The following is a 115,343-nucleotide window of genomic DNA, read 5'->3' on the forward strand; positions in this document are numbered from 1 at the left end:
AATGATATTCAACCGACACTGGGCGGAGCGTGTTTCTCCATCAGCGATAAACTGAAAAGAAAATTCGATTGAATCTGCTTGTTGTGGTTCACCATGAATACCTTGTGTGGCTTCATCGAAATAAAAGCTGCTATCTGGAAATTTAAAGCTTTCAGATTTGAACGTTAATTGATTGACATCATGTTGAGAAATCACTGAAATTTGAGATTGATAGTGTTGTCCAACTCGGGCATTTTCAACCTGAAATTTAATGTCTTCATATTTACTTCGTCTAAACACAGATTCGATCTCTAATCTATTCTTCTCAGTTTCAGAAGATATTATTTCAGGGGTTGAGTTTATATTTTCAGAATCGATTGTCGGCTTGATTTCTAAATTGGGTTCAATTGTAGGGGCTGATGTTTGCGCGACTTGATCTGCAACAACTTGCTGTTCAACTTGTAGGATCGGTGCCAGTTGCAATGTTGTGTGAAGATCTAAAGTGATATTTTGCGTTTCGGAAATTGCTCCAACTGAGTTGGTGTTTTCAGATGATGTATGGAGTTGATCCACATTGACTAAAGAATCATCACAATTTTGTTGAATATTTTCATCAAACTTGACTTGGTCATCAACTCTAGCGTGTTGATTGGTTTCTGTTTGCTGATTAAGACCGACTTGCTCTTGAACATTCTTTTGTAGAGTAGCTTGAGTTGTATCCGAGCATATAGTTTCATGCTGAGACTGTGTAGCAGATGCGTTATCCAATAAATCAGCTTCATCGATATTGTTCAAACGCGGTGCAGCTATCTTCACTTTTTCCAATTCATTGATGAGTTTTGAAAGTTGTTTGAGATTTTGCGGATCACTTAATAGAAATTGTAAAAATGTCTCACTGAATTCAGCGGGATTTTGTTCCAAAATCTGCTTTAATTTGCATACATCACTGTCCATTTTACCCTCTACTCATTTTTCTATTCTATTCTATTCGCTTGGTCACTCACCAATCACGATGCACTTAAGCGTTAAGCGATATAGATTTTTAATATTGTTCAATGCAGCAATGCTTCAATAATCTATTCATCAACCGATAAAGCCTAACCTTGCCCACGGGTTAAATCAAAATCTCCATCACCAGACGAGAAACTGATTTGTCGACGACACCACGGGCAAACCACAGATTCCCGATAGCCGTCATAACACATCAAATTACCGCATCCACATACTGCAAAAGCGGTCTCAGAAAAACAATGTGGACATTCAGGGAAACCATCGAGTTCAGCCGTATTGATCTGCTTATTGGATGCGTTATGATCTGACCAAGTAAAATACTCCTCAGATATCGCACTACAGGTATCTAACTTAAAATTATAGATATTGATATTTAAATCAGCTGGACCTTTGTACTGTAAGTTACGTATATATTTGATGATATAAGGTTTATTCATCTTTTGGCAGCGACCCACAAATATCGCACAATGATCATCAGCTTTATTTTTTTGTAGAGATAATGCATCTTTTGCCAAGCGCATATAACGCTCATCAATTGGCAACAGGTCATCTTTTTGTTGATGGCTACCAATACTGATACTTTGTGACACTACAGAGGCTGTGATCCACTTACACAAACCTTTGACATATTCTTGATTGATCTGATCAATTGAAATGGTATTTTCAGTGATCTTACTCAACACTGAAAAATCAACATCTGCACCTAGACCAATGGCGACGACAGTCGCTTTATGCGCATATTTGGTATTCCAACGTTGAATTGCCTGATCATATTCATCGGTTGGACGACCATCAGTAAATATATAGACCATTGGCTTCCAGTCGCCTTTGACTTCACTGGTGGTTTTCATCACATAACGATCAATTTCCTGACCCAAATGATCTAAAGCTTTACCCAAATGTGTCCCACCACCCAAGGGCAAATTAAAATGATTAAAGGCAAATAACTCAGTTAAAGGGACCAATGTTCTGACAATCCCTGCATATGCAATTACTGAAACATATACAGTTTCAAGCGCATAAGGATCTTTCCTTAAACTGCTTAAAATAAATTCCACACCCTCTTGAACTGATTCAAGCGGCTGCCCGACCATTGATTCAGAACAATCGAGAACAAAAAATACCGGTAAACGGCGCATAACTTCACCTACATTATTTTTATCATATTATTCACATATCTAAATCAAACAGATAAGCGCTGATCTATTTGATTTAGTATTTTTATCGTCACATCATATTCAGTTATAAAACCAGCTGAATTTCGGCGGGTGGTGGTGGTAAAGAAATTGAATCGGATACTCCTGCACTACTGCTACCAGCAACCACACTTGCAGAAACCCACTTGAAGAAGCTGGCAAAACTATTTGAGTCCATGGTGTCTAACACAACCACTTGATCCGTCAGTTGTAGCAAAGATTCAGTTTTCGCTTTTGGCCCCGCAGCACAAGCGACAATCGTGGCAAAGTTAAGCTGTTTAATTGTGGGAACGATTTGCTGATAAGCATAGACATCTGAGGGTGAACCATCTGTCATCAAGAACAATAACGGGCGCCAATCACCTTTAACATCATTGCTACTTTTCTGTACATTCTGTTGTACTTCCTGAGCCAGTAATTCCAATGCTGCACCCATAAATGTTGCTCCCACATTGGGTACATCTAGATCGGGAATTTGAACTTGATCTAAAGGGGTAAGCGGTAAATAAACTTTTGCTTCAATATCAAAGGTGATCACACTTAAATACACGCTTTCAAGCGCATAAGGATCTTGCCTTAATGCACTGAGCATCGACTGCAAGCCAACATTCACCGAGTGAATTGGCTCACCACGCATAGAGCCAGATGTATCTAATAAAATATATACAGGTAAACGGCGCATTATATTCTCATTTTTTAACTATATTTTTTTAACCAATCCACGAAATTATCCGCGGGTGATGCATTACCGACCGCATTAAATTTCCAACCACTATTTTCTCTGACCAGTTCAGCAAATAATAATGAACGTTGTTGATCATATTGACCGATACCTGATAAATCAAAACGCACCATTTCTTTGCCAGTACCATCGACAGCACGAATAAAGGCATTTTTCACCTGACCAAAATGCTGATTATTTTTTGCACCATTGTAAATTTGCACAATAAAAACAATCTTGTGATATTCAGCTGACAAGCTATTTAATTTGACAATAATTTGCTCATCATCGCCGTCGCCAGCACCTGTACGGTTATCTCCAGTCAGCCAAATTTGCCCTGAACGATGTTTTAAATTATTAAAAAAGATAACATCACTATTTTCGAGTGTGGCTTGACCTGCGGCATTCCAGCCCAGATCTTTTACTTTTCCACTGGCATCACATAAAAATGCCACCACATCTAGATCGTGTTCTTCGCTCTTTGCACCTGAAAATAATCCGCCTAAAAAGCCTTTCTTTTGCTCAGTGATATCCCAACCGAGTCCAATCGTCACTCGTTCTAAATCATGTTTAGATTTTTCAAGGCTGAGTCCTTGACCTTTCGCCAATGTAATTGCCATGCTAGTTTCCTTTATTTTTATAGAACCACATTCACTTCAGGTGGTGGTGGTGGAAGATCATTTAAACCTGTGACTTCTTTTTGACCTGCATCTACTTTTTGGCTACCTGTAGAAATACTTGCAGAAACCCATTTAAAGAAGGCTTTAATGGTATTTGAATCTGCAGTTGCAAGTTCTACCACAACTTCTGTAATTTGTTTGAGAATACTGCTATCTGCATTATGTCCCGCAGCACAAGCAATGATCATCCCTGTCTTGGCTTGTTTTAGTTTTGCAAAACCTTTAGTCCAATCATCCGTTGGTGCACCATCTGTCATAATAAAAACTAAGGGTTTCCAGTCACCACGGGTATCAGGTGTGGTTTTTTGCACTTCCTGATCAATTTTATCTGCCAGTAATCCCAGTGCTTCGCCCAACTGTGTAGTCCCCGTTGCCTGTAATTGAGGGGGTTGAAACATCGCAATTTCAGTTAATGGAATCAGTTGTTTTGCTTGTGTATCAAAGGTAATAATAGACAAATAGGCTGTTTCAAGCGCATAAGGATCTTGTCTGAGTGAAGAAACCAGTATTTCAACACCATTTTTAACGGCTTCAATCGGTTCACCATGCATCGAACCTGAGGTATCTAATAATAAATATACGGGTAATCTTCTCATTTGTTTATCTCTGTTGAATGTCTCGTTAATTTTTAATCTTTATGCATATGTTTATATAAAAAATTGAACTAAAAACAAAGCTTTTTATCATTTTTAATACTTAATTTTTTCCTCAAATATCAAATTTTGCTTAAATCCCCTGTTTTTTTATTGAGCTTATCCTGACATATTATTTGTTTTATGCTGGGTGATATTTTAAAAATAATCGCAGAATTCTAAGCTATAATTGTTTCATTACTTACCTTAATCTGAATCCTCAGATTTTAAAGCCCAATATGTCAAAAAATCTCGCAACCCTGATTGGTTTAAGTGCCATTTTACAATGGTCTTCTATTGTCGGTTTATTGAAAAAAATTAGTTTTAGTTTGGGCGCTGAATTGGCTGTGCTGCTGATGTATACACTGAGCACGTGTATTTTATTAATATTTTTTAAAATCCCAAATTTAAAATTGATTTCAAAAAAATATCTGATTTTTTCTACCTTATTGTTTGTTATTTATGAATTATGTTTTTCTTATGCCATTGCACTGGCACAAACCGCCCAACAAGCCATAGAAGTTAGTCTGGTCAATTACCTGTGGCCGGGCTTAACTGTTGCCATGCTGATCCTCTTTAAAGAAATTAAATTTAATGTCTTTGTTATTGTCGGTTTAGCCATCAGCTTAAGTGGAATTATTTTGATTCAAACTGGGCAAGGTGCTTTAACATGGTCCAATATTTTATCCAATATTCTCGAAAATCCAATCAGTTATATTTTGGCATTTGTTGGGGCAACGCTGTGGTCCTTATATTGTGTCATTACCAAAAAATATAGTGATGGGCATAATCCAATTTCATTTTTCTTTGTGGCGATCAGTATAGTGCTGTGGACTAAATACTTGTGGTCACATGGATTAAGTCTAAATGCAATTCCAGAAGTTGAACTTACAACAATAGGATTATTAGGCATTGTTTCAGTGGTGATGGCCTTGGGCTATGCCGCTTGGAATATTGGCATTATCAAAGGCAATATTACGATTTTGGTGACTTTATCTTATTTTAGTCCAGTCATCTCAACTTTGATTTCAATGTTTATCTTACAAACCAATCTACCAACAGAGTTTTGGTATGGTGTGATCTTAGTGACTTCAGGCTCTTTGCTGTGTTGGATTTCGACAAATTGGCAACAATTAAAAGATAAACTATTCAGTGTGTTAAATTAAATGCTTGCCGGTTAGCAAGCATTTTAAATAAATACCATCCAAGCAATCATTCAACAGCTTAAGCTGCATTTAATCCAGATGGAATGATCAACTCAGTAAATGGCCCCGCTACTTTTGATTCAGTTTAGGGGCCATAAATCGCTTAACTTGTTTGCTTAGATTTATCTATGAGTTTAACCAGACAAATAACCTTCACGTTTAAGATCCGCTGTCGTACTCAGAATTGCTTTACGTAATGTGGTCACGATAAAGTCTACATGTTGTTTATTTAAAATTAAGGGTGGCGACATGATATTCATATGACCAACTGGACGAATAATTAACCCATCTTTCTGGCAATAATCGGCAATTCGAGAACCTACATTGACTGAACTTGGGAAAAGTTCCTTGGTTTGCTTATTGGCTAAGTTTTCAATACACATCATAAATTTCTTACCACGAACCTCTCCGACAATGTCTAAGTCAACCAATGTGTGCAATTGATCTTCAAAATATTGACCTACATCATTGACATGTTGCAGTAAATTTTCACGTTCGATAATTTCAATATTTTTTAATGCCGCTGCACAAGAAACAGGATGACCTGAATAGGTAAATCCATGGGTAAATAACGCACCATCCGCCTGAGGCTTACCAATCACTTTTGCAATATCATCAGATATAATCGTTGCACCTAAGGGTAAGTAGCCTGAAGATAAGCCTTTGGCACAAGTAATAATATCTGGAACGATATCAAACTCGGATTCCGAAGCAAAAAAGTGCCCTAAGCGCCCAAACGCAGTCACAACTTCATCGGACACGTATAAAACCCCATATTTATGACACACATCAAGGGCTTTTTTATGATAGCCCGGTGGAGGTACAATAACACCGCCAGCACCCATGATCGGTTCTGCAAAAAATGCAGCGACATTTTCTGGACCCAATTCCAAAATTTTATTTTCTAACTCTTGTACCTTTTCATTGCAGAACGCGTCTAAGCTTTGACCTTCCGCTCTACGGTATGGATTTGGGCATGAAATCTGGTGGACCAATTCACGATCAATATCAAAACCGATATGGTCAAACTCAACACCAGTTAATGACATACTGATATAGGTACTGCCATGGTAGCCATCTTTACGCGAGATTAATTTTTTCTTGCTTGGTTGACCGAGTTGATTGAAATAAAAGTGAATGACCCGTACCGCGGTATCATTGGCAACTGAGCCACCACAGCCAAACAGTACATGATTCAAATTTCCAGGCGCCAATTCAGCCAGTTTTGCAGATAATTTTGCAGCGGGTATCGAAGTATGGTGACCAAATGCAGAATAATAAGGAATTTGCATAATCTGTTCTGAAATGGCATCGGCAATTTCTTGACGCCCATAACCCACATTGACGCACCATAAACCACCAATACCATCCAGATATTTATTGCCTTCAGCATCAAAAACATAACACCCTTCACCGTGTGCAAGAATCATGGCACCTTCATCTTTAAAGGTTGCAAAGTCAGTCCATGGATGAATATGGTGATCTTTATCTTTTTTCCAAACTTCTGTAATTTCTGTTGTTGATAACTGCTTCATAAGATAACTCCTTGTTAAAATTCTGCTTTTATTTGGTCAAACTTTCGATGGATTCTGGTTGAAAAAGTTGTCTTTTCATCACCAATTTGATCCAAAGAATACTGATGATTGTGGTAAAACCAATCACGATTCCGACCCAAGTAAATATTTTGACTCTCAAATCTGGGGTAGGGACAGCATAGAAAATCGTAAGTACCATCCCGATAATGCCAATGATTTGCAGGAATGGATAAAATGGTGCTTTATAAGGTCTTGCCATCTGTGGGTAGCGTTTACGCAATACAATCACGTTGATATGTGCAATCACATAAGCGATCAACCAAGAGATACATGCTGCTGTTAACAGAACCTTTATCACTTCAGTTTCACTCTGTGATAACAGCATTGGTATCATGATGATGACAGCAACAAATACAACGCCCACCCAAGGCACATTATTCTTCTGATTGACTCGGGAAAAAATTGATAACACTTGTTTATTGCTTGCCATGCCCTGCAACATACGCGGCAAGGCAGCTAAAGTCGCATTTAAGGTACTTAAGGTGGCAAATAAAGCACCAATCGCAATAAAGAGTAAGCCTGTCGGACCAAATACCGCCGTTGCATATTCAATATGCGGGGTCAAAGAATTAACCAAGTGCTCTTGGGGTAAGAAATACAGTGCACCCACGCCATATAAAGAAATGGTGATAAAAATCGTGGTTAAACCGATATACATCGATCTTGGAATATTTTTACTGGGATTTTTGGATTCTTCGATCATCGGAACAACAAACTCGACCCCGACAAATCCCCAAAAAGCCAACGCAACCAGTGCCACGGTATTTGTATCAAAAGTAATTGTATAATCAACCACTTGTGTATGCGGATAAACCCAACCGCTGATCGCAAATATACCGAGCAAAAGTAATAAAACCACCATGACAAAAGCTACGGTATTTTGAACTTTGGAGAAGATATCAATTTTCAGCAGATTTAAACCCACTGAAATAAATAAAATCAAAAAGCCAATGCCAAAATAGGGAACATCCAGTTTAAATATTTTTTTGATTACATCATCGATTAAAATCAGTTCCGCTGAAACAGCAAACATCGCCACTAAAATATAACCACAAAACACCGAAAGCATTGCGGGTAAATGCCCTGTTGCGACTAGACTATAATCACTGATACTGCCACTTTTAGGGATTAATAATGCCAACTCTGCAAAAGAGGTCGCATAGCTCAGAGCTAAAAAGAATCCGATAATCAGCGGAATAAAGAAACTTATTCCGCTTAAGCCAAATCCTTGCAAAATAATCACCATCACACCTTGTGATAGCACTAAACCTACTGCAATGGCGATCAAGTTAAACAAAGTTAACTTTTTTGCATTCACCTGTTTTGCCTGATCGATTAAACGACTTCCTTGCTTATTGTTTTTTCCTGTCATGTGCTCCTCCCTCCTAGAGTGGGCATTAAACCTTGAAATTTAAAACTTATTTCATGCAGTTTTTTCTTCTTTATTGATTAAATTTCTTTGAGTTTTATCTTGATATTTTAAATACTGACGTTGAATATCAATATGGCCTGCCACGCGTTTTGCATCATGCCAAACACCCCAAATAAAGCTTGAACCACGCCCAGATAAATAAGGCAAACCAATAAAATAAATACCGGGTTCTGTTGAGACGCCAAGCTTATGGTTGGGCCGCCCATTTGCATCAAAAGCATTGACTTCTAACCAACTATGATCAAAACCAAAGCCAGAGGCCCAAATAATTGAAGTGATTCCTGCTTGGGCTAAATTAAGCTCTAAAATAGGCTGTTGTATGCATTCAGCATCATCTAAAATAATCCGAGCTTCAGGCTCCTCAGGTAAATCTATACCTGTACGCTGAACATAGGCATCAGCAGCATCTAAAAATTCAAAATAAGCTTTGTCACCGTCGGCCAATGACTGTTGCAAATCATTCTGAAAACAAACGCGCTCAGCTTCAAATTGCATCGTCATCCCCAGTAAAGTGATGCCTTGTTGTGCGAGACGTCTAAAATCAATGGAATGCCCACCATGTGCACCACTTACAGCCAAACCTTTCAACGGCCCTGTATCGGTTTTAACGCTATCCCATCCGCCCAACACTCCGAGCCACCAAACATTATCGCGTTGACGATAAACACGTGGTGGACGTTCATGCGCTCCCACAGACAAATAGACTTTTTTACCAGCACGATTTAATTCATCTGCGATTTGAATACCTGAAGAACCAGAACCCACTACTAAAACAGCACCCTCGGGGATTTGTTGTGGATTTTTATATTGATCTGAATGGATTTGGTATAAATCCGTTTGCTGAGGCGCAATCGAAGGAATAATGGCTTTTTGGAAAGGCCCTGTCGCTACAACAACACGTTGTGCTGTTAAAGTGCCTTTTGAGGTTTCAACAATAAAACCCGCAGCTTGCGCATTTGCTTGGACCTTTTTAACTTCAACATTGCTATAAATCGGTGCATTAAAGCGCTTGGCATATTTTTCAAAGTATTCAGCAACTTGGTCATGATGTACAAAACTATCTGGATCAAGATCAAATTCCATATTCGGAAAGCGATCGTGCCAACAAGGTCCATTCGCTACCAAAGAATCCCAACGGCGTGTACGCCAAGCTTCTGCAATACGATTTTTTTCTAATACTACATGTGGAATTTTAAGCTCTGTCAGGTGCTCACTCATCGCGACTCCAGCTTGACCAGCACCAACCACAACGGTATCTATTTCTAATTTATCTAGACTCATCTTTTTTCCCTTGTCAGATCGAGGAACGTCCTTGCAACAACAACTCTTTTGCTGAATAGACATTTACCAACTACAGCCAATCACATGTGTTTGCTGCAGATTTCTTGTTCAAAAAATGAATAATTCAAACTGCACAAAACATGAATTAAGAAAAATATAGGCAGCCGAGCAGCAAAGCGAAAATAGAATATCCAAAACAAGTGCATCAAAAAATCTGAAGCCACATAATAAGCGCATGAAATTAATGGAAAAAATAAAAAAAATTACAATTCTTTTTAAATTTTTTTTATTACTACGGAAAAAGTAAATTACTAGAAAGGAAAACACAAATTGTGAGCGCTCACGAAGTAAGCATACTAGAGAAACATCATAATTAACTGAGGATTGAGCTGTGAAACATACCCGTATTCGAACATTTAATACCAAGAAAACTTATCCAGAGCAGAATTTAGACAATGACCTATGCCAAGCTGTGGTTGCACATGGGCGAACAGTTTTTCTTCGTGGTCAAATTGGACAAAATCTGGATACATCGGAAAGTGTTGCGATAGGTGATGTCAAGGGTCAGACCGAACAGGCGATGTACAACATTGACATGCTACTCAAAGAAGCTGGGGGAGAATTGGCTGATATTTGTAAAATTACCATATATATCGTTGATCCACGTTTCCGTGAGGATGTTTATCGCGTTGTCGGTAAATGGCTTAAAGGCGTTTACCCTGTCTCAACAGGCATTGTTGTTTCCGCATTGGCGCGTCCAGAATGGCTTGTCGAAGTTGATGCAATCGCCGTTATTTCAGACTAAAAACAACCAAGATATGAGGGAAATATGACATTTTCAATTATTGCGAGATGTAGTGAAACTGGACAGTTCGGTGCAGCGATTAGTTCATCCTCTCCAGCCGTTGCATCAAGATGTATACGTGCCAAAGCTGGGATTGGTGTTGCAGCAAGCCAAAATATAACTGATCCTCAATTGGCCAGCATTTTACTTGAAATGACCAAATATAATATATCGCCTAAAAATGCGATTACAGAATTAACTAAAAATACCGATTTTATTGAATACCGCCAATTAACTTTACTTGATGCGGTGAATGAGCCTTTTGCCTATAGTGGGAAAAATAGCTTAGGGATTTATACACAACATATAGGGAAACATGCTGTATGTGCGGGTAATTTACTTGCAAATGAGAATGTTACTCATGTTATGCTCAAACACTTCGAACAAAGTAAAGGCACATTAGCTGAGCGTTTACTTTATGCATTAGACGCTGGAAAACAGGCTGGTGGAGAAGCAGGAGCAGTACATTCTGCTGGACTTTTGGTTGTTGACAAATTGGAATGGCCGATTGTTGACTTACGCGTGGACTGGTCAGATCAACCCATTTCCGACCTTATCGCACTATGGCAGATATATGAACCGCAAATTGATGATTATGTTTTAAGAGCTTTAAACCCGATCAATGCTCGCAGCTATGGTGTTCCAGGAAATGAATAAATTTTTCGAGGGTATACAATGGAGGTGTATCCAAAGTGTTAAATCGAATTTCTTTAAGACAAATGGAATACTTTGTTGCAACGGCTGAATGTGGCAGCATCATTATTGCTTCGGAGAAGATACATGTATCCTCTCCGTCTATTTCTGCCGCAATCGCACATATTGAATCCGAATTACAAACCCAATTATTTATTCGCCAACATGCCAAAGGCTTAATCCTCAATACTGTTGGTAAAAGTGTGATGTTGGAATGTAAGAAGATCTTAAACCAAGCTTCAAGTTTATATTCTCTTGCTGCAGAATTTTCTGGTTCCATACGTGGGCCGTTAAAAGTAGGCTGCTTCCCTGCTTTTACCCCGATGATCTATGCCGATATCATCAATGGATTTTCCAATTTATATAAGCAAGTTTCTTTAGACCTCTACGAAGATGATCAACAAGCACTTCTAAACGCGCTTATACGTAATGATATTGATCTTGCTTTAACTTACGATCTCAATATTGATGAAAATATTATTCATTTTGAAGCTTTAACGAAATTGCCACCCCATGTATTGGTCAGTGAGGAGCACCCTTTAGCAATATTGCCTATTGTAAGTTTAGAAGAACTTTCACAGTACCCGATGATTCTTTTAGACATGCCCTATAGTAATGAGTATTTCTTATCATTATTTAGAGCTCAAAATCTTACGCCCAATGTTGTGCGTTCTTCAAAAAATATCGATGTCGTTCGTTCAATGGTTGCCAATAATATTGGCTATACGATTTTGAATGTTCGCCCGAAAAACACCTATAGCCTTGATGGTAAACGTCTGGTACGTATTCGTATTGCGCATGAACATCGCCCGATGTATATCGGCATTGCGACACCGAAAAATGTACCCAAAAATATTGTTGTCGAAGCGTTCATTAGTCGTTGTAAAAGCTTTATCTCTGATCACTTTATTTCGGGCATGAGTTCGCCGCACTTCTACGATCCCTATAAAAAAGCCCAAACACAAAAGGATTCCTCAGATGTCTAATCTGTCGAGTATTGAATTACTTAAAAAACTTGTTGCATTTGATACGACGTCCTACAAAAGTAATTTAGAACTGATCATGTTCGTCAAAAACTTACTTGAACCTGCGGGAATCAGTATCACTTTAAATTTTAATCCAGAACAGACCAAAGCCAACTTATTGGCAAGTATTGGTCCTAAAGATCAAGCTGGTATATTGCTCTCTGGACATACCGATGTGGTTCCAGTTGAAGGACAAGCGTGGAGCACCGAACCTTTCCACGCTGTAATCAAAGACGATAAAATTTATGGGCGTGGTACAGCTGATATGAAAGGCTTTATCGCCTGCGCGATACAGGCCATGTTAAAAGCAGCACAAATGCCAGAATTGGCTAAACCATTGCACCTTTGCCTTTCCTATGATGAGGAAATTGGCTGTATTGGTGTCCGCGGAATTCTTGGCCTACTCTCTGAATTAATTATTCAACCAGAGCTTTGTGTGATTGGTGAACCTACCAGTATGAATATTGCCACAGGCCATAAAGGCAAAGCAGTATTTAAAGCAATTTGTCGTGGACAAGAAGGTCACTCCGCTTTAGCCCCGTTATATGTCAATGCGATTTATTGTGCTCAAAATGTTGTTGAGGCAATTACCACCACACAAAAACAGATTGCAGAAGGTCCAATTGTCGATATGGGCTACGATGTGCCTTATACCACTGTACATGTCGGGAAGATACAAGGCGGTAAAGCTTTAAATATCGTTCCCAATGAATGTGTTTTAGATTATGAGATTCGTAATGTTGCAGAACAAAATACGGATTCAGTTCAAGCGAAAATTTTTGAATATATCGAGCAAAGCCCTTATGCAAAATTTGTCAGTTTTCAAGAAATCAACCAATATCCTGGACTAAATACCTCAACCACTATTCAAGCGGTCAAATTTTTACAAAACCTCCTTGATTCAGCAACCGCATTACAGAAGATTTCATTTGGTACAGAGGGTGGATTATTTCATCAACAATTAAATTCTGCTGTTTTAGTTTGTGGCCCCGGTTCTATTCAAGTTGCGCATAAACCTGATGAATATATTGAAATCGCACAGATGCAACAATGTGATGCATTTTTTGAACGCCTGCTCAGTCATATTAAGCGCTAAGATGCGGCTATTGATTTAAAAAGTTAGTTCAAATAATAAGCAACACCTTACAGATCTTTCATAAATAAAAAATGATCATGTGTAGTGAATCATATTGGTATTGTGAAAGTTCCTTCTCCCGCTGGGAGAAGGCGAGGATGAGGGCGCTTTTAAGATGATTTATGGTTTTAAAAAGGACTAGTGAAAGAAGTCTATTTAATTTGTTTTTTCTAAACCCAAGGCTTGTATAAAACAAATTCACAAAATTGGCGAAAAATAATACGGTTAAACCTACTCTATCGCTAAAATTTTAAGGAAGATGAATGAAACTAAAACAGGATTGGCTAGAACATCGTGTGCAGATAACACTGCCAAGTTATGCCTTTATAGCCGGACAATTTTTCAACACCACGCAGACCTATAAAGTATCAAATCCAGCCACTGCTGAGTTTTTAGTCAATATGTCAGCATGTGATGCCAATGACGTTGAACAAGCAGTCCAACATGCGAGAAAGACCTTTAACAGTGGTGTCTGGTCTCGGTTAGCGCCACGTGAACGTAAGCAAATACTCAAAAAGCTTGCTGAACTTATTCGTGAAAATGCTGAAGAGCTTGCCTTACTTGAAACCCTCAATGTAGGTAAACCGATTCAGGATTCACTGCATGTTGATATTCCAGGTGCAGCATCTTGCTTTGAATGGTATGCAGAAAGTATTGATAAAATTTATGATGAAATTGCCCCTACAAGTGTAGACCAACTGGCGATGGTCAGTCGTGAACCCATAGGCGTTGTCGCTGCTGTGGTCCCGTGGAACTTTCCGCTTGATTTGGCAAGTTGGAAACTTGCACCTGCCTTAGCGACAGGAAATTGTGTTGTATTAAAACCCGCAGAACAATCACCCTTTACTGCATTAAAACTCGCTGAACTCGCAAAACAAGCTGGGATTCCAGATGGTGTATTACAAGTAGTTACTGGCTTAGGACATATCACAGGTCAAGCACTTGGACGCCATCCAGATGTCGATTGTTTAGTCTTTACTGGATCGACCGAAACTGCAAAAAAGTTTTTGGCTTATTCTGCTGAATCCAATATGAAACCTGTTTGGCCAGAAACAGGTGGGAAAAGTGCTAATATTATTTTTGCTGATGCTGATTTAGATAAAGCGGTCGATAAAGCGATTTTTGGTGCATTTTATAATCAAGGTGAAGTGTGTTCGGCAAATTCACGGATTTTATTAGAAAAAAGCATTTCACAACAATTTATAGAGAAATTTATAGCCAAAGCCAAAACACTTAAGATTGGAGATCCTCTAGATCCCAATACCACGATGGGCTGTTTAATTGATCGTCAACATGCAGATAATGTCAGAGCTGCTATTGATCAAGCCAAGGCTCAAGGTGCGCAATCTCATATTATTCCGTTTGATTTAGATGCTGCTTTAGATCCAGCCACCTATGTGGCACCAACCATTTTAACGGGTGTCAATCCTGATTTTAAAATCTTCCATGACGAAGTTTTTGGTCCTGTGGTTTCAATCACAACTTTTGAAACCCAAGAAGAAGCAATTGAACTTGCCAATCACTCCATTTATGGATTAGCTGCCTCAATTTGGACCCTAGATATTCAGAAAGCAATTCTTCTGTCTAAACAGCTTTTAGTCGGGACAGTCTCTATTAATACAGTAGATGCTTTAGATGTGAGTACTCCATTTGGAGGATATAAACAGTCAGGTTATGGCCGTGATTTATCTTTACATGCGATTGATAAATTTACACAGTTAAAAACCACATGGATTCAATTGTAAATCCAAAAGAGCACTCAATCCGTCAAAAAGAAAGATTGAGTGCTCCTGATACTATAAGGAAAATTTATACAATATAGCGTTTGCTTAGCCCCCATTCTGCCAATATTCGACGATAAGTTGTAGATGAACGATCTGCTTCAAAATGAGCTTCCATTGTAATATCTAATGGAAGCTCTTCTGGTTTTTGACTCTCTACCATGTCCTGATCTTCTGCAAAAATTTGCGCATTAAAATCGTAAACTGCCTGCAAGTCACCTGTGGTATCAAAATTACGGGTCAGTGGTACAAATAAGCGGGTTTTGTTATGTGATACAGGACAGCAGGCATTTAAAATTTTCAACACACCCTCACGTGGAAATTCAACCTTTAATACTGCTGAAAATGGTGGGTAAACATCAAAAATTCGTTTCCATAAAAAACCCTCTGGTGCCAGATGCTGTAAGCCATGCGGGTAGTTGCTCACATTACTGACATATTCAGTATGTAAACCATAGTCTGTACGCTTAGTGGTGTATTTGGGTACGACAGGATTTTCAGCATCTGCAAAAGACTGCTGATGTACCCAAGCAAAATGTGCGACATCAATAAAGCCTTCCAATTGCCGCCCGCTTGAACCCGCAATGTCAACAAATGGTGGCAGTACAGGCTGATGCTCAGGATCATCCCAAGTGTCTAATATCGGAAAGTTTGCATAGCTTTCGTCACGACTAAATAAACTTGTCCAAACCAAACCATATTTTAACACTACAGGAAATTTGGTGAGACTAAAGCGCTCTGAAATATTTGTCAGGTCTGGTTGTGCTGGAATTTTTGTACATTGACCTGCTGTGTTGTAATGCAATCCGTGATAGGGACAGACAATCTCTTCACCTTGCACCCAACCTTTGCTGAGTGGTACACCACGGTGCGGACAAATATCACGCACCAACTGAATCGCACCACTTGCAGTTTGATAAAGCGCCATTTTCACATCGAGGAGTTGTACTTGTTGTGGAGCTGTTGTGACATCTTGCTCACGTGCGACAGGATACCAATGCTGAGCAAGTATTTCCCAGTCTTTAGGCTCAAAACCACTACATTGTGGCTGACTAAATAAGTTCAGAACTGGAATTGCATTCATACGAAACTCACAGAATATATATTTAATGTCATGATCTTATGCTGTGATTTCAGCATAACGCTCAGCTAAAATCATGGCTGAGTTTTAAATTACGAATTTTGTCTAATTCTGTCTATTAGAATGTTTTGCTTATCTCGTTCTAAAAAATAGAACACCTATCTGAAAATTATTTTAAAAAAACTCATCATTGGCATAAAAATCGCTTAGTGATCTGTGATTTTAGCGAGTTTTAAATTTCCTTGATTTTCATTGCTTAGGAATAAGTCCGTGAAATATAAATAATGGACAGCCCATATGCCTGTGAATACAACTTTTTCACGATTTTCAGATTATTTTATTGCCGTTGCCAAGACAGGCAGCTTAAGAAAAGCAGCAGATCAACTCTATATTTCCGTCTCAGCGGTACATCGTCAAATCGCACTCGCTGAGGAAGAGTTTGGCATTGATCTGTTTGAACGTTTACCCAGTGGATTAAAACTGACGCTTGCTGGAGAGTTACTCTATGCGGATTTGATTAAGTGGCAAAAAGAATTTCAATTAACCCGTAATCGTTTTGATGAAATCCAAGGACTTTCTCGGGGAACAATTGATTGCGGATTGATTTCTGCACTTAGTGATGGCTTCGTTTTAGATTCAATTCAATATATGTATGACAACTACCCTTGGATTAATTTTAATTTTCATATCCAAGACAGTGAAACTGTGTCAAATATGATTATAGATGCTGAAATTGACTTTGGAATTTTATTAAACCCGAAAGACCATCATCAATTAGAGGTTTTATCTTTTGTTGAAATCCCAATCGGTTTTGTTTTGCCTAAAGACCACCCTTTAACAAAAAATGAGAAAGTTTATTTGTCAGATAGTGTCAACGATAAACACTTAATTCCTGGCGCTCCGTTAATTATTCATGATTATGTGCAGACCTTGTATAAGCACCATAAATTTAGCCCACAGCAGCACTTAGATTGTAATGACATTCGAATGATTATGTCATTAATTCAAAAGAATTTAGGCATTGGTTTATTGTCATTTATTGATGCATATCCATATTTAGAGCGTGACGAGCTGGTTTTTAAGCCGATTCGAGAAAAGGGTTTATATCCATTAACACTGGCTTTATGTGTTGCGCCCAAACGACAACTTTCACGCGTATCGCAAATTATGATTAAGCATCTTATTGAACAAATCGAAGCATTTAAGCTCAAGCTGATCCCTTATCAATAATCAGGTTTAGGTATGTTGTAATACAAATCATTGATTTAAAGAAATGAACAACAGCCCCTTAAGCAACAAAGCAAAGACGTGTAGCTGAGTGATGACTAACAATAACTCCCTAAACATATATGAATCAAAAGCATTAGATTTCCGATGCTGAATTTAGATTCAGTAATTTAAATTCAGCATCGACCTAGCAACATTTAATCTAAAGGATTTCCGATAATATTGCTGATAATGCCACGCATAATATGTGGGCCTTGTTCTTGACGTAAGTCTTGATACCACGCTTCGGTCACGGCCTCATCTTTCATATGGGTCACATCACAGCGCTTACGTGCACGTAATACCAGCTCATTGGCACGCTCATTACGTTTATTTTGATAACGTTTTAAGGCATCCTCTAAGCCTAATGTATTGATTTGCAAAGCGCGTGCTAAGTAAATTGCATCTTCCATGGCTTGGCAACCGCCTTGACCAATATCAGGCGTAGTACTGTGAGCTGCATCCCCCATAATCACCACCCGCCCTTTATAAAACTGGGTAAAAGGTTCAATATCATGAATTTCTACTCGATTGGTTTTTTGCTCATCAATCGCTTCAATTAAGTTTTGAACGGGCTGGCACCAGTCCTTAAAATATTGTTTAAAGAGTGTTTTATATTGGGCTTTACTGTTTTCTAAACCTACAGGCAATGGCACATCAAAAAAGAAGTAAAACCGTTGCTCTGCCACTGGCATAAGCGAAACACGTTTTCCCTCTCCAACAAAGGTGGTCCATTGATCTGCTTGGGCAAACTTATCTGAAATTTCGACTAAGCCATTCCAATTGACATAACCTGCATAACGACGTTCAACCTGCTCACCCAATACATACTGACGTGTCAGCGAATGTGTTCCATCAGCACCAATTAACAATGCTGTGGTGACTTCACTGCCATCTGCAAACTGAACTTTTATGTGTTGATCTACTTGTTCTAATGCAACCATTTTTTTCCCAAGATGAATATCGTCACGGCCAAATTCATCCATCAACATGTTTTGTAAATCTGCACGGGAAACTGGGTAAGGCCTTTGCCCGACCTCTTCAATCAAAGGCATTAAACTAAACTGAGTCATGTGCTCACCAGTTAAGCCATCGATATAGGCTAAATGATCCATTTGACCACCAAGTTTAGCAACTTGATCCGTTAAGCCTAAATAATTTAAACACTTAACACCATTTGACCATAAAGAAATAGCAGCACCTACAGCTAGAATTTGTTCAGTTTGTTCATAGATGGTGACCGAATGTCCGAATTTTTTTAGTGCAATACCTGCGGTTAATCCCCCCATACCTGCACCGATAATAGTAATCTCCATCTATTTCTCCTCTGTCTGTTTCTTTAACACTTATGACTAAAATGCTAAAAACGTGCCATTTATATAAAAATCACAACATTCCTTAAGCAAAGTTGGCATAGGCTATGCATGATGAGGACGCTAAGATATTGTTTTTATGAGTGCTTATTGAACTTTAAGTGCTGATATCAATCAATAAAATGATATGAATCGTAATATGAATGGTAAATAAATATGGCAACTTTACTTGCACCAAGTTTTGAGCTTCCTGCACATTTGCAACAATACAGCAATTTGGCAGATCCCCGAATTGGTACAAAAGTACTTGAATGTTCAGATGATTTTTTTGCAGAAGCACAACGAATGTTGCAATTTAATCCACCCATTTTTGTAGAAGATAAATTTGATGATCACGGCAAATGGATGGATGGATGGGAAACCCGCCGTAAACGCCATGCAGGCTATGACTGGGCAATTGTTAAATTAGGTGTTGCTGGAAAAATTACAGCATTTGATATTGATACCACTTTTTTTACGGGGAATTACCCTGCTTCTGCTTCAATTGAAGCCTGTTATGCACCAAATGGGGACTTAAGCAATACACTATGGCAGCCCATTCTAGATAATTCTGTTCTTGGCCCCAGCCAACATCATATTTTTGACATTAAAAATTCAGCAGTCTTTACCCATGTACGCTTAAATATTTTTCCTGATGGTGGTATTGCACGATTTCGCGTCTATGGTGAAGTGCAAATACAGATTCAAGATCGCCAACGTACATTAGATTTACTGGCACTTGAAAATGGTGGACGCGTGATTGCCTATAGTGATGCCCATTTTGGTCATCCTCGTAATTTGATCAATCCGAATCGTGGGATCAATATGGGGGATGGTTGGGAAACCAAACGCCGCCGTGCACCTGGATTTGACTGGTGTATTTTGGCACTCGGTCAAAGTGGTGTAATTGAAAAAATTGAAATCGATACCGCACATTTTAAAGGTAATTTCCCCGCTCAAGTATCGATCCAGGCGATATATATTGAAAATGCCACTGATCCACAATTGATTCCGCAAAGTATGTTTTGGCCATTTCTACTCAATGCTCAGGATATGCAAATGGACCATATTCATGATTATGTAGCAGACATTTTAAAACATGAAAAAATTTCACATATTCGTGTCAATATGATTCCAGACGGTGGCATTAGCCGTATCCGATTATGGGGTAAAATTGCAGAGTGATTTTATGAAATATATCCAAATTCAGCCATTAACTGCTGAAGCTTTTGCAGCATTTGGTGAGGTCATAGCCTGTGCTGGCAATGACTTTTTCCATATCAATGGCGCGCATACGGAACGCTATCATGCTTTATCCTTGGCTCAAGCGGCTAATGCTGAAGTCGGATTAAGTATTTTCCGTAATATTCAAAAAACCCAAGTGCCTTGTGAAATTCAAATGCTTGAACGCCATCCAATCGGTTCACAGGCATTTATCCCGATGCAAGGTCAATCCTTCTTGGTTGTTGTTGCAGCGGCTTTAGATCAGGATCAACCTGATCTTGATCATATTTATGCCTTTATAAGCAATGGCCAACAGGCTGTAAACTATCGTGCAGGCACTTGGCATCATCCGTTATTGACGCTTGAAGCACCCAGCGACTTTGCTGTAATCGATCGGATTGGTGAGGGTCACAATTGTGATATTTTTCACTTTAATGAAAATATTGTCCTGACCTTATAATCACCATTTCATAACAGCAAATAAAAAATGCATGGATCAAAACATTCACACTAAAAGTGCTGAAGAGTGTTGAGATAAGACTTCACCCTATGTTGTTAAAAAAACCAGCACAACATTATTCTGTGTTACGCTGGTTTGGAAAATTTATCTTAAGCTTATCTCAATCCTATCATGCATTTAAAAACATGATCAGATAAAGATCATTTTAAAAATGATATTTAATTAAGGCACTGACATTATTTTCATCTTTGCCTGAGATGCCGTATTTATTATTCCAAACAGAATACTCAACGCCTAAATACAATTTCGTATCTGGTGAAATATGTTTACCCGCATTCCATTTCCACTGGGTGGTCCAGTTTAACTCACTGGCATGATCATCTTCAGCGGTTGACCAATCCAGAAAACCATCAACAAGAAAATCTTCTGATGCAATTTTGAAAGGCACACCAAAAACAAAAGTCAGCTGATAATCATCATTTGTGTTCTTGTAATTGTCTGCTTTATAAAAGTTTAGTTGTGCATATTGGAAATATGGAATCGCCAAATCTACCCCGATCCCATACAAATAATTGTTAAACCCTTCACCGCCTTCCCATGTTGTGGCAATAAGAACGTCTTTGATTGGCCCTGCTTCTAACTTATGCCCTGAAATCGCGCCTAAGCTCAATCGTGGTGAAACTTCAAAATAGGTTTCATTGCCTGAAACATCATTATTGGTACGATCCGCAAATGCAAAGAAGTCCCCATATTTTAATTTGGCTGCATATTCAAAAGTAATGGTCGATTGATCATCTTCCCGAGCAATTAATTCATAATTTTTTCCATATAATCCAGTAATGCTAAAGTCTTGCCAAATAGGCGCAGCATGAGTACTAAAAGCGGTGCAAACGAAAGTTGAAAGCGCAGCAAATTGTGTTAATTTCATTTTATAAATTCCCCATCAGAAATAGCGGTAAACACCTGCGTGAATAAGCAAAAACAAAGCCAATTTTTTACACTTGGTCAAAATTTCATAAAAAAGCCCAAATCAATGGGCCTTAAAATCATGAAAAAAACGAGTTCTATAAATCTAGTTCTATAAAAGCTAGCTTCCACGATACGTGGAATAAGCAAAAGGGCTAATTAATAGAGGAATATGATAATGTTGTGCAATATCAAGGACTGAAAAATGAATCACAACTTTTGGGAAAAACGTTGCTAAGGCTAAACGGTCAAAATATTCAGCAGTATAAAAAACCAAACTATAATCCCCTGTTTTAATGCCACTTAAATTAAAATCTGCTACCCGCCCATCTTCATTGGTCCTTGATTCTGCAACAATATTGTCTTGGCTATCTAATATTTTTATCAGAACATTTATGGCAGGTTTGCCAAGATGCGTGTCTAAGATATGGGTACTGATCATGTTATTTCCTTTCTAAACATTATTTTAATGCAATCAATCATTTAAGCTTTCATTTTCACTCAGTTCTTGATTGAGTCTTAACATTGCAATTTCACCAAGTTGTTGTTTAACAATACGCTGTTCTGTTTCAGGATCATTTAATAAACGATATTTCAGTGCTTGTAGAATTTCAGTCTGATCTAAGCCCATAGCACGAATTAAAAAAATATGACCAAATTTCTTTTCATAAGCAATATTGCCTTGCAATAAAGCATGTTGTGTTTCAGTGCTCTGTTTTATTGCTGATTGCTCTTGATGAGAAAATGCTTGCTCTTTTTCACTCAGCACTGCCTGAGCCTTTTTTTCACCGATCCGTGGGTGTGTCACTAATGCATTTGCAATTTCTAACCATGTCCAAGTTGAGGCTTGTGCTTTTGCAAAATCCATTAATGCTTGAGTGTTGACAAATGGACGTTGTGACAAAATTTCATCTGACCAACGTTGAATGTGCACACAATGCTTGAGCAAGGTTGTAAGCTCTTCTGATGATGCTTGATTAAATTCTTCTATTTTCACGAATAATACCTATGCTTGATTTCGCTAAAATTTTCAAACACTTTTATATAAACTTTGCTGTGCGCTTTACTGCATTCAATTAAAAATAAAGTGCTTACCTTATTAAAAGCCACATCCTAATACCTACAATTATGCGGCAGGATGGTGTTTAAACCAATGTTCAGCGATATCGCCACGACGACAGATCCAGACTTTTTCATGTGCCTGTATATAATCTAAAAAACGCTGTAATGCTTTAAAACGACCGGGACGTCCCAAAATACGACAATGCATTCCAATCGATAGCATTTTCGGCTCAGTTTCACCTTCTGCATAAAGTACATCAAAGGCATCTTTTAAATATTGGTAAAATTGCTCGCCACTGTTAAAACCAGCAGGCGCGCAGAACTTCATATCATTACTTTCTAAAGTATATGGAATGATCAGGTGCGGGCGGCTTTGGCCTTGTAAATTGGTTAAACTTGTCCAAAATGGCAAATCATCACCATAGTAATCGCAGTCATATTTGATCTGTGGAAATTCAGCCAATAATTTACGCGTATTTGGGCTATCCCGCCCTGTATACCAACCCATTGGTGTACTGCCAAATAAGGTTTCTAGAATGCTGATTGCTTGATCAATATGCTGACGTTCCGTTTCAATATCTATATTTTGGTAATTTAGCCAACGCTGTCCGTGTGAAACCACATCGTAATGGGCTTGTTGAATGGCTTCGACAATATATGGATTACGTGCCAGCGCCATGCCCACTCCAAATATGGTCATGGGTAAGTTACGCTTTTTAAACTCATGATGAATACGCCAGAATCCTGCACGAGCGCCATATTCATACATCGAATCCATCGACATATGCTTGTCGGGAAAACTTGCTGCTCCCACAATATCAGATAAAAACTGCTCAGAACTGGCATCACCATGTTCGATATGGTTTTCAGCACCTTCTTCATAGTTAAGAACAAACTGTACTGCTATTTGGGCTTGATTAGGCCATGCTACTTTAGGTACTTGGCCGTGATAGCCAATGAGATCTCGTGAATAGGGAGTATTTTGGATTTGGTCTATTAAGTCTTGCCCACGTAAATAAGTTTTACTCACTCAAACCGCCTTTAAACTTTTCAATCACCATTTTTTAGTGTGAATGATCAAGCAGTTTTTATGCCAATCTCACTCATGTTTTAGTCAACGGGTTGGAAAGTTAGCTGCATGTGATGACTTTTTCCATTGAAAATATAGTGGTGTTTTCCAATTTGAAAACTTTGATTAGGTTGAAGAGCACTTTCCTGCTGAGTACGTACAATCATCGTATTACTTTCATTCGATTCTTTTAACAAGAATTGATAAATTTTATCCGTCATCTCTGCATCTAATAATTTATGCTGGATTCTATTTTGTAGATATTGATCTAAACGTTTTGTATAAAGTTCTATAAGTTTTTTATCACCAGAACTAAAAATGCGATCAAAATTATTTAAAGAAGCCACCTCTTTATTTACTGAGCTTAATCCTGTGGTTTTAATTGCACCCACTTCAAATTGATCAGTGCGTTCAAAAACCAGATTCAGACTTTCGAGATTGTCTGAAAAATTTGCTTCTTGTTGTGAATATTGTTCATAGATATCACGAAAAAGTTTTTGATATTCATAGGATATAGATGCGTAATCATAAAGATTAAAGTATTGCGTCTTACTTACATCAGCTAAGTATTCAGCACATTTTTTCCCACATTGTTGTTTTTGTTGTTGACTGATTGCATTGGTCACTAAGTACTGTGTATAAAATTGATGCGCATCATCTAGATATTGAATCTTATGTGTCCATTTATATTTCACCAAACTTGCATCACCTGCTGCAAGGTAGGTTTCATATCTCAGGATTTTTCTCTCTTTTGGTAAATCTTTCTCCCATAAGTCACGATATTGATTCAAAATTTTAACGCCCGATATGGTGAAATCAGATGCAGCTAAAGCACAATTTTTATCTTCTAAATAACCCAAAAAATCTGAAACAAAAATAACATCCATCGAATACACATCTATTTTTTCAGAATTTGAGCGATTTAAAAATTTATGCAACATGTTAAGAGGCATATAGCTTTCAAGCCCCTTACATTCTGTTTCAAGAGGTTGCGCAAATTGAGTTAAATCTGACTTTAAAGCCACAATATCTGCATATGTAGATACAGGTATAAACATAAAAACCGTCAATAGAGCAATTTTTCTTATTATAAAATTCATGCTGTTAATCTCATTTTATTTAAAAATAAAAAACTCTGTATTGTCTAATTGATGATTTAACAATGCATAACGAAAATCACGCATTAATTGCGATGATAATTCTCGCTTTTGCTCTACCAGCATTTTCAATAACTGTAAAAACTGACCATGACTAAATACCAGTAAATGATCATGTTGATAGTGTGCTTTTAACGAATCCAAGTGCGAAATAAAGTCCGTAACGCGTTGATAAAAATTGGCAAAAGATTCAGCACCTTCACTTGTCACTAGGTTCACATCTGCTTGGTTCCAATAATCATCGACCCAAGGTTTTCGTTCCTCTAAAGTGGTATTTTTACATCGCGTATCGGATAAGTAAGAAAACTCCTGAATATCCAAAACTTGAGGGGTAATCTGATCTCGTAATAAAATTGGTTCAGCTGTTAGACGTGTACGGAGGAATGGAGAGATAAAAATCTGCTTTGCTGGTGGTAAAACATCAACAAGTTTTTGCGCCTGTTTATGTCCATATTCGGTTAAGGGAATACTTGCATGTGACTCAGTTTTACCGTTTACATTACCTAAACTTTGCGCATGACGGATTAAATAAATACTCATAAGATTCTCTTACCTCACCTTTATTTTAAAAATAATCAATAATTTTTAGTCAATCAATTTATAACTCATATTTTAATCATCATTTTTGAAGATTAATCATCCAGAATTTTAGTTAGAAAAATTTATCGGCTCCATAATTAGTTTTAACTTATTGTCTGAAACTATAAAACTATAAATGTGCTGACCTAATTGATAACTTGTTACACTTTTGCTTTTAGTCTCATGTGTACCTAGATATTCAACCTTTGTGTACAAGTATCTGCTTTCTTTGCTTAAAATCTCATATATATTTTCTATCATGCGATCATCAAGAATATTGTTTTCAATACGATATTTTATATAAGCATCTAGTTTTGCATAGAAAATATTTTTAATGTTTCGATCATCAATTTTAAAAATGAATTTAAAGTTTTCAATTGATGCAATTTCGAAGGGGAAAGAATTTAAACCTGTTTTTTTTATATATTTGATTTCAAAATCATTAGTTAAATCAGATATTTCTTGAAGTTGTGTGATCTGCTGTTCTGTTTTTTTAAAATTTTTATAATGATGTTGAAATAGATCATGATATGCCATTAAAATACCTACATAATGAAGAGGAAGATAAAATCCATGATCTTCTTTTAGATATACATAATCTTTACATAACTCTCCACATCGGCTTTTCTCATTTTTTGAAATAATATTTCTATTTAAATAAATATTAAAATTTTCTTGAGCTTGTTGTAATTTTTGGTTATCCATCGTCCAAGAATACTCAATTAAATTAGCATAACCTGCTTGCCTATAAACTTCATTATCCAACATTCTCTCTATATGATATTTATCTTTAAAATATTTTTCTTTAATTGAAATACCATTAGCTGAAAATTTACTTGCTGCCAAAGCACAATTTTTATCTTTTATAAAAAGTAAAAAATCTGAATTAAATATAAACATAAGATCATATACATGAATATCACTTCCTTTTGAGTCATTTAAGAAGTTATTCAAATTTTTTATTGGTCTATAATCATCTTCATTTTTACATGCTATTAATAAATCTTGGCTTATTAAATTTAATTCAGACCGCACATCAGCATACGCAAATTTATTCATCCCTATAAAAGCAATAAAAATTGCTATTTTTAATACTCTAATCATCAAATTGGCCCTTATATTTTTCTCTTTTTTGATATTTTAAAAATCCTCTTCATTTTCAAAAGGCTTTTTTCATCAGCTCTTTTTTAAATCATAAATTAACATAAAAGCCCCCTCATCCTAGCCTTCTCCCCCAAGGGAGAAGGAACCTTCTATAGCTATATGATTCACTCCAGATGATCATTTTTTAATTTAGCAAAGAGGTTTAAAATTATGAGTTAAATAAGAGTTTCTCTACTGCTCTTCGGTTTACTAAACCTTGTACTGTTTTGCCACCAGCTTTGATCCAAACATCAAATTGATGACTGGCAGCGTGATAATCAGAGGCATTCAATAATTTTAATAAGGTTGAGTTTTTAAAAGCACCAATACCAATGTTATAGCTCAATGAAACCAATGCATCAAACTGATTTTGATTTAACGGCACATTTACAGCAGCAGTTACTGCTTGCTCAAAACGTCTAAGGTCATATTGCATATAGTTTTTTGCTTGTTCAATGGTACAAGTATCACCATACTGAACAGCTTTTCCATGCGGATAAATCGTTGTTCCATAACCGATGGTACACACACCAACACCATCATCATAAGCTTTAAGCTCTAATCCCTCAAAACCACAAATCAAATCCACGCCTTGAGGACTTACCTGAGTAATTTGATCTTGTGCAAAGCCAATGACATTCGTATCAGAATCAATAGCGACACCGATATTTGAATTGGAATAATCAGCCCTATGTTTATTCAATTCGCGCTGCTGTTGATTCAATGGTTTTGAAAACAACGTAGAAAATAACTTGGAAAAAAATTTAGACCAAAATTGCGTCATCAATAAAACTCAAAAAAAAAGAAAAAGGTTATATCGCTGTACCTATACCACCCAATATTAAACATAGCTTTTTGAATAAATAAAGTTGTCTTTGGTTGCATTGGGTATAGATCTATTGATTTTAAATAGAAAAACTCCGCTCTTATCATAAGAAAGGAGTTTTATCTTCTTGTTGCTGTTGATATATATAAAATTAAAACAAGAAATAACGCTGTGCCATTGGTAATACTTCAGCAGCTTCACAAGTTAGATGTACACCATCTGCACGAACTTCATAGGTTTCAGGATGCACATCCATCACAGGACAATAGCTATTATGCTTCATGTCTTGTTTAGTGATGTTTCTGGTATTTTTACAAGGTGAAATTAACTTCTTTAATTGTAATTTTTCAGCAACACCAAGTTCAATTGCGGCCTGTGACAAGAAAGTAATACAGGTATTATGCACGCCTCTTGGATACGCCCCAAACATTGGACGGTAATGTACCGGTTGTGGTGTAGGAATTGAGGCATTAATATCCCCCATTGGCGCTGCCGCAATCATTCCACCTTTAATGATCATTGAAGGCTTTACCCCAAAAAATGCGGGTTTCCACAACACCAAATCAGCAAGTTTCCCTTCTTCTATAGAACCAATTTCGTGGCTTAAACCATGAGTAATGGCGGGATTTATTGTATATTTTGCAATATAACGCTTCACCCGATTATTATCATGATACTGATTATCGCCTTCTAATGGCCCACGTTGCACTTTCATTTTATGCGCCGTTTGCCAAGTGCGTAAAATCACCTCACCCACACGGCCCATAGCTTGAGAGTCAGAAGACATCATTGAAATTGCGCCGAGATCTTGCAAAATATCTTCTGCGGCAATCGTTTCGCGACGAATACGACTCTCAGCAAATGCGACATCTTCAGCTATCGCTGGATCTAAATGGTGGCAGACCATGAGCATGTCTAAGTGTTCATCAATGGTATTGATGGTATATGGGCGGGTTGGATTGGTTGAAGATGGTAAAACATTTGCCTGACCAATGGCTTTTAAAATATCAGGTGCATGACCACCACCCGCACCCTCAGTATGATAAGTGTGAATAGTACGATTTTTAAATGCCCCCAGTGTTTCTTCAAGGAAACCACTTTCATTTAAAGTATCAGTATGAATCGCCACTTGTAAATCATATTTATCTGCCACAGTTAGACAATTATCAATTGCAGCAGGGGTAGAACCCCAATCTTCATGCAATTTCAGCCCCACCACACCCGCTTTAATCTGCTCCGCAATCGGTTCAGGTTGACTCAAATTACCTTTACCCAATAAGCCAATATTCATAGGTAAATCATCAATGGCTTGCAGCATGGTTGAAATATGCCATGGCCCCGGTGTTACTGTTGTTGCCGATGTTCCTGCAGCAGGACCAGTACCACCACCAATCATGGTCGTTGTCCCCGACATTAACGCTGTTTCAACTTGTTGGGGGCAAATCCAGTGAATATGGGTATCTATTCCACCTGCTGTAAGTATTTGCCCTTCTCCGGCAATCACTTCGGTTGCCGCACCCAGTGGAATGGTAATGTCAGGTTGAATATCTGGATTGCCAGCTTTACCTATTTTCCAAATTCGCCCATTTTTTAATCCCACATCGGCTTTAATAATTCCCCACCAATCGACAATCAATGCGTTGGTAATCACCGTATCGGCAACATCTGCTGCAAGTAATTGAGATTGTCCCATCCCATCGCGAATTACTTTGCCACCACCAAATTTAACTTCTTCACCATAGGTGGTGAGGTCTTGTTCAACTTCTATAAAAAGTTCGGTATCTGCTAAACGTACTCGATCCCCAACGGTAGGACCAAACATTTCAGCATAAGCTCGACGTGACATTTTCATTTTGATTATCCTTTTAGTCCAACTTACCCATCACACGCCCTGCGAAACCATAGACTTCACGTTTTCCGACCAGTGCAACGATTTCTACATCACGTCGCTGCCCCGGTTCAAACCGAACCGCTGTACCAGCCGCAATATTTAAACGAAAACCTTTGGCACGTTCACGATCAAATTGCAAAGCATCGTTGGCTTCATAAAAATGAAAATGTGAACCCACTTGAATTGGCCGATCACCTATATTTGACACTGAAATTTTCAGTACTTCACGACCAACATTCATTTCAATATCACAATCAGGTGTAATAATTTCGCCAGGGATCATATGCTTATCCTAATTTTGAAGAAGTGTTCTCTATACAATCGGTTGATGGACTGTGACGAGCTTCGAGCCATCTGGAAAAGTAGCCTCTACCTGCACTTCGGCAATCATCTCAGGCACACCCTCCATCACATCATCACGACTGAGTAAAGTGGTACCAAAATGCATCAACTCACTGACAGTCATTCCATCTCGTGCACCTTCAAGCAATGCTGCAGAAATAAATGCAATAGATTCAGGATAATTGAGTTTTAATCCACGTGCTTTGCGACGTTCTGCAACTAAACCCGCTGTAAAAATCAGCAGTTTATCTTTTTCAGTAGGATTGAGTTCCATATGTATTTCCTAAAGTTCTCACATTTTTTTATGCAAAATATGTGCTCAGTTTTAAATTAAACACGCAGATTTTGTTTCTAAAAGGTGATCTTTAAATGAATCAAGTTCGCCAAATGCGTGGAAATGCTTCATCCAAATCAAACCAATATCGCCTTAATCTGGCGCGAATTGCTGCAAAAGCATCATGACAATGTCGAACATCATCGCCTAAAAAACGTGCATTGATGACATCACCCAATAAAGTTAACCTTACAGGCATATCTATTCTCATCATCAACTCACGAATTAAATCGATATGTGCCTCTAAATAAATGTTTGCTCGGAATTTTTCAGGAGGAACTGCCCATAAACTCCCCATAACGGCATGATTATTCATTCCTAAACAAGAACTTAGCCAACGATCATTGCCTTTAAAACTCAATGTGTCTGCCACCAGTAATTGCTGATTTCGCCATAATTTAAAATGACTGTGATAAGCACCAGATTGAAATTTTTCATCTCGAGCTTGACGACCAATTACCAACATATCCCAACCGATAAAGCTTGCTGTCTGATCAAGCTGAATCAATGTTTCTGAGTGGGCATTGGCACCATCAAATAACATGGTTTCTTGAGGAAGCCATTCAAACACAGCATTGTGTTTAACTGAGATATGGATATGTTGATAAGCTTGTTTGCCATTGGTCCGATACCATTTACCAGCACCTGGGGTTGTGACTAAGGCATGGGCAGCAGCATCTACACTGATCTCAAATGTTAAATGATCACCGCCTGCAATACCCGCAGGCGGATGGACAATAATCGCATGACAAATTCCAGTTTTTTCTGGCCACAGCATCTTTTGCACACGCACAGGTCCAAAATGTCTACGATGCGCCAATACCGTTCGCTCAGTTTGCGCCTGAAAACCCAATTCGAGTTTGGCATACCAAAGGCGCTGATCAGGAAGATGTTCTACTAAACTTATCATGACCGCCTTTATAAATTGATATCCGCAAGTAAGCGCTTAAACATTAAGCCAAACCAATAACCGCTACGATTGCAGCCAAAGTACCAACAATTTTCTTGCCATATGGAACGTACTTTTTGATAAAAGCACCAATGCCTAATCCACCCGCATAGATCAATGCCATTGCTGTCACCATACCTAAAATCAGTAAGCTGGCATGACCTGATTGGCCTAATTCAGCACCATGTGCAACGCCGTGAAAACTTGCCAATAGAACTGCTGCGATAGGTAAAACTTGATTTGTTTTTGTCCAAAGTGCAACAGCCAATAAAATCAATGACGCAATGATGCCGTACTCAGCAACTGGTGATGGAATAAATCCTTCGCTACCGATCATAAAGCCAATCACCATCGCTAAAGCTAACCCAATCAAGCCGAAAAGCTTCCAGCGTTGATTTGCCGTCCACATCAATACACCAAATGCGATTGCCATCATCAAATGATCTAAACCTGTAAATGGATGAATAAAGCCTGCCCAAAAACCGGTATGGTGATCATGTCCAGGATGAGCTAAAGCCAATACAGGTAAATATGCAGCACATGCCATCAGACTGTATCTTAAAAAACGCATTCGAATTCTCCTTTGATTATTTTTCAATTCAAATAGTTACAATTATTTTTAATATCGCGACTAAGCTTTGATCGCTAGGCTAAACCTTAAATAAACCTTGTTTCTCAATAAAATCAATGATTTGCTTTAAACCATCTTGAGTTTTCATATTTGAAAATAGAAAAGGTTTGTCACCGCGCATGCGTTTTGCATCTTGATCCATCACATCGAGATTTGCACCGACCATTGGGGCTAAATCTGTTTTGTTAATAATCAATAAATCCGACTTGGTAATGCCGGGACCACCTTTACGCGGGATCTTTTCACCACCTGCAACATCAATCACATAAAGGGTTAAATCAGATAATTCGGGACTAAACGTAGCGGCTAGATTATCTCCACCACTTTCAATAATAATCAGCTCTAAACCATCAAATTTTTCACAAAGATCATCAATTGCAGCCAAGTTAATTGAAGCATCTTCACGAATTGCAGTATGTGGACAACCACCTGTCTCAACACCAACAATACGTTCTGGTGACATCGCTTCATGACGAGTTAAAAAATTAGAATCTTCTTTGGTATAGATATCGTTGGTCACAACTGCCATATTATATTTATTGCGTAAAGCAAGGCATAAATTCAGGGTTAATGCTGTTTTACCTGAACCAACAGGACCACCTATTCCAACACGTAAAGGGCTACGTTCTGTCATCTTTTTTTCCTTTTCTATGCTTCATTCTCAATAAAAATAGCGAATGAAGCGTGTCATTTATGATCTGAATAATCGTGAATATAAAGTTTCATGCGACATACTTAACATCGCATAATTGGGCAAAGTACTACTTAACTCATCATCTTCTAAGGCCAAGGCACGCACTACCGCTTGAGGAATTAAGCCATGTAAGTGCCACAAAATTCTTTGACCACTCATTTGCCCTAAAGGGACAGTTTTAACCGCACCTAGCACTTGGTTTTCTAAAACAGTAAAGCTATATGCTGTCAGCACATCCACCAGATTAAGTTTTAATGTTCCGCATAAATGTGCATAAACAGGGACAAAACCAAACTGCTTTTTAATCTCAGGTTGCTGTTTTAAAACATCACGAATCCAAGCATTCAAAGAAAATGCCAACTGCTGAGATTCAGCCCGTAATTCTTTCGACTCGCGGCTCGCTTTATAAAAGTTAGCCCAATTTAAAAATTCTGCTTCATCTAAATAATGTTGCATCAGACGTTTTAAAACGGGGAGTTCAAACCTAACCAGCAACATTTCCAGTACTTCTTCAAAATAAGCAATACTGCTTGCTTCATCATGAATCAAACCTTGATCAATCGCACTTTCCACCCCTTGCGAATAACAATATGCACCTATAGGTAAAGCTGTCGATGACAGGGTCAATAGACTTAATAGTTGCGATGCATTAGTGATGGACATGATGTAAAGCCTTAATCGGGCTTAAACGATGATCATGCTGATGTTGTGCATATGCACCACTTTCAGGTTCAAATGGATGTTCAACTTCATCTACTGTCAGCCCTAAACCTTGGATCATTTCTGCAAGGACATGATCAGGTTCAAAATAAAGTGCTGTTGGAGTAAGCATTAACGGAACATGGCGATTTCCCAGATGATATGCAGCTTTAAGTAAATCAAAACTATGCAGTGCCGAAACTTGCATTAATTTTTCAGCTTTGGCATCTACACGTAACACTTCACCTTGTTCAGTTGCAATATAAGAACCACTACGCAAAATGCCTGTACGTGGTAAATCCGCACCAATATCGTGCCCATTATTTAAAGTTGCACGAAAACGGCTCTTTTGCCGAGTATCAAAAGTCAATTCAATACTTTCAGCCTCAATGTTTGACTCTATATGGTCTAGACGTTGCGTATAAATTTTCATATTGATCCACTTTTCTATGGCACTTGATTTAAAATGTTCCAAATTGATGCCAAAATTTTATTCATAAATATCGGTTTGCATTAAATTAAAGCATTTATCATGCCAGTTTTTAGAATCGTAAGAATTCAAACTGCATCTTATTTAGAACGCCAGCCTAAAACCTGAGATCAAATTTACAGGAGTGAGATTTCAATAAAAAATCAGAACAATTAAACGTTACAAAATAAAACCATAATAAAATTATGTGTATTTCACAAAAGCTTGAAATAACACACTTTTGATCAACTAAAATTCTCATGGACAATTTGCGACTAACAGCGCAATGTGTTATCAATGAATAAATAATCAGACAAAAAAGGGAGAAACTTATAATGGCTTATCAACACATCCTTCTTGCTGTAGATGACTCTCCTATTTCTTATGCTGCACTTGAACATGCAGAAAAACTTGCACTTGCTTTTAACTGTAAAATTACTGTGATGAGTGTGATCGCAGTTGATCCTTTTAAAGGCGTCGATTTTTATAAAATAGCGCCTGCTGTAACTCAATATTTATTTGAAGCTGAAAAAAATGCTTTAGCACGTTTAAAAGATATTCAAGAAACTTTAGTTCACCATGGTGTAACAACAGTAGATACCAAAGTGGTACGTGAAGTGCCTCCTGCTACTGGAATTTTAGATGTTGCAGATGAACTGAATGTGGACCTTATTGTAATGGGTTCTCATGGACGTACTGGTCTGAAGAAATTCTTCTTAGGGAGCGTTGCACAAGAAGTGTTGTCGATTTCTCCACTGCCTGTGTTGATTATTAAATCTACCCAAGAAGAAGCTTAATTTTTATTTGAAATGTTAATTAAAAAGGTGTGATTATGACTTATCAAAATATTCTTGTCCCAGTTGACGGTTCTGACATTTCTTTTTCTGCATTAAAACATGCTGCTGCGATTGCAAAAGCCTTTGGAAGCAAAGTCACTGCGATCAGTGTCGTTGCTGAAGACCCTTTTGCTGCTGCTGATTTTTACTATTCGCCAGATATGTTAAAAGATTACATTCAAGAAGCAATTAAAAATGCGGAAGAAGGTTTGGGCAAAGCCAAACAATTGGCTGAACAGCAAGGTGTTCAAATTGATACACAAGTCGTGAGAGACTCGGTTGCAGCTGAAACCATCATTAAAACTGCTGAATCATTACATACAGATTTAATTATTATGGGATCGCATGGTCGTAAAGGCTTCCAAAAGTTTTTCTTAGGCAGTTTTGCGCAAGATGTACTGGGTCAAACCAAACTTCCTGTATTGATTGTCAAACAGTGATTGATTAGGGTCTATTAACCGTTCATAAATGATTTGCGTTGTAGATGAATTGTCAAACGCCCCTAAAAACCAAATAAATAAAACCCAGTTTAGCTGGGTTTTATTTATGCAATGTCCATATCAAAGATAACTTGGGGAAACTATTAAACCGCGATAACTTTGACTAAAATGGTTTGAGATTCTTCAAAATCATCAAAAATTTGCTTACGGCTAAGTTCTTTGGACTTTACTTTAAAATTATGATTTTGATAGTGGATGACCTCAGGTATTTGATCAAAATAATTTCCTTCGGCTTCAATACTTTCTTCAAATAAGGCTGTGCCAAGCTGATATTCTCTACTTTTTAAGACAACATACTTAACAGTCGTTTTCATCATTCGCACTCCATTTTCATATGCACTTTATTTTTATTTATATCACTTTTTGGCGCGTTTGAAATATAAAAATTCATCATATTGCATAGTAATTCTACAATTGGCCCAAAAAAGTAAAACCCACCTGTTGAGAAGTGGGTTGACTGCATATTTACAGACTTTACGCTGATTATTCTTTTAACTTTCTGTGATTGTTATTTGATGCTTATTCTTAGTTTTTGTTGTTTTGTGCCATCATTATGGCAAATAAATATGACAAGCTTATTTCAACTCAGCGTTCTTTTGATTTATTTTGTCTTTGATAAATCATATAAGCTAATATTCTGATTTATATATAAAAATATCCGAAAAATTAAATCCATGGCTCAATATGCTTATTTTTTATTTGGTTTTCTTGCAAATTCCCTCAATTCACTTATAGTTAAATTGTTGAATATAAATAATTAATTTAGAGTCATACCAATGCTTTTAAAACAATGTTGTGATCTGCTTGAAAGAAAGAATTTAACAGTCGCATTTATTGAAAGTGCAAGTTCTGGTTATTTATCCAGCCAATTTTCGATCTATAAAAACAGTGGTGCAGATATTTTATTAGGCGGTTTAGTCAGTTACGACCCCTCTATTAAAATTTCAATTTTACAAGTTGATCCATCCCTCATCAAAAAATATAGCGCTGAATCAGTTGAAGTGACTAAAGCAATGGCAATTCAAGGGAAAAAGCTCTTTAGCACTGCAGATATCATTGTCAGTTGTACGGGCTTACTTAAACCTGGTGGGAGTGCTAGTATTGAAAAACCAGAAGGTACTTTCTTTATCTCAATCTATTATCAAAACACATTGTCGAATTTTAAATATTTTATTGAAGGTGAGCCGTTGACTCGTTTAAATCAATTAACTGAAAATGTTGCAGAGGAAATATTAAAAATCTTAAATTTTGTTTAAGATTTATGCTATGTCTTAACTGAAATACAAATTACTGAAATATTTAATTCACTTTTTAACTAAAAAGCGGTAAATTTTACATAGATTATCAACATATCAATAACACAAATGAACTTATTAGGAAGCGGTATGAAACTTCAATTTGCGGTAATTTCTTCTTTAGCATGTTTAACTTTGGCGGGTTGTGCTGGCTCTTATCCAGAAAGAGTTGTTACAAAAGGCCCTTTAATCTGTGAAGCAAATGAAGTTTGCCCTGAACTTTCTATGCGTTGGAAAGATGAAGTCCGTGATGGATTTAAAATCACAGCAGAAATTAACAATCCAACAAAATATGATATTACCCAATTTGTCTTTTTAGTAGATGGTCAGCCATATACATATTCAACCATTAATACCACACAATATGCGGGTACAGTTTCATCAAACTCGATTAATGTTCCTGTCAGCTTTCTTAACTCATTCCGTAATGGTAAAGAAATTTCACTTAAATTGGTAACCAATCAGGGTGATGTTGAACGTCCAATCTTAAAGGCAGATGGTCAACAGTCTTCTGCGTATCTCACTTTCTTAAAGGGTTATACAGGTCAAATTGTTACTCAATAAGACTGAGCAGTATAGATATAAAAAACCAGACAAAATGTCTGGTTTTTTTAACTCAAAATCTTTAACTTAAAATAATGAGCTAAGCCCATTAAGCTAAATTTGTTGAGCAATAACTCTATTAAGTAAAAAACAAATCATTTGAAATTTACTATAATAATTAAAGGTATTTCAAAACTAAAATACCCTCTCTTATCTCAAATATATATGCTATTTAGGTTCAATTGGGGCAAATGGTGCAACCACATCCGCATTTTGTGCACGATGACGCATAAAATGATCCATCAATACAATGGCAAGCATGGCTTCAGCAATAGGTGTAGCACGCACGCCCACACAAGGATCGTGACGACCTTTGGTGAGTACATCTGTATCTTCACGACCTAGATTAATGGTTTTCCCTGGTGTAGTAATACTTGCGGTTGGTTTTAACGCAATCGCTACACGGATGGTTTGGCCTGAAGAAATACCACCGAGAATACCACCGGCATGATTGGCTAAAAACCCATCTGTGCTAAGTTCATCACGGGTTTCATGACCAAATTGTTCTGCAACTGCAAAACCATCACCAATTTCAACACCTTTCACCGCATTGATTGACATCATGGCATGGGCAATATCAGCATCTAAACGATCAAATACGGGTTCACCCCAACCTACAGGTACTTTTTCTGCAAGGATCTCAAGCTTTGCACCACAACTGGTCCCCTGTTCACGCAATGATGTCACCAGCGCTTCAAAACGTGGAACAGCATTGACATCACCACAGAAGAACGGATTATTCGGAACTTCATTCCAATCTAAAGCTTGTGCTTTTTCTTTACCAATTTGCGTCACATGTCCACGAATCACGATCGCAAATTTCTCAAAAAGAAATTTCTTTGCAATCGCACCCGCTGCCACACGCATCGCCGTTTCACGTGCACTTGAACGACCACCACCACGATAATCACGGAAACCATACTTTTGCGTATAGGTGTAATCTGCATGGCCTGGACGGAAAGTTTGCGCAATATTGCCATAATCTTTAGATTTTTGATCTGTATTACGGATCAATAAACCAATCGAAGTTCCTGTCGTTTTACCTTCAAAAACTCCAGAAATGATCTCAACCTCATCTGGCTCTTTACGCTGAGTGGCAAACTTAGACGTTCCCGGTTTACGACGATCTAAATCAATTTGTAAATCTTCAGCAGATAATTCAAGACCCGGTGGCACACCATCAACAATTGCCATCAAGCCTACGCCGTGAGATTCACCACAAGTCGTTACACGGAAGAGTTGTCCAATACTGTTACCTGCCATGCTTACAACTCCTTAAGCTTGAATAGATTGAATAAATAAATCACGGAATGTACGACATTGTTCAGCAGTCAAAGCAAAAATACCTGTACCGCCTTTTTGGAACTGTAACCAGTAAAAATCAATGGTATTAAAATTCTGTTTCATTGCCCATTCTGAGTTACCTACTTCAATCACGATTAAACCGTCTTCAGTTAAATAATCAGCTGCTTGAGCCAACATTTTTCGAACTAAATCCAAACCATCTTGACCAGCAGCTAAAGCAAGTTCAGGTTCATGATGGAATTCATCTGGAAGATCAGCCATATCTTCAGCATCCACATACGGTGGATTTGAAACGATCAAATCATATTGATTTTCAGCTGGGATTTTGGCAAACAAATCTGACTCAAGCAAAGCCACCTGATATTGCTTATTGTGATGCTCTGCATTAATAGAAGCCACTTCTAATGCTTCTTTAGAAATATCAGTTGCATCTACTTCTGAATCAGGGAATGCATATGCCAACGCGATCGCAATACAACCTGAACCCGTACACATATCTAAGATACGTTGCGGTGTTTTTGGATTTGGGTTTTCAGGTAAATTATTCACGCCTGCACGTGTTTGTCCATTTTCATCTAAACAATAAGGTGCAAAACGGTTTTCGATCAATTCAGCAATCGGTGAACGAGGAATTAACACACGCTCATCAACATAGAATGGCTTACCAAAGAAATAAGAGAGGTTAAGTAAATAAGAGGTTGGAATTCTTTCATTTACACGACGTTCGAGTAGATTTAAAAACTCAGCTTTTTCACTTGGCAATAATTTTGAATCTAAAATTTCAGCATCCGCCTTCCATTCCAAAGAAAGCGTTTGTAAAACCAAGGCAGAACTTTCTGCGAAATAATCTTCTGTACCTTGACCCAAATGTGCATCGTATTGACGTAAAGCTGTAACCCCAAAACGAATAAAATCACGAATTGTTGATAGGTTTTCAGCAGCTTCCTGTAAATGTTCAGGGCTAATAGTCGGTCGATCCACTTAAGGTTTCTCCAAGGTCATATTTTTAAACGCCTTATGATACCTTGTTTTGCATGACATTTATAATGCTTTACGACAATTTACTTAGCAATTATTTTATAGCGCAATAAAGCACTATAAACGATAGCTTTGTTTCTCTAACATATTGGCTCTATTGACTGTTTGTTTGAGGGCACAATTGTAATACTTCATTTTATAATCATCAGAAACTGATTTATTCGACTCATCACACTGCTGGTCTCGAAGTTTAAACCATTGTTTCTGATATTTCTTTTGAGCTTTCTGTTGCTTGTCTGTATACAGATCCAGCGTCTGTTTAAATAATGATTTCAAACGATCATCCTGCTTACTCAACTCTGTTTTCATACAGCTGGCAAGTGTTGCCGAGCTTGAACCTGCCGAATTCATACAGCTTAAATAGTCTGAGCTATAACCGATCGCCTGCGTGTGCATCGGCAATAATATAACTAAACTGATACCCCAATACTTTAAATACATTCAATTCCCCTATCCCAAAATCATTATTTTAATTCAAAAACTTTTAATCCAAAGAACTCAGGCACTGATTAGCAACAATCCCCTCTGCAAAAGAGTGTAAAAGATTTGAAACTAAATACAATCATTGCAGATAAATTATTATTAAAACTTGATTTAAAACAATCAACTTTGTTTCACCATGTCACTCGTTTTTTAGATTTATTTTCAAGCCGATTGTTGTATATTTTTAAAACAAATCAATCTGCTTGGTTATAAGATATAAACTTATTTGTGGCAAAATTGCTGAGATTGAGCGCTTAACTTGAAATTGGGTCATTTCACCTTTATATATACAACAAGTTTTTAAATATTTATGAATTTAGTCAATTTATGAGCTACAAACATAATAACCTCATGGCGATGCGTCAGTCATGGTGGGATGATGAATCCACTCCAAATGTCAAAATTGAAAAGCAGTTTTTTCAACAAACCCTCTCTGAGCAAGGTGTTTACGAAGCGCCTTCTCTAGACGATGTAAAATATTTTTTCTTTAGCTTGCCCAGCATTATCATTGTTAAAGGCTATGCACTTGGTTTTACTAATCAAAGCGTTAAAGATCTGATCATTAATTACATTGCTTCAAATAAGCAAGGTTTAATACTCCGCAAAGAGCTTAAAATCCAATTTAGAATGTAAATTTTAATATTGCTTAGGCTATTTTGATGGAATTAATTTAATTCCCCCATTCAGCGAATTGAACTGTTTAAATACAGTCATTCCATGTAATATTCCTTACAATTAGTCATCTTTTTATCTTTTCGAATCTCTTATAAAGGATTTTATCTTCATGTCAGATCAGAACGAAAAGCTCAAACAGTTAAAAACCTCATCAATGGATCGTCGCTTATCAATTGCAAAAGCATCATTATTGGCAGGTACACGCTGGGCAGCTTCAAGTGCGAGTTCAATCTTTTCAAGTGAAGAAGAAAAAGAAAAAAAACGTAAACAAGCTATGAAAGAACAAGCCAATTACCTTGTTCAAGAAATTGGCAAGCTAAAAGGCTCAATTGTTAAAATCGGTCAAATGATGGCGCTTTATGGCGAGCATTTTTTACCTGAAGAAATTACTCAAGCATTAAACACTCTCAATAATCAAACAGTTGCCCTTGCATGGCCTGCGATTAAAGAGCAATTGGTCAGCCAATTAGGTTCAAAACTCAACGATCTCACCATTGATCATGAGCCGATTGGTACCGCTTCTCTGGCTCAGGTTCACCGCGCAACACGTAAGTCAGATGGATTAGAGTTGGTTCTTAAAATCCAATATCCAGGTGTAGCCGACGCCATAGACTCAGATATGAGCCTATTTCGAAATATGCTTAAATTAACACGTATGGTGCCACAAACCCGTGAGTTCGATCAGTGGTTTGATGAAGTGCGTGAAATGATGCATCGTGAAGTTGATTATAAAGTTGAAGCGGCAACAACCCGTCGTTTTGGCCAGCGACTTAAAGAAGATCCTCGTTATGGCGTGCCACAAATTATTGATGACTATTGTACCAATCAAGTCTTGTGCATGACCTTTGAACGTGGTGTACCTATCAACAGTCCTGTCATGCTGTCTTTACCGCAAGAACGACGTAATCTTTTAGGTGAAGCATCACTTGAAATCGCAGTTCGTGAATTGTTTGAGTGGGGAGAAATGCAAACCGACCCGAACTTTGGTAATTACCTTGTTCGTTTGGGCAATGGTGAAGAGATAAAAGATAAAATTATTTTGTTAGATTTTGGCGCTATACGTCAATTCGATGACCAATTACTTCGCGTAGCTTGTAATTTAATCAAAGCGGGTTATAACCACGATGCTGAAGCAATGGTCAATGCGATGTCGGGCTATGAGTTCTTTGATGCAATGCCTTTAAGCATTAAACCCGATATGGCAAAAGTATTTTTATTGGCAACAGAAGCATTTAGTACACCTTTAAATAACCCAGATTTACCCGCAGGTGTGATGGATCAACATAACCGCTATGACTGGAAAAAAAGCCAGCTACATAGCCGTGTGATGCAACGTGCTTCAAAATCAATGGCTTCACGTTACTTCAGTATTCCACCAAAAGAATTTATGTTTATCAGTCGTAAATTTATTGGTGCTTATACATTTATGACGGTGATTGAAGCAAAGACCAATGTACGTAAAATGATTGTACCTTTTGTTTAATCTTTTTAGTTTTCATACACGTTAGACGAGATTGTAAACGTTTTTAAAATGTCACTTTTACCAATACCCAACAAATGTTGGGTTTTTTTATTTTTAAATAAACAATAAAAATCAAAATATTAATAACAAATATCTCATTCACTCTACCACTCATCTAAGGTCAATCACTTTGTCAGCTTTGACATAGTTTTTTATTTTTATGCATGTCAGGATTGTTGTATACCGACACTAAAATACAGGGACTTCGGCATGACCAATATGGTAAATAAAGCTCAAGGTTTGGGTTTAAATCTAATTACAAAAATTGCAGGTAGTGATTTACTTGATCAGTTTAAATTGCGCAAATTTATCGAAAGATCACTTTATCAAGGTTCTAAAGCCGGTTTTAAAACCTTAAGTGCAACACAAAAAGCATTTAAATCGGATTCAAATGTAACCAAACAACGTCTACCCAATCAGCAAAAGTCCCTATTTGATTTGAGTTTGACTGAAGAGCAGCAAATGACGGTGGATGCTATGGATCAATTTGCGTCTGAAGTACTGTATCAATTGGCCCATCAAGCGGATCACGACGAAAAGTTTCCAGCTGAACTTTGGCAACACAGTACTGATTTAGGACTAAATTACTATGCACTGCCTGAAGCTTTAGGCGGTGTTGCATCTGAAAAAAATATTGTGAGTAATATTTTAATTGCTGAACGCTTGGCTAAAGGTGATTTCTCACTTGCTGCAGGTTTGCTCTCTACTTTTAGTGTCATCAATGCAATCACGCAATGGGGTTCTGAAAAAGTTCAATCTGTTTATTTAGCAAATTTTGCCAATGATACCGATATTCAAGCCACTTTTGCAGTACAAGAAGCAACCCCTGCATTTAATCCCTTACGCTTAAAAACCAAAGCGACTGCCAACAATGGACAATTCAGCATTACTGGAGAAAAAACTTTAGTGCTGTTGGGTGCAACAGCAGATTTATTCCTTGTTAGTGCTGACTTTAAGGGTCAAGCGGACGTTTTCGTTGTAAAACGAGATCCAAGTATTACAGTGAAAAAATCACCGGCAATGGGTTTAAAAGCAACTGAAACGGTAACTTTGAAGTTTGACAATACCCCTGCCCAACGTCTAGGTGACGACGATTTTAATTACGCTGCATTTTTAGATTTAGGCAATCTAATGTGGTGTGCAATGGCTGTTGGTAGCTGTGAAGCGGTTAAAGATTACAGTATCAAATATGCCAATGAACGTACTGCATTTGGTGAACCTATCTCACACCGTCAAAGTGTGGCATTTATGATCGCAGATATGGCGATTGAAATTGATGCAATGCGTATGCTGATTTTAAATGCTGCCAGTCTTGCAGAAGCAGGACAACCCTTCCATAGAGAAGCGTATTTAGCCCGTCTACTTTGTGCAGAAAAATCTATGAAAATTGGTACAGATGGTGTGCAAATTTTAGGTGGACATGGTTTTACTAAGGAACATCCGGCTGAGCGTTGGTACCGCGACTTACGTGCAACTGCCGTTCTACATTCTGGCTTACACGCTTAACTTAGAAGATAAAGGATAAAAATCATGAATTTACAAAATCCAAAAAAATTCCAAATGCTTTTAGATCAAGCACACGAAACTGCATTGAATGTTTTACGCCCAATTTCTCGTAAATACGACAAAGCAGAACATGCCTATCCTAAAGAACTTGATATGCTGGCTTCTCTACTGGATGGTATGAACGACGGTGGTGATGGGCTCAATGCTGGCGCTGCAATTAATAAACGTGGCGATATCGACAGTAATAATAAAAATGGCACCAATATGTCGACTGCCTTGGGTGTAATCGAAATGTGTTATGGCGATACAGGCCTATTGCTGACCATGCCCCGTCAAGGGCTGGGCAATTCTGCGATTGCGGCAGTCGCCAATGATGAACAGCTTGAGCGTTTTAAGGGGACATGGGCTGCAATGGCCATTACTGAACCTGGTTGTGGTTCTGACTCTGCTGCGATTCGTACAACCGCAACCAAAGATGGTGATGATTACATTCTGAACGGTGAAAAAATATTTGTCACCTCTGGGGAACGTGCTGACTCAGTCGTGGTTTGGGCAACTTTAGATAAGAAATTGGGCCGTGCTGCAATTAAATCTTTTGTTGTGCCTAAAGGTACACCTGGCATGAAAGTTGAACGCCTTGAACATAAACTTGGCATTAAGGCATCCGATACAGCGGCAATTAGTTTTATTGACTGCCGTGTCCCTGGAGCAAATTTACTCGGTAATGCAGAAATTGATGTAGCCAAAGGTTTTGCAGGGGTGATGGAAACCTTTGATAATACCCGTCCACTTGTTGCAGCCATGGCAGTGGGCTGTGCCAAAGCGTCTTTAGAACGGATTAAAGACATCTTTAAAGATGAACTAGATCCCGATTATGCAACTCCATATTTGCAAACATCTAATTTGGCTGCACAAATCTATCGGATGGAGGCAGAATGGGAAGCTGCACGCTTACTCACAATAAAAGCCACATGGATGGCAGATAACAAAAAACCAAACTCTCGTGAGGCCTCTATCGCCAAAGCTAAAGCTGGGCGTATTTGTAATGAAATCACTTTAAAATGTGTAGAGCTGGCTGCCAGTGTGGGTTATAACGAAGATGAATTATTAGAAAAATGGGCGCGTGACTCAAAAATTCTAGATATTTTTGAGGGAACACAACAGATTCAACAGCTGATTATTGCCCGTCGAGAATTGGGTAAATCTTCGAGTGAATTAAAATAGTATTGCAGCAAGACCTGTAAATTTACTTATTTACCACTATTCAAGTGGTAAAGTTTTGATCAGTTGAATTTTTAACTGATCACAAAAGGTAGAATTTTTGTTATAAAAATTCTACCTTTTTTATTTTCATTTACTTATGTACCAAATTAGAACGATACAAATACAAGACAATCCGTCGATCGCACAAGTTATTCGTGAAGTATCTAAAGAATTTGGCTTAGCACCTGAATCAGGCTTTGCTGTAGCCGACCCGATCTTGGATGATTTATATCAGGTATATGCTCAACCCAATGCCCAATATTGGATTATTGAGGATGCAAATGGTCGCATTGTTGGTGGCGGAGGCCTTTCACCATTACAAGGTGATGCAACTGTTTTAGAGATTCAAAAGATGTATTTTTTGCCTGAACTTCGTGGTTTAGGATTTGCTAAGAAAATTTTAGAAAAGTGTTTTGAATTTGCACAACAACAAGGCTTTCAGTCTTGTTATTTAGAAACCACTCAAGATCTCTGGCAAGCCATTAAACTCTATGAGAAGTTAGGCTTTAAGCATTTATCACAACCTAAAGGTAATACTGGTCATAGTCATGTTTGTGAAGTTTGGATGCTTAAAACATTGCTTTAACGCACCATAAGCTTGTTCAATTCACTTTGGTCGTATTTTCATTACTTTCAGGACATAACACAATGTTATTATGGTCTAAATCACTCGAAATTTTGAGTGATATTTCAATGCGACTTAAAAAAATGGATGATTGGCAAAACAGTCATTGAAATTGCTTAATGGTGATTTACAATGAAAAAGTTTAAATAATTTAATTTTTATGCGTAGAACATCATTATTTATGAGTATTGTGTGAAATTAAGGGAATGTATAAACAATGTTGTATTTGGAAGATTTAAATATTGGTGATCATTTTAAAAGTCGTGAATACGAAATGACTTTGGATGAGGTTTTAGAGTTTGCACATAAGTATGATCCGCAAGTTTTCCATACTGATGCTGAAAAAGCCAAAAATCACCCGATTTTTAAAGGACTTGCTGCAAGTGGATGGCATACCTCAGCGGTCACCATGCGTCTTTGGACTGAATGCTTCCCTGTTGCTTATGGCTTAATTGGTTCAGAATCAAGTTTAAGATGGCCAAAACCCACGCGTGTGGGCGATAAAATACATGTCGATGTCGAAATTGTATCTATCCAGCCGTCTAAAACCAAAAATGATCGCGCAATTGTGACCTATGTAACACAAGCAAAAAATCAAGATGATGATGTATTGCTGATTTCAACCACTAAAATTGTGGTATTTAAGCGCAATTTTGATGCACATTAATCCTAAATTTGTCTTACAATATTTAAGGGTTTTTCCATATCATGACAATATGATTAAACAAGTAAAAACAATGTTCAGAGCAATGGAAAGCACATGAAAACAGTCTCAGCTCGCCAAGATCAGGGAATTCCTGGTGTTTATGGACTATTATTATTAGATATTGTTTCTCGTTGGGGATATAGCGCAGAGACACTTTTCGCACCCTTTAATTTTACCAGCGAGCAGTTAGCAGATCCTGAGTGTCGGATTCCGACACCACTTGCCAATGAATTGATTAAACACGCATTAAAACTTACAGGTGAAAGCACCTTAGGCTTTCATCTTGGTACACAAATGCGTATCTCCATTCATGGCTTTATTGGTTATGCCATCATGACAGCACATGATATTACCGATGCGCTTGTCTTAGCCAACCGTTTTATCCAGTTGCGTATGCCATTTCTACAATTGTATTTTTCGACTTTTGGTGAAAAAGCCACACTACAATTGCAATGTGATATCGAAATCGAACCCTTACGCACAGAAATTGTGATGGGGCTAACCTTTGGTATTATGACCATGGCAAAAGCCTTAACTGGTATTGATTATTTGCATGGCGATATCGACTTTGATTTTCCCAAGCCTGATGGTTTTGACAAATATATCGAGAAACTGGCAAAGCAATACAATATGCGTTTTGAACAGCCACATCTCATTGCAAGTTTTGACAAATCCTACTTGGGCTTAAAAATGGTCAATGCTGACCCGATTGCCAGTCAAATTGCGATTAATCAATGTGAAGCAGAACTTTCAGCTTTGGGTGAAAGACGCCGCTTGGCAATGCGTGTACGTGATATCTTGACCCATTCGGAACAGCATTATTTAAGTATTGAAAATGTCGCAGATCGTCTGCATATGTCAGACCGTACATTAAAGCGTCAGTTGGCTGCCGAAGGTACTTCTTTCTCTACACTGGTAGATGAAGTACGTTATCGCCATGCCACATCGTTACTTTCCCGTACTGACTATACACTGGAACAAATTGCAGATGAACTCGGATATAGTGATGTTGCAAACTTTAGTCGTGCATTTAAACGCTGGAGTGGTCGTAGCCCAAGTAGTTGGCGCAAAGACCCATACTTATAATGTGATTTATCATGATTATTTGTTTCGATGAATAAGTTTATCAGTATCTCTGCTTTCTGTTTTGATTAAAAAACCTGTATAAGTCGTGCCAAAAATAAATTGATTAATGGAGTCATTATGAATCATCCTTCAGATTTGAAATATGCAGCTACACATGAATGGGTAAAAATTGAAGGTGATCTTGTGATTACTGGTATTTCTGACCATGCTCAAGATGCTTTAGGCGACTTAGTCTACGTTGAAGCGCCTGAAGTGGGTAGCCATGTAGTTGCTGGCGCTCAGGCTGGTGTAGTTGAATCCGTTAAAACAGCATCTGATATTCATGCGCCTGTTTCTGGTGAAGTTGTAGAAGTGAATACTGCCCTTGAAGATGATCCTGATTTTGTGAATGACGACCCGTATGGCAAAGGCTGGATTTATAAAATTAAACCAGACAATATTGCAGATGTTGAAAAGTTACTCAGCAATAGCGAATATGAAGCTGGGCTTTAATTTTTAAAATCCTAATGCTTAAAAATAATGTTTAAACACAAAAAGATCAGATGAGTCTGATCTTTTTGTTTAGGTCGTTAAATAAGCTATATCAAGCCGTCTGCAACAACTCCTGTTTCGAAAGCTGCTCTGCAACATCCAACAACAATTGCTCCGTTTTATTCCAACCCAAACAACCGTCTGTAACAGACTGACCATAAGTCATATCACAAGAGATTTTTTGATTACCATCCACCAAATGACTTTCTAGCATTACACCACGTACTTGGGTTACATGTCTTTCTTCAATGATTTGCTGTAAAACCAACGGTTGCTTTAAAGGATCTTTACTGCTGTTACCGTGACTACAATCAATCAGCAATGCAGGTAATTTCCCTTGATGCTGCTGGCGGATCTGTTGGATCGATTCTGCATCATAGTTTGTGCCTTTATTTGAACCACGTAAAATGATGTGTGCTAAAGGATTACCATGACTATGTACAATACAAGGCAATCCCTTTTGACCCATGGCAAGAAACTGATGAGGATGGCTTGCAGATTGAATTGCATCTAAAGCAATTTGAATCGAGCCATCTGTACCATTTTTAAAGCCAATACTAAAAGGCATATGACTTGAAATTTCACGATGAATTTGTGATTCGCTGGTGCGTGCACCAATTGCACCCCAAGCCAATAAATCATCAAAATATGCAGTTGCCATAGGGCTTAAAATTTCACTGGCGATTGGCAAGCCTTTTTCAATAATTTGTAAATATAATTGGCGTGATTTTTCTAAACCCAATTGCATATTGGCAGACCCATCTAAATTTGGATCGTATAAAAACCCTTTCCAGCCTACTGTTGTACGTGGCTTTTCAATATATGCACGCATCACTAGAAAGATCTGATCTGACACTTTTTCTTGTAATTGTATTAAGCGATCTGCGTATTCCAATGCGGATTTTTCATCATGAATAGAACATGGGCCAGTAATCACCAACAGGCGATCATCTGTACCATCGAGAATATTTTCAATTGTTTGACGTTGCTCGGCAATTTGTAAAGCGAGCTTATGTTTTAATGCAAATTTTTCTTTTAACTCATAAGGCAAACTGAGTTGAGTTTCAATGGTTTGATTTTGTTGTAAAGCAATATTTAGTGCATTCATGATGTATTCCTTTGGACTCTCTAAAGTCCGAACTTTTATTTGAGCGTATGGGATCTATTCAAATGGGCGATCAGGTTTTTCACTTGACCAAAGTAAGTCCAATAAAAGTTGCTAAAGTATACGTAGTTAAATTTCATCATGACATTCTCCAAAATCTTTACACTTAATTGATTCAAAATATTTTTAACATTCAGATATAAAAAAACCTGATCGGTGTTGCCGATCAGGTATTAACTTTGATGGGCAACCAATTCATTGCCCGAACGACTTCAGGCAATTATCTAAAGAATTGCCAGAAATAATAAGAAGTAGCGATTACAGGTTGCTTTTTCATCTTTATGTCGTTCATAAAAATCTATATTGAATTTACAATACCTGTAGTCTGTAGACTTTTCAAGCCCTTTTTTAAAGTTTTTCTATATTTTATGTATGGAATACAAATGATTGAGTAAAGACATAATTTAACCCAATCATTGTTGTTAATCCAAAGCCCCTTATTGCAACATTTCTTGCACTTGTTCAGCACAAATCGCTTGGCTAAATAAGAAACCTTGGCCAAATTTACAGCCCACGGCTCTTAAATTTTCAAGCTGCTGAATCGTTTCAATCCCTTCTGCAATAATATCTAAAGAAAGGATTGGACCTAATTTTGCAATCCCTTCCACGATCGCTTTAATTGACTTTTCTTCATGCATACGATTTACAAAGTTATAGTCAATTTTTAAACTATCTACAGGGTAATCACGAATATGCGTCATCGATGAATGCCCTGTTCCAAAGTCATCTAAGGCAATCCGCACGCCTTCTTGTTTAAGTTTTTTCAATGCACGGATAACATATTCATAGCCACGATCAGCCAAAACATGTTCAGTAATCTCGACTTCAACAAGATGATGTGGAATGGCATACTGGGTTAAGCGCTTTAATAAAATTTCGGCATAATTATCCCGCATAAACTCTACAGGTGAAGCATTGATTGAAATCGGTACAACATTAAAGCCTTGCTTGATCCAATGAGAAATATCTGTAAATATTTTATCGTGCATGGTTTCGCTGATTTTAGTCGCTAACTCAAAATCATTAAATGCTTCAGCAACAGTCGCAGGTAAATAAACATTGCCCTCTACATCTCGCCATCTGAGTAATGCTTCAAAACCAATAATTGAGCAATCATCCAGTTTCACTTTAGGTTGGTAAAATGGTTCAATTTGATTGTTACGGATAATTTGGCGCGCTGTATTTAATTGCTTGGCTTTACTTTGGGCAATTTCAAACATGTCTACACCAAACATACGAATTCCACCACGACCCCGTTCTTTAAGGTCATTTAAAGCAGCATCTGCACATTTCAACAATCCTGAGCCATCTTTGGCATCATGCGGATAAATTGAACCGCCGATACTCATACCACCATTCAGCAATTTACCGCTATAAGTAATAGGCGCATCGAGTTGTTGTAATAATTTTTTGGAAACAGCCTCAATCTGTGTATGACTTTCCACATGGTCAATCACCACCGCAAACTCATCACCCCCGAGTCTTGAGATATAGGCATTCTCATCTAAACAATGCGCAAGGCGTTTAGACAAAACCTTGAGTAAATGATCACCAGCAGAATGACCCAAAGTGTCATTAATATGTTTAAAATGATCTAAATCAATCAGTAACAATCCAATTTTGCTTCGATTTTCTCTGGCTTTAGAGATTGATGCCTTTAGCCTTCTTTTAAATGCACGACGATTCATCAAACTCGTCATTTCATCAAATTCACAGATCACTCTGAGTCTTTCTTCGGCAATACGTTGTTTGGTTATATCTCGTGAAACACATAAAATACTGGTGGTTTGACCATTTTCATTGACAACTGGGGTTAAAATATTGTCCCAATACATGGTTAAATTACCAAAGACACTTTTACCTGCAAATCTGGCGTTTTTCCCTTTTGCCGCTTCTTTAATGGCTTTTTTACCCTGTTCACGCACTTCTGGTGGCAATAGTCCGAGCCATTCCATACCAAAAGTTTTTACTTTTTCTTGTCCTAGTAATGCAATACAACCAGATTTGTTCATATGTGACACATAACCATCTGGTGTAATAATTTTGATACAGTCGACACTGACATCAAGCATATCTGTATTGGCTTTTAACGACTCACTGGTTTCACGTAATAACGTTGCACGTTCATGAATATTGGTGCAGGTTATGGTCCAATCAAAAAACTGTTGTTTATAAACCGTACTTTGAGCAATCAGCAAAAACCATTGATAGTCGCCATTCACATGACGGATACGACATTCTTTTTCAAAACGCTGACCAGTTTTCTGCGCGGTTATCCAAATATTATAGATATGTTCTGCATCATCAGGATGTAAGCATTTAATCCAATCGGAATCGCAAATATTATGCGTATCTACACCAATAAATTCTTTTAATGGGGTATTACAATAGCCAATCCCCAATTTTGTCACCCAAATAAGGTGTGGTATCAGATCTAAAGCTTCTTTGACTTCATTCAAAATTTGTGCAGATCGAGGAGTTATAGACTTTGGAAATGAACCCACCTGATTCAAACTCGAATGCAAAGGTAAATAAATGCCTGCCATAAATTAATCCTATCTATCAACGCAAAAATTAAGATAAACCATTGTTCAAACTTATATGTATTTTAAATAACCACAGATTCTTGTATAACCCAAGTGTCGAGTCGTTATTTTTTTAAAAAATCCATGTGATATAAGTCACACTTTAATCAATAAGTTTAAATTGTATACAATAACGTTTATAAAATCTATTCTTTTAAGTTTTTAGGTATGTTTCAAATTTATGACAAACCTATGTTTATTTAAATTATCCTTAAATATCAACCTAATAAATAAATTTTATATTTTGTAATATCAGAAAAAATCCCCCTGTTATGATTTATTCTAAAGAGACTCAATTCTATGATTGAGTTCTGCACTTATTTACAATAATCTTAACAATATCCATAAAAAAATCAATCATTGCGTAATTTTCAAGCAAATTAAAAAAAATTATTTTAAAAAACTAAATAAACAATCATCGTGATTAAATTGCATAATTATTGAATAAAAATTTAAATCATTATCATTTAATAAATACATTTTAATTTAAGCAATTTACCTAAAATAATTTAAAGGTAATTTTAAATAACGAATACCATTTATTTCAGGCTCAGGAAATTGACCTGCATTCATATTGATTTGAATGGCTGGAAGGATCAATTTCGGCATAGCCAATGTAGCATCACGCTGTTCCCGCATCGCAATAAAGGCTTGTTTAGTCACCCCTGTATGGATATGGATGTTTTCTTCACGTTGGGTTTTAATGTCTGTTTGGCAATGATAATCTTGGCGTGATTCAGACAAATAATCATGGCATAAATATAACCGAGTATACTCTGCTAAGTTAAAAATTTTCATCACAGAATCATAAAGTTGTGCCGCACTGCCTTTTGGAAAATCACAACGCGCTGTGCCATAATCAGGCATAAACAAAGTATCACCAACAAAGGCTGCATCACCAATCACATAGGTCAAACAAGCTGGGGTATGGCCAGGCGTAGGGAGATTATATGCCTCTAACTCGCCAATCTTAAAAATCTCATGATCTTTAAATAAATAATCAAAGGAATGCTGTGCTTTTAAAGACTCATAATCAATATTATAAATTTGACTAAAAATATCTTGAACAGTCACAATTTTTTCACTCATGGCGATTTGACCACCTAATTGTGCTTTTAAGTATTGCGAAGCTGTTAAATGATCTGCATGTACATGTGTTTCAAGAATCCACTGCACTGTAAGGTGATGTTTTTGAATATACTCGATAATATGGTCTGCATGTGTTGTCGATGTTGTTGCAGATGCCGCATCATAATCCAATACACTGTCAATAATGGCACAGTATTGAGTTGCAGGATCAACCACCACATAACTAAAGGTATTACTGGCTTCATCAAAAAAATCTTGTACAAATGGATTCATAAAAAATTATGCTCCTGTCACTTTGCGATGAATCAATACGCCAAACAGCATGGCAACAATAAAATATAGGGCTTGATAATAACCTAAACCAATCAATGTAAATGCTGGTGCTGGACAAATTCCAGCAATTCCCCAACCTATACCAAAAATGAAAGCGCCTGCAATTAACTTTGTATCGAGTTGGGTATTTTTTGGTAATTCGATCACTTCATTAAACACAGTCACAGGATGACGTATCGCTTTTTGAAAAGGAATAAATGCGACTACAATTGCGCCGATCATCACAAAAGCCAGACTTGGATCCCACTGGCCAAATATATCTAGAAAACCGATGACTTTTGCTGGATTCGACATCCCCGAAAGCATTAAACCTACAGAAAATAGCCCGCCAAAGATAAATGCAAAGATATTTTTCATGATTAAGCTCCAATCACATGACGCATCACATACACTGTGATAAATCCAGCCAGCATAAAGGTACAAGTCGCAACAATTGAGCGTTTAGACAAACGACTTATCCCACAAATTCCATGACCACTGGTACAGCCTGATCCTAATCGTGTGCCAAAACCAACCAATAGACCTGCGATGACAAGTAAAATTGGGCTTGTCGTTAGCATCACGATTTCAGGATTAAAAATCACTCTATAGATAAATGGTGTGCTGAATAAGCCCAATAAAAACCACAAAGCGGGTGTTTTAAAAATTCTGTGTGGATTGAGGACTTGTGCAATTAGACCACTTATCCCAGCAACACGACCATTTACAAATAAGTAGCCAACTACAGCCAGCCCAAGTAGGACTCCACCCAAAAAGGCCAGTATAAAATCATGCATTGCTTTAAACCTATACAATATATGTTTTTATAATATATAATTATTTAAATTAATCAACCTCATCTTCAAATAATGATATATAGAAATGTGCAAATCAAAGTCATAACTGCAAATATAATCGCTATATGATTTGCTACAGGATTGCACAGCCTAATTTTTAGTTTTGATTAAAAATCCTCGAATGGCTTTAATTATATTTATAATGAATAATCAACAGCTTATTATTTATTCTAATTTCTAATATTTTGCCAATAGACTTCGTTTATCAATCCTTTTTAAAACGATAAATCAACATAAAATCCCCTCTTTCTTGCCCTATCCCAAAGAAAGAAGAAACTTTTAATACCAATATGTTTCACTCAACATGATTTTTTTGTTTATCAAACAGATCTAATCTTAAAATTAATTAAATTCACTCAATACTTTGTCTACAAACCATTTAGGGAAATACTCGACAACAGGATTTAGTTTTAGCACTTCAGCCTTTTCGATCTCTGCAATAAAAGCTGCTTTTTCACCGTGAGTTGAATTATCAAAAATATATGCACGATCTGAGGCTTCAATTGCCAACATCAATAAATCTAAACTACGGTAATAGCGCTCACAAATTTTCTGTACAGGCACAGCATGACCACCTGTAGCGACCCGATATTGCACACGTCCAATATTAATTTTAGGGTCAACGGTTGCCACATAGTACAGATACGTTTTAAAGCCTTGTTTCTGGGCTTCACGTAGAAACTCAACTTTGCTGATATGCGACATCACAGTTTCAAAAGTGAAACTCATTTTTAACCTTAAAAATTCCATCCGAATAAAATCGATAATGCGTGCGCAAAGATAGGAGTCGATTTCATCTCGGTTAAATATAATGAGTCCATCCAAAATTTGTGGTTTTGAGGATAATAGCGGCACGACTTGGTCATTCTTTTTACGTTTTTTTTGTTTTAAAAATTTCAGTAACGCTGCGCTAGATAAATCATGATGATAATCATCTAAGCATAAACTTTGAGTCGCAGATAATTGTTTTTCAAGCTCATCTGCATTTAAATATGCCCCAATCTGATGGGGCGCTAAATAGTCTTTAATTGTGCTTTTACCTGATCCGTTTGGACCAGCAAACATTCTTATTCTCGGCTGTCGCATATAAAGTTATGCCATCACCTCTTGTTTCTTTTTACGTTTTAACACACTGTGTTTAAGCTTGGGAACCACATAGGCAGAAGATAAATCTTCAACAACTTTGACTTTACCATTGCTTTGTTGGACTAGCTGTTGATCTTTTACATAAGTGATTGTAGCGTTTGACTGACTTGCATGATTAAATGCCGCACTAAACGCATCGATAGCAAGCACTGGAATCGTTGCTTCCTCACGTAATGTCGTCTTCATTGCTGTAAATGTCGTCATGTCAAATATCCTCAGCTTGATTTTTAGCTGTAGTTACATCTTAACATATCACTTATTTTTGTCTATTTATTCAACTGTAAATAGAGAAAATCTAGTTCTGTAGAAAGTTAAAACAGAATGTGAAGATATATTCACAAAATTGATTTAGAAATTCATCAAAAAACATAAGCTAAAAGCCATACGACATGCACTGACACAGTTATACTGTATTAAATAATGGATGGAACCTACCGATGTCTAGTGATCTTGAAATTGATGTAATGCGTGAATCAGCTGCATCAGTCGTGACTATTCTAAAATCTTTAGCCAATACAGATCGCTTACTCATTTTATGCCATCTTGCTCAAGAAGAGTTAAATGTTTCGCAAATAGAAGAAAAAACTCAGATTAATCAACCGACGCTTTCTCAACAATTGATGATGTTACGTAAAAGTGATGTTGTTTCAACACGTCGTGATGGGAAGCAAATTTATTATTCTATTAAAGATCAAAAACTGACAGTGGTATTAACAACCTTATATGATTTGTATTGCCCACAGGTTTAATACACATCTTAGCGTCTAGATAAATTTAAAATAAAAACAAACAATTCAGTATATAAGTTAGCTGTCGCTATTTTTCTTAGCATTTTTTCTGCATAATATATATGAAAATATGCTAATGAAGTTCCAATGGCTGCCCCAAAAGTTCAACTCAGTAAAATACTCCCTGCATGGCAATGGCTGCAAGACTATAATGTCCCTAAATTTAGGGCTGATCTACTTGCTGCTTTAATCGTCATTGCAATGCTTGTACCACAAGGTATGGCTTATGCCATGGTTGCTGGGTTGCCTCCTGTGACTGGCTTATATGCCAGTATTTTACCCATGATCATCTATGCCATTGTTGGTGGCAGTCCAACGCTTTCGATTGGTCCTGTTGCACTGATTTCCATGATGACCTTTGCTACACTTGAACCGCTCTATGAGGTAGGTTCGCCTGTATATATTCAAGCCGCATGTTTATTGGCACTTCTCGTCGGCATACTTTCAAGCTTACTGGGAATTTTTAGATTCGGCTTTTTAATCCGTTTAATCAGCCATCCTGTGATTAAGAGTTTTATCATCGCATCCGCAGTATTGATTGCACTCAGCCAAGTTAAATTTATGCTCGATGTTCCCTTAAAATCAGGCAATATTATCGAGTTTATTCAAAGCCTATGGCAATACATTAGCTTTACCAGTATTGAAACTTTGATTTTTGGTGTCTGTGCCATTCTGTTTTTGATTTACATCCCAGTTTTTTTTAAATCTAAGTTATGCCAATCTTATGCACATTCTCTACAATTCTGGGTGAAAGCACTGCCCTTGGTTCTGGTGTTTATTTCGATTGCGTTAATACATTTCCTGCATATAGACCAATTTGGCATCAAAACCGTAGGTGAGATTCCTTCGGGATTTCCACCAATTGCCATGCCTTACTGGCGCTGGGATTTGGTGATCCAGCTTTTACCCGGTGCAGCCATGATTACCATGGTGAGTTTTGTCGAATCTATTTCTATTGCACAGACCACAGCATTTCAACAACGTAGTGAGCTCAATAGTAATCAAGAGCTGATTGCACTGGGTTTAGCCAATTTTAGTGCAGGTGTCACATCAGCATTTCCTGTGACTGGCAGTTTATCACGTACAGTGGTCAATGCAGATGCAGGCGCAAAAACACCTATGGCTGGTGTGTTATCTTCAATTTTTATCGTGATTGTGAGTTTATATTTTACCGGTTTATTTAAACAACTTCCTTTAGCGATTCTCGCTGTCACCATTATGGTATCCATTTGGAAATTGGTTGATTTTAAACCCTTCATTGAAACATGGCGTTATTCCAAAGCTGATGGGATTGCCATGTGGGTCACATTCTTTGGGGTGTTGTGTATCGATATTTCAACAGGTTTGATTATTGGTATTGTTTCTACATTTTTATTGCTGTTATGGCGTATTAGCCGTCCACATATTGCCGTCATTGGCTTAGTTGAAGGCACGCAACATTTCCGCAATATTTCAAGACATGATGTTTTGACCAGTACCAATATTGTGTCTATTCGTATAGATGAAAATCTAAGTTTTTTAAATGCCAATACCTTAAAAGAATTTATCATTTTAGAAGTCAGTAAACACCCAGAACTACATCATGTGGTGATCAATTGCTCAAGTATTAGTAATATTGATGCAAGCGCTTTAGAAACTCTGGAAGAAATCAACAGTGATTTAAATAAATTAAAAATCCAAATGCATCTCACGGAAGTCAAAGGTCCAGTCATGGATCGTTTAAAACAGTCCAATTTAATTAAACAGCTTAGTGGAAATATTTATTTAACGCATTACCAAGCCATGCATCAATTAGATGCCCAAACTTTTAGTTAAATAATCGTTTAAATTATCAACATTTTTTATTATGATTACTGAAAAAGCTATATATTTTTTAATATCTTAATTTTTATGGCGAAATTGTATTATTTAAGTTTTCGCTTTTAGGTATAGAATACGCGGCTTGTTCATCGATTTTAGACCAGTTTAGGCATAAAGGTTCAACATGTTTGCTGTCCTAGCACGTTTAAGTTTAGTTACTCGTATTCTTATTGCCATTATTCTTGGTTTTATAGTTGCGTATCTATTCCCCAATTCAGCCCAATATTTCATTATTTTAGGCGAGCTTTTTATTAAAGCATTAAAATCCATTGCACCAATTCTTGTATTTGTCTTGGTTCTCTCATCGATTGCTAACTTTAAAGTTGGCGAAGGTGCGAGTAACTTAAAACCAATTCTTGGATTATATGCAATTGGAATGTTACTGGCTGCGATTAGTGCCATTACGATAAGCACGATGTTTCCAAGTACTTTGGTTTTTGCACATGCAAGTGAAGTGACTTTACAGCCACCGGGTAGCGTAGCAGAAGTATTAAAAAATCTACTCCTTAGTTTTATTACCAACCCAATAACAGCTTTACATGAAGCGAATTTTATTGGCATTTTAGCTTGGGCTGTAGGCTTAGGTGCGGCACTTCGTCACGGTTCAGAAACCACTCAACAAGTGATTACAGATATTGCGGATGCGACGAATGCCATTATTCGTGTGGTGATTGCTTTTGCTCCTGTGGGGATCTTTGGCTTAGTTGTTGCAACATTTGCGCAAGCAGGTTTAGAAACCTTAAAAAACTACGCGCACTTAATTGCTGTACTTGTTGGTACCATGCTTTTTGTAGCCCTCGTCATCAATCCATTGATTGTTGGTTTTGTGATGCGTAAAAACCCATATCCTTTGGTTTTAAAATGCTTAAGAGAAAGTGGAATCACTGCATTCTTTACCCGCAGTTCTGCGGCAAATATTCCAGTAAACCTTGATTTGGCAAAACGCTTAGGGGTAAATGATACTACTGCTAACGTTGCGATCCCATTAGGTGCAACAATTAACATGGCAGGTGCAGCGGTAACGATTACCGTGCTCACCCTCGCTGCTGTGCATACACTTGGTATTCAAGTTGATATTGTCACTATGGTGATCTTATCTGTAGTTTCTGTGGTAACGGCTTGTGGTGCATCTGGTGTTGCTGGTGGTTCTCTGTTGTTAATTCCCGTGGCTTGTGGTTTATTTGGTATTCCTTCAGAAATCTCAATGCAAGTAATTGCAATTGGTATGGTGATTAGTGTGCTTCAAGACTCAACAGAAACAGCATTGAATTCCTCGACTGATGTCTTATTTACAGCAGCAGTTGATCTTTCTAAAAATTAATATACAAGGTATATGAATAAAAAGAAGGAATTATGCCTCTACAGTATTTGCCCGTTTGGATTCAACTAGGTGCGTTTATGCTTGCAGTCAATGCAGGCATAATTAATGTGCTTGGTTTGATTACCGTCCTTCATCAATCCATCTCTCATATGACGGGCAATGCCAGTTTATTTGCGCAAGCACTGATTCATCAACAATATGATCATGTGCTTTACCTTTTCTTGGTCATGCTCAGTTATGTGATTGGGTCAAGTTATAGTGGCTTTATTTTAGGTAATAGCAATTTTAAACTGGGTCGTAGATATGGTGTTCCACTCAGTCTTGTCAGTGTGTTTATTTTGCTTTGCTGGTTATTTATTCCTTATTATCCAAAATATGCTTTACTTTGGGCAAGTACCGCAATGGGAATGCAAAATGCCATGGTCAGCCACTATAAAGGCACGATTATTCGCACTACACATCTTTCAGGGGTTTTAACCGATCTTGGTCTGGCTTTAGGCTATCTTTTTCGGGGACTCGGTATTGAAAAGCGCCGTGTCACATTACATTTATTGATTCTTTGCGGATTTATTCTGGGTGGGCTGATTGCCAGTATCGTGTATCCTTATTTACAATTAAATTCATTCCTTATCCCTGCTGGATTAAGTTTAATACTCAGCTTAACGTATTGGTTTATTTATTTTCGGCATGGTTCGAAACACATTTAATGGTTGGTTATTGTTATGGTCAAAAACGCATTGCAAGCACAGTTACTCAAAGCTGGCTTAGTGGATAATAAAAAAGCAAAGAAATTGTCAAAGCAGGCACAGCATGAGCAACGTACGGGTCAGAGTAATGAAGCTGAGCTTAAAGCTAAAATTGAACAAGACAAACAAGAGAAAATCAGTAAAGACCAAGCGCTGAATCAAGAGAAACAACGCATTTTAGATGAAAAAGCCTTAAAAGCTTCAATTATCCAAATGATTGGTCAACATAAAATCACAGATACAGATGGCGATGCGGTCTATCAGTTTATCGATGGTTCGGTTAAGAAAATCTATATCAATCAGCAAGTTTATAATGCCTTGGTTTCAGGCAGTTTGGTGATTGCACATGACAATAATGATGCCTACGCAATTTTACCCAAAGCTTTGGGTGAACGTATCAATGAAAAAATGACTGGATTTATTATTGTCAATAATTCTGAGAAGAATGAACAAGTGACGGATGAGGAAGATCCTTATGCTGCTTATGTTATTCCAGATGACTTAATGTGGTAATCCCCTGTTCTATTTTTCAGTTTATATTTTTAGAAATTTCATCAGCCTAATGCTTCAATCATTAGGCTTTTTTTTGATTTAAATAAAAAAAATTCAGCATTAAATTTATTTTTTATCCATGCACTTTTCCTCAAAATTTCTACATAATTGTGCGCTAATCTTACGCGAAATTACATAAACGGAACGATGCAACATGCACCGTACAAAACTTTACTGGGGTACATTGAGTACTTTAAGCCTTGCAATATTCGCCATCACCTCTGCAAGCCTTGCAAATGATGAAACAATATCTGCAAATAAAACCACTGAAGCGACTCAACTTAAAGAAAATGAATCACCAAAACAATTAAAAACCTTGGTTTTTGCCGCTGAACAAACACCTGCTAAAGATCCTGATATCAGTGCGGTCGCTAAAACCATTGTGACACGTGAAGAAATGCTGCAATTCGGCGATCAATCGGTCAATGATGCTTTAAGACGTGCAGCAGGTTTTCAAATGCCAACACCTGGGCAAGGACCACGTGGATCAAGCGGTTCAGGCAGCATGCGTTTTCGTGGTGGTGACGCACCAGTATTTTTGATTAATGGTGAAGCTGTACAAGGTGGACCACGTGGTGGTATGTCTATTGTTGACTCAATTACGCCTGAAATGATTGAACGAATTGAAATCACCAAACAACCTAGTGTAGCTCAAGCCTCAGTTGCCTCATCCGCAGTGATCAATATCATTTTAAAAGAACCCTTAGACGATGCTGGAATTAGTGGCAATGTGAAATTAGGATATGGCATCACCCAATCGGATCAAAAAGAAGAACAACGTAAAAATATCAGTGTACAAGCAGATGGGCGTGATGGTGCATGGATTTACAGTGTTTCAGCCAATCAAATGTGGAATGACAGCAAATCAAGCACAGAAATTGAAAATATAAATGGTACACGTCAACAAATACGCAGCACCAATCGTACAAATATCATGTTTGCACCACGTGTTGAATATCAAATTGATGATCAACAAAAACTGGTTTCAGAAATTTTTTATCGTAAGAATGAAAGTGATGGCTCTAGCAGTAATCAAGTTCAAAATGATAAAAATGACAGTATTCGTTTAAATACCCGTTATGAGCGTAAAGATAAAGGTGACTCAGACAAAGTCCGCTTGTCTATTGAAAAGCAAAATGAAACTGAATCCACTCGTTCCAATCAATACAGTTCTTATATTGATGAAACTGTGAATGAATACGGCTTAGCCTATGATGGGGTACGCAAGTTTGACGAAAGCAAACAAGTAAAATTTGGACTTGATGCGCGTGCCAATGCGCTAGCAAGCAATATTGCTGATACATTAGATGAGCAACGTTACGCACTTTATTTGGAAGGCAGTTGGAAGTTTTCAAAACGTCAAACGCTTACCGTGGGTGCGCGTCAGGAATGGTTAGAACGTTCAGGCTTGGTTGAATACAGTGATCAAAACCTCAGCCCTGTGCTTGCACACCGTTTAGACTTTAACGATCAATGGTCTTTGCAAACCAATGTTAGTCGCGCCTTTAAAAGTCCAAATAGTAACAATCTCATGCCGACTGTTTCCATTTCAACAGATGCTGATGCAGGCTCTATCAATAACCCAGACCGTGGTGGTAATCCCAATCTTCGACCTGAAAAAATCACCGCACTGGAAACAACCTTGGGTTATAACACTACTGCAGGTGGCGTAAATATTACGGCTTTTCATCGAGATATTGATGACTATATCGAAAAAGTGATTCGTCAAGAAGGCACACGCTTTGTTGAACGTCCGTATAATCAAGACCAAGCAACAACCTACGGTGTAGAAATTTCAGGTCGCTATGCTTTAAAACAAACCGAAAATGGTCATTCATTTATGTTGAATGGACAATTATCGACGGTACGCGCCAAAATCGAAGATACCGATCATAATACCCGTTTAGCCAGTGATGTTGCCCCTTATACAGCAAGTACAGGCGTTTCATACAATTACCAGCCTTGGCAATTGGCAAGCAGTATTAATCTAAGCTATACGCCTGAATTTACCCGTGCTTTAGACAATCTTCCCTATGATCGTACAACCAATCAACGTGTAAATGTGGATATTAGTGCGACAAAACGCTTCCCTAAAGGCTGGGCAACAACACTGAGTGCTCGTAATATTTTGAGTACAGACTATAAAGAGCGCTTAAATAATCAAAGTGATGGTGCTTTATATGAAGCTCGGGTCAATGATGCTATTCCAAGCTTCTTGTTCAGTGTAGAGAAAAAATTCTAATTTTGATTAGTACAGATATATAAATCAAAATCTTCTCAATTATTTACTGATAAATAATGAGTAGATAAACATAAATAAGTGATCAATTTAAAAACCGAAGTTTTAAAAACTTCGGTTTTTAAATCTGATTAAATATAAAAACCACAAATGATAAAACAGAGTAAACAGACGGTTTCCGCGATTTCTATACTGGCACCAATGGTGTCACCCGTAATCCCATCGATTCGTTGAATAAACTTATAGCGTAGATAAATTAAGGTGAGGATAAAAATTGTCGCCGTCACCAAACCAACCCAAACAAAATAACCTGCGCCCAATAAACTGATACCAAAAATGATCATTGCCCAAGTTTTAGGGATATATTGAGCAATCGACCAGCCTAAGCCCTTTTCACGGACATATTCAGTGGTCAGAAATAAAAATAATGGTGTTAAACGCCCTAAAATAGGAAATAGAATCAAAGCAGTATAGTGTTGTTCCTGTAATAACACATACAGTGCAGACCATTTAATCAAACAGATAACAATTAAACTCAGCACACCAAACGGTCCACATGCTGGGTCTTTCATAATTCTTAAGGTATTTTCTTTATCACCGAAGCCACCGACCCAAGCATCCGCAGTATCCGCTAAACCATCTAAATGTAAGCCACCCGTGAGCAAAATCCAGATGACCAGAATAATGGTACTGAGTAAAACTACAGGCAAAACATGTAGAAAACTGGCAACGGCAAACAGAACCAAACCAATCAAAAGTCCAATCACTGGATAAAATAGCAGTGACTGACCATTTTGTTTTGGCGAAGGCATATTTTTTAAATAAACAGGGAAAATCGTTAAAAATTGCAATGCAATAAAAAATGGGGTCATTTATTGCTCTCCAATAACTCTAACTGCATAGTTTCGCTGTCCAACATAAAGCGATTTAATTGCCCAAGCTCAGCAGACATTTTTAAAATATCATCAAGAGATTGTTGTAGCGCCATACATTTTAAAAGCTTAATCACACCACCATGCGTCACAATCAAAGCTGTTTGGCTTTGTGTAATCAACATCTGCTCTTTGATCGCTTGTAATGCTTGCTTAATTCGGTACTGAAAATCTAAATATCTTTCAGCATTTGGTGGAGTAAAACGTGTCGGAGATTGCCAAAAATTTTCCAATAACTCAGGCGTTTTTGCATAAATCTGCTGTGTTGAAATACCTTCCCAATCACCAAAATGAATTTCTTGTAATCGATGATCTTGCATCAGTGGTATTTGAACTTGTTCAGAAAGTCTCTGTGCAAAAGAGAAACAGCGCTTTAAAGGCGAGCTAAACATAAAATCCCATTGCGTTTGCACAGAGGATTGATCATAGGAAATGGTCTGGTGCATTTGTTGCCAGCCCAATTCTGTCAATTCATCATCAGTCGAACCACGCAAAGTATGATTCAGCGTAGTTTCCCCGTGACGTAATAGATCAATCCTCAATTTCATGCATATGCTCTTTTTGAATTATGAATAAATTTAAACTTTCTCGCCAATTACCGCAGCTTCTGCAAAAGTGGCCATATTGTTATGTAAACTACATGCCAACTTAATCACACCCAAGGCAGCACCCGCACCACTGCCTTCTCCCAAACGTAAATTAAGCTTTAATAATGGATCAGCATTCAATTCTTGTAATAGGCGTTGATGCCCATATTCAGCAGACTGATGACCAAACAACATCCATTGTCGAACTTCAGGATTGAGTCGTACCGCGACTAATGCCGCCACAGAACTAATAAAACCATCGACAATTACAGGCATCCCGAGTTGAGCACAGCGAATATAAGCTCCTGTCATTGCAGCAATTTCTAAGCCACCTACAGCACACAAAACTTTAAATGCATCATTTTCAACATAATTTTTATGTAACTCAAGTGAATGCTGAATGATATTTTTTTTATGAATCAACTGATCAGCACGAATTCCCGTGCCTACACCTGTCAGTTGCTCAGCAGTTTCATTTAATAAGAAACATGCAATCGCTGAAGCTGAACAGGTATTTCCAATCCCCATTTCTCCAGCGATGTAAATTGAAGCACCCTGTGCAATGGCTTTTTCTACACTCTCACGCCCCAGCGCCATGGCTTGCTGACATTGTTGCTCAGTCATTGCCACTTGTTGAGCAAAATTGGCAGTCCCTTGAGCAATACTATGACGCTCAACCCCTTGATATTGGTAAGCCTCTCCCACTGTGCCACAATCAATGACTTGTAAGGTCGCAGCATATTCTTTTGCAATTACACTGATACACGCGCCACCCGTTGCAAAGTTTTGTAGCATTTGACGCGTTACTGCTTGCGGATATGCTGAAATATTTTCAGCCATCACTCCATGATCACCTGCAAAAATCGTGATCCAAGGTTTATCTACATTGGGTTTTGAATTACTTTGCAAAGCGGCCAATTGCACGGCGACATTTTCCAAAACAGACAGTGAGCCTGTTGGCTTGGTCAATTGTAATTGACGTTCTTCAGCCTGTTGTTTTGTTTCTGCGTTTGGCACTTTACATGCTTCTAACCACCAATTCATTGTTGCTCTCCATCTCGTATTTTAAAAATTCATTGTTAATCGTTAAAATGCTCAAGTTTATATGATAAAAATCACAATATTTATCCTTTTAATAACATCGGAAAACCTGCGATGCAAAACACTACTTTATCAGCTATTTGACCTAATAGTTGATGTAAACGTCCTGATTCATCAACAAATTTTCGGGTTATTTCACCCATTGGTATAACACCGAGTCCTGTTTCATTGCTAACTAAAACAATTTTAGACTTTAATGTAGGTAGAATTTTCAGCAATTTTTCACATTCGATGCGCTGAAGATTTGAGTTCTCATGCATCAATAAATTACTCATCCATAGGGTTAGACAATCCACCAAAATCACTTGTTCTTGTTGATCTATTTGTTTTAAACAATCGGCGAGGTAAATTGGTTCTTCAATCAGCCGCCATGCATCAGGTCGTTGTGTCTGATGGTGTGAAATACGTTGTCGCATTTCATCATCCCACGCTTGCGCGGTAGCAATATAAACAACTTGTAGATTTAAGTCTTTTGCGATCTGTTCAGCTAATTTACTTTTGCCTGAACGCGCGCCACCTAGGATTAATTGCAACATAAATTTGACTCCCAAGATCCATCTGTTTTTTTCGGATTGAGTATAAGCTGATGTAACGTAGCTAAAGGCCCCTGTAAGACTTGCGCTTGATATATACCAAAATTAAGCTGATCAATGCCAATTTCAAAACTTTTTTGATCAATCGTTTCGATAGCCTTAAATATTTGTTGCGTTTTAAATTCAGCTGAATACAAACCTAAGGTGATATGCGGACAATAATCTAAAGCAGCAATTTCGTGACTTGATTGGGATAATAATTGTCGAATATTGCTTAGGCTATTTTCATGATCTTGAATTTGTATAAATAAAGCACTGCTAAAACTATTTATTTTTCCTGTTGTTAATTTAAAACTATTTAACTGGTTTTGGCTCAAAATTTTAAGCTGTTGTTGAAATTTACTTTGGATAAAATCATCATCAAATTGCATTTTATCTTCCGTTAGAAAACCACAAATATACAATGTGATATGAAATTGGCGTGTGTTGGGGTGCAATAAATAGTTTGAGAATTTTTCTGTTAAATCGCTTAAATAAGCCAATAATTCAGGATGATGAATTTCGATATACCATAAGGCGTAGTGTTTTCTCCCTTTGTGCCACTCGGGATAATCATGTGTCTCAGTTGGAGTTGTTAAACTTTGAGAATCTAAAAACACATCAAATTCACATTAATTTTAATGCTTCTATTAAAGCACGTAATCATCATGTTTAAATCTTGAATTGACTGAGTGTTGTTCAATTGAAAATGAATTTTATTCAGTCAGATTTTATGATTGCCTGATAAAAATCTAACATAGATTCAAAGTAGTAATCTGCTTTCGCCAGCATGGTCTGATTTGGCGCTTTAATATCCTCAATCAAAATCGTTACTCCCCCAGCCAAATCTGCTGAAGTAATCCCATTTTCAGAATCTTCAATCATCAAGCTGTGTTGTGGATTTAGATTTAATAACATGCAGGCTTTGTTAAAAATTTCTGGATGTGGTTTACCTTGTATCACGTCATCGCCACAGACCAACAAGGTAAAATAATGATCAATTTTTGCAAGTTTTAAATATTTTTCAGCAATTTTTCTGGCACTAGATGTAGCGACAGCCAATCGGATATTTTGAGATTGCAAATATGCTAATATTTCTAAAAGTCCAGCTTTCACTGGTACGCCTTGTGACAAAATCATCTCAAGTTCAATTTGTTCAGCACGTTGCCGAATGTGCTGGTAAGGGATATCTTGACCATAAAACTTTTGTGCTAACTGTTCTGAGCTTAACGCATTAAGCCCTAAACATTGCATCAAATAATCTAAGCTAAATTCTACACCAGTGATTTCCAAAGACGCTTGTTTTAACACATCAAACCTAAGCCGTTCAGTGTCCAGCATCGTACCGTCCATATCAAAAATAGCAGCTTGAATCGTATGTTGCTGGAATTTCACAGTGTTCCTTTTATAAACAGATTAAAAGGGAGAAACCTGTACTCCCTCAAATTTTATAGCAATCTATTGAATACTATAACATTGTTTCAACTTTAAATAATCATAATAATAGCTGTTTGCTTTATAGCGGGCATAATCACAATCTTTTTTAAAAGCAATCTCTTTTTCGTTATAAAGCATTTTTAACAAAGTCTGCCCTTGCGAATTCTGATAAATATCCCACTGTAAGTTTGCTGCCATCGGTGAGATATCTTCACCACGCCACGCACTATTTGAATAATTAAACGTCTGCGTCAAAGGCACAGATTGCATCATCCCCTTTAACTCTAAGCTAGTAGCTAAAGGAATTATGATTTCAGCATGAGCAAATCTTAATACAGCAACATTCTTTTGTGTATTGCTCATAACATCATCAACTTGTTTAAATAAATCCTGTTTGAGTGATTTAGCAATATCTGTTGTTACAGCTTTGCCTGTATCAAAGCTTGGTCCCTTACTATAAAAATCATTGGCATCGTTATATTGTGCATAAAACTTAGCCGCTTCAATTGGCATATATTTTTTAAAATTTGTCGCACCAAGCTCGTCTTGCATTCCGCCAGTGATTGAATACAACTCATACACATAAGCAGCAGCATCTACTGCACTGGCAATGGTATTTTTCCCCTTTCCTTTTTCAGTAATCTGTTCACCTTTAGGGCTTGTTACAGTGAATGATCCTGAATTACTAAAGTTATAGCCAGTTTGACCAATTTTTTGAATAAACGCTGTTTTAAAAATTGGGCTTAATACTTCTGTTGCGATTTTTTGCGCATTAGGATCTGCACTCAATATTTTAATTTTTTGTTTTAAATCTGGATCATTCTCTTCAAAGTCTTGATATTTTAAGCTAGCCGCATAGACTGTTTTTTCTAAATCTGTTTTAACATTCGCCAAATCGTCTTGTGCATTTAAACTATGAAAATACAGATGAAAGCGATTTACCCCACCATCACCAATACTTGGTATAGAGGTACTGTTGAGACTTTGATAGCTTGCTGGTGTAATTGCAGTTTTTAAACTCGGTTGCTGTTTCAACAACGCATGGGTAAAAAATTTAGCACTGTCCACTGCTCGATCCACACCCGAGCTAACGATCTGTATAGATTTACCTTGTTGACTGGCTTGATTAAACAATTGTGGTAAGCGTTGTAATAAGCGATCTGCAATACCCTGATGTTCTTTAATACCTACAGAGGTTTCGTTGCCATAACCATACTGGCGTATACCTTCCACTCCATAACCCAATAGAATATTGGCTTTCATCATGGCTTCTAAATCAACACCCAATTGTTCACCCAATAGGGTTAAAGCATTTTCCTGTTTTGCTTTTAACCACATGTTGTATAAAGCTAAATCATATTTAATACTCGATAGACCTCGTGAACCATGTCGAGCAACTAATTCTGTAAAAACTGCGTGATAACCTGCTGGTGTTGCTTCATAACTGCTTAGTTTCTGCTGGGGTTGATAGGGTTGTTTGGTCTGTAAATATAATGATGTATCAGCTTTAGGTGGGACGACAACAGCTGAATTATCATCATGATCATTATTGCAGGCTGTTAAAAATAGTCCTGAAGCAAAACAAATGATTAGCGAATGTTTAATTTTAAATGGTTTCATCATTGAAATATCATATTTGATTTAATGCAGGCAAACTAATCAAAGAACATGACACTGGTATGACCATCCTCTATTTATTCCATTTAAAAACAACAAAATAAAAAGACAGCAATAAGAAAATACTAAGCAGTAAATAATATGGGAAGATAATGTTAAGTTGGTACAACCCTGTGCTCATTAATGGTGCAACAACCAAACTGAGCGCTTGCGCCATGGTGCATAAAGCAGCAATTTTAGTTTGCAAATTTATCGAAACTGATTGTGATGCACCTGTGGTAAATGCCGGCATTAGACATGCCACAGCGATACCATAAAACACATAAGCTAACTGAAAAATCACGATCTGCTGGGTATAGATTGACAAGATCAGCCCAATCAGCATTGAGCTTAATCCAACCATTAAAAGCTGTGTTAACGACCAGTTTAGCCATTTAGAAATCGCAATTGGACTAAACCTTTGCGCTTGTCCTTTATTAAAAATCTGCGGCAATTTATCTATTCGATGCCGCCCTACAAGACTTCTATATGAAAGTGGTACATATAATTGGGATTGGATGGATTCCAATGGAATCATTAACAAGGTCAAGCCTTGGCTAAACGCAAGTTGTGTAGAGTTTTGCTGATATTTCTCCAGTAAAATTCTACTTCCTGTTTCTTGTGAGTATGCATTGATTAGGTGCTGCATCGCCAATCGGCTGGCAAGCTCTTTCATCTGACCATATCCTCTGTACAAGACTTTTTACTGCACTAAAAAGATCTAGAAATTTGATTTATGTTTTTCTTGGATCGTGTAGCTCTGCTTAACACAAAAATAATGATAATCATTCGCATTTGAGAATGCAATGTTACACCCTGCTTGTCTATGCAGGTTTAACACTATGATTCTGTGAAGATTTATGATGAATTGGTCTTTTTCTTATGGTTTATATTTTAAAATTTTTAATTGTAATAAATGATAATATTCTCATTTAGAATTGAGAAATTTCATCGAAATTTTCATTTTAAGAGATTATTTAGCAAGTTTTATCGATCTATAACTTCACTAGCAGATTTTAATCTAAGGCTTATTTACTGATTTATTGTGATATTTCTAATGGAAAAATAAAAAGTAGATTTAACGATATCCGTGAATTGTGTCGCTTCTTTAAAATGCTATTTCATCTAGATCTTGTCGAAGCAAATCTGACCCAATCAATCAGAGCGATACGATTTAGCAAAAATTTTTGTCCAAAGCTAATATAATATCGCTTGTTTATTTTGGTGAATGCCAAAGTAACTGAGGTACAAAATTACAAGTTTGATCTAACCAACACAATTTTTCTTTACGATCCAATCGATCATGAGCACCCATGAGGTGTAATACATATCGATCTAGGTCACTGGCATCAATTGGTTTTTCACTGACTATTCCTTTAGTCGGCATATGATCATACCAAATAATAATTGGAATACGGTAGCCAGCTTCAGTATTTGCACTATGCCCAGCATAGTTTTTAGCATGCCCTACTTCATTACCATGATCCGATAAAAAGGTAAAAGATCTAAAATCAGATTGTGTGGAAATTAAAAGATCGAATAACTTTGCAACAACCCAGTCTTGGTAAAGTATGCTGTTATCGTATTCATTGCGTTTTAACTGAATTAAGTGATTGATCTCATTTCGTTCAAGTTTTTTTTCAACCTCATCATTGCTAGAATCATTAAACTTAGAAAATTGTTCTGGGTAGCGCAACTTATAATTTGGATGTGAACCAATGAGATGCAGAATAATCAACTTACGAGGATCTGGGTCATCCAATGCAATTTTATAAGCGGGCAGAATATTTTCATCTAATGACGTGCTACTACGACCTGACTTTTTATTGATAAAAACAGCTTCATCTGCAAATGAGGCAAAAAGTGAAGAGATATAAACATCATCTTGGTTACTAATCCAATAAACTTTAAAACCTGCAGCCTTAGCGTATGCCATAATATTTTCAGGTGCATGATCATCCATTGCATTTCGCGTACCATCATTAAATAAATAACGTAAAGATTGAATAGTAGAAGATGCTGGTGAGTATCCACGACAAAAGACTTTGAATTGTTCACTCCGTTGAGTTAACTCAGGTGTTGTATTTCGTGGATAGCCACATAATCCAAAATTAAAACTGGTAATGCTGTCAGTTAAAACTATGGTATGTGTCTGCCTTTTATTCAATTGACCACTAAAATCTAAGCGCTGTTCTGCATTCAATGTCCATTCTTTATGTATCTGATCATGCTGTAGAATACGCTGTTTGAAATCTTGAATTTTGCCATAGTATCCATACCAAAATGGCAATGGATGTAAAGCAATTGAAGGCTTAATCGCATAGCTGGCAGTACACAGTAGAAATAACAAACCTATAGCATAACGTCCTAATCGATGTACTTTCTGATCATGGAACTCATGCGTATTAAAATATTTAAATAAAATAAAAAAATATAAAATCAAAGCGCTTAAAATCAAGCCAACAAATAGAATAAAAAAGCCAAGATGCAGTTGAAAAAATTCTAAACTTTCATTCAATGTTGTATTCGCGATAGATTCAATAATTGAATATGCTTCAGCGTCACTATTGAACAACAACCAACTTACTGAGAGTAAGCTGGTATGAAATATAAAAATAAACCACCAAATGATTGAAAATAATTTCCAAAATAAATTTGGTTTTTTTGTGGCTTGAAAACACAACCAACACCCTGGTAGTGATAAAAAGGCCAAACGAACACTATCCGACCAACTCCCAGCTAAACCTAATAACAGTAAAGTGATCAGTGGTAGTACAAGTAGATACGGTATAAAAAACATGCGTTGCCAGCTTACTGGTATTCGGTTAAATCGCTTCATTGTCATTAGAAAATGTAATGTTGAATAAGTGCAACAACACCAATAATTAAAAAGACAAGTGCGCCAATTTTATGAATGAGTGAAATTGGAAGCTTTTCTGCAAGTTTATTACCAATAAATACGGCTGGAGCATTCACCAACATTATTCCTAAGGTGGTACCTACAGTTACCCAGCCGATACTGTCAAAACGAGCAGCTAATGCCACAGTCGCTATTTGAGTTTTATCACCAATTTCTGCCAAAAAGAAAAGCACAAAGGTTGCGCCAAAGACACCGTATTTTTGCCACTTATCGATACTTCCAGATTCATCATCTAGCTTATCTGGGATTAACATCCATACGGCCATCCCAATAAATCCTAGAGAAACAATCCACAATAAGACAGTTGGACTAAGAACAGTCGTAATCCACTGTCCGAGTACGGCAGAAACACCATGATTTACCAGTGTCGCGAGAAAAATAGCGATAAGAATAGGAATAGGTTTTCGGAATCGTGCAGAAAGCAGTAGTGCCAGTAATTGGGTCTTATCTCCCATTTCAGATAAAGCAACTACAGCAAGAGAGATTAGGAAAGCAGATATCATAATAATTTCTCTGGCTAGCAATAATTACCAATGATTTATTACTCTTGCTAGCCATAGCAGAGTCATAAATCAAAGGTCTTGCCAACAAAAAGAAATCTATGATCGGAGGATCATTTGGTTCTTTGCTATGATGACCATGCTAGTTTAAGCAATTATGTTGACCATCACCTTTTTACCTGAGGTAAAAAGCGGCTACTCCCCAATGAAGTTTTTTTATTTTAGTAGAATCAAGTGTAGTTTTCAATCATACTTTTTAGATAAATTAAAAGAACTCATTCCTGTTTGATTACGCCGCCTACTCACCACATATTCCTATAAAAATATTTTAAATATTGATCAGTACCAAAATTGTAAAGTTATGAATATATTTAGCTAGAGGGAAATAATATTAAAAACGATCAATATTCATAAAAAACATTTAAATTCAATAAATTAAATAGCATTTATTTTTAAATAGCGGCCATTGCGAGCACGCATTGGTCGCATAAGCATGGCTTTAATTTCATCCTACTTGGCGCTTTTATCGAAAACAAAAAAGCTCATATTATAAGATTATTATTCAACAGTTTCAGCCATTCTAAAGAACCTTTAATCAATGTGATAAAATATAATTTATTGTTTTTTTTTAAAATAAAAATCAAATAATTTTATCTGAGAAGTATAAGATGTATTATCTTAATTTTAGATACAAAACTGAGCTATAAATTTTTATGTTGGAACATAGCGATATTAATTTACCGGTTATTATTATTGGTGCTGGGATAGCAGGAATCGCATGCGCTAAAAAATTACAAGAAAATGGTAAAAAAGTTACCATACTCGAAGCGAGGTCTCGCACAGGTGGGCGCATAGATTCATTGCAATCTGATGCTGATGTTTTTGATTTAGGTGCATCATGGATTCATGGCGTTGAAGCTAATCCGATCTGGGAAATTACCCTAAAGAATCATATAGCAACAACTGTATTTAACTATGACAAATCGCAATATTTTCATGAAAATGGGTTGTTATTTTCTGACAAAGAAGTCCAAGAGTTTGAATCTTATGTAGAGGAAATAGAAAAGCAACTTTCTCAAACACAAACGCAATCTGCCCTCAAGGCGACTGAAGAAATAATTTCTTCTTTACATTATTCAGGTAATACATTTTCAGAAGATTATCTTAAACAATTATTATTTAACTTTTTCAATCGAATAGCAAATGACCCATTTGCGACAAATCTTGAGCTACTTTCATCAAATTACAAAAATTACAAAGGTTATTTTGATGGTGATGAAGTTATTTTTCCCAATGGCTATGCCCAAGTTATAGACGTGCTTTCAAAAAAAATCGACATTCAATTCAATGTTGATGTAAAAAAAATCATCTGTGAAAATGATTATGTCAAAATTATTGATTCCAATGATAATTTTTACATAGGTTCCCGTGTAGTGGTTACTGTCCCACTTGGAGTTTTAAAGAAAAATCATATCGCGTTTTATCCTCCATTGCCTCATCACTATACTCAATCTATTCAAGATATTGGATTTGGATCCTTCAATAAAGTATTTTTTGAATTAGAACAACCACTTTCTTTTAGATCCAAAATACAGATAGACAAGATAAGTGATTTCTATTGGAATGAGCTTGGTTGTTTTAATATTCTAGACTTATCTGGAATTTATAAAAAGCCAATTTATTTAATGCTGTTTGGAGGAAAGCAATCTGAGTTTATTGATAATTCAGCGGATAATGAAATATCAAAGTTTATTTTTAGTAACTTGCAGAAACAATTTAACAATATTCCCCATACACCTAAAAAACTCATCGTTACACGTTGGGGCGCCGACCCTTATAGCTATGGTTCTTTTAGTTTTCCCTCACTAAAGCACAGTGAGGATATTGTTAAAGTGTTTCATCAACCAATTCAAGAAAAAATCTTCTTTGCTGGTGAACATTGTAGCTTGAAATATGCGGGTACGGTTCATGGCGCATATTTAAATGGCGATGAAACAGCTCAAAAAATATTAGCTGAAGTTTCAATTATTTAAGTCTAATCTCAGCCATAAAAAAACCTCCCGAGGGAGGTTTTTATAATGTTGTCTAGAGTTAGGCACATTGATAATAGACTTCTTTCATAAGTCCTTTTTAAAACCATTAATCAACATAAAAGCACCCTCATCCTAGCCTTCTCCCAAAGGGAGAAAGAACTTTCAATACCAATATGATTCACTCCACATGATCATTTTTTGATTTATGAAAGATCTTTAACGCTATTGGCTATTTTTTTGCTCAAAACACTTATAAATTAAAGCGCCAATCACAGCGCCAACAATTGGAGCAACCCAGAAAAGCCATAGTTGACTCAGTGCAGCCGTTTCAGCAAACAAAGCCACTGCTGTACTACGTGCAGGATTGACCGAAGTATTGGTGACAGGAATACTGATTAAATGGATCAAAGTTAATGCCAAACCAATAGCAATAGGTGCAAAACCAGCTGGTGCACGTTTATCTGTAGAACCGAGAATTACAATTAAGAAAATAGCAGTTAAGACAATCTCAATTATTAGTGCAGAAAGCAAAGAATATTTTCCAGGCGATAAGTCACCAAAACCATTTGTTGCAAATCCACCTGTACCAGTGAATCCTGCTTGACCTTGTACAATCAAATACAATATAAATGCCGCGAAGATACCACCTACGACTTGAGCAATGATGTATGGTGCTAAGTCTTTTGCATTAAAACGACCGCCAACCCATAAACCTATACTTACTGCGGGATTGAAATGTCCACCTGAAATATGACCTAATGCGTAAGCACCAGTCAGTACAGTGAGACCAAACGCGAGTGCAACACCGACAAAACCGATACCCAATTCTGGAAATGCTGCAGCAAGTACAGCACTACCACACCCTCCAAAGACCAGCCAAAATGTTCCAATAAATTCTGCAAAATATTTATTCATGTTCATTACTTTTCTGTTCAATAAATCCAAGCGAAATTTAGCAAAACAAGTCACACTTTTAAACAAAAATATAAATTATTTTACAAAAAACATAAGTAATTGATGAAATGACGAAATTCATAATTTTTATAAAACAAACCCTTCGATTGAAGGGTTTGTTAGACAAATTAAAATTCCAATTCAGAGGGGGAAGAAGGAATGATTTAATAAATCTATTGGTAATTTTTAACATGTATATAGATTTATACAATCTTATTTAATAGAACACAGCATTCTAAAAATTTTAAGATCAATCAAAAAGCCCATCTGCGAGTGAGCTCTTTAGCCGATTTATGGCAAAGAATTACTTATTATTAAAAAGCTGATCTGTTATCTTTTGATCAACTTTACTTCGATGTCCATTGTTAAAATATCGATCTACATGGCATCGTTTTGTATTTGTATCGCAGAACACCCCATTTGAGAAAGTAAATGCAGAGTGATCAAAATCGCCTTGTGAGAAAACTTTATTCGCTTTTTGGGTTCCTAAATATTGAGCCGTAAGTGATTTTGATACACCTTTGTTATTTACACAGATATATTGATCACAAATCACACCTTTTTTAGGTGAAACTAAACTTGTGTTGGTTTTAGCAATCACTGGAAAACTGATGATTAAACAAGCATAGCTGATGAGACTCAATAATCCTTTAGAAATTTTCACTTTTAAACCTGCAAAACAATACAAAAAAATAAAGGAAAATTATAAGATCAATTGGATTTAAGATATACAACAATTACGTTTAAACCTATATAAGAAAACACATTAGGCTTCTTTTATAAGGTATTTTTAAAATGATAATTCAACATAAAAGTCCCACATCCTCGCCTTCTTTCAAACTGAGAAGGCGATTTCAATAGCAATATGAATCACTCATTATAAACATTCATTCAGTTTAGAAATAATCTAGAGATATTATGATTAACAGCAGAATTATCGATAAAATCAAATAAGTATTGATATTATTAAAGCTCTTAAGATAATTTAACATTCGTCATTTCCCATAAGAATTTAATAAAATACTATATGGCTGACAGATAGATAAAAGACTAGGAAAAGAAAAGCAGACAAAAAAATACCATCGATAATAAAATTGGTTAAAAATGTTGCACGATGAAATTTAAATAAACTTGTAAAGCCAATAAATTAACAATTTTATATTCAAAAAAACTTAAATCACAAGTTAAGCTAATAAACAGTTTTAGCTATTTTAAATAAGTTCATTTTAAAAACCAAAATTTAGATTTATTGGTGATATAAAACTTTAAATCAGTGGTTCCACTAACGCTCTTCACTTATTTATTTAAAATTTAGCGACGTAAAATGACAATTAAGTATTTTTAGAAAATGCTTGGAATCAATTCAATTCATCAAGTTTTAAAAAATAATTCCTTTTGTCAGGTCTATCATTTTTTAAATGCTTTAAAAATATTTTAGCAGTTTCCTCCGATGCATCCTCTCTTAGGCAACGTTCAACAAAGGATATATCTACAAATTCATCTGCTAACCCAGCACGGCCAAGATCTAAAAAGTAAATTTCATTGAATTTATCTATAAAAATATTACTATCCGTGATATCGCCATGAGAAAAAACCAATCTTTCTTCAACACGAGTCTCAGTTAACTCATTCCATAGACTTAGGTAAGTTCTATGGTCTCCCCATAATTCAGCGTCAAAATCATCTTGATCTATATCGTCAAGGAGTTGGTTATCAATAAAAAATTTTGACTCTTTTAACCGATGATCAATGTTTGAAATAAATGGACAATCAATAATAGCAACTGAATTTAAAAGATTGAGTGCCTCCTTATAGATAGCAAGCAATTCTTGGTCTGTTAAAAAAAGCGCTGAAATTGGTTTTGCATTGATCGCTTTAGTGATCATGAATTCAAACTGCTCATCCTGAAAAGTCATGATGAGTTCAGGCACCTTTAATTTCTCAGAGAGCCAACTCAACATTTTCGCTTCGCGAGAGACACTGTATGTGGTCTCTGTATATAAAGTGCTAGATCGCTTCAGAAAAAAAGTTTCATTATTTCGATTAAAAGAATAAACATCCGATGGCGACTGACCAATTTTATTTGGCTCTAAAACGCTGTTTCCAATAAATTGTTGAATAATATTGGGCAATTCCATCAAGTTTTCCTTTTATTCAGCATTAAAAACCCCGCAAATGCGAGGCCTAGTAAATAGATGATCTTAATTTGGTTCACTGTAGCAAAAATATGGCTTATTCCCTATAGATGGTCAATACTTCAAACTATTGTCATCGCCTCTCAATTGCATAAACTGTATTAGTCTTAAAAAGTGGGGGCAACCTCAGGAATAAGCTAGAGCAGAATATTAGACAGCAGCAAGACCTCATGATGCAGATAAATCGCGGAGTAGCTGCTCTAAATCCTGTTCGCCTACTTTTGTTTGAGCACCTGTCTGCAAGCCGCCATGAATGAGTTTTTCAGCAGCAGGACGCGCAAACAGTCCAGCCCATGCTTTGTGCTCTCGAAGGAAGCCTTCGCTTAAATCCGCTGGTGGGATTGCTTTCTTTGCAGCTGCGATGACTCCTTCAGGTAAAGCTGCAATATTTGTGGCGATGCGATGAACAAAAGCGTCTAACTCATTTGCCGGAAGCGCACGATTTACCCAGCCATATCGTTCGGCTAGCAAAGCGTCAATCAGCTCAGCACCAAGAATTACCTCTAATGCACGCCCCCGTGTCATACGCTGTGAAAGATATTGAGTACCACCACCACCAGGAATAATCCCCATCAATGCCTCACATTGGGCGAGGCCAGCACGCCCAATAGCAGCAAATGCCATATCCACTGCTGCTACAAATTCAGCACCGCCACCACGCGCCAAGCCTTCGAGCTTAACAATCGTCACTTGCGGCTGTGCCTGAATCATCTCTCCTAAAGCCTGAAATGGATTCAATCCATTAGGTAGATCTTTTGCGAACTGGTCAAAAGCATTTGGCTCATCAATTAAGGTCATGTCTACATGAGCGATGAAAAACTCAGGATCGGCGCTTTGGAACACGATTACACGTGTTTGTGGGTCATCACGTACCTGAGTGAGAAAAGCTCGAATATCACTCATCAAAGCAACATCCAATACATTAACTGGTGGATTGTTAATACTGACAGTCGCCACGCCTCGATCATACTCAATGTGAAGTGTGGAATAAGTTGGAATGGTCATCATATACCCTTGATTTTAGCTGTGTGCAATCATGGTATCTTATGTATACTTAGTGTCAATTACGCACCTTAAGCATCCTAAGTATCTTGGAGCATACCTATGAACTCTGATCACGATCCAATCTACCGTGCCGACTGCCCAAGCCGTGCCATTCTCGATCAAATCGCAGATAAATGGTCAATGCTGGTTTTGATGGTGTTACATGAACCACGTCGCTTCAACGCCATCAAACGGCGCCTTGATGGTATTACCCAACGTGTATTGACACAGACACTTCGCAAGTTAGAACGCAATGGTATGCTGACACGCACCGTTATAGATGGGAAAACGCTAGGCGTGGAATATGCCTTGACGCCACTTGGTCAATCACTCAAATTGCCTTTTAACGCGCTCTACGACTGGACCGTCGAGAATATGGACACCATTCAGGTGTGCCAATCTCGCTATGATCAATCTGATGATGCTATTCGCACAGATACCACTCAGCAATCAGGCATAACGTTGAAATAACGTGTGTCGCTGCTAGCTAGAAATGTGAGATTTTGGCTTATTAGTCCAAAATCTGATGAATATGGAAAAGATTATTTAGGTTTTAAAACTACCAGCTGTTTTGCTTACTTAATTTTGTTCCACTTTCATCTATGCAATAAAAACCACCGCAAAGGTGGTTCATATCTTGAATGAATGACTGTAATCTTTGTCTTTAATTTTCAGTTATATTGCCTTAGTGGAGGCAATATTTTTATGACTAATATAGTGAATAACAGGTCTTTTAAATTTAACTCTAAAAGCACTGCTTATTCATCAATAATATCAGCAAAATTCGCACCCAAAACCTTAGCTAAATCTTGTGGATTAACCCCAATATCCAAGCCCCTTTTCCCACCACTAACATACATTTTAGTTAACTGCTGAGCACTTTCACAAATCACCGTTTTTAAACGCTTTTTTTGACCTACAGGACTGATTCCACCGACTAAATATCCAGTTAAACGCTCTGCATCTTTAGGATCAGCCATATGTAGTTTTTTACAAGCAAAGGCACTCGCCACTTTCTTTAAATTTAATTGATGGTTCACTGAAAGAATGGCAACAAAATAGTTTTTATCATTTGTCACCATCAAAGTTTTAAACACTTCTTCAACACTTAAACCTAATTTTTCAGCAGCCTCTAAGCCAAAACTTTTTGCATTTACATCATGTTCATATTCATGAATTGAAAATTCAATTTTATTTGATTTTAAAACTTTGCAAGCAGGCGTCATAGAATAAACAAGATCAAAATTAAGAATACATTTGAATTATAGGACTATTTATATAAATTTTAAAATAACAATACAAATTTAAATGATGAAAATTAATACTTGTAAAATCATGGAAAACTTGATTAAAATCCTGTCATATACCTTATATTACTAGAACAATGCCATCAATCTATCAATTAAAACCAGCATTTCAAAACTTACTGCGCCCTTTTGTTCAAAAGCTTTTTAATATCGGAATCACGGCAAATCAAGTCACATTATTAGCGATGTTTATATCGCTCGGTTTAAGTTTTTTTCTATACCAGTATTATCTGAATCATGCTGTAAATGGGTGGTTATTGCTCTTTCCCTTGTGGATGCTGCTACGAATGGCTTTCAACGCCATCGATGGAATGCTTGCCCGTGAATTTAAACAACAATCCAACTTAGGTGCATTTTACAATGAGTTGTGTGATGTTATTTCGGACACAGCACTCTATCTATGCTTGATTACTTTTGGCTTTATCAATGCAAAATTACTGTTATTGATTGCTTTCCTTGCAATTCTAAGTGAATACACTGGTGTAATGGCACCACTGATTGGGCAAGAACGTCGTTATGACGGCCCAATGGGAAAAAGTGACCGTGCATTTTGGTTTAGTTTAATCACAGTCGTGATTGTCGCCTTGCCATTATTCACTACAAATTTACAACTTCTCGGCTTAATCTGTAATGGCATACTCATTTTAATTGGTCTGCTGCTTAGTTTAACCATCTATAACCGAATTAAAAATAGCTTAAAAACAGCTTTATAAAACAGTTTCATATTTAGGGTAAATTCGTATGTATAACAACAGTCATCACACCTTTAAGAGTCATGATGGAACAGAATTGTTTTATCAACATTGGGCAACCAACTCACCGAGCGAAACAAAAAAAGCCATTCTTCTGTTTCATCGTGGACATGAACATTCAGGACGTATGGCACATTTGGTCAAGGAACTCAATTTAAGTGATTTTGATTTCTTTGCATGGGATGCCCGCGGTCACGGCGATTCCCCTGGTGAACGCGGTGATGCACCTAGCTTCTCAGCATGTGTAAAAGATATTCAATATTTTGTCCAACATATTGAAGAAAACTATGGTATCGATGCCAAGAATATTGCTGTAGTTGCACAAAGTGTAGGTGCGGTATTGGCCGCAACATGGGTACATGATTATGCGCCTAAAATTCGCGCCTTGTGTCTCGCGTCCCCGGCTTTTGACATTAAACTTTATGTGCCATTTGCTGAACCTAGCTTAAGAGTCATGGAAAAAATTCGCGGTAATTTTTTCATCCAAAGTTATGTTAAAGCCAAAATGCTGACCCATGATGAAGAACGTGCTCAAAGCTATGATACTGATCCTAAAATTGCTAAAGCCATTTCGGTGAGAATGTTGCTTGGACTTTATGATGCCTCTAAGCGAATTGTTGCAGATTCACAAAATATCTTTGTGCCGACTCAAGTGTTATGCTCAGGTTCAGATTTTGTGGTTTTTCAAAAACCGCAACGTGATTTTTACCAAAAGCTTCCGCATCCTAAAAAAGAATTACATATTTTAGATGGCTTCTTTCACGATACTTTAGGTGAAAAAGATCGTCATATAGCAACAGAGAAAATACGCCGATTTATCCAGCAATGTTTTGCTGTTGAATATCAAGCACCAGACGTTTTAAATGCGGACAAAATTGGTCCAAGCTGTGCTATTGCTGAAGATCTCAGTTCACCATTACCCGCTAAATCAATGAAGAATGCATTTTGGGAAATCACCAAAAAGAATCTAAAAATTGGTAGCCATTTATCTAAAGGCTTAAAAATTGGTGAAGACACAGGCTATGACTCTGGAAGTACTTTAGATTTTGTTTATCGTAATCAATCTGAAAGTAGCAATCCTATAGGCAAAATCATTGACCGCCAGTATTTAAATGCGATTGGTTGGCGTGGGATCCGTGTCCGCAAACAGAACATTGAACATTTGGTTCAGAAATATGCGGATATTCTGATTAAAAAACGCAAGCCATTGAGAATTATGGATATTGCATCTGGTCATGGGCGTTATATTTTAGATGCTGTGGTTCAACTACCAAAACGACCAGATTCGATTTTATTGCGTGACTATAGTGATATCAATGTACAAGCTGGTCAGCAAATGATTGCAGCGCGTGGACTCAATGACATCGCTGAATTTGTTCAAGCGGATGCATTTGATACACAGTCTTTGGCCTCTGTTAAACCAAAACCATCACTTGCCGTGGTTTCGGGTTTATATGAGTTATTTGCAGACAATGATTTGCTACGTCAATCACTTGAAGGCTTAAGTAAAGCAATCCTTAAAGATGGTTATTTGATTTATACAGGTCAAATTTGGCACCCACAACAAGAATTTATTGCGCGTGCACTAACCTCACATCGTGAAGGTGATGCATGGGTAATGCGTTTACGCTCTCAAGCGGAAATGGATGCACTTGTTGAAGCTGCTGGCTTTAAAAAGGTCGACCAATGTATTGATGAGTTTGGAATATTTACCGTCTCAGTCGCACAAAAGCTATAAAATTTCTGCTATCACAGTTGGTGACTTGATATAAATCAATCTAAGTCACCAATTTTTTAATTTAAATAGAATAAAAATCTACGGATGTTTTATGCAAACACTCATCAAAGAAACTGGGACATGGAAATGGGGCGTACTTTGCTTAGTTTTTCTTGCGCCTTTCTTTTTCCTCACTTATGGCTTTGCAAATCAATATGCATCAGGTCTGAGTGATGTTCCAAGTATTGTCTTTGCTTGGGAAAAGCATATTCCACTTTGGGCTTGGACGATTGTGCCGTATTGGTCAATTGACCTGTTTTATGGTCTCTCCTTATTGCTTTGTTGGAACAAGTTTGAGCTTAAACAACAAGCGCTTAGGCTATTTTTAGCGCAAGTTATTTCGATTAGTTGCTTCTTACTGTTTCCTTTAAAGTTTAGTTTTGAACGCCCACCTTTAGATGGTTTTTTCGGTCTATGGTTTGATGTCCTCATGGGCTTCGATAACCCCTTTAACCAAGCGCCCTCATTACATATTGTTCTGTTGATTATCCTTTGGGATTTCTATCGTCGCCATGTACAAGGTATGTGGAAATATTTGATCGATTTTTGGTGTGTGCTGATTGGAATCTCTGTACTCACCACATGGCAGCATCATTTTATTGATCTTCCCACAGGAATACTGGTTGGGGCTTTATGCTTATGGCTATTTCCAATTTCAGTAAAATCCCCATTTAGAAAAGATGGACTGCAACTGTTAACAGCAAAACATTTAAAGCTTGGCAGTTATTATCTATGTGGTTCAGTAATTTTCTTTATCTTAGCTTATGAGTTTAGATCATGGGGACTGTGGTTAATTTACCCTGCTGTGAGCCTGTTTATCGTTGCACATAGCTATAGTTTTGTACGTCCACATTTTTTTCAAAAACAAGAAAATGGCAAAATGACGGTTGCGGCACAAATACTGCTTGCGCCTTATTTAATTTTTGCTTGGCTTAATAGTCGTGTTTGGACCAAAAAACATCCCGAAGATTCTTTCATCATTCAACATGAACTTAAAAAAATCTATATTGGAAGAATTCCAACACAACAAGATCACCACCAATACAATGCAATATTTGATTGTGTTGCTGAGTTACCCTTAAATCAAGCAACTGCATATCAGCAATATCTCAGTCTAGATCTGATTCCATTACAAGCCAATCAGCTTGAGTTAGCCGTAGCACGCTTAAATGATTTGATGTCAAAGCTTGAACCAAGCTCTACCCAAAATATTCTGATTTTTTGTGCCTTAGGTTATTCAAGAAGTAGCGCTGTACTCACTGCTTGGCTGATTCAACAAAACCAAGATGCCAATATTGATGAAATGGTAAACATTATTCGTAAAGCTCGCCCTTGGGTGGTATTAAAACAAGCTCAACTTGAAGAATTAGAAATTTACCATCTAAAACTGAAAGGTTTAGCGCCATGAAAATGAATTTTTATGTGGTTGCGCAACTGCTGTCTGCAACCACAGCTATATTACTTTCAGGTTATTTGGCTTTTGCCTTATCTATTTTTGCCATCCTGTTTAAAGGCTGGCAATCCTTTGAGTTTTGGACGTTCATTGTCATTACATTGTTATTGTCTGGGCTTCATCACTACCTCTCATTTAGAGTTAAGTTTGATGCTCAACTCATTAAAATGATTGCACGAGAATCCCAAACTGAATCTATTGAAAACTTAACCCTGCAATTTGATCAAACCCTAATGAGTATGAAATTGATGCCCGCATCCAAAGCAGGTCGTGATTGGTCACAGCGTTTTGCAGGATGTTTTAAACTTTTAAAACTTCAAATTGCTTTATTATTGATACAATATCTGGTTTTAATGATTTTGATTTCTAGAATTATTTAAAGCGATTTTAACCTCAACTGATACAGTTTTAGCTGATATATTCAATTGTTATCGTATGATGCTTTTAATCATCTTAAATCAAGAAAATTCTCAGCTTCTCAGCAGTGAAGATCTTGAAATGCTATAAAATTCTTCTATGATTCAAAAAATAGAAATGATAAATTTGTAAAAGGAGACCAAGCTTTTTACTTTTTATTCAAAACTAAGTTTGGTTATATTTTTATTTTAATCACTTAAAAAGTAGAATTTTATACTTTAATCATCTTATTATACAGCTTGCCCCACAATAAAATGCTTCAATATCAATCGGCTTAGAGAATGAATCAACTACCTGAACAACGTTCCGAACAAGATAAAGAGTCATACAATAAACCGTCTTTAGAGCAAAAGACTCAACACTTATATTCATCTAATGGAAATTTAGCATCACACTCTATTGCTCGCTTTATCGCATTTTTGACACGCCGTGGCGCACGACTCTTAACTGGTGCTCGTAGCTTGTGGGTTGGTTGTCAGCCTGAGATGAAACAACGTATTTACTATGCCAATCACAATAGTCATATCGACTTTATCTTATTGTGGTCCTCACTTCCCAAACTGATGCGTCGTAAAACTAAACCTGTTGCTGCTTCAGATTATTGGCTGAAAGATGGTTTTAGACAATTTTTAATTAAAGACACCTTTAATGGTGTCACGATTCAACGTAATCGCGAAGATAATGCAGACCCTTTACAACCTGTGAAAGACGCTCTTGCTCAGGGTTATTCCATTATTTTCTTTCCTGAAGGTACTCGAAATCTCGATGATGATCTTGAGCTATTACCTTTTAAAAGTGGCCTCTATAACTTACATAAACAATTTCCTGAGATTGAGATTGTCCCTGTTTGGATTTCAAATCTAAGACGTGTCATGCCAAAAGGTTCTTTTGTTCCTTTGCCTTTACTGTCTACCGTATGCTTTGGCTTTCCTTTAGAACAACATTTAGAAATGGACAAGGCCACATTTATAGATTATGCACAGAAGCAGCTATTACAATTAAAAGAGGTTGAGAATCAATGATTTTAGATAATCTGAATAAAACCTATCTTTTATTTGGTATTTTTGCGGGAATTTTAGTTTTTGCATCTAGTGTGGGCTTTATTCTCAAGCAAAAAGCTGGGCAAAAACCCTCATCAGTGATTGATAATTTAAATGCACGGATCAATGCTTGGTGGGTGATGTTGATCGTCATTGGCGCAGCAATCCTATTGGGTCAAACTGCATTTATTATCTTATTTGGGATTATTTCCCTGTTTGCTCTACGAGAATTTACCAGTCTATTGCCGACACGGCGTGGTGATTATTTTCCTTTACTTATCGCCTTTTATTTTGTTATTCCCTATCAATATTATTTGATCTATATCGACTGGTACGGCTTATATTCAATTTTTATTCCACTTTATGTATTTTTACTGATTCCGATTGCCAGTTTAAAACAAGAAGATACCAAACACTTCCTTGAACGTAGTTCTAAAATTCAATGGGGACTCATGGTTTGTGTTTTCTGTATTTCCCATGTTCCAGCATTACTCAATTTAAAACTAAATGGTTTTAAAGGTGAACCGATTTGGTTAGCAATCTGGCTGATTATGGTCGTTCAAGCATCCGATGTTTTGCAATATGTCTGTGGTAAGCTTTTTGGAAAGCACAAGGTTGCGCCTGTCTTGTCACCATCAAAAACAGTTGAAGGCTTAGTGGGTGGTATTGTTTTAGCCACAGCTTTAGGTGTTGCTATGGCATGGCTTACTCCATTTAGTTATCTACAAGCTGCATTGATAGGACTGGTTGTGTGTATCTTTGGCTTTTTCGGTGGTTTGGTGATGTCTGCCATCAAACGTGACCGTGGTGTCAAAGATTGGGGACAGTTGATTCATGGTCATGGTGGGATGTTAGATCGGATTGATTCTATCTGCTTTTCTGCACCCATCTTCTTTCATATTTTAAGATATTGGTGGAGTTAGTCTGTCGAACTTTTCAAAAATGAAAAGGCGACAAATCTTCTGTTAGGTGAGCGGTACTTCCTATACTGCTGCCTAACGACGATTTCTATGTCGCCTCACGATAGGAAATATCTCTATGCTTCATCAAGCAAAAAGTAGATAAATTGATCTCAGTAGTAAAATACTGATTGCTATCGCATGCTCATTTTCCGACTAGCGTAAAAAGTCTAATCTTTCAAAAGTTATTTCTTCAAATGAATCAAATTCACGACACATTAATTACTACTCTTTGTATCTTTTAAATTGAGTTAAATTTTTACAATCTTCTAATTGGTTAAAGATGGATGGGCTTATTTCTGGAAAATCACTTTGCTCTCCCGTCTTTAAATTAATTTCAGTATTAGTAGTTGCTAAACTTAAAATTGCTTTATCTTCAGTTTTATAAAAATCAACATCGAATATGGCATGGCTTGTCTTAACAACTTTCAGCTTCTTATTATTCAAATTATAAAAAACAACTTCGTTATTTTGAGGGGAACTATTTTTGAATTTCTTAGGAATCCCCCAAACTACTAAATAACTATTATTACAATTAGTTTTGTATCCATTAATTTCACCTAAGTTTATTTTTTTAATGTGCTTATCTTTCTGCACATTCAATGTGCTTGCATTTTCCAGTTTTACATTCAAGCTTGTGGAAGCGTAAGAAATACAGGTAAAAAGACATATACCAAATATTGAAATATATTTAATCATGGTAATGCATCCATTAATACTTTAGAAATTCTTGTTGTTTGATCACTACGTTTTATATCATCAGTATAACCACCATTAATAGCTTTAGTGACTTTTCTAGATTGTTCTAAGCTTACATTCATTTCTACTATTACATTATTTATTGGTTTAAATCTATTCGATGCGGCACCAGCTATCCAATACCATCCCCCTGCATCAATACAATTAAAATGATCAACAGATAATCTCTGAGGATCCGGAATTGGAGGGGCATTATTTAGATTTTTAGGATTCCACCAAGGTTTTTTCATCCCCCTATAAGTTATCTTATATATAGAAATGTCAATCCATCCTCTATAAGCCCAATATTTTGTATAATTCTCGCGCCCAGTAAGTTGTTTCATTCCTCGTCCCCGAAACTTTGGACCATCACCATTTTCAATATTGCCTAGCTTTCCATTTAGATATGAAAGATAGGTTCCAATTGGTGGATTATAGTAACCATCAACTTCACTCTGAAAACTTGCATGTTTGGGATTTCTTGAAAAAGATGCTTCACCTTCAATCATTGAAACAAGATTACCTGATTCAATAGAACCCTGCCCAAAAAAATGTGATCTTCTGGTACCTGTATTTACGAAATAACTATTCATAACATTATTTATATCTTTCCGATAAGTTTCCCTTACAGATTCAGGTGTTTTACCAACTTGGCTTAAAGCGGTAACAGGGAATATATTATCAGGGTAAACGGCTTTTAATTCATCAGCAGAGAGCCAACCACATTTTCTAAAATGCTTAATAAATTCTCTTGGGTGAAAATGCCAAACTTTATCTTTGGCAGGTAGTTCAGGTACTTTATCCCAAAAACTTAGGGCTGTGACATAGTTTTTAAATTTAGCGAAGTCATCAACTGACATGGGATTTGGATTTTCATCATTTTTTTTAGTTACCCAACTATATTGGGTTTCAATCAACGATTCGCTCCATTCTGTTGGAAACTGACAAATAGCTCTACTTAATCGCCTTTTAACATTAGCATCTCCTAACATATTTTTTAATTCAGCTTGAGTCGTTTTACCATCCTTATTTCCATCTAGCCAAGTTTTAAGTAAAAGAGAGTTACATTGACTATCTAGAGTTGAGTCGTCATTAAATAACCTCCATCCCACCCAATGTGGGAAATCGCCGTCACTATATTTTTTAATAGAATTAGTGTTCAGATTTACGTAGCCAACTTTATTATCTGGTAGTGGTACTTTATGCCAATGCCCAATCGTAGAAACATTACTAGTTTCATGAGTTGTATCTAAAATTCGTCCAAATCTAAACAATTCATAAACTGCATGCGTAGAAATTACTGATGTAGAATAATCTACACTATACTCATATAAGTCAAATTCATAAGATTCTTGTTCTATTTTGCCTTTTTCAGATAAATTATATTTCACAACCAAAGATTCCGTACTTTGCTTTTGAAAAATTCCTTTTCCTAACTCCTTGTAGGTCTGTGTATATGCTTTACCTTTCTTAAAACTTAGACTAATAAATAATTGACTATCAGATGTAAAAACTTCATTTGAAGTATTCGCTTCTCTATAAAATTTTGTACCAGATGGCAGATAAAAATGTATATCACCATAAACTACATCTTTGCGACCATCTGTACTTAGATTTAATTCAGGCGTATTTCGACCAATTATTTTTGTTAAGTTGGCTTGATCACAAACAATTTCAAAATGCATTTTATTTTCATTTTGGTGTTGCCCTACCAAACCAATTTTGGTTTTTCTTGTAATCTTTTTGCCTTTATCGACTGCTGCTTCAATTTGTCGTAAATGCATGTAAATAGAAAAATATTTTATAGAAATATTATTGCCAATCTCAGTTTCATGTTCTATAACAACACAGCCTTTATTTGATTTAGCCCCCTCATAATCAACCAGATCAGTATCCTTTCTGGCATAAATCACTTTTCCATCTGCGATGGCTCTGGCAACATTATCATTACCATTAGCTATTTGATGATAGCCACCATGCCAAGCCAAAGTATCAAGAATTGGATACTCATTAGCGGATGACCCCACAGGCATTATAGAATTTACCCAATCTTCATCCGATTGATTTATATTTGCTTTTAAAATAGGTGGACTAATAATCATTGAAATAAGCTCACGAAAAATTCTTTTTTGTTTTTACTTTTGGTTCTGTTGGTAAATTAGGTGTATTGGCTTCAACCCTAACACCACTAGTAAACTTCTGTTGCCCAGATTTCACCTCAAATAAGCCACCTGTAGTTGAGAACACACCTGAACCATTAATCTTGAGTTCAGAACCATCACTAACCAACTTAATTTCCTTCGGACTGATGATATAAACTGCGTCTTCGGTTGAAATGATTTGAATACCTTTACGTGCGATCATATCCAAGCCATCACCTTGTGCTTGGATCTCAACTTTACCTTTTCCAGCAAATAACTTTGCACCTTCTTGTGCCGCAAAAAGGCTAATTTTAGCGCTGGCATGTCCAATCAAAGCCTTTTGTGTACTTAGATTAATGCTGTCGCCTGATGTGTGGCTAATTTGTCCATCTGCTGAAAGATGAATATCTTCATTACTTGCAAATGCAATTGAGTTTGGTGAAGCCAACATCATCACCGCAGACTTAAATTCATCTGCTTTTTTCGGATCTTGTTGAGTCAGTATGTCGACAAAACCTTTGATATTATCTAAAACTTCTAATGGATCAGTCTGCTGATTCTTGGCAACTTCACTTAATGCTTTAGAGTTATTGAGACTACTTTCTAACTGATTTTTGCCTGCGGTCACATCTAGGTGATTACCCGAGGCTGAATCCTGAGCATAAGTACTCAGTAATAAACCTTGTCCTGCTCTTAATGCACCCCACTGGTCAGTTCTCAGTTCAAAGCCTTCACCTCGTCCTTCGCTAGTGTCTGTCTCTTTGGGATGACTTAAATTACCGAGGTTAAGTTGACTCACCCCATGACTGCTCTGTAACTGACTGCTGATTTGCTCAGTACTATCATCAAATCTAAGTTGGTTATAGCCACTGCCTTGATACTCTCGACTTTTTATTCCTGACAGTTTTTTGGTATCAGGCAGTTTACCTTTGTCATCAAACTTGCTTGGATGACGATGCGCTTCATGAATACGCCCCACCACAAACGGCCTGTCAATGTTGCCATCGAAGAAATCTATCACGACAATCTCACCAATCCTCGGTAAGAATCGTGCTCCATAGCCTTCACCAGCCCACGGCGTCAGAACATCAACCCAAGCCGAGTCTGTATCGTTGTCATTGGAACCGGCACCACCATCGTGGCTATGATCTTGATTGCGGGTAAACAGAAAACGTACCTTGATCCGTCCCCACTCATCTACATGGATTTCTTCTCCACTTAGTCCAACCACTCTAGCACGTTGGGGTGATGCAATCGGACGATGCTTCAGTGGATTGTATTCTGGAACAGTGTTGATATTACGACGTTGTAGCACCAACTGATTCGCTTGGCGTTCATCATTATTGTTTGTTGTGATATTGGTCATTTGCCAATTACTTTGCTTAAGCAAATTTTCAACCTGATTGGTCAGGTCTTTAGGTAGGTTGTTTTGATTATAAAAGTACTTCGATGTAATCAGAAATTGCTTATCGGGAAAATCGTGTTGATCAATTTCGGGATGCCCATTTAATTCAAAGATATAACCCACATGTGCATCACGTACTGTAGATATTGCGGTAAATTGTTTGGCTTGTGAGTCATAGTAGTTACTCAGATTTTCATTAAAACGTTCAATTTGACGATTACCTGATGCTGTTGCACCATCTTCTCCATTCAAGTCTTGGATCCATGCTGGGCTAAAGTGCCAAACTTGCTCAAGAGCTAAACTAGCATTGTCGTAGTTTTCACTATGCTTGTGTTTGCTTAGAACACTGCCTGCACCTTCTTCTATTTCCAGTACATCGGCTTGCCAACGTTGAATATGTACTGATGTAGGCTGAATAGAACGCTGTCCAATAAATGAGATAATGCTGTCCTGTCTTTCGGTGGGACTGCTACGATGAAAGCGAATATTCTTGCGTTCTAAGCTGGTGTATTGAGTATTGTTGTCAATCAAACGAAGCTTTTGAGGTTGAATTTGTTCACTGAAACTCGATACTTTAAGTTGGGCTTCATCAATTAAAGTATTAATCCCTTCAGAAAAAAGCAGACGTTGAACAAAGTCTATATCCCGTTCATTATTCTGCATAATAAATGGGCGAACATCGTAGTCTTTGGTTAAGCCACTTTTATCCAATGTTAGACTTGAAGCAAACAATGGACTTCGCTCGCGCCATTCCTGAAATATAACTTCAACTGCTTGAGGCACAGACATATTCATAAACACTCTGGAATTTCTACAATGCTTCAAAAGTGCTGTTGGATCTTCAACTGTCAGGCGGTAAATCGTCAGCGCACCATCGCTCGCGCCCACATCTGCTTGGGTCACAATCCCTGAAATTCGATTGAGTTCTGATTTATCATTCACAATATCGACAGCCACTTGGCTACCGATAAATTGCTTTAATGGAATATTCATTGACGTAGACAAGCAAATCAATTGTAAATGAATGCCTTTGTTTAATTCATGCATCCCATCAATACGTTGTAAAAATACCAGTTGATTAAGATCAGTGTTTGAAAAAGACGCATGCATGGCACGCTTTTGAGCAGTAAGACCCAATTTTTCCAAAGCAAAATAAATATTATTAAACATGAGTTATTGTATAGTTGTTCTAAATTAAGCACACTCTACAAAAAAGATCATATTTTGTCCACATTTAATTTTATCTACATAATTCATTATGTTTCATTTCGTTTCAATAGTTTTCTCCGATACATTACCGCCCCCACAGTTAAATTAAATTTTTCGCATAATTCTTTTATAGAAAGTGTATTTAATTCCTGTTGATGCGCTCTTACCCAATTTAGAAGAGGAACTCGTTTTTTCTCACCTAATAATTCTTTTAAATAAGAACGAGAAGTTAAAATCTCCTGTTCAGTTTTATTGAGTCGTATCGCAATCTCTTTGATTGAATACTGTGTACTCAAAATGATCTCTTTATGTTCTAATCGCCACTCTTTTTTTTCATTCAAACGCTGTACACGTATATCATTTAATGTAGGTATACCAAGTTCTTTACATACCAGATTATGCGCTCGCCTTGCAGCTTTAAGATTTTTTTTATTCAATAATGATTGCACTTCAAAAATATTTTCAGATTTTGCTAGTGCTTCTTTGTTGTTTTGTACAATTTTACGATTTGCATAACCAATTTTATTCTTACGTAGTTTGTTGCTACGCTGAACTCCTTGCTTTCTTAAAAAGGTGCAATACTTTGTAACTTCAGTTTGAGTTAATCCATATTTTTCTTTTAACATCTGAAAGCTTTGAGTAAACAACTCATCTTGATGTTCAAACATCCAATCTCTTAAAGTAGATAAAGTATAATCATATTTTTTTTGAAGACCCAATGCACGTCTAAATCTAGTAATTATTTTAACTGATAATCCGAGCAATTTCATTGATTTAGCCCGATCATGTTGCTTTAAAAACTCAGCTAAATCATCGGTCAAAATGAAAATATATTGACTCTTTGCAATTCGCTCATACATCCAACCTTTGTAGATCATAATCCCAGCTTGTGTATTTCGCTCTTCATAAACATCCCAGTCTTCACCTTGCCAGTCCTTAATTGTCTTTATTGGATAAATTTTATATCTTTTAGCCATAATCATTAACATTTTTTGTATTCATCAACAATTTTTCTTTTATCAAATTCTGCTTACAATTTAAAGCATTTTATTAAGTTTTTCTTACAAAAATAAAAATTATCTTTCAACACCTTAAACAAATTAATTTTTCAAGCAATAACGCCTAAATAGCAAGCAACCAACAGCTTAAGATACAAATCACGAATAAATCTACCAATTTTCATAGATTGACAGGTTTAAATCAGCTACTTAACATCAGGGCAATCTTGGATACATAACATTGGTTTTATTTTGAATTTTCAGTATCAGTTAAAAATAATTTCTACAGTGGGTTTAACACTTGCGATCACAGCATGTTCGTCTTTGGGTGGCGGCTCTGTGCAAAAACGTGCTGCTAAACTTTCGACTGGAATCCAAAAAGCCTATTCTGTCTCTCCCGATGTTGCCAATCGTGTATCCCCAATGATTGTACAAAGCGCAGATCAATATGATGTAGATCCTTTACTGATCGCAGCAACCATCCGTCAAGAATCGAGTTATCGGAGTTATGTCACCTCTCCATCTGGTGCTGTTGGGCTTACCCAAATCATGCCGCGTTATTGGCAACAAGCTTGCCCTGGTGATTTGTTTGATGAATATACCAATGTACGCTGTGGCACCATGATCTTGGCAAAATATAATCAAAGTGCAGGAAGCTGGAAAAAGGCCTTAGCCTACTATAATGTTGGACCCACAAATTACCAAACAAATCGTAAAATGAAACGTCAAGGTAAACGATACGCGAAACAAGTCAAACAACATGAAAAGCAGTTAAAGTCTTCATTATAAAATTTAAGAATAGAAACTGAATATCAATAAAATAAACCCACTCTTGCTGATACTTGAGCGGGTTTATTTTTTTATCCATGACAACAATACACAGCATAGATATAGACGATTTAATTCGAGTTTAATCTGCTGAAATATCTTCAAACAAAACGGAAGACAAATAACGTTCACCCGCATCAGGAAGAATCACCACAATGGTTTTACCTGCATTTTCAGGACGAGCAGCTAATTGTGCAGCAGCAGCTAAAGCCGCACCGCTAGAAATACCGACAAAAATACCTTCTTGAGTAGCACTTTGACGGGCAAAATCAATCGCTTCTTGGTTGTCGATAGCAATAACTTCATCAACTAAATCTAAATCCAAGTTTTTCGGAATAAAGTTTGCACCAATCCCTTGGATCTTATGTGGCCCAGGCGTTAAAGTTTCACCACGTTTGGTTTGTCCAATAATTGGTGAATCTGCGGGTTCTACAGCAACGGAGTAAATCGCTTGCTGCTTAACCTTTTCAAAATAACTTGAAATACCTGAAATGGTACCGCCAGTTCCGACACCAGCAACAAGAATATCGACTTTACCGCCTGTTGCAGCCCAAATTTCAGGACCAGTTGTTGTCTCGTGTATTTTAGGATTGGCTGGGTTTTCAAATTGTTGCGGTAAATAATATGTTTCAGGTTGTTCTGTAGCTAAACGTACTGCCTCGTCAACTGCGCCTTTCATACCTTTTGCGGGTTCAGTTAAAATTAAATTTGCACCCAACGCTTTTAATACTTTACGGCGCTCTATACTCATACTTGCTGGCATGGTTAAAGTGATCGCATAACCTTTTGCCGCTGCTACAAATGCCAATGCAATACCAGTATTTCCGCTGGTTGGTTCTACAATATGCATGCCTTTTTTCAAAAGCCCCTTCGCTTCTGCATCTGCAATAAGTGCAGCGCCAATTCGATCTTTAACAGAAAACGCAGGATTACGACTTTCAATTTTTGCTAAGACCGTTGCGCCACCGGTAATAAGACGATTGATACGAATAAGTGGTGTATTCCCAATTGCCTCAGCATTATTAGAATAAACAGCAATCCCTAAGTTTTCAGTTGCTGGAAAATTTGGATCTGTAGACATGACCTTTCCTTGAATTTAAATGAATTTATATCAATCTATCATAATGCTTTTCTATGAAACTTTGATATTGAGTAACTGAATTTAATTATACCAATATCGAAATAGTTTATTGATAAAAATCATAAGTTTAGTTTTTAGGCAAAGTGTTTGACCGATTTGTCGTCAAATCAAACTATATATTTGTATATTATTTCAAGCATAATAACGATATGACTCATATTTAGAGAATATTATGGCAAGCAATGCTTATCAAAAATTTTATCGTCAATTTACAAAAAAAATCATAGATAAAATCGTCAGCCCACAAGTTTTAGGCGATACAAAAACTCTTGAAAATACAGTTAATGATCCAAACACAGCCAATTTTCCGATTTGCTATGTCATTCAAGATGACTCAACTTCAAATAAAGTCTTGATCGACAATGAAACAGAAAAAAGAAAACTCAGCCCTGCTTTTGCGCCACTTAATCTAGGGGCAGATTATCAGGAAGATGATCGTTTTATCACCTTAGAACCAACCAAAAGCAATGCTTCTGCATACTACCCAGATAAAATTATTCGCTTAGTCGAATATTTATTGAAACATCCTGAGCAAGATGTGCTTTTAGTACCAACAACGATTTTATGGGGACGTGCACCAGAGAATGAAGATAGCTGGTATAAAGCATTGATGACCGATGCTTGGGCAAAGCCAACGGGCATTAAACAAGCACTCAACATTACCCTCTATGGCCGTAATAATTATATTGAATTCCATCAAGCAGTTTCTTTACGCCAGTTAATTGACTCAGCCATTGAACTCACACCCAATTTTTCACCAGCGCATTATGTGGTGACTGAGCTCAATAAACAATTTAATGGCTATAAAGAAGCAATTCTTGGTCCTGATATTTCAGATCGTCGCAATGTGATTAACAAACTCATGGTGAGTGATGCGGTCAAAGAAGCCATTCTCAATGAAAGTATTCATAAAAAAATCAGCATTAATGAAGCCGAAGCACTCGCGCATAAATACCTCGATGAAATCGTCTCTGATTTTTCTTATTCGACCTTACGCTTTGCTGAAATTGCTTTAACGAAATTGTGGACCCAGCTCTATGACGGTATCGAAGTACATAATTTCGATACGGTTCGTGAACTTGCCAAAGATTATGAAATTGTCTATACCCCTTGTCATCGCAGCCACATTGACTATTTGTTATTGTCTTATGTGATTTATAACCGTGGCTTGATGGTTCCGCATATTGCAGCAGGTATTAATTTAAATATGCCTGTGGTTGGGCAACTGATGCGTGGTGCAGGTGCATACTTTATTCGACGTAGCTTTAATGGTAATGCGCTTTATACCGCTGTCTTTAAAGAATATATCTACAGTATGCTCAATCGAAATACACCAATGGAATATTTTATTGAAGGTGGTCGTTCTCGTACTGGACTTTTATTGCCGCCTAAGAAAGGGATGCTCGCAATGACCATCCAAAGTTATTTGCGTGGAAATAGCAAACCGATTGCCTTTATTCCGACTTACTTTGGATATGAAAAACTGATCGAAGGCAGTTCATATATAAAAGAGCTGGGTGGACAGAAAAAACAAGCTGAATCACTATTTGGACTACTTAAATCTATTCAAAAGATTGAAAAAGTCTTTGGTGTTGTCCACGTCAATTTAGGTGAACCAGTTTTTCTTGAAGAGATCTTAAAAAAGAACAATGCTCCACAACGTGTTGCTTTGCATGAAGAGATGCCTGAGTCTGTTAAAGCCACAGTCAATGATGTTGCATTTGATATTTTGGAAAATATCAATAAAGCCGTAGTGATTAACCCTATCAGTTTGATTTCTCTGGTCTTGTTAAATGCACCAACACATGCTTTGGCAGAGCGTGAAGTATTGGTACGCTTAGAACAATTCCGCAATCTACTCAAACAGCATCGTTATGATGATCGTATGCAAATCACTGAGCTTTCCAACACAGAAATCATTCAATATGCCATGAAGCTTAAACAAGTTGAATTGATTGAGCATGATAATGAACGTTGGGTGAAAGTCAGTGATATACAGGTGGGCTTACTTAAGTATTTCAGTAATAACATTCTGCATACGTTTATACTGCCAGCACTGATTGCCAAAGTATTGCGTGTTGAAACAGAGCAGCAGCAATTTGAGATTTCAAAATCTGATTTATATACCCAAGTCATCGAACATTACCCACTTATACAAAAAGCCTTCTTTTTAAAATGGGATGAGTCTGATATTGAGAGTGAAATCACACAAATTGTCGATTATTTAGTTGCTGAGAAATTAATCACACTTGAAGCGGATCAAAGCATTAAAATTTCAAATGCAGATCCTAAAATTCGTTTACTTTCCGCCCTTGCTCATCTATATGATGTCAATGTGGTGAAAGAACCTGAAAAAGAAAGCAAAGAGATATAATCCTTTATGTTTTGGTTTTGATCTGCAATAAAAAAGTTCCTTCATCCACTTGGATAAGGAACTTTTTTATAAGCGTATATAGCTCATAGAAATATGACTAATTGATTTATTTTAAAGAAAAAAATGATTTTTAGTTATTACTTAGAGGTTTTTCTTAGTCCGTTTTAAATGCAATAAAACCATGATAATTCAATACTTGAGCAAAGCTTTCCACACGCTTAAAACCTGCTTGCAAATACAAAGCACTCATTTCATCAACAGAAATTAAAGCAAAATCTTGTTCAATACGATCTGTCATAAGTTGCGCCTGTTTTTCTGTTAATCCGGTTGCTAAACTCAGATTTTTTAAAGCTTGTAATTGTTTGGTATTCGAAATTTCCATCAACTCATAACTTAAACATAGACCAGTACTGCTTAGGTGATTTGCAATATCTTTTAAGAATTGTGCTTTTGTATCAACTGGAACAAAATGTGAAACCAAGATCGCCAAAGCCACATCAAAATTCTCATCGACTTGTTTAAGAACAGATGTATCACCTTGCACAAACTGAATTCGAGAACAAAGCCCTAAATCTGCTATATGTTGTTTGGCTTTATCAATCATATTTGCTGCAGGATCGATTGCTGTAAAACTCCAATGAGGAAATTGCTCAGCCAAATATTGCAGTTCATAACCTGTACCACATCCCACGACTAAAATCTTCGCTTGAGTCGATACATAGCTCTTTAATACAGCATGGACTTGTAAATGTATCAGTTCATAGCCGGGAATTAATTTACGAATATGTGCATCATATCCTTCAACTACAACTGGATTATTAAAGTCCTTTGCCATTTCTTTAAGCCTTGCAATGATGATTAATATTATTCCTGAGGATGTTTGACTTTCACTGCCTGTAAACAAAAATCAGCGATTTGTTTTACAAAATACTCTTTATAGCTTTTATCAAAACGCTTGGTCTTGGCGATACTTAAAGGTTCAATCACAACAAAAGTCATTGCACCCACGATGCACAATGCCGTGGTGTTTAAATCCTCAAAAATAAACTCACCTGAATGACGTCCTTCGGTCAAAATTTTTATAATACTTTCTTTAATCAATTGTTTACTTTGAAAACGTTCTAACTCAAATTGAGGATCGACAGGTTCAAACAATAAAGAATAAGACAGTCGAGGGCTGTTCATTGCCCTTTTTACAAAGGTTGTAACGGCGCGATCTAGTTTTTCTACAGCGCTGAGTTGGGTATGTGCAATATCATTGAGAATATTGACTTCGATATGAATCGCCGCATTTAAAACTTCAATCAGTACCTGATTTTTATTTTCAAAATAACGATAGACCAGTCCACTTGATACGCCTGCCCGATCCGCAATCGCTTGAATTTGTGCATCTTTAAATCCTCCTTGTGCAACCAGCTCTCGTGCAGACAATAAAATCATCTCGCGGTTCTGTTGCATTTTCTCTTCCATGACAGAGGATCTTTTATAGTTCATAGCGATACGTAAATTCCATTCCAAATAAACTGGCAGCGAATAGTTTACCCTGTTGGTACGACAAGGTAATTCAGATTAAATACTAATAAATTTTGCAGCAATAAGCTATCCACCCAGATCGCTTCATTCAATATTTAATAAATCATTGATCAACTTAGTTATCTTGTTGAGGTTATTTTGTATCATTGCTGATCTATCAATTCCTCATCGATCAAAGCAGTCATTTTAAATTAATTCTTTTTGGAAAATGATCCTTTTTAAATCAGCGATTGATCCTTCAATATTCTTCAATGATCTAAGGCAACTTCTTAAGACAATGCACATATGAATTGTCCGATAATCCCCCCTTAAATTGGTCATTACACCCCTTTATTAAATCCAGTAAAAATGATTCACTAAAATCATAAAGCTTTCAGATAAAACTTAAATAAACTAATAGCTTAACCTCTATTATTCACAATAGTTTTGTCTGAATTTTATATGCGAAATAAAAAAAACATTCAAGGAAAGAAAAGCATGAAAACTCAATCACTCATTCTCAGTATCCTCAGCATTTTACCCACTGCTTATACTCATGCAGCCGCGATGGATCAATCTGGACAATCGATACTGGCGTTTCTTGAAGACAAGAATTATTTCGAAGCCAGTATTGCCGCAGTTGACCCAGAAGTATCAGGAAAAGTCCGCAATCGACCTGATTTAGTCAATGCAGGCAGCAATGATTTGAGTACAGGTGATATGGCACAATCATATCAATACTATAATGCAGCATTAAAACTGCAAATTGCACCAAAAGTTTCCTTTGGGCTCATCTATGATCAACCTTATGGTGCTGCAATCGAATATCCTTTACGTAGCAATAATACCTTCTCTGATACTGAAATCAGTATGAAAGGTACCCTTGCGGATGTTGATACTCAAAATATTGCGATGCTATTTGGTTTTCAGCCAGATACTCATTTTAACCTCTACGGCGGTGGCGTATACCAGACAGTCAAAGGCAAAGTGTCTTTACGTGGTAATTCGATGAGTGTGTTTAATGGCTATGATGCCAACTTTAAACAAGATAGTGCTGTTGGATGGCTTGCTGGTGCTGCTTTTCAGATTCCTGAAATTGCTTTAAAGGCAGCCGTGACTTATCGTTCTAAAATCAAGCACAAAATAGATGCTCAAGAAACGATTTTTGGACAACCTTTAGCATTCACCACTGATAAAGACACAGAAATCAACACGCCACAATCGGTAAATTTAGATTTTCAAACAGGGGTTTATAAAGATACGCTGGCATATTTAAATGCGCGTTGGGTAAATTGGAAAGATTTTAGAATCCGTCCAACACAGTTTGGTGCACTCACCGAACTGGCAACGGCTGAGTTAAGCCAAGGCCTATATGCTGGTGGATTTAATCTGGATGACTATCAAAAAGACCAATACAGCATCACTGTTGGTTTAGGACATCAATTTACACAAAAATGGGCTGCATCGGCTGATGTTTCATGGGATTCTGGTACTGGAAATCCTGCTTCTGTATTGAATCCCACCAAAGGCGGTTGGGGCTTAGGGCTGGGTGTTCAATACAACCCTGCTGACAATTACTTTATCGCAGGAGGCATCAAATATATTTGGATTGGTGATGCCACGGCACAAGATGGTACCTATTACATTCCGGTACCCGGTGCTTCAGAAATTGCCCAACAAGGTGATTATCGTGACAACAATGCCATAGGCTATGGTTTAAAAATAGGTTACCGTTTCTAATGCTCAATGCGTGATCTTGTTAAAATTATTTTTTAGCGTAGACTTCATTCTAGTGTATATACTTGAGAATGAAGTCTTTTTCTTTTTATTCAAAGACAAATTCATTTTTCCGTCACTTGTATACGCTATAAATTTTAATGATCAATATGAATAAACATCAGCAAAAAACCAACTTAAATTAAAGGATCAGAATATGAAATTATTACGTTTAATTCCAATTCTCGCTTTAGGCACTATCTTAACCGCATGTGGTGGTATGCCAAAGGAATGTGAAGAATCTTGGAAGCATATGGAAGACTTGGCAAAACAAAGTGGCATTCCTGAAGATTCACTAAAAGAACAGAAAAAAGCCTTTGAAGAAGAAATTAAAAAGTTATCTAAAGAAGATGCTATTCAAGCCTGTAAAGCACAGTCTTCAATCATTGGCATGGTTAAGTAATTTATCCTTGATCTACAAAATGGATGCTTCTATTTGCAGGCATCCATTTTTTTGCCTGTAAATAAAAACTAAAACTTTAATTTTCACATTTTAATCGTCACAATTTTTTGCTTCACTATAAATAAACATTGGGCCTAAATCATAAGTCTGATCATTCCTTTTCGCTTGTGGAATAAATGCACTTGAAATTGAGCCATCTAAATATAAAGCTTGATCTGTTTTAAGCTGCGACTTAAAAATATCAGCAAAATTATAAAAATTAATTTTTCCACGACTTATCACGAAATACAGTTGATTATTTTTAATTCCCACCCCATTGCGAACTTTTAACGAATCTGAGTTTTTAACGAAAATTGAATTGATCTCACCATTGATCAATAACATTGGGCCAGATTGTGTAGCATAGCGAGCTTTAAAATTAGATTTAAGATATTGCTCTGTGGTTTTAATCACAGCTTGTTTATTGTTCCAAGCAACCACACCATTGGGTTGCATAAAAAAATTACCAAATTTGTTTTTTTGTTGGTTTAATTCTATTTGTTGTTTACCTTGTTCAATGTACAAGCCTACTGGTGCAAAATTAGGGTGATACATTCCTGCATTCATGGCAAAACTGATCTGGCATTTTTTACGCTCTTTTTGCACAGCTGCGAACTTTTTATAGATTTGCCCTTGTTGGTTTTTTAAAAATAGTTGTAGCTGATCTAGATCATCGATACGAACAGCATCTGCGATCACCTTCTTGTTTTTGATTATTTTGATATAGTCAGTATTGGCATTGACTTGAAAGGAAAGTGCACTCAATCCCATCATGCTTATCAGCGCATATACCCCAGTTTTCAAATTCATAACATCCCCATTCAAAGTGTTATATTTTATCGTGTGATCTATTGAATAATGAAGGCTAATTAGCACTTTTAATGCATTTTTTTACTTAATTATCACTTTAAGGGCTATCAAATTCATTTTGCATGGTTATAATCAAACTATCCTTTCAATTAAATACATGTGTACACTTTATTTGAACTGAGTGGAATATGCAGACAAAACAAATAGCTAAATACCCTTTAGGTGCGCATTTAATCGTCAAACATTTTGGCTATAGCCATCATGGAATCTATGCTGGAAAAGGTCGTGTTATACATTATTCTGGGCTGGCACATTTTGTAAAAAAACGCCCAATCGAAATCACTTCACTTGAAAAATTTTCACATGGTAAAGTGATCCGTGTCCGTTACTATGATCAACCTAAGTTTTCTGGTCGTCATGTAGTTCGACGTATGCGTACACGCATGAACGAAAACAGCTATCATTTGATTATCAATAATTGTGAACATCTGTGTAGTTGGGCAATTACAGGGGTTGAAAGTAGCCCTCAAGTGGTAAAAATGATGAACCGTTTAACCACGATTGGCTATATCAGTTCAATCATGACCTATATGAATGGCTTATTTTTAACAGTTGCAACCACCTGTTTTGCTTTGGTTTTATATATAAAAATGAAACTCAGGGCTCAGTCAAAATTAAAACTTCCAACCTATTTATCACTTAAAGAACAACAGCCTAAAAAGTAAAATACTCAACTAGGTTGTTCACATGACGTTAAGCAAAGCCCTGATTTTAAATCACCATTAAAATGGTGGAAATTTGTCTTCAACCAATTTGAGTTCTAATCCGTGTTCCAAATAAGCTTTTAAACCATCCAGCACTGTGGTGAATCCCCCAGTTGCATCGATAATAAATTGAATCAGTTCAGAGCCTTGCAACGAAATATCGTAATTTCTAATTTTTAAATAGGTGTGCTCGGGGCTGATTTCTTCAAATATAAAATCTACCGATGTTTTGGGTTCACCCCAAGTAATTTGAATCAATTTATTTTCAATAATGTTAAATACCATAACCTTTGAGCTGACTTGATACTTATCCCAACTCCATTGCACAATTTTGCCTTCTTTTAGGGGTCCTGTAGAACGACTAAACCAGAATTTTGAAGTAATTTCAGGGTCAATAAATGCATTAAAAACCGCAGAGACGGGTTTACGAATTAACATTTGAGTTTCAATGGTTGGATTCATTCTTATTACTCTTCTAAGCTTATATAGAACTATATGGATAACAAAGTGATACTGATAACATAAGTGCTATGTAATCAGTATCATGTTTTTGTTAACAAATTTAACGAATTAGTTTTGAATAAGTGATGATTCAACAATGCTCTGATAGCGCTCTGAAAATTGACCATTCCAATACGGGTAATATGGATATGCTGGATGAACCGCACTGACTTGATTTAAACGCTGTAATTGTGAATCCGTAAGCACTAGATCTTTTGCGATTAGATTATCTTGCAGTTGTTGTCGATTTCGAGCACCAATCAGTACAGTAGACACTGTAGCTCGTGTTAACAGCCATTTTAAAGCAATTTGTGGGACTGAATATCCCGTGTCTAATGCAATCTGTTTTAATGCGTCTATCACTTGATAGAGATATTCTTCGTTTACAGGTGGCGCAAATTGTGCTGTTTCATGTAAGCGACTATTTTCAGGCAAAGGATGATCACGATCAAACTTACCTGTCAAACGTCCCCATCCCAAAGGACTCCACACAACAGCACCTATATGCTGATCATGATTTAAAGGCATCAGTTCCCATTCATAATCCCGACCTATCAATGAATAATACACCTGATGTGCCACTATTTTTTCATAACCATAACGATCTGCAATCGACTGCGCCTTCATCAATTGCCAGCCTGAAAAATTAGATGCCCCGATATAACGAACTTTTCCACTTCGGACCAATTCATCTAAAGTTTTCATAAGCTGATCTAGCGAAGTAAAGCTATCAAACTGATGTAACTGTAAAACATCGATATAGTCTGTATTTAAGCGTTTTAACGATTGTTCTACTGCATGAATTAAATAATGACGACTCAATCCGACCTGATTCACTTGCTGATTGGTACGAAGCGCAACTTTAGTTGAAATAATCGCATTGTGCCGATAAGGCGCTAATGCAATTCCAAGCATTTTTTCAGATTCACCGTCTGAATACACATCGGCAGTATCAAAGAAATTAATTCCTGCATCTATACATGTGGTAATCATTTGGTTGGCTTCTTTTTGCCCTGCTTGTCCCCATGCAGAAAATAGAGGACCTTTTCCTCCAAAGGTTCCAGCACCAAATCCCAATTCAGATACTTTTAAACCAGAATTGCCTAAAAAATTATATTTCATGATCATTCACCTTGATTGAATAACGTGTCTCATCACAAAATAACAACTTGGTATTATTTTAAAAATCAGGATAATGAGGAATTACTTTTCCGATTTTATGGAAAATGAATACACAAGACTTTCAATTCTTCTTACGTGTCGCAGATTTAGGTTCAATAAGCCAAGCGGCAAAAGAAGCCAATATTGCAGTTTCAGTGGCAAGTCAACGAGTGCAAAGGCTTGAAAATCAGCTCAGTCTTAAACTTTTTTATCGCACGACAAGGAAACTGAGTCTGACCGAAGAAGCCAAAATATTGATTGAGCAAGGACGTCCACTACTCGATAGTTTCCAGACATTAACCGAAAATTTAAAGCTTCAAGATCAAAAACTTTCAGGAAGCATCAATATCACGGCTTCCGCAACCTTTGGAACACAGATACTGGTTCAGGTTATTGCTGAGTTTTTAAAACAACACCCTGAATTATTAATCAATTTAGATTTAAATGACCAAAATGTAGATCTTATTAGTCAAGGTATGGATCTTGCGATTCGCATTGGCAAACTACAAGATTCTTCTTTCATCGCAAAACCATTAGCTATCAATAAGCGCTTACTTTGTGCTGCACCTGAATATCTCGCTAAATTTGGTATCCCCAAACGTTTAGAGGATTTACAACAACATCGTTGTATCGTGCAGCGTCATCAACAAGGCATCAGCAATACATGGAACTTTGTGGATCATGCTAACCCAAATAGAAGATTAGATATTCAGCTAAATGGCTATTTTATTACCAACTCAGGCGAAGGGATTCGTCAGGCATCTTTGGCAGGGCTCGGCATATCCAATCACTCGCTTTGGCATGTCAAAAACGATTTAGATTCAGGAAAACTGGTTCATGTGCTTCCTGATTTTATGGTAGAACCCACTGCTATTTATGCTGTTATTCCAGATAAAAAATTAATCTCTGATAAAGTAAAAGTTTTTATTGAGTATTTACAGGATTACTTTAAAGAATTCTAATGATGATTTGGCTAACGTTATCCGTTATTCCAGATGACAAACATAATCTACAACTTCGCTGGATTGCAGACTAAAACGGCTATTTGCAGGAACAGTAAAAGACTCTCCAGAACTGTAGACTTCCATTTCTTCTTGATCTGCTATCCGAACCAAGCATTTTCCAGAGACAATCTCAATGCGCTCAGTCACATGCGTTTCAAAAGTTAAAGGTTTGTCTGTGGGTAAAATTACCCCCAATGTTTTCTTCGAACCATCTTTGCATTCGATAAGATAACTGATTGATCGCCCTTTATAATGAACATTAGGTTTAATATGGACCGTAACAAAATCAAATTGGGAAGACATATATTTGTCCTGATTATTATTTGTGCATTTACTATATCGCTTTTCTATAGTATTCCTCAATCAATTTTAAACAGCATAAAAAAAAACCTAGCCGAAGCTAGGTCTTAAATCATGATTTTATTCAGGGTTGAATAAAATTATTTACCCGGTTTAAAGCTATCTTTCAAATCTAAGACACGGTTAAACACAGGTTTATCTGCTGTATGATCATATTGATCCGCAACAAAATAACCCTCACGCTCAAACTGGAAACGATCTTCTGGTTGCGCTTGAGCCAAAGCAGGCTCGATCACCGCTTGAAGTACCGTTAAAGACTCTGGATTTAAATTTGCCAAGAAATCATCATCTGCATCTGGTGCAGCTTCGGTGAATAAACGATCGTAAACACGAACCTCAGCAGGAATTCCTTTCGACGCAGAAACCCAATGTACAACGCCTTTCACTTTACGACCTTCTGGGTTTTTACCTAAAGTTTCAGGATCAATTGAACATTTCAACTCGATCACTTCGCCATTGGCATCTTTAATCACTTCATCACACTTGATCACATAAGCATGGCGTAAACGTACTTCACCCTCAGGAACTAAACGTTTAAAACCTTTTGGTGGAACTTCTTCAAAGTCTTTACGATCAATAAAGATTTCAGAGGTTAAAGGAATAATACGATCGCCCATATCTACATTTGGATGACGTGCATGGCTTAAATCCAAATCTGCTGGCAAGTTGGTCAAAGTCACTTTCAATGGATTTAAAACAGCCATACCACGTGCTGCTGTATTTTCAAGAGATTGACGAATACAGAACTCAAGCATAGCCACATCAACGATACCATCTGTTTTAGACACGCCTACACGCTTACAGAACTCACGTAACCCTTCAGGGGTAAAACCACGACGACGCATGCCCACCACAGTTGGCATACGTGGATCATCCCAGCCATGAACATAGTTACCTTCTACCAATTTACGTAATTTACGTTTAGAGGTAATCGTATAATCTATATTTAAACGGCTAGATTCATACTGACGTGGAACTGAATGTGAATGTACTTTCTCAACCACCCAATCATAAAATGGGCGATGGTCTTGAAACTCTAAGGTACATAATGAATGGGTAATCCCTTCAATCGCATCTGACAATGGATGAGCATAATCATACATTGGGTACATTTTCCATTTATCACCAGTTTGGTGATGTTCTGAATGAAGTACACGATATAGAATTGGATCACGCATATGTACATTTGGTGAGGTCATATCAATTTTGGCACGTAATACTGCTTCACCCTCAGCCAATTCACCATTGTTCATTTTTTCAAAACGAGCAAGATTTTCTTCAATAGATGCATCACGATAAGGTGAGTTTTTACCTGGCTCGACAAAATTACCACGGTTAATTCTAATTTCTTCTGGGCTTTGTAGATCTACATAAGCATCGCCTTGTTTGATCAACTGAACTGCCCAAGTATGTAATTGGTCAAAATAGCTTGATGCATAGCGAGGTTCGCCATTCCACTCAAAACCTAACCATTTTACGTCATTGGCAATACCATCAACATATTCTTGTTCTTCAGCATCTGGGTTGGTGTCATCAAAACGCAAGTTACACAAACCATCGTATTCTTGAGCGATGCCAAAATTTAAGCAGATAGCCTTTACATGACCAATATGTAGATAACCATTTGGCTCAGGTGGAAAACGTGTAACAACTTTTTGTGTACGGCCCGCTGCCAAATCCTCTGTAATGACTTGGCGTACAAAATCTAAGCCCGCTTGTTGTTCTTGCTGCGCATTATCGACAGGGCTTGGACTATTTGTCGGGGTTTTCGGCAGTTCTGAAACAACATCATTTGGCTTCATAGTTGATAAATCACTTCTAAAAGTTAAAATTGAATATAGAAAATGTGATTTTATCCTTTTTTAACAAAAGAATTTCACATTTTTACTTGCTATGTAGTTTACAGTTTGCTTATGCTTCTCTCAACCAAAAACCCATGACATTTTTAGTCATGATTAGGAGATTATAGAATGAGTTTTCCTCAAGTCGAATTAAACACCAACAAAGGACGCATTGTTCTTGAACTTAACTCTGAAAAAGCACCAAAAACTGTTGCTAACTTTTTAGAATATGTTCGTGATGGTTTTTATGATGGCGTAATCTTCCATCGTGTTATTGATGGTTTCATGATCCAAGGCGGTGGCATGGATGAAAACTTCAAAGAAAAAACCACACGTGATTCAATTGAAAATGAAGCGGACAATGGTTTAAGCAATGACGAAGGTACGATTGCAATGGCACGTACTCAAGCGCCTCACTCTGCTTCTGCACAATTTTTTATCAATGTAAAAAACAACTCTTTCCTTAACCATACAGGTAAAACTGCTCAAGGTTGGGGTTATGCAGTATTTGGTAAAGTAACTGAAGGTTTAGACATCGTTGAAGCAATCAAAGGCGTTCGTACAGGTAACCGTGGTTATCATGCTGATGTTCCTTTAGAAAACATTGTGATTGAATCTGCAAAAATTATCTCTGAATAATTTATAAATCCTCCCGAAGCTGACTTTTAAATAAAGGGATACTGTCCCCTTTACAAAGCAATCTTGGGAGGAGTTATTAAATAGGAAAAATAAGTGACCTATCTGTTTATCGCCGATTTACATTTGTCACCAGAACACCCTCGACTGGTTCGAGGGTTTTTTGATTTATTAGAACACTATAAATATCAAAACACGCAACTGTTTATTCTCGGTGACTGGTTTAATGCTTGGATTGGAGATGATTATACTGCGCCTTGGTTAGATGAAATTATTGAGCATCTAAAACTATTTTCCTTGCAAGCTGGTAATCAAATTTATTTTCAAGTGGGTAATCGTGATTTTGCTTTAGGGCAGACATTTTTAAATCAGTTTAATGGTAAATTACTTCCTGAATTTTATACATTTGACATTGGTGATAAAAAATTTCGTCTTGAACATGGCGATGCTTTATGTACCGATGATATCTCTTATCAACGATTTAAAAAAATTATTCGTAATCCAATTGTATTAGGACTTTTAAAAAGCACCCCACTTGGTTTTAGACAAAAACTTGCCAATGGTTTTCGTAAAAAAAGCCGTGAGTCTCAACAAAATAAGTCCTATGAAATTATGGATGTTAACCAACAAGCAGTAGAAAAAGCAGTTAATAATGTCGATCTGCTGGTTCATGGTCATACCCATCGCCCTGAAATTCATGATGTAAATGGTAAAGCTAGAATTGTTTTAGGGGATTGGCGTGAAAAAACATCTGAAGCAATGATTTTAGAAGTGGATGAAAATGCGGATTGGAAATTTATTAGTTGGACAATTTCAGATAAAAATCACTTTACCCATTGATTAAAAATCATGATTTTTCACCTTTATTTACGTTTTGAAGATTCACATTTCGCCATTTTAGCATACAATATATCGAAAATTTACGATATATTAGGTCGCCTTATGGATGTATTAAATGTAGCAAAAACACGTTACACCACAAAAGCTTATGATTCTTCTAAAAAGATTCCTCAAGCACAATTTGCACGTTTACTTGAAATCCTGCGTTTAACCCCATCGTCAATCAATATCCAGCCTTGGCATTTTTTTATTGCTGACAATGATGCAGCCAAACAGCGTATTGCTAAAGCCTTAGTCGGTAAATATAGCTACAACGCACCAAAGGTTTTAGATTCATCACATACAATTTTATTCTGTACCAAAGCAGATATTACAGAACAGCACCTGAGTAATTTACTTCAGCAAGATGATCTCAGTGGCCGCTTTAAAAATGACAAGGCTAAGCAAGGTCAAAAAGACAGTCGTACAGGCTATGTCTCTTATTATCGTAATGAAAAAGGTGATATTCAGCGCTGGGCGGAAAATCAGACCTTTATTGCACTAGGGCAAATGCTATTAGCTGCAGGTATTGAAGGTATCGATGCAACACCAATCGGTGGTTTTGACGAAGATATTCTGACTGAAGAATTAGGCTTAACCGAAAAGAATTTGGTCCCGTCTGTGATTATGACACTCGGTTATCGTAGTGATACTGACTTTAATGCAAAATTGCCCAAGTCTCGTTTGACCCAAGAAGAAGTCTTTACTCGTCTATAACTTTTTAAAGTACTTGCTTCCACTTAATAAGTGCTGTGGGGCACATCACGTCCCTCAGCATTAAATCATAAGCATATTTTGTTAAGAGAAATCACTTTCATAGGCATCCATAAATTCATTGATTAATGCACTTGGATTGGCTCTTTTGGTCCACGAAATGGGTTCTTCATAATATTCAAGCTCATGAATAATGACTGGAAGATTTTTCCCAAATGTATCTTGAAGAATATTTTCAGAAAATAGTTGCTGAACCATTTTGATTATTTGTGTAATAAACAATTGAGCAAACTGCTCGCCTTTTTCTAAAAGTTCATTAAATAGTGCATCATCTTCTTGTTCAGCATATTCCATCTGTTTTTGAGAATAATAAAATGGCGTTTGCTCAAACCATTGTGCCAAAAGCGGATCATTTTCCCCACCAAAATCCCAAGATGGCTGTTGTAACCAATAGGCATAATTCCATTTCGCTTCAGCTTGACTTGAAGCTTCAGAAATTTGCGCTTGAAACTGTTGATTGGTATTAAAGTTAAGTTCAACTTTGGGAAAACAAGGTTCATCATCGTCACAATAGTAGTACAAGGCCAAGGCATACACATCGTGATAATTTTGTGCGATATATTGAATCGATTCAACTAACTTTGCATAACTCGTTTCATGCCAGTGCTTTTGCGTTGTTGATTCTATATTCATAACACACCTAATTATTTTTACCATCACTCTGGTGAATATGGACATTCACCAGAGTGCAAATACCAAAGTATTGCCTATACGATTAAATCGGATGCGAGCTTGCAATTTCCTGACTAATCATCACAGCTGTTGCAGCAGACAAGGTCCAGCCTAAATGCCCATGCCCTGTATTGTAAAATACCCGTTCACGTTTTCCACGTTTTACCACTGGCATCATATTCGGCATCATCGGACGTAAACCCGCCCATGGGATACAATGCTCGGTTGAAATATCGAAGTTCTTATTGACCCAATCTGTTAAAGGTTGGATACGATCTGAGCGGATATCTCGATTATAGCCATTAAATTCAGCAGTTCCAGCAATACGTAAACGATTAGCACCTAATCGTGACGTGACGATTTTCGCACTTTCATCGAGCAAGCTGACCCAAGGTGCGCCATTGATACTTTTTTCATCATCCAATTGTACGGTGATTGAATAGCCTTTTACAGGATAGACATTTACACGGTCGCCCAATTGATTGGCCAATTGGTAACTGCCAACACCACCACAAATCACCACGGCATCTGCACTGAGTTGTTCGACTGCTACTGAACCGCCTTCCATGTTTTCAACACTCGAATGATATTGAATATTTACCCCATTGGCAGTGTGTTCTACATTCACGACTTCCATACCAAATAAATATTTTACCCCATATTTTTCAGTCGCTTTAGCAAGTCCAGTGGTAAATTTATGGATATCACCAGTTGCATCACCTGGGCAATAAAAACCACCATAATATTCACCCGTCAAACTCGGTTCGATGGATTTAATTTCTTCATTGGTCACTGCATGGCGTTCTAAACCACCTTTACATAACAGCGCATTGACGTTTGTTGCCACTTTATAATCATATTCAGAATGGTAGAAATGTAAGATGCCACGTTTTTCTAAATCAAAATCAATGCCTTCTTGTTCAGCAATATTAAATAGCCTTTGACGCGCTAAAAGTGCCATTTTCACTGTATTTTGAGTATTTGCTTCATAGTGTTTGATATTGCCAAGGAATTCGACCAGCCATGCATATTTGTGCAAATCAAAAGATGGATTGAGCAATAATGGTGCATCTTTCTTCGCCATCCATTTAATGCCTTTTAACACAGTGGATTTTTGATTCCACACTTCAGCATTACACGCAGACAGCTGCCCACCATTGGCAAAAGATGTTTCCATTGCGGGAAATAAATGTTTATCAATAACAGTAACTTGATAACCTAATTGAGCAAGTTCATAGGCAGAGGTAACACCTGTAATACCAGAACCAATAACGACGACATGACACATACGCACACTCCGTTGAAATGCAATATTTTTTTATTACATTGTCAATGTATGCCCCATCTGTCATGTGTACCTGAGAGCTTCGATAAAAACCTAAACTATTTAGGCTTTACCATCCCCTTCGGTGAGTCATTTCTTTTTTGTTTTCAATAGAATGACTTCTCTCCAGAGGTTTTACAATGATTACAGTCCTTTTGCCTGAGAGTTTCCGGGGTCGTTGCTCCTTCGGCGAGTCCGCAAGAGACTTCTCTCCTGCAATCATCTTTCCTTGTATTAGCAATTAATATGCCATGAATTTGTTCAAATACAAGTAAAATATGTTCAATTATTCTCTAATTTTTAAATTAGAAATTAAGATCTTCAAATCGCTTAAGAAATAAATAGCTTAGCGATTAACTTGTTCAGCGAGTCTGGCTCTGTTGTAGCTTGATTGAAGTTAGCATCAAGCTTTGTCAATTCTTGAAAATTTGTCGAACATTTTGCAAAGTTACAACGAATGTTTTTCATTTTTTCCTATTTCTAATCGCGGTAAACAATGCTTTCATTATTATTTTCATATTTAATTATGCTTTAAAATAAGATTAATAGTTTTTATATGTTCCAAATCATCAGGATATAACACAACATTGCGCATACTATGATTTTGTCGATTTAATATCCCGATTTGTTCATCCTGATAAAATTCTTGACTCATCTTTAAACCATTCACGATACAATTTGCGATGTAATCTTGTTGCCCTTGAAATGACGAAATGTTATTTAATCTTTTTGATATTTGAATTTTAGCCTCTAAAGTCTGTTGAGGTTCAACACCCAACATCGTTAACAATAATAAGAAATGCTGATCATTCAATTGAAAACTCAAAAGTTCTTCTAGCGTAAAAAACCATGCTTCAAAGTGCCCACCCAGATTGCCTATATATAGATCATTGAGATAATAATTAATCTGCTCTTGGGTAAACTGGATATTTACCCGAATATCCGCACTAATGGAAAATTGGTAATTTCGAATGCTATTATTTTCACTGGGTAGAAATGATTGATACCACGCTGCCAATTCCTTGCTATACGGATTTAAACCAACCGCTTCCTGAATCGCCTCATCTAAATTCAACTCCTTTTCTTCATCAAAACCACGAAGTAAAAGCAGAAACCAATGCCAAAAATGCACATTGGAAAATGAAATTTCCTGTTCTGCGACTTGGTGATTTTGATTCATAGCGTTTTAACAATCATCTTAGTGATTCACTGAGTCATATCGGAACACATTCAAATCATCATATTCAATTTGCGGTGTGGTCCCAGAAATAATATCTGATAATAATTTTGCTGAACCACAAGACATGGTCCAACCTAAGGTCCCATGCCCTGTATTGGTATATAGATTTTGATACCTTGTTTTACCAACAATCGGGGTTCCATCTGGCGTAGCTGGTCTTAAACCCGTCCAGAAATGTGCATCTGATATGTCACTTGCATTTGGAAATAATTGTTGTAAAACCATAAGCAAAGTGTCTTCACGACTAGATTTTAAAGAGCGATCAAAACCATTAATTTCAGCCATACCCCCTACACGAATTCGATCATCAAAACGGGTTAAAGCAATTTTATAAGACTCATCTAAGATTGTAGAAACAGGTGATAGTGCAGGATCAACAATTTTGGTAGTAATTGAATAGCCTTTTAATGGGTATACAGGTGCATCTATCTCCAATTGTTTGAGCATTTCATGACTATAACTGCCCAATGCCATGACATAAGCATCTCCCTTGATTTTGCTACCATCTTTCAAGTGAATCGCGGTAATCCGTTCAGCATCTTTTTCGATTGATTCAATTACCGTATTAAATAAAAAATTGACCCCTTGTTTGGCTGCAAGTTCTGCCAACTCTGTTGTAAATTTTTGGCAATCGCCTGTCTGGTCATTGGGTAAACGCAAACCACCAACAAAATCAACTGTTGCATGGGCTAAAGCAGGTTCAGCCTTGATAACCCCAGCTTTATCCAACAACTCAAATGGTACGCCTTCATGTTTTAAAACTTCGGTATCTTTGCCTGCCACATCCAATTGATGTTGTTTACGAAACAGTTGTAATGTGCCTAGTTGACGCTCATCAAAATGAATCTTGGTCTCTGCACGTAACTCGTCCAAACAGTCACGGCTATATTCTGAAATTCGCACCATTCGCTCTTTATTGATTTGGTAACGATTGATATTACATTCAGCCAACATGCGCACCATCCACTGATACTGATGCATATCACCTGTTAGCTTAATCGCCAATGGTGAATGTGGTTGAAACATCCATTTAAACGCTTTTAGTGGAATGCCTGGTGCAGCCCAAGGTGATGCATAACCCGGAGAAATCTGCCCAGCATTGGCAAAACTGGTTTCTAAAGCCACATTGGGTTGCCGATCAATCACAGTGACTTCATGACCTGCTTGTTTTAGATAGTAGGCGGATGTTGTACCAATAACACCTGCCCCCATGATGATGATATGCATACTGAACCGAACCTTATACGAATTAATCGTCTTATAATAAAAATGATGTAGTTAGAGAAATAATTTATATGACTATTTTAATTTAGCACTTAGAACAGATTTAGCAATACCGATTTGATGTTGAAATGTCAGCTTTAATTCAACTTTAAATAGATAAATCATTCACAATATCACATGATTTTCAAACTATCAGCTAGCTATAGCCGACTTGTCAAAAAACTCAGACACAAGAATACAATTTCTCCTAATTAATATTTTAGTTAAATAATTGCATAGAAAAATAAATTGTTCCGTTATAAAAAAGCTTGCAATGCCACACTTTACATTCAAAGTTTAAATACCTTTGCGTAGGCGATGCCTCACTTTTCAGAGATGAAAATGACAAAAATCTTTTGTTTAACAGGGCTCTTGCGCTGCAAACAAAGCAGTGCTTTATTTTTGCTCATATACCCTCACCCAACGGCGACATCCCTGTCGCCACACGATAGAACAACCATCTATGATTCAAAAGTACACCAAACGAATTGATAACCAACAGTTTCTAAAAGTTCATATAAAAATTATTTTTTTACGATCAATAACTTGATGCATAGCTCTTGTATGAATAATTAGGTAGTTTGACTATATAAGGGCCTTAAATTTAAGAAAAATATTTTTTATTTATGTTTGATACTATTCCCTCTCTTAAAAAAGAGGAGGAATAGCTTTATTGAGAAACTCTAAATTGTAAAGATTTTATTTATGCGTATGGATAGACATAACAATACCAAAACTCGCTAACAATGCAATTACGGCTGATCCACCATAACTCATCAGCGGTAATGGATCACCAGTCACTGGTAAAATCCCGCTGACCATACCAGAGTTTACAAATACATAGAAAAACAAGGATAAACCAATTGTACCTGCTAATAAACGACCATAGTTATGGAAGCTGCTTAAGCTAATCATCATACATCTAAAAATCATTGCGGTATAAAGTGCAAATAAGAAGAACACCCCAATAAAGCCAAATTCTTCTGCATAGGTCGACATAATAAAATCAGTATGATGTTCAGGTAAATAACCCAGCTGAGACTGTGTTCCTTCTAAGAATCCACGCCCTGTCATTCCGCCTGAACCAATCGCAATTTTAGATTGGATAATGTTCCATCCTGCCCCAAGTGCATCTGACTCAGGATCAAATAAGGTCATAATCCTTTTCTTTTGATAAGCTTGTAATACAAAAGTCCAAATTAAAGGGAAAGCCAGTGCCAATGCCGCTAAGGTCCCAATAATTAGAGTCCACGACATACCACTTAAAAACAAGGCAAACACACCACCAATCACGATACCAATCGCCAAATCTGGCTGTAACAACGCCAATACGAAAGGCACCATCATGATGATCAAGGCAATTACAATGTGTTTAAACTTAGGCGGCAACGGGTTACGTGCAAAATACCATGCCATCATCAATGGCATGGCGAACTTCATAAATTCGCTGGGTTGCATACTGCCAATCCCTGGAATAGTCAGCCAGCGCTTTGCGCCTAATCGAACATCACCAACCAATAAAACCAGAATCAACAACAAAATTGCAAACAAATAAAACCAAGGACTAATCGCTTGATATACTTTTGGTGGAATTTGTGCACAAATAAAAAGCAGAACAAAACCAACACCGAAACTCACGGCTTGTCGAATGACCATAGACATATCTTCAGAAGATGCGCTATAGACCATCAATAAACCCAAAATCGCATTGATAATTAAAAAGCCCAATAACCAAGGATCAAGGTGTAGTTTGTCCCACCTTGAAACTTTTTGATTAATACTTAAACCATCTCTGACTGATTGACGTAAAAACTTATACTGTGGCGATGGTGTCATGAATACAAATCTTAAACCTAGTTTAATCTGGTCAAATTAT

112 protein-coding genes, 1 pseudogene and 2 riboswitches (1 of these 115 running past the window's edge) are annotated in these 115,343 nt (G+C 36.9%); of the genes and pseudogenes, 44 read left to right on the forward strand and 69 right to left on the reverse strand.

What is annotated here, in order from left to right; all coding sequences use genetic code 11:
* From M2R48_RS10665 to M2R48_RS10685, 5 genes are all read right to left on the reverse strand, one after another.
* Positions 1-933, reverse strand: the beginning of a protein-coding gene (locus M2R48_RS10665; protein ID WP_262086086.1) for a PP2C family serine/threonine-protein phosphatase. It extends 945 nt beyond the left edge of the window; only the first 933 of its 1,878 coding nucleotides appear in the window; it begins with the start codon at positions 931-933; its stop codon lies beyond the left edge, outside the window.
* 143 nt (positions 934-1,076) lie between these two features.
* Positions 1,077-2,129: a TerY-C metal binding domain-containing protein gene (locus M2R48_RS10670; RefSeq protein WP_262086087.1), complete on the reverse strand. Its 1,053-nt coding sequence runs from the start codon at positions 2,127-2,129 to the stop codon at positions 1,077-1,079.
* Positions 2,130-2,232: 103 nt separating this feature from the next.
* Positions 2,233-2,868 (reverse strand): vWA domain-containing protein, encoded by a 636-nt coding sequence (locus M2R48_RS10675; RefSeq protein ID WP_004821620.1) that lies wholly within the window; start codon positions 2,866-2,868, stop codon positions 2,233-2,235.
* Positions 2,869-2,882: 14 nt separating this feature from the next.
* Complete coding sequence (locus tag M2R48_RS10680; protein ID WP_262086088.1) at positions 2,883-3,527, reverse strand: TerD family protein; 645 nt, start codon at positions 3,525-3,527, stop codon at positions 2,883-2,885.
* Between the two features lie 17 nt (positions 3,528-3,544).
* Positions 3,545-4,183 (reverse strand): vWA domain-containing protein, encoded by a 639-nt coding sequence (locus M2R48_RS10685; RefSeq protein WP_034613146.1) that lies wholly within the window; start codon positions 4,181-4,183, stop codon positions 3,545-3,547.
* Between the two features lie 275 nt (positions 4,184-4,458).
* On the opposite strand from M2R48_RS10685, the gene yddG reads away from it, so the two are divergent.
* Positions 4,459-5,385: an aromatic amino acid DMT transporter YddG gene (gene yddG, locus M2R48_RS10690; protein ID WP_262086089.1), complete on the forward strand. Its 927-nt coding sequence runs from the start codon at positions 4,459-4,461 to the stop codon at positions 5,383-5,385.
* Positions 5,386-5,558: 173 nt separating this feature from the next.
* Here yddG and M2R48_RS10695 read toward each other — a convergent pair whose 3' ends face one another.
* From M2R48_RS10695 to M2R48_RS10705, 3 genes are read right to left on the reverse strand one after another with little or no spacing between them, the layout of a single operon-like run.
* Positions 5,559-6,959 carry an aminotransferase gene (locus M2R48_RS10695; RefSeq protein WP_262086090.1) on the reverse strand — a complete coding sequence of 467 codons (1,401 nt, stop codon included), beginning with the start codon at positions 6,957-6,959 and terminating at the stop codon, positions 5,559-5,561.
* Between the two features lie 28 nt (positions 6,960-6,987).
* The gene (locus M2R48_RS10700) at positions 6,988-8,391 is read right to left on the reverse strand and encodes an APC family permease (protein WP_262086092.1); all 1,404 of its coding nucleotides are present in this window, start codon (positions 8,389-8,391) and stop codon (positions 6,988-6,990) included.
* 51 nt (positions 8,392-8,442) lie between these two features.
* Positions 8,443-9,732, reverse strand: a complete 1,290-nt coding sequence (locus tag M2R48_RS10705; protein ID WP_262086093.1) for a flavin-containing monooxygenase — start codon at positions 9,730-9,732, stop codon at positions 8,443-8,445.
* Positions 9,733-10,123: 391 nt separating this feature from the next.
* Between M2R48_RS10705 and M2R48_RS10710 the strand changes: the two genes are divergently transcribed.
* From M2R48_RS10710 to M2R48_RS10730, 5 genes are all read left to right on the forward strand, one after another.
* Entirely contained in the window at positions 10,124-10,537 is a 414-nt protein-coding gene (locus M2R48_RS10710; protein WP_262086096.1) for a RidA family protein, read from the forward strand.
* 24 nt (positions 10,538-10,561) lie between these two features.
* Positions 10,562-11,233 (forward strand): DUF1028 domain-containing protein, encoded by a 672-nt coding sequence (locus tag M2R48_RS10715; RefSeq protein WP_262086098.1) that lies wholly within the window; start codon positions 10,562-10,564, stop codon positions 11,231-11,233.
* Between the two features lie 35 nt (positions 11,234-11,268).
* The gene (locus tag M2R48_RS10720) at positions 11,269-12,255 is read left to right on the forward strand and encodes a LysR family transcriptional regulator (protein ID WP_262086099.1); all 987 of its coding nucleotides are present in this window, start codon (positions 11,269-11,271) and stop codon (positions 12,253-12,255) included.
* Positions 12,248-13,390, forward strand: coding sequence for an acetylornithine deacetylase (gene argE, locus M2R48_RS10725; RefSeq protein WP_262086100.1), 1,143 nt, complete (start codon positions 12,248-12,250; stop codon positions 13,388-13,390). Before M2R48_RS10720 ends, argE begins: the two co-directional genes overlap by 8 nt.
* Before the next feature lie 302 nt (positions 13,391-13,692).
* Positions 13,693-15,174: an aldehyde dehydrogenase gene (locus M2R48_RS10730; protein ID WP_262086101.1), complete on the forward strand. Its 1,482-nt coding sequence runs from the start codon at positions 13,693-13,695 to the stop codon at positions 15,172-15,174.
* 64 nt (positions 15,175-15,238) lie between these two features.
* On the opposite strand, the gene M2R48_RS10735 is transcribed toward M2R48_RS10730, so the two are convergent.
* Complete coding sequence (locus M2R48_RS10735; protein ID WP_262086102.1) at positions 15,239-16,294, reverse strand: aromatic ring-hydroxylating oxygenase subunit alpha; 1,056 nt, start codon at positions 16,292-16,294, stop codon at positions 15,239-15,241.
* 294 nt (positions 16,295-16,588) lie between these two features.
* Between M2R48_RS10735 and M2R48_RS10740 the strand changes: the two genes are divergently transcribed.
* Positions 16,589-17,521, forward strand: a complete 933-nt coding sequence (locus tag M2R48_RS10740; protein ID WP_262086103.1) for a LysR family transcriptional regulator — start codon at positions 16,589-16,591, stop codon at positions 17,519-17,521.
* Positions 17,522-17,715: 194 nt separating this feature from the next.
* Here M2R48_RS10740 and hpxO read toward each other — a convergent pair whose 3' ends face one another.
* Positions 17,716-18,873 (reverse strand): FAD-dependent urate hydroxylase HpxO, encoded by a 1,158-nt coding sequence (gene hpxO, locus M2R48_RS10745; protein ID WP_004720327.1) that lies wholly within the window; start codon positions 18,871-18,873, stop codon positions 17,716-17,718.
* Between the two features lie 213 nt (positions 18,874-19,086).
* Between hpxO and alc the strand changes: the two genes are divergently transcribed.
* Both alc and M2R48_RS10755 read left to right on the forward strand, forming a co-directional pair.
* Positions 19,087-20,094 carry an allantoicase gene (gene alc, locus M2R48_RS10750; RefSeq protein WP_262086104.1) on the forward strand — a complete coding sequence of 336 codons (1,008 nt, stop codon included), beginning with the start codon at positions 19,087-19,089 and terminating at the stop codon, positions 20,092-20,094.
* Between the two features lie 4 nt (positions 20,095-20,098).
* Positions 20,099-20,593, forward strand: coding sequence for an ureidoglycolate lyase (locus M2R48_RS10755; RefSeq protein ID WP_004720324.1), 495 nt, complete (start codon positions 20,099-20,101; stop codon positions 20,591-20,593).
* 205 nt (positions 20,594-20,798) lie between these two features.
* Here the strand turns inward: M2R48_RS10755 and M2R48_RS10760 are convergent, their stop codons facing one another.
* The 16 genes from M2R48_RS10760 to ureE all read right to left on the reverse strand — a co-directional run bounded on the left by M2R48_RS10760 (position 20,799) and on the right by ureE (position 33,368).
* A complete protein-coding gene (locus tag M2R48_RS10760; RefSeq protein WP_105712585.1) occupies positions 20,799-21,521 on the reverse strand; it encodes an outer membrane protein OmpK in 723 nt (240 codons plus the stop codon).
* A gap of 159 nt (positions 21,522-21,680) precedes the next feature.
* Positions 21,681-22,001 (reverse strand): hydroxyisourate hydrolase, encoded by a 321-nt coding sequence (uraH, locus tag M2R48_RS10765; RefSeq protein ID WP_262086105.1) that lies wholly within the window; start codon positions 21,999-22,001, stop codon positions 21,681-21,683.
* Between the two features lie 33 nt (positions 22,002-22,034).
* Complete coding sequence (gene uraD, locus M2R48_RS10770; RefSeq protein ID WP_262086106.1) at positions 22,035-22,556, reverse strand: 2-oxo-4-hydroxy-4-carboxy-5-ureidoimidazoline decarboxylase; 522 nt, start codon at positions 22,554-22,556, stop codon at positions 22,035-22,037.
* A gap of 129 nt (positions 22,557-22,685) precedes the next feature.
* Positions 22,686-23,651, reverse strand: a complete 966-nt coding sequence (gene puuE, locus M2R48_RS10775) for an allantoinase PuuE (protein ID WP_262086107.1) — start codon at positions 23,649-23,651, stop codon at positions 22,686-22,688.
* Positions 23,652-23,731: 80 nt separating this feature from the next.
* A complete protein-coding gene (locus M2R48_RS10780) occupies positions 23,732-24,790 on the reverse strand; it encodes a hypothetical protein (protein WP_262086108.1) in 1,059 nt (352 codons plus the stop codon).
* Positions 24,791-24,805: 15 nt separating this feature from the next.
* Complete coding sequence (locus M2R48_RS10785) at positions 24,806-25,387, reverse strand: histidine phosphatase family protein (RefSeq protein ID WP_004720306.1); 582 nt, start codon at positions 25,385-25,387, stop codon at positions 24,806-24,808.
* Positions 25,388-25,495: 108 nt separating this feature from the next.
* On the reverse strand, positions 25,496-26,530 hold the full coding sequence (locus tag M2R48_RS10790) for a hypothetical protein (protein WP_262086109.1): 1,035 nt from the start codon (positions 26,528-26,530) through the stop codon (positions 25,496-25,498).
* Positions 26,531-26,738: 208 nt separating this feature from the next.
* Positions 26,739-27,353 (reverse strand): lysozyme, encoded by a 615-nt coding sequence (locus M2R48_RS10795; RefSeq protein WP_262086110.1) that lies wholly within the window; start codon positions 27,351-27,353, stop codon positions 26,739-26,741.
* A gap of 193 nt (positions 27,354-27,546) precedes the next feature.
* Positions 27,547-29,247, reverse strand: a complete 1,701-nt coding sequence (ureC, locus tag M2R48_RS10800; RefSeq protein ID WP_262086111.1) for an urease subunit alpha — start codon at positions 29,245-29,247, stop codon at positions 27,547-27,549.
* A gap of 13 nt (positions 29,248-29,260) precedes the next feature.
* Positions 29,261-29,569: an urease subunit beta gene (locus tag M2R48_RS10805; protein ID WP_151801394.1), complete on the reverse strand. Its 309-nt coding sequence runs from the start codon at positions 29,567-29,569 to the stop codon at positions 29,261-29,263.
* Positions 29,570-29,599: 30 nt separating this feature from the next.
* Entirely contained in the window at positions 29,600-29,902 is a 303-nt protein-coding gene (gene ureA / locus M2R48_RS10810) for an urease subunit gamma (RefSeq protein ID WP_004720298.1), read from the reverse strand.
* A 100-nt stretch (positions 29,903-30,002) separates the two neighbouring features.
* On the reverse strand, positions 30,003-30,872 hold the full coding sequence (locus M2R48_RS10815; RefSeq protein ID WP_262086112.1) for an urease accessory protein UreD: 870 nt from the start codon (positions 30,870-30,872) through the stop codon (positions 30,003-30,005).
* A 43-nt stretch (positions 30,873-30,915) separates the two neighbouring features.
* Entirely contained in the window at positions 30,916-31,482 is a 567-nt protein-coding gene (locus tag M2R48_RS10820) for a HupE/UreJ family protein (RefSeq protein WP_262086113.1), read from the reverse strand.
* A gap of 79 nt (positions 31,483-31,561) precedes the next feature.
* Complete coding sequence (gene ureG, locus M2R48_RS10825; protein WP_262086114.1) at positions 31,562-32,176, reverse strand: urease accessory protein UreG; 615 nt, start codon at positions 32,174-32,176, stop codon at positions 31,562-31,564.
* A 57-nt stretch (positions 32,177-32,233) separates the two neighbouring features.
* Positions 32,234-32,899 carry an urease accessory protein UreF gene (locus M2R48_RS10830; protein ID WP_262086115.1) on the reverse strand — a complete coding sequence of 222 codons (666 nt, stop codon included), beginning with the start codon at positions 32,897-32,899 and terminating at the stop codon, positions 32,234-32,236.
* The gene (gene ureE, locus M2R48_RS10835) at positions 32,886-33,368 is read right to left on the reverse strand and encodes an urease accessory protein UreE (protein WP_004821691.1); all 483 of its coding nucleotides are present in this window, start codon (positions 33,366-33,368) and stop codon (positions 32,886-32,888) included. The genes M2R48_RS10830 and ureE overlap by 14 nt, the downstream gene beginning before the upstream one ends.
* Positions 33,369-33,739: 371 nt before the next feature.
* Here ureE and M2R48_RS10840 point away from each other — a divergent pair, with 371 nt between their 5' ends.
* Positions 33,740-34,201, forward strand: a complete 462-nt coding sequence (locus M2R48_RS10840) for a universal stress protein (protein ID WP_004720286.1) — start codon at positions 33,740-33,742, stop codon at positions 34,199-34,201.
* A gap of 35 nt (positions 34,202-34,236) precedes the next feature.
* A complete protein-coding gene (locus tag M2R48_RS10845) occupies positions 34,237-34,680 on the forward strand; it encodes a universal stress protein (protein ID WP_262086116.1) in 444 nt (147 codons plus the stop codon).
* Positions 34,681-34,823: 143 nt separating this feature from the next.
* On the opposite strand, the gene M2R48_RS10850 is transcribed toward M2R48_RS10845, so the two are convergent.
* Positions 34,824-35,054, reverse strand: a complete 231-nt coding sequence (locus tag M2R48_RS10850) for a hypothetical protein (RefSeq protein ID WP_034616591.1) — start codon at positions 35,052-35,054, stop codon at positions 34,824-34,826.
* Positions 35,055-35,516: 462 nt separating this feature from the next.
* On the opposite strand from M2R48_RS10850, the gene M2R48_RS10855 reads away from it, so the two are divergent.
* Positions 35,517-35,996, forward strand: coding sequence for a CinA family protein (locus tag M2R48_RS10855; RefSeq protein WP_262086117.1), 480 nt, complete (start codon positions 35,517-35,519; stop codon positions 35,994-35,996).
* Positions 35,997-36,125: 129 nt separating this feature from the next.
* On the forward strand, positions 36,126-36,599 hold the full coding sequence (locus M2R48_RS10860; protein ID WP_262086118.1) for a hypothetical protein: 474 nt from the start codon (positions 36,126-36,128) through the stop codon (positions 36,597-36,599).
* Positions 36,600-36,806: 207 nt separating this feature from the next.
* Here the strand turns inward: M2R48_RS10860 and aroC are convergent, their stop codons facing one another.
* The 3 genes from aroC to M2R48_RS10875 form a co-directional block, all read right to left on the reverse strand.
* Positions 36,807-37,901: a chorismate synthase gene (aroC, locus tag M2R48_RS10865; RefSeq protein WP_262086119.1), complete on the reverse strand. Its 1,095-nt coding sequence runs from the start codon at positions 37,899-37,901 to the stop codon at positions 36,807-36,809.
* Between the two features lie 12 nt (positions 37,902-37,913).
* A complete protein-coding gene (gene prmB / locus M2R48_RS10870) occupies positions 37,914-38,924 on the reverse strand; it encodes a 50S ribosomal protein L3 N(5)-glutamine methyltransferase (protein WP_004720275.1) in 1,011 nt (336 codons plus the stop codon).
* A gap of 114 nt (positions 38,925-39,038) precedes the next feature.
* Entirely contained in the window at positions 39,039-39,422 is a 384-nt protein-coding gene (locus tag M2R48_RS10875; RefSeq protein WP_262086120.1) for a lysozyme inhibitor LprI family protein, read from the reverse strand.
* 369 nt (positions 39,423-39,791) lie between these two features.
* Between M2R48_RS10875 and M2R48_RS10880 the strand changes: the two genes are divergently transcribed.
* The 8 genes from M2R48_RS10880 to gcvH all read left to right on the forward strand — a co-directional run bounded on the left by M2R48_RS10880 (position 39,792) and on the right by gcvH (position 47,339).
* Complete coding sequence (locus M2R48_RS10880; protein WP_262086121.1) at positions 39,792-40,097, forward strand: hypothetical protein; 306 nt, start codon at positions 39,792-39,794, stop codon at positions 40,095-40,097.
* A gap of 151 nt (positions 40,098-40,248) precedes the next feature.
* The gene (locus tag M2R48_RS10885) at positions 40,249-41,622 is read left to right on the forward strand and encodes an ABC1 kinase family protein (RefSeq protein WP_004720267.1); all 1,374 of its coding nucleotides are present in this window, start codon (positions 40,249-40,251) and stop codon (positions 41,620-41,622) included.
* Between the two features lie 258 nt (positions 41,623-41,880).
* Positions 41,881-43,167: an acyl-CoA dehydrogenase family protein gene (locus M2R48_RS10890; RefSeq protein WP_262087482.1), complete on the forward strand. Its 1,287-nt coding sequence runs from the start codon at positions 41,881-41,883 to the stop codon at positions 43,165-43,167.
* 24 nt (positions 43,168-43,191) lie between these two features.
* Positions 43,192-44,391, forward strand: coding sequence for an acyl-CoA dehydrogenase family protein (locus tag M2R48_RS10895; protein WP_004720264.1), 1,200 nt, complete (start codon positions 43,192-43,194; stop codon positions 44,389-44,391).
* Positions 44,392-44,527: 136 nt separating this feature from the next.
* Positions 44,528-45,016, forward strand: a complete 489-nt coding sequence (locus M2R48_RS10900) for a GNAT family N-acetyltransferase (RefSeq protein ID WP_262086122.1) — start codon at positions 44,528-44,530, stop codon at positions 45,014-45,016.
* 256 nt (positions 45,017-45,272) lie between these two features.
* On the forward strand, positions 45,273-45,722 hold the full coding sequence (locus M2R48_RS10905) for a MaoC family dehydratase (protein WP_262086123.1): 450 nt from the start codon (positions 45,273-45,275) through the stop codon (positions 45,720-45,722).
* A gap of 93 nt (positions 45,723-45,815) precedes the next feature.
* A complete protein-coding gene (locus M2R48_RS10910; RefSeq protein WP_004720255.1) occupies positions 45,816-46,847 on the forward strand; it encodes an AraC family transcriptional regulator in 1,032 nt (343 codons plus the stop codon).
* Between the two features lie 117 nt (positions 46,848-46,964).
* Positions 46,965-47,339, forward strand: a complete 375-nt coding sequence (gene gcvH / locus M2R48_RS10915; RefSeq protein WP_004720254.1) for a glycine cleavage system protein GcvH — start codon at positions 46,965-46,967, stop codon at positions 47,337-47,339.
* A gap of 91 nt (positions 47,340-47,430) precedes the next feature.
* On the opposite strand, the gene M2R48_RS10920 is transcribed toward gcvH, so the two are convergent.
* From M2R48_RS10920 to M2R48_RS10950, 7 genes are all read right to left on the reverse strand, one after another.
* Complete coding sequence (locus M2R48_RS10920) at positions 47,431-48,486, reverse strand: 3-deoxy-7-phosphoheptulonate synthase (protein ID WP_262086124.1); 1,056 nt, start codon at positions 48,484-48,486, stop codon at positions 47,431-47,433.
* A 494-nt stretch (positions 48,487-48,980) separates the two neighbouring features.
* Positions 48,981-51,089: a bifunctional diguanylate cyclase/phosphodiesterase gene (locus M2R48_RS10925; RefSeq protein WP_262086125.1), complete on the reverse strand. Its 2,109-nt coding sequence runs from the start codon at positions 51,087-51,089 to the stop codon at positions 48,981-48,983.
* 534 nt (positions 51,090-51,623) lie between these two features.
* Positions 51,624-52,490 carry an MBL fold metallo-hydrolase gene (locus M2R48_RS10930; protein ID WP_262086126.1) on the reverse strand — a complete coding sequence of 289 codons (867 nt, stop codon included), beginning with the start codon at positions 52,488-52,490 and terminating at the stop codon, positions 51,624-51,626.
* Between the two features lie 6 nt (positions 52,491-52,496).
* Positions 52,497-52,907, reverse strand: a complete 411-nt coding sequence (locus M2R48_RS10935; protein WP_239045569.1) for a DUF6691 family protein — start codon at positions 52,905-52,907, stop codon at positions 52,497-52,499.
* Between the two features lie 2 nt (positions 52,908-52,909).
* The gene (locus M2R48_RS10940; protein ID WP_262086127.1) at positions 52,910-53,326 is read right to left on the reverse strand and encodes a YeeE/YedE family protein; all 417 of its coding nucleotides are present in this window, start codon (positions 53,324-53,326) and stop codon (positions 52,910-52,912) included.
* 402 nt (positions 53,327-53,728) lie between these two features.
* A complete protein-coding gene (locus tag M2R48_RS10945; protein ID WP_262086128.1) occupies positions 53,729-54,472 on the reverse strand; it encodes a zeta toxin in 744 nt (247 codons plus the stop codon).
* Positions 54,473-54,478: 6 nt separating this feature from the next.
* A complete protein-coding gene (locus M2R48_RS10950) occupies positions 54,479-54,736 on the reverse strand; it encodes a hypothetical protein (RefSeq protein WP_262086129.1) in 258 nt (85 codons plus the stop codon).
* A 233-nt stretch (positions 54,737-54,969) separates the two neighbouring features.
* Between M2R48_RS10950 and M2R48_RS10955 the strand changes: the two genes are divergently transcribed.
* From M2R48_RS10955 to M2R48_RS10980, 6 genes are all read left to right on the forward strand, one after another.
* The gene (locus tag M2R48_RS10955) at positions 54,970-55,281 is read left to right on the forward strand and encodes an ArsR/SmtB family transcription factor (RefSeq protein ID WP_004720219.1); all 312 of its coding nucleotides are present in this window, start codon (positions 54,970-54,972) and stop codon (positions 55,279-55,281) included.
* 126 nt (positions 55,282-55,407) lie between these two features.
* Complete coding sequence (locus M2R48_RS10960) at positions 55,408-57,135, forward strand: SulP family inorganic anion transporter (RefSeq protein ID WP_262086130.1); 1,728 nt, start codon at positions 55,408-55,410, stop codon at positions 57,133-57,135.
* 169 nt (positions 57,136-57,304) lie between these two features.
* A complete protein-coding gene (gene sstT, locus M2R48_RS10965) occupies positions 57,305-58,501 on the forward strand; it encodes a serine/threonine transporter SstT (RefSeq protein ID WP_262086131.1) in 1,197 nt (398 codons plus the stop codon).
* A gap of 32 nt (positions 58,502-58,533) precedes the next feature.
* Entirely contained in the window at positions 58,534-59,208 is a 675-nt protein-coding gene (locus M2R48_RS10970; protein WP_004821751.1) for a YoaK family protein, read from the forward strand.
* Between the two features lie 15 nt (positions 59,209-59,223).
* The gene (locus M2R48_RS10975) at positions 59,224-59,760 is read left to right on the forward strand and encodes a DUF2058 domain-containing protein (RefSeq protein ID WP_004821753.1); all 537 of its coding nucleotides are present in this window, start codon (positions 59,224-59,226) and stop codon (positions 59,758-59,760) included.
* Positions 59,761-59,953: 193 nt separating this feature from the next.
* Complete coding sequence (locus tag M2R48_RS10980; RefSeq protein ID WP_262086132.1) at positions 59,954-62,041, forward strand: TonB-dependent receptor plug domain-containing protein; 2,088 nt, start codon at positions 59,954-59,956, stop codon at positions 62,039-62,041.
* 128 nt (positions 62,042-62,169) lie between these two features.
* Here the strand turns inward: M2R48_RS10980 and M2R48_RS10985 are convergent, their stop codons facing one another.
* The 10 genes and pseudogenes from M2R48_RS10985 to M2R48_RS11030 all read right to left on the reverse strand — a co-directional run bounded on the left by M2R48_RS10985 (position 62,170) and on the right by M2R48_RS11030 (position 71,743).
* Positions 62,170-62,910, reverse strand: coding sequence for an adenosylcobinamide-GDP ribazoletransferase (locus tag M2R48_RS10985; RefSeq protein ID WP_034616781.1), 741 nt, complete (start codon positions 62,908-62,910; stop codon positions 62,170-62,172).
* On the reverse strand, positions 62,907-63,518 hold the full coding sequence (locus tag M2R48_RS10990) for a histidine phosphatase family protein (RefSeq protein WP_262086133.1): 612 nt from the start codon (positions 63,516-63,518) through the stop codon (positions 62,907-62,909). Before M2R48_RS10990 ends, M2R48_RS10985 begins: the two co-directional genes overlap by 4 nt.
* Before the next feature lie 30 nt (positions 63,519-63,548).
* Complete coding sequence (cobT, locus tag M2R48_RS10995) at positions 63,549-64,601, reverse strand: nicotinate-nucleotide--dimethylbenzimidazole phosphoribosyltransferase (protein WP_262086134.1); 1,053 nt, start codon at positions 64,599-64,601, stop codon at positions 63,549-63,551.
* A gap of 80 nt (positions 64,602-64,681) precedes the next feature.
* A complete protein-coding gene (gene cobU, locus M2R48_RS11000; RefSeq protein WP_262086135.1) occupies positions 64,682-65,194 on the reverse strand; it encodes a bifunctional adenosylcobinamide kinase/adenosylcobinamide-phosphate guanylyltransferase in 513 nt (170 codons plus the stop codon).
* Positions 65,182-65,850, reverse strand: coding sequence for a 2'-5' RNA ligase family protein (locus M2R48_RS11005; protein ID WP_262086136.1), 669 nt, complete (start codon positions 65,848-65,850; stop codon positions 65,182-65,184). Before M2R48_RS11005 ends, cobU begins: the two co-directional genes overlap by 13 nt.
* A 100-nt stretch (positions 65,851-65,950) precedes the next feature.
* Positions 65,951-66,625 carry an HAD family hydrolase gene (locus tag M2R48_RS11010; protein WP_262086137.1) on the reverse strand — a complete coding sequence of 225 codons (675 nt, stop codon included), beginning with the start codon at positions 66,623-66,625 and terminating at the stop codon, positions 65,951-65,953.
* Positions 66,626-66,688: 63 nt separating this feature from the next.
* Positions 66,689-68,287: a histidine-type phosphatase gene (locus tag M2R48_RS11015; protein ID WP_262087484.1), complete on the reverse strand. Its 1,599-nt coding sequence runs from the start codon at positions 68,285-68,287 to the stop codon at positions 66,689-66,691.
* A 436-nt stretch (positions 68,288-68,723) separates the two neighbouring features.
* Positions 68,724-68,999, reverse strand: a pseudogene (locus M2R48_RS11020) (siderophore biosynthesis protein); the annotation flags it as partial.
* A 540-nt stretch (positions 69,000-69,539) separates the two neighbouring features.
* Positions 69,540-71,162: a phosphoethanolamine transferase gene (locus M2R48_RS11025; RefSeq protein ID WP_315972856.1), complete on the reverse strand. Its 1,623-nt coding sequence runs from the start codon at positions 71,160-71,162 to the stop codon at positions 69,540-69,542.
* A 5-nt stretch (positions 71,163-71,167) separates the two neighbouring features.
* Entirely contained in the window at positions 71,168-71,743 is a 576-nt protein-coding gene (locus tag M2R48_RS11030; RefSeq protein ID WP_262087486.1) for a TMEM165/GDT1 family protein, read from the reverse strand.
* Between the two features lie 71 nt (positions 71,744-71,814).
* Positions 71,815-71,959: riboswitch (yybP-ykoY riboswitch) on the reverse strand.
* A 497-nt stretch (positions 71,960-72,456) separates the two neighbouring features.
* Here M2R48_RS11030 and M2R48_RS11035 point away from each other — a divergent pair.
* The gene (locus tag M2R48_RS11035) at positions 72,457-73,776 is read left to right on the forward strand and encodes an NAD(P)/FAD-dependent oxidoreductase (protein ID WP_262086139.1); all 1,320 of its coding nucleotides are present in this window, start codon (positions 72,457-72,459) and stop codon (positions 73,774-73,776) included.
* 222 nt (positions 73,777-73,998) lie between these two features.
* Here the strand turns inward: M2R48_RS11035 and aqpZ are convergent, their stop codons facing one another.
* The 4 genes from aqpZ to M2R48_RS11055 form a co-directional block, all read right to left on the reverse strand.
* On the reverse strand, positions 73,999-74,691 hold the full coding sequence (gene aqpZ / locus M2R48_RS11040) for an aquaporin Z (RefSeq protein WP_262086140.1): 693 nt from the start codon (positions 74,689-74,691) through the stop codon (positions 73,999-74,001).
* 343 nt (positions 74,692-75,034) lie between these two features.
* On the reverse strand, positions 75,035-75,364 hold the full coding sequence (locus M2R48_RS11045) for a YcgJ family protein (RefSeq protein ID WP_410004178.1): 330 nt from the start codon (positions 75,362-75,364) through the stop codon (positions 75,035-75,037).
* A gap of 724 nt (positions 75,365-76,088) precedes the next feature.
* Complete coding sequence (locus tag M2R48_RS11050) at positions 76,089-76,868, reverse strand: APH(3')-VI family aminoglycoside O-phosphotransferase (RefSeq protein WP_075594633.1); 780 nt, start codon at positions 76,866-76,868, stop codon at positions 76,089-76,091.
* Between the two features lie 225 nt (positions 76,869-77,093).
* Entirely contained in the window at positions 77,094-77,933 is an 840-nt protein-coding gene (locus tag M2R48_RS11055) for an enoyl-CoA hydratase/isomerase family protein (protein WP_262086141.1), read from the reverse strand.
* Between the two features lie 96 nt (positions 77,934-78,029).
* Here M2R48_RS11055 and M2R48_RS11060 point away from each other — a divergent pair, with 96 nt between their 5' ends.
* Complete coding sequence (locus M2R48_RS11060; protein WP_262086142.1) at positions 78,030-78,440, forward strand: winged helix-turn-helix transcriptional regulator; 411 nt, start codon at positions 78,030-78,032, stop codon at positions 78,438-78,440.
* A gap of 287 nt (positions 78,441-78,727) precedes the next feature.
* On the opposite strand, the gene ybaK is transcribed toward M2R48_RS11060, so the two are convergent.
* Positions 78,728-79,195 (reverse strand): Cys-tRNA(Pro) deacylase, encoded by a 468-nt coding sequence (ybaK, locus tag M2R48_RS11065; protein ID WP_262086143.1) that lies wholly within the window; start codon positions 79,193-79,195, stop codon positions 78,728-78,730.
* Positions 79,196-79,353: 158 nt separating this feature from the next.
* Here ybaK and M2R48_RS11070 point away from each other — a divergent pair, with 158 nt between their 5' ends.
* The 6 genes from M2R48_RS11070 to M2R48_RS11095 all read left to right on the forward strand — a co-directional run bounded on the left by M2R48_RS11070 (position 79,354) and on the right by M2R48_RS11095 (position 85,638).
* On the forward strand, positions 79,354-79,989 hold the full coding sequence (locus tag M2R48_RS11070; protein ID WP_262086145.1) for a CDP-alcohol phosphatidyltransferase family protein: 636 nt from the start codon (positions 79,354-79,356) through the stop codon (positions 79,987-79,989).
* Between the two features lie 28 nt (positions 79,990-80,017).
* A complete protein-coding gene (locus tag M2R48_RS11075) occupies positions 80,018-81,766 on the forward strand; it encodes a bifunctional alpha/beta hydrolase/class I SAM-dependent methyltransferase (RefSeq protein WP_262086146.1) in 1,749 nt (582 codons plus the stop codon).
* A gap of 91 nt (positions 81,767-81,857) precedes the next feature.
* The gene (locus M2R48_RS11080) at positions 81,858-83,213 is read left to right on the forward strand and encodes a phosphatase PAP2/dual specificity phosphatase family protein (RefSeq protein WP_262086147.1); all 1,356 of its coding nucleotides are present in this window, start codon (positions 81,858-81,860) and stop codon (positions 83,211-83,213) included.
* Entirely contained in the window at positions 83,210-83,638 is a 429-nt protein-coding gene (locus M2R48_RS11085; RefSeq protein ID WP_056511452.1) for a hypothetical protein, read from the forward strand. The genes M2R48_RS11080 and M2R48_RS11085 overlap by 4 nt, the downstream gene beginning before the upstream one ends.
* 318 nt (positions 83,639-83,956) lie before the next feature.
* Positions 83,957-84,697: a lysophospholipid acyltransferase family protein gene (locus tag M2R48_RS11090; RefSeq protein WP_262086148.1), complete on the forward strand. Its 741-nt coding sequence runs from the start codon at positions 83,957-83,959 to the stop codon at positions 84,695-84,697.
* Positions 84,694-85,638, forward strand: coding sequence for a phosphatidate cytidylyltransferase (locus M2R48_RS11095; RefSeq protein WP_004719987.1), 945 nt, complete (start codon positions 84,694-84,696; stop codon positions 85,636-85,638). Before M2R48_RS11090 ends, M2R48_RS11095 begins: the two co-directional genes overlap by 4 nt.
* Before the next feature lie 261 nt (positions 85,639-85,899).
* Here the strand turns inward: M2R48_RS11095 and M2R48_RS11100 are convergent, their stop codons facing one another.
* The 4 genes from M2R48_RS11100 to M2R48_RS11115 all read right to left on the reverse strand — a co-directional run bounded on the left by M2R48_RS11100 (position 85,900) and on the right by M2R48_RS11115 (position 92,144).
* Positions 85,900-86,373 carry a hypothetical protein gene (locus M2R48_RS11100; RefSeq protein WP_262086149.1) on the reverse strand — a complete coding sequence of 158 codons (474 nt, stop codon included), beginning with the start codon at positions 86,371-86,373 and terminating at the stop codon, positions 85,900-85,902.
* Entirely contained in the window at positions 86,370-88,514 is a 2,145-nt protein-coding gene (locus tag M2R48_RS11105) for a M23 family metallopeptidase (protein WP_262086150.1), read from the reverse strand. Before M2R48_RS11105 ends, M2R48_RS11100 begins: the two co-directional genes overlap by 4 nt.
* A 10-nt stretch (positions 88,515-88,524) precedes the next feature.
* Positions 88,525-91,128, reverse strand: a complete 2,604-nt coding sequence (locus M2R48_RS11110) for a type VI secretion system Vgr family protein (protein ID WP_262086151.1) — start codon at positions 91,126-91,128, stop codon at positions 88,525-88,527.
* An 86-nt stretch (positions 91,129-91,214) separates the two neighbouring features.
* Complete coding sequence (locus M2R48_RS11115) at positions 91,215-92,144, reverse strand: hypothetical protein (protein WP_262086152.1); 930 nt, start codon at positions 92,142-92,144, stop codon at positions 91,215-91,217.
* A 273-nt stretch (positions 92,145-92,417) separates the two neighbouring features.
* Between M2R48_RS11115 and M2R48_RS11120 the strand changes: the two genes are divergently transcribed.
* The gene (locus M2R48_RS11120; protein ID WP_016539727.1) at positions 92,418-92,954 is read left to right on the forward strand and encodes a lytic transglycosylase domain-containing protein; all 537 of its coding nucleotides are present in this window, start codon (positions 92,418-92,420) and stop codon (positions 92,952-92,954) included.
* Positions 92,955-93,075: 121 nt separating this feature from the next.
* Here the strand turns inward: M2R48_RS11120 and cysK are convergent, their stop codons facing one another.
* Positions 93,076-94,074 (reverse strand): cysteine synthase A, encoded by a 999-nt coding sequence (gene cysK, locus M2R48_RS11125; RefSeq protein WP_154130056.1) that lies wholly within the window; start codon positions 94,072-94,074, stop codon positions 93,076-93,078.
* A 232-nt stretch (positions 94,075-94,306) separates the two neighbouring features.
* Between cysK and plsB the strand changes: the two genes are divergently transcribed.
* Positions 94,307-96,508: a glycerol-3-phosphate 1-O-acyltransferase PlsB gene (gene plsB, locus M2R48_RS11130; RefSeq protein WP_262086153.1), complete on the forward strand. Its 2,202-nt coding sequence runs from the start codon at positions 94,307-94,309 to the stop codon at positions 96,506-96,508.
* 154 nt (positions 96,509-96,662) lie between these two features.
* Here plsB and M2R48_RS11135 read toward each other — a convergent pair whose 3' ends face one another.
* Together M2R48_RS11135 and M2R48_RS11140 are read right to left on the reverse strand one after the other, a co-directional pair.
* Positions 96,663-97,343 (reverse strand): class I SAM-dependent methyltransferase, encoded by a 681-nt coding sequence (locus M2R48_RS11135; RefSeq protein WP_262086154.1) that lies wholly within the window; start codon positions 97,341-97,343, stop codon positions 96,663-96,665.
* Positions 97,344-97,372: 29 nt separating this feature from the next.
* A complete protein-coding gene (locus tag M2R48_RS11140; RefSeq protein ID WP_034615342.1) occupies positions 97,373-98,002 on the reverse strand; it encodes a TetR/AcrR family transcriptional regulator in 630 nt (209 codons plus the stop codon).
* A gap of 516 nt (positions 98,003-98,518) precedes the next feature.
* On the opposite strand from M2R48_RS11140, the gene M2R48_RS11145 reads away from it, so the two are divergent.
* The gene (locus M2R48_RS11145) at positions 98,519-99,760 is read left to right on the forward strand and encodes an OmpP1/FadL family transporter (RefSeq protein ID WP_262086155.1); all 1,242 of its coding nucleotides are present in this window, start codon (positions 98,519-98,521) and stop codon (positions 99,758-99,760) included.
* A gap of 193 nt (positions 99,761-99,953) precedes the next feature.
* The gene (locus M2R48_RS11150; protein WP_004719975.1) at positions 99,954-100,199 is read left to right on the forward strand and encodes a hypothetical protein; all 246 of its coding nucleotides are present in this window, start codon (positions 99,954-99,956) and stop codon (positions 100,197-100,199) included.
* A gap of 90 nt (positions 100,200-100,289) precedes the next feature.
* Here M2R48_RS11150 and M2R48_RS11155 read toward each other — a convergent pair whose 3' ends face one another.
* A complete protein-coding gene (locus M2R48_RS11155) occupies positions 100,290-101,048 on the reverse strand; it encodes a phosphodiester glycosidase family protein (RefSeq protein WP_262086156.1) in 759 nt (252 codons plus the stop codon).
* A gap of 188 nt (positions 101,049-101,236) precedes the next feature.
* Between M2R48_RS11155 and M2R48_RS11160 the strand changes: the two genes are divergently transcribed.
* Complete coding sequence (locus M2R48_RS11160; RefSeq protein WP_004821822.1) at positions 101,237-101,773, forward strand: lecithin retinol acyltransferase family protein; 537 nt, start codon at positions 101,237-101,239, stop codon at positions 101,771-101,773.
* Between the two features lie 57 nt (positions 101,774-101,830).
* On the opposite strand, the gene M2R48_RS11165 is transcribed toward M2R48_RS11160, so the two are convergent.
* Both M2R48_RS11165 and M2R48_RS11170 read right to left on the reverse strand, forming a co-directional pair.
* Positions 101,831-102,274: an SRPBCC domain-containing protein gene (locus M2R48_RS11165; protein WP_056511483.1), complete on the reverse strand. Its 444-nt coding sequence runs from the start codon at positions 102,272-102,274 to the stop codon at positions 101,831-101,833.
* 108 nt (positions 102,275-102,382) lie between these two features.
* Positions 102,383-103,435, reverse strand: a complete 1,053-nt coding sequence (locus tag M2R48_RS11170) for an aldo/keto reductase (protein WP_056511486.1) — start codon at positions 103,433-103,435, stop codon at positions 102,383-102,385.
* A 104-nt stretch (positions 103,436-103,539) separates the two neighbouring features.
* On the opposite strand from M2R48_RS11170, the gene M2R48_RS11175 reads away from it, so the two are divergent.
* Complete coding sequence (locus M2R48_RS11175) at positions 103,540-104,436, forward strand: LysR family transcriptional regulator (RefSeq protein ID WP_262086157.1); 897 nt, start codon at positions 103,540-103,542, stop codon at positions 104,434-104,436.
* A 24-nt stretch (positions 104,437-104,460) separates the two neighbouring features.
* On the opposite strand, the gene M2R48_RS11180 is transcribed toward M2R48_RS11175, so the two are convergent.
* Positions 104,461-104,781 (reverse strand): pyrimidine/purine nucleoside phosphorylase, encoded by a 321-nt coding sequence (locus tag M2R48_RS11180; protein ID WP_262086158.1) that lies wholly within the window; start codon positions 104,779-104,781, stop codon positions 104,461-104,463.
* Between the two features lie 137 nt (positions 104,782-104,918).
* Positions 104,919-106,640 (reverse strand): glutamine--tRNA ligase/YqeY domain fusion protein, encoded by a 1,722-nt coding sequence (locus M2R48_RS11185; protein WP_262086159.1) that lies wholly within the window; start codon positions 106,638-106,640, stop codon positions 104,919-104,921.
* A gap of 168 nt (positions 106,641-106,808) precedes the next feature.
* Here M2R48_RS11185 and M2R48_RS11190 point away from each other — a divergent pair, with 168 nt between their 5' ends.
* The 3 genes from M2R48_RS11190 (at position 106,809) to nfsB (ending at position 108,911) form a co-directional block, all read left to right on the forward strand.
* Complete coding sequence (locus M2R48_RS11190) at positions 106,809-107,318, forward strand: peptidylprolyl isomerase (protein ID WP_004821835.1); 510 nt, start codon at positions 106,809-106,811, stop codon at positions 107,316-107,318.
* Between the two features lie 93 nt (positions 107,319-107,411).
* Positions 107,412-108,155, forward strand: coding sequence for a UDP-2,3-diacylglucosamine diphosphatase (locus M2R48_RS11195; RefSeq protein WP_262086160.1), 744 nt, complete (start codon positions 107,412-107,414; stop codon positions 108,153-108,155).
* Between the two features lie 102 nt (positions 108,156-108,257).
* Positions 108,258-108,911, forward strand: coding sequence for an oxygen-insensitive NAD(P)H nitroreductase (gene nfsB / locus M2R48_RS11200; RefSeq protein WP_262086161.1), 654 nt, complete (start codon positions 108,258-108,260; stop codon positions 108,909-108,911).
* Between the two features lie 81 nt (positions 108,912-108,992).
* Here nfsB and M2R48_RS11205 read toward each other — a convergent pair whose 3' ends face one another.
* From M2R48_RS11205 to rodA, 5 genes are all read right to left on the reverse strand, one after another.
* Complete coding sequence (locus M2R48_RS11205; protein ID WP_262086162.1) at positions 108,993-109,601, reverse strand: DUF4303 domain-containing protein; 609 nt, start codon at positions 109,599-109,601, stop codon at positions 108,993-108,995.
* An 82-nt stretch (positions 109,602-109,683) separates the two neighbouring features.
* Positions 109,684-110,928 (reverse strand): D-amino acid dehydrogenase, encoded by a 1,245-nt coding sequence (locus tag M2R48_RS11210; protein WP_262086163.1) that lies wholly within the window; start codon positions 110,926-110,928, stop codon positions 109,684-109,686.
* A 173-nt stretch (positions 110,929-111,101) separates the two neighbouring features.
* A riboswitch (glycine riboswitch) is annotated at positions 111,102-111,190 on the reverse strand.
* Positions 111,191-111,484: 294 nt separating this feature from the next.
* Positions 111,485-112,144: an Imm19 family immunity protein gene (locus M2R48_RS11215; protein WP_262086165.1), complete on the reverse strand. Its 660-nt coding sequence runs from the start codon at positions 112,142-112,144 to the stop codon at positions 111,485-111,487.
* Positions 112,145-112,162: 18 nt separating this feature from the next.
* Entirely contained in the window at positions 112,163-113,431 is a 1,269-nt protein-coding gene (locus M2R48_RS11220) for a D-amino acid dehydrogenase (RefSeq protein WP_004719943.1), read from the reverse strand.
* Between the two features lie 735 nt (positions 113,432-114,166).
* Complete coding sequence (rodA, locus tag M2R48_RS11225) at positions 114,167-115,303, reverse strand: rod shape-determining protein RodA (RefSeq protein ID WP_262086166.1); 1,137 nt, start codon at positions 115,301-115,303, stop codon at positions 114,167-114,169.
* Positions 115,304-115,343: the final 40 nt, after the last annotated feature.

It is taken from the genome of Acinetobacter sp. I-MWF (assembly GCF_025433935.1).
GTDB lineage: Bacteria > Pseudomonadota > Gammaproteobacteria > Pseudomonadales > Moraxellaceae > Acinetobacter > Acinetobacter guillouiae.

Bases quoted from the DNA above. Each gene is read 5' to 3' on its own strand.
- M2R48_RS10820 (WP_262086113.1), bottom strand. From the start codon at position 31,482: ATGCGTTTTTTAAGATACAGTCTGATGGCATGTGCTGCATATTTACCT.
- M2R48_RS10925 (WP_262086125.1), bottom strand. From the start codon at position 51,089: ATGGCAGGCATTTATTTACCTTTGCATTCGAGTTTGAATCAGGTGGGT.
- M2R48_RS11115 (WP_262086152.1), bottom strand. From the start codon at position 92,144: ATGGCTAAAAGATATAAAATTTATCCAATAAAGACAATTAAGGACTGG.
- M2R48_RS11090 (WP_262086148.1), top strand. From the start codon at position 83,957: ATGAATCAACTACCTGAACAACGTTCCGAACAAGATAAAGAGTCATAC.
- M2R48_RS10855 (WP_262086117.1), top strand. From the start codon at position 35,517: ATGCTTTTAAAACAATGTTGTGATCTGCTTGAAAGAAAGAATTTAACA.
- cobU (WP_262086135.1), bottom strand. From the start codon at position 65,194: ATGTTGCAATTAATCCTAGGTGGCGCGCGTTCAGGCAAAAGTAAATTA.
- M2R48_RS10910 (WP_004720255.1), top strand. From the start codon at position 45,816: ATGAAAACAGTCTCAGCTCGCCAAGATCAGGGAATTCCTGGTGTTTAT.
- M2R48_RS11155 (WP_262086156.1), bottom strand. From the start codon at position 101,048: ATGAATTTGAAAACTGGGGTATATGCGCTGATAAGCATGATGGGATTG.
- M2R48_RS10920 (WP_262086124.1), bottom strand. From the start codon at position 48,486: ATGAATGCACTAAATATTGCTTTACAACAAAATCAAACCATTGAAACT.
- M2R48_RS11015 (WP_262087484.1), bottom strand. From the start codon at position 68,287: ATGAAACCATTTAAAATTAAACATTCGCTAATCATTTGTTTTGCTTCA.
- alc (WP_262086104.1), top strand. From the start codon at position 19,087: ATGGCAACTTTACTTGCACCAAGTTTTGAGCTTCCTGCACATTTGCAA.
- M2R48_RS11150 (WP_004719975.1), top strand. From the start codon at position 99,954: ATGAAATTATTACGTTTAATTCCAATTCTCGCTTTAGGCACTATCTTA.
- M2R48_RS11135 (WP_262086154.1), bottom strand. From the start codon at position 97,343: ATGGCAAAGGACTTTAATAATCCAGTTGTAGTTGAAGGATATGATGCA.
- M2R48_RS11060 (WP_262086142.1), top strand. From the start codon at position 78,030: ATGAACTCTGATCACGATCCAATCTACCGTGCCGACTGCCCAAGCCGT.
- M2R48_RS10680 (WP_262086088.1), bottom strand. From the start codon at position 3,527: ATGGCAATTACATTGGCGAAAGGTCAAGGACTCAGCCTTGAAAAATCT.
- M2R48_RS10980 (WP_262086132.1), top strand. From the start codon at position 59,954: ATGCACCGTACAAAACTTTACTGGGGTACATTGAGTACTTTAAGCCTT.
- cobT (WP_262086134.1), bottom strand. From the start codon at position 64,601: ATGAATTGGTGGTTAGAAGCATGTAAAGTGCCAAACGCAGAAACAAAA.
- uraH (WP_262086105.1), bottom strand. From the start codon at position 22,001: ATGATCAGTACCCATATCTTAGACACGCATCTTGGCAAACCTGCCATA.
- M2R48_RS10895 (WP_004720264.1), top strand. From the start codon at position 43,192: ATGAATTTACAAAATCCAAAAAAATTCCAAATGCTTTTAGATCAAGCA.
- ureG (WP_262086114.1), bottom strand. From the start codon at position 32,176: ATGACAGAACGTAGCCCTTTACGTGTTGGAATAGGTGGTCCTGTTGGT.
- M2R48_RS11185 (WP_262086159.1), bottom strand. From the start codon at position 106,640: ATGAAGCCAAATGATGTTGTTTCAGAACTGCCGAAAACCCCGACAAAT.
- M2R48_RS10880 (WP_262086121.1), top strand. From the start codon at position 39,792: ATGAGCTACAAACATAATAACCTCATGGCGATGCGTCAGTCATGGTGG.
- M2R48_RS11110 (WP_262086151.1), bottom strand. From the start codon at position 91,128: ATGTTTAATAATATTTATTTTGCTTTGGAAAAATTGGGTCTTACTGCT.
- M2R48_RS10975 (WP_004821753.1), top strand. From the start codon at position 59,224: ATGGTCAAAAACGCATTGCAAGCACAGTTACTCAAAGCTGGCTTAGTG.
- M2R48_RS11180 (WP_262086158.1), bottom strand. From the start codon at position 104,781: ATGTCTTCCCAATTTGATTTTGTTACGGTCCATATTAAACCTAATGTT.
- M2R48_RS10860 (WP_262086118.1), top strand. From the start codon at position 36,126: ATGAAACTTCAATTTGCGGTAATTTCTTCTTTAGCATGTTTAACTTTG.
- plsB (WP_262086153.1), top strand. From the start codon at position 94,307: ATGGCAAGCAATGCTTATCAAAAATTTTATCGTCAATTTACAAAAAAA.
- M2R48_RS10685 (WP_034613146.1), bottom strand. From the start codon at position 4,183: ATGAGAAGATTACCCGTATATTTATTATTAGATACCTCAGGTTCGATG.
- M2R48_RS10950 (WP_262086129.1), bottom strand. From the start codon at position 54,736: ATGACGACATTTACAGCAATGAAGACGACATTACGTGAGGAAGCAACG.
- M2R48_RS10850 (WP_034616591.1), bottom strand. From the start codon at position 35,054: ATGAAAACGACTGTTAAGTATGTTGTCTTAAAAAGTAGAGAATATCAG.
- M2R48_RS11190 (WP_004821835.1), top strand. From the start codon at position 106,809: ATGAGTTTTCCTCAAGTCGAATTAAACACCAACAAAGGACGCATTGTT.
- M2R48_RS10735 (WP_262086102.1), bottom strand. From the start codon at position 16,294: ATGAATGCAATTCCAGTTCTGAACTTATTTAGTCAGCCACAATGTAGT.
- sstT (WP_262086131.1), top strand. From the start codon at position 57,305: ATGTTTGCTGTCCTAGCACGTTTAAGTTTAGTTACTCGTATTCTTATT.
- M2R48_RS11055 (WP_262086141.1), bottom strand. From the start codon at position 77,933: ATGATGACCATTCCAACTTATTCCACACTTCACATTGAGTATGATCGA.
- M2R48_RS10695 (WP_262086090.1), bottom strand. From the start codon at position 6,959: ATGAAGCAGTTATCAACAACAGAAATTACAGAAGTTTGGAAAAAAGAT.
- M2R48_RS11070 (WP_262086145.1), top strand. From the start codon at position 79,354: ATGCCATCAATCTATCAATTAAAACCAGCATTTCAAAACTTACTGCGC.
- nfsB (WP_262086161.1), top strand. From the start codon at position 108,258: ATGGATGTATTAAATGTAGCAAAAACACGTTACACCACAAAAGCTTAT.
- M2R48_RS10875 (WP_262086120.1), bottom strand. From the start codon at position 39,422: ATGTATTTAAAGTATTGGGGTATCAGTTTAGTTATATTATTGCCGATG.
- M2R48_RS10730 (WP_262086101.1), top strand. From the start codon at position 13,693: ATGAAACTAAAACAGGATTGGCTAGAACATCGTGTGCAGATAACACTG.
- M2R48_RS10990 (WP_262086133.1), bottom strand. From the start codon at position 63,518: ATGAAATTGAGGATTGATCTATTACGTCACGGGGAAACTACGCTGAAT.
- M2R48_RS10705 (WP_262086093.1), bottom strand. From the start codon at position 9,732: ATGAGTCTAGATAAATTAGAAATAGATACCGTTGTGGTTGGTGCTGGT.
- M2R48_RS11145 (WP_262086155.1), top strand. From the start codon at position 98,519: ATGAAAACTCAATCACTCATTCTCAGTATCCTCAGCATTTTACCCACT.
- M2R48_RS10755 (WP_004720324.1), top strand. From the start codon at position 20,099: ATGAAATATATCCAAATTCAGCCATTAACTGCTGAAGCTTTTGCAGCA.
- M2R48_RS11220 (WP_004719943.1), bottom strand. From the start codon at position 113,431: ATGCATATCATCATCATGGGGGCAGGTGTTATTGGTACAACATCCGCC.
- hpxO (WP_004720327.1), bottom strand. From the start codon at position 18,873: ATGGAGATTACTATTATCGGTGCAGGTATGGGGGGATTAACCGCAGGT.
- M2R48_RS11075 (WP_262086146.1), top strand. From the start codon at position 80,018: ATGTATAACAACAGTCATCACACCTTTAAGAGTCATGATGGAACAGAA.
- M2R48_RS10830 (WP_262086115.1), bottom strand. From the start codon at position 32,899: ATGTCCATCACTAATGCATCGCAACTATTAAGTCTATTGACCCTGTCA.
- M2R48_RS10815 (WP_262086112.1), bottom strand. From the start codon at position 30,872: ATGATAAGTTTAGTAGAACATCTTCCTGATCAGCGCCTTTGGTATGCC.
- M2R48_RS10970 (WP_004821751.1), top strand. From the start codon at position 58,534: ATGCCTCTACAGTATTTGCCCGTTTGGATTCAACTAGGTGCGTTTATG.
- aqpZ (WP_262086140.1), bottom strand. From the start codon at position 74,691: ATGAATAAATATTTTGCAGAATTTATTGGAACATTTTGGCTGGTCTTT.
- M2R48_RS11210 (WP_262086163.1), bottom strand. From the start codon at position 110,928: ATGTGTCATGTCGTCGTTATTGGTTCTGGTATTACAGGTGTTACCTCT.
- M2R48_RS10670 (WP_262086087.1), bottom strand. From the start codon at position 2,129: ATGCGCCGTTTACCGGTATTTTTTGTTCTCGATTGTTCTGAATCAATG.
- M2R48_RS10935 (WP_239045569.1), bottom strand. From the start codon at position 52,907: ATGAAAAATATCTTTGCATTTATCTTTGGCGGGCTATTTTCTGTAGGT.
- M2R48_RS10675 (WP_004821620.1), bottom strand. From the start codon at position 2,868: ATGCGCCGTTTACCTGTATATATTTTATTAGATACATCTGGCTCTATG.
- M2R48_RS10805 (WP_151801394.1), bottom strand. From the start codon at position 29,569: ATGATCCCTGGCGAAATTATTACACCTGATTGTGATATTGAAATGAAT.
- M2R48_RS10760 (WP_105712585.1), bottom strand. From the start codon at position 21,521: ATGAAATTAACACAATTTGCTGCGCTTTCAACTTTCGTTTGCACCGCT.
- M2R48_RS11215 (WP_262086165.1), bottom strand. From the start codon at position 112,144: ATGAATCAAAATCACCAAGTCGCAGAACAGGAAATTTCATTTTCCAAT.
- ureC (WP_262086111.1), bottom strand. From the start codon at position 29,247: ATGAAAATGTCACGTCGAGCTTATGCTGAAATGTTTGGTCCTACCGTT.
- M2R48_RS10985 (WP_034616781.1), bottom strand. From the start codon at position 62,910: ATGACCCCATTTTTTATTGCATTGCAATTTTTAACGATTTTCCCTGTT.
- M2R48_RS10740 (WP_262086103.1), top strand. From the start codon at position 16,589: ATGCCTGTGAATACAACTTTTTCACGATTTTCAGATTATTTTATTGCC.
- M2R48_RS10930 (WP_262086126.1), bottom strand. From the start codon at position 52,490: ATGAATCCATTTGTACAAGATTTTTTTGATGAAGCCAGTAATACCTTT.
- M2R48_RS10840 (WP_004720286.1), top strand. From the start codon at position 33,740: ATGGCTTATCAACACATCCTTCTTGCTGTAGATGACTCTCCTATTTCT.
- M2R48_RS11140 (WP_034615342.1), bottom strand. From the start codon at position 98,002: ATGAACTATAAAAGATCCTCTGTCATGGAAGAGAAAATGCAACAGAAC.
- M2R48_RS10955 (WP_004720219.1), top strand. From the start codon at position 54,970: ATGTCTAGTGATCTTGAAATTGATGTAATGCGTGAATCAGCTGCATCA.
- cysK (WP_154130056.1), bottom strand. From the start codon at position 94,074: ATGTCTACAGATCCAAATTTTCCAGCAACTGAAAACTTAGGGATTGCT.
- M2R48_RS10890 (WP_262087482.1), top strand. From the start codon at position 41,881: ATGGTAAATAAAGCTCAAGGTTTGGGTTTAAATCTAATTACAAAAATT.
- yddG (WP_262086089.1), top strand. From the start codon at position 4,459: ATGTCAAAAAATCTCGCAACCCTGATTGGTTTAAGTGCCATTTTACAA.
- M2R48_RS11165 (WP_056511483.1), bottom strand. From the start codon at position 102,274: ATGAATCCAACCATTGAAACTCAAATGTTAATTCGTAAACCCGTCTCT.
- M2R48_RS11080 (WP_262086147.1), top strand. From the start codon at position 81,858: ATGCAAACACTCATCAAAGAAACTGGGACATGGAAATGGGGCGTACTT.
- M2R48_RS10790 (WP_262086109.1), bottom strand. From the start codon at position 26,530: ATGATTAGAGTATTAAAAATAGCAATTTTTATTGCTTTTATAGGGATG.
- M2R48_RS11050 (WP_075594633.1), bottom strand. From the start codon at position 76,868: ATGGAATTGCCCAATATTATTCAACAATTTATTGGAAACAGCGTTTTA.
- M2R48_RS11085 (WP_056511452.1), top strand. From the start codon at position 83,210: ATGAAAATGAATTTTTATGTGGTTGCGCAACTGCTGTCTGCAACCACA.
- M2R48_RS10905 (WP_262086123.1), top strand. From the start codon at position 45,273: ATGTTGTATTTGGAAGATTTAAATATTGGTGATCATTTTAAAAGTCGT.
- M2R48_RS11160 (WP_004821822.1), top strand. From the start codon at position 101,237: ATGCAGACAAAACAAATAGCTAAATACCCTTTAGGTGCGCATTTAATC.
- M2R48_RS11035 (WP_262086139.1), top strand. From the start codon at position 72,457: ATGTTGGAACATAGCGATATTAATTTACCGGTTATTATTATTGGTGCT.
- M2R48_RS11025 (WP_315972856.1), bottom strand. From the start codon at position 71,162: ATGAAGCGATTTAACCGAATACCAGTAAGCTGGCAACGCATGTTTTTT.
- M2R48_RS10795 (WP_262086110.1), bottom strand. From the start codon at position 27,353: ATGACGCAATTTTGGTCTAAATTTTTTTCCAAGTTATTTTCTACGTTG.
- rodA (WP_262086166.1), bottom strand. From the start codon at position 115,303: ATGACACCATCGCCACAGTATAAGTTTTTACGTCAATCAGTCAGAGAT.
- M2R48_RS10715 (WP_262086098.1), top strand. From the start codon at position 10,562: ATGACATTTTCAATTATTGCGAGATGTAGTGAAACTGGACAGTTCGGT.
- M2R48_RS10945 (WP_262086128.1), bottom strand. From the start codon at position 54,472: ATGCGACAGCCGAGAATAAGAATGTTTGCTGGTCCAAACGGATCAGGT.
- M2R48_RS10960 (WP_262086130.1), top strand. From the start codon at position 55,408: ATGGCTGCCCCAAAAGTTCAACTCAGTAAAATACTCCCTGCATGGCAA.
- M2R48_RS10785 (WP_004720306.1), bottom strand. From the start codon at position 25,387: ATGAGTATTTATTTAATCCGTCATGCGCAAAGTTTAGGTAATGTAAAC.
- aroC (WP_262086119.1), bottom strand. From the start codon at position 37,901: ATGGCAGGTAACAGTATTGGACAACTCTTCCGTGTAACGACTTGTGGT.
- M2R48_RS11105 (WP_262086150.1), bottom strand. From the start codon at position 88,514: ATGATTATTAGTCCACCTATTTTAAAAGCAAATATAAATCAATCGGAT.
- ureE (WP_004821691.1), bottom strand. From the start codon at position 33,368: ATGAAAATTTATACGCAACGTCTAGACCATATAGAGTCAAACATTGAG.
- argE (WP_262086100.1), top strand. From the start codon at position 12,248: ATGTCTAATCTGTCGAGTATTGAATTACTTAAAAAACTTGTTGCATTT.
- M2R48_RS10700 (WP_262086092.1), bottom strand. From the start codon at position 8,391: ATGACAGGAAAAAACAATAAGCAAGGAAGTCGTTTAATCGATCAGGCA.
- M2R48_RS10845 (WP_262086116.1), top strand. From the start codon at position 34,237: ATGACTTATCAAAATATTCTTGTCCCAGTTGACGGTTCTGACATTTCT.
- M2R48_RS10780 (WP_262086108.1), bottom strand. From the start codon at position 24,790: ATGAATTTTATAATAAGAAAAATTGCTCTATTGACGGTTTTTATGTTT.
- M2R48_RS11095 (WP_004719987.1), top strand. From the start codon at position 84,694: ATGATTTTAGATAATCTGAATAAAACCTATCTTTTATTTGGTATTTTT.
- gcvH (WP_004720254.1), top strand. From the start codon at position 46,965: ATGAATCATCCTTCAGATTTGAAATATGCAGCTACACATGAATGGGTA.
- M2R48_RS11100 (WP_262086149.1), bottom strand. From the start codon at position 86,373: ATGATTAAATATATTTCAATATTTGGTATATGTCTTTTTACCTGTATT.
- M2R48_RS11170 (WP_056511486.1), bottom strand. From the start codon at position 103,435: ATGAAATATAATTTTTTAGGCAATTCTGGTTTAAAAGTATCTGAATTG.
- M2R48_RS11205 (WP_262086162.1), bottom strand. From the start codon at position 109,601: ATGAATATAGAATCAACAACGCAAAAGCACTGGCATGAAACGAGTTAT.
- M2R48_RS11175 (WP_262086157.1), top strand. From the start codon at position 103,540: ATGAATACACAAGACTTTCAATTCTTCTTACGTGTCGCAGATTTAGGT.
- M2R48_RS10900 (WP_262086122.1), top strand. From the start codon at position 44,528: ATGTACCAAATTAGAACGATACAAATACAAGACAATCCGTCGATCGCA.
- M2R48_RS10940 (WP_262086127.1), bottom strand. From the start codon at position 53,326: ATGCATGATTTTATACTGGCCTTTTTGGGTGGAGTCCTACTTGGGCTG.
- M2R48_RS10885 (WP_004720267.1), top strand. From the start codon at position 40,249: ATGTCAGATCAGAACGAAAAGCTCAAACAGTTAAAAACCTCATCAATG.
- ybaK (WP_262086143.1), bottom strand. From the start codon at position 79,195: ATGACGCCTGCTTGCAAAGTTTTAAAATCAAATAAAATTGAATTTTCA.
- ureA (WP_004720298.1), bottom strand. From the start codon at position 29,902: ATGGAACTCAATCCTACTGAAAAAGATAAACTGCTGATTTTTACAGCG.